The sequence below is a fragment of the Collinsella aerofaciens genome, assembly GCF_028207065.1.
Lineage (GTDB): Bacteria > Actinomycetota > Coriobacteriia > Coriobacteriales > Coriobacteriaceae > Collinsella > Collinsella aerofaciens_AR.
This window is the reverse complement of the sequence record NZ_JAQLFP010000001.1, coordinates 40077-155419: the sequence shown is the minus strand read 5'-3', so window position 1 is coordinate 155419 and position 115343 is coordinate 40077. Positions and strand designations below refer to the sequence as shown.

Here is a 115343-nt window from a genome sequence, read left to right as displayed (position 1 = left end):
AAGTCGCCGGTAATCACGAACTTGGAGTTGAAGCCCAGGCGCGTCAGGAACATCTTCATCTGCTCGGGTGTCGTGTTTTGTGCCTCATCGAGCACCACGAACGCATCGCTCAGCGTACGGCCGCGCATGTAGGCGAGCGGGGCGATCTCGATCACGCCACGTTCCATAAGCTCATCGGTGCGCTCGCGATCCATCATGTCAAAAAGGGCGTCGTAGAGCGGGCGCATGTACGGATCGATCTTTTCCTCGAGGGTACCGGGCAAAAAGCCCAGGTTCTCCCCCGCCTCGACAACCGGGCGCGTCAAGATTAGGCGACCCACCTCGTGACGCTTGAGCGCGGCAACGGCGAGCGCCATGGCCAGATAGGTCTTACCGGTACCGGCGGGACCCAGGCCAAACGTGATGGTATGCGAGCGGATGGCGTCAACATAGCGTTTTTGGCCGAGCGTCTTGGGACGAATAACGCGGCCGCGATACGACAGCAGCACGTCATCGCGCAGCGACGAGGCATCATGCTCTCCATCGCGCAGGACAGCCAAGCAACGCGAGACATCGTCGGCAGACAGCGTGCGTCCGGCAGCCGCCTCGCGAAAAGCATGCTCAAAAAAGCGCACCACGAGCTCGACCTCATCCGGGTCACCGCTCACGGCGATACTGTCGCCACGGGCGACCACGTGGGCGCGAACCAAGCTCTCGAGCGCACGAAGGACGCCGTCGCCGGCGCCCAAAACGCGCGAGGGATCAATCCCCTCGGGAACGGTAAGTCTAATCTTCGAGGCTTCCATGAACCTCCCTGCGCGCATGGACCAAGCCGGAATCATCGACTTCGATGATAGCAACATCGAGCAGGCACGGGGCTGTAAGTCCACAGGTATCGTCAAGACGGGCATGATGGAACGAGCCGAGCGTCAGGTTGTCACCATACTCGAGCACGGCGCGCTCAACGGTTCCCACGCGACGACGAACATCGGCGATGGCGAGTTCCTGCGCCGCGGCCCGCATACGGCGGCTGCGCTCAGCCATAACCTCTGGCGGTACCTGGTCGGGCATATCGGCGGCAAGTGTGCCGGGACGCTTACTGTAGCGGAACACATGCATGCGCGAAAAGCCCACGCGACGGCATAGCGCCAGCGACTCCTCGAACTCCTCATCCGTCTCACCGGGAAAACCGACGATGACGTCGCACGAAAGGGACGCCTGAGGCAAGTTGGCGCGAATCATGCGCACCGTATCCTCAAACGCCTCGGCGCTATAGGGACGGCCCATGCGATGCAAGGTCGCCGTGCAGCCGGACTGCACGGGCAGGTGCAAAAACGGGGCGATACGCTGCGGATAGCGCGCCATAACCTTAAGCAGGCGCTCAGAGATATCCATGGGCTCGACCGAGGAAATGCGCACATGCGGAATAGACGTGCGCTCCATGATGGCCTCGAGCAGCTCATCGATTTCGACATGCTCGTCGGTCGCGCTCTTGCCATCGTAGGCACCCAGGTTCACACCGGTCAGCACCACCTCGGGCACGCCGGCCTCCTGGGCCTCGCGAACTTGCTCGAGCACGGACTCGACGGGCACGGAGCGCTCGGGGCCGCGTGCCTTCCACACAATGCAATAGGTGCAGCGATGGTTGCAGCCGTCCTGAATCTTCACGCCCAGGCGAGAGCGACCGAGCGCATCGACCACGTCGCCATCGCTACAGGCGGGCACGCTATCGGATTCAACACCCAGCACCTCGCAGACGCGCTCGGCGACGTCAATCTTGGACGGCTCGGCGATCACGCGATCGGAGAGCTCCAGCAGCTCCTCGGGATGCAGGTTGACGACGCAGCCGGTTACGACCACGTAAGGCTCGCCCGGATAGGCCAGCGCATGACGAACGGCCTTACGGGTCTTGGCCTCGGCCTCGCCCGTAACGGCACAGGTGTTAATGACGATCAGGTCGGCATCCTGGGGCTCCACCATAGCAAAACCCAGGCGCATAAGATCGGCAGTGATACGGTCAGACTCAACCCGGTTGACACGGCAGCCGAGGTTGACGACGGAAATATGGGGTGCGAGCACGCGGGCTCCTTAATCGAGGATATCGTCGAGGGCACTCTTGATACGGTCGGTCACCGACTTCTTACCGGAAGCGACGTCATCGCCCATCTCATCGGCAAAAGCACGGAGCAGCTCGCGCTGCTTATTGGAAAGATTGGTGGGAACGACCACGCGCAGTTGCACGATCAAGCGGCCACGCGAACCGCCACCGCCAATGCGCGGCATGCCGTAATTATTGACGCTCACGGTGTCGCCGTACTGGGCGCCGGCGGGGACGCACACCTTAACGACCTCGTCGGGCATAATGCCCTCGACCTCGATCTCGCAGCCGAGCGCAGCCTGCGCAATCGAGATATCGCTCACCAGGTACAGGTCGTCACCGTTGCGCTTAAAGCGCTCATGGTCGGCAACGCGCACGTTGACAATCAAGTCGCCCGAAGGCTCGCCGCGAAGACCGGCCTCGCCAAAGCCGCTCACACGCAGCTGTCGACCGGTCGAAACGCCGGCGGGAATATCGATGTCAATCTTTTCATGCGAAGGCGTGCGGCCCTGACCATCGCAGGTCTCGCAGGGATGGTCGATAACCGTGCCCTCGCCATGGCAGTCGGGGCAAGGCGAGGAAGACTGAACCTGGCCCAAAAACGATCGCTGAACCGTCGTGACATAGCCCGTGCCGTGGCAGCGGCCGCACTGCTTTTCCTGTGCGCCCTCTGCCCTACCGGTGCCATTGCAGTCCTCGCAAGGAGCAAGGCGGTCATAGCTGATTGTCTTTTTGCAGCCGAGCGCCGCCTCCTCGAGCGTCACCGAAAGCGAGATGGCCATGTCACGACCGCGACGACGCTCGCGACGGCTGCGGGCGCCACCGCCGGCACCGCCGCCAAAAAACGACGAGAACAAGTCGTCCATGCCCATACCACCAAAGATATCGTTGATATCGACGTAGCCCGAACCACCAGGGCCGTCGGCAGTGCCGTAACGGTCGTAGTTAGCACGCTTCTGCTCATCGGAAAGAACGGAATAGGCCTCGTTGAGCTCCTTGAACTTGGCCTCGGCCTCGGGGTCGTCCGAAACGTCCGGGTGTACGGTACGGGCCTTCTTTAGAAACGCGCGCTTAATCGTCCGCGCGTCGGCATCCTTGTCGACGCCAAGTACCTCGTAGTAATCCCTATTTTCCGACACGACCGAATCCTTCCGACTTTCATTATTGTCACAGTGCGTCCTATACCCAAGCTGGGCCGACCGCAAACAGAGGGTTTGATGTTATTGCATTCCGTAAGGCGAAAGCATGGCCCGTTGCGAGCAGCTCGCGAACCAAACCGACACGAGCGCGAACATGAAGCCATTGGCAAAACCGTTGGCAAACTGCATCGCACCGCGCTTCCACCACAGCAGGCTGCGATGAAGCACGCCGTCCGAAAGCACCATGAACAGGCCCATGGTAAACGGAATAAAGCACATCACGGCAAAGGCCGAGAACACGCCCGAGATGGCCGAGAGTACCAAAAACGGCGCCACGATGCCCATCAGGTAAAAACCGGTACGAGCTTTGCCTTCCAAGCGCTCGGACTCGACATGGGCACGGCCGACTAGATCACCGCCAGCGGCACCGTTAGTGCCGGCGTGACCCATGCCGCTAATGCGGACCTCGTCGCCATCGTGCGTGCCGGCAGGAAACTCAATCGTCTGCTCGGAGGTTACGCGAGTACGACCGCTGCCACCGCAATCGGGGCAGGGGTCGGCCACGACCTTACCGGAACCGCCGCACTCGGGGCAGACCGACTGGAACGTGCCCGCACCAAACAGGAAGGACAAGTCGACGTCGATGTGCCCGCGGCCACCGCAGCTCGGGCAGGTATGGGCATGCTCGGAGGAGACAGAACCCGAGCCGCCGCAGTGACCACAGGTATCGAAGCGCGTATAGCGGACGGTCTTGCGGGCACCGTCCTTGGCCTCCTTGGCGTCCAGTTTGATATCGACGACCACGTTGGCGCCGTTCTCGGGATTGTAGGCAGCCTGGCCGCGACGCTGCTGGCCCCAGGCACCGCCAAAAGGAAAGCCGCCCTCAAAGGGATTGCCATAGCCCGTGTTGCCGGCATAGCCGCCACCATAGGGCGAAGCCGTAGGGGCACCGGCAAAGGGATTGCCAGAACGCATGGCATCGTAGCGCGCACGTTTTTGCTCATCCGAAAGCACGGCGTAGGCCTCGGAAACCTCTTTAAACTTTTCCTCGGCATCCGGCTCTTTGTTGACGTCCGGATGGAGCTTACGGGCCTTTTGCTGGAAGGCCTTTTGAATATCACGCGAGGTGGCGTCCTTGGAGACACCTAGAATCTCGTAGTAATCTTTTTCGTTCATCGTCGCCATGCGCGGCAACCTCCTGCTCACAGCAGCGTATATATTCCGGTAATTCTACCCGAGCGGCCTAAGCTAGATCCCAAAACAGCTCGAACAGAACATTTCCATCGAGCCAGCCCAAGTGTGTCGGTGCTAAACGAGCTCGAACATGGCCCGCGACGACATCTGCCGAAGTAAAGGGTCCCTCATGGACCCCGAGCGTCTCGGGCACCCAAGTGGCAAGACCCAATTCGAGTGCGCGATCACAAGCGGCTGTCAGCTCATCGGCCGGGATGACACGAGCCGCGCGAACCAACAGGTCGGACGCAATACCGCGCGTCATGCGACAAGCGAGCATCAGGTCTTCGGCCGCAGCCTCTCGCTGCGACAGGTATTCGGCCTCAAACGACGTCGCGTCATCGTCGCGCTGAACCAAACGCACACGGTACGCGTCGCCTCGAGCAGACACGCCGGGGAACAAACCTGCAAGACGGTCGAAATCCCCAGTATCAAGCATACCGGCGGCAGAACGGCCCAGGCCCAGGTAGCCCCGTCCGGTCCAGTAGGCAATGTTATGGGCGCATTCATGGCCGTCGAGCGCGTAGCTCGCCACCTCATACGGGTGATAGCCGGCGGCACCCAGGAGCTCGCGCGCCACGTCCATGCAGGCGGCCTGAAAATCCTCGTCGGGCTCGAGCGACTCGTCACGGCACGCCATGCGATAGAGGGGCGTCCCCACCTCGAGCGTGAGCGGGTAAACCGACACATGATGCGGAACCGCCGCCAGCACGCCCTCGAGCGTACGCTTCCAACTCGCTGCGGTCTGCCCGGGAAGTCCGCACATAAGGTCGCACGACACGTCAAGCCCAGCGTCCTTGACCGTCGCGATGGCGGCGAGCGCCCGATCGGCATCGTGAATGCGGCCGATGGCGGTAAGTTCGGTGTTATCGAGCGTTTGCACGCCCAGAGAAACGCGTGTGACACCAACCTTGGCAAGCGCAGTAGCAAGCTCGGCGGTCAGCGACTCGGGATTGGCCTCGCAGGTAAACTCAACGGGGGAGCACCACGCACGAATACGCCGCGCCAGCTCCACCAGGCGCTCCCCCGCCAGCGACGGCGTGCCGCCGCCAACATAGACGGTGCGGATCTGGTCGAGGGCCCCAGCCTTGCCAAAAGCATCGAGACGCGCGAACAACTGCTCAAAATAGGAATCGAGCGCGGCATCCAAATCACACGAAGCAAAGCTGCGCGAGTCGAAGTCGCAGTAGCGGCACTTTTGGGCACAGAACGGCACGTGCACGTACAGCGCGGTAACGGCCACCCTTAAGCCTCCAGCGGATGAGGGGGCACCGATTCGCCGGCGGCAAGGGCAGCCTCGCAGGCCACCACATCATGCTCGATCTCATCGACCAGCGCCATAAACTCCTCATACGTGGAGCAGCGCACCACATGGGCACGCCAAGCGGCGGCATGGGGCATGCCTTTTAAGTACCAGCTTGCGTACGTACGGGCACGCGACATGAGCGGCAGGAGCTCATGCGTCAGCGTTAGGTGCTCACGCAGGGCGTCCAGGCGCTCGACAGAGCTGCGCGCCGGCACCGGTGTGCCATCGAGCGCAAGAGCGCGAGCATCGCCAAACACCCACGGGTTCCCGTAGATGCCGCGCGCGATAAACACCGCGCTGGCACCCGAGTTTCGCAGATGCACCGCGGCATCCTCGGCGGTGAACACATCACCCGAACCGATCACGGGAATCTCAACGGCATCTGCGACCTCATCGACGACCGACCAATCGGCCTGGCCCGTGTAGAGCTGCGTGGCGCAACGACCATGCACGGCGACTGCGGCAGCCCCTGCACTCTCAAGCATCTGGGCAAATGTCGTGGCATTGCGGTCCTCGGCATAAAAGCCCTTGCGAATCTTGACGGTCACGGGCACGTGCGCCGCGCCAACCGTGGCCTCGACGATCTTCTCGGCCAGGTCGGGCGTGCGCATGAGCGCCGAGCCCTCGCCCTTGGTAACGACCTTGCGGGCGGGACATGCCATATTGATATCGATGAGCGACAGGCGATCGCCAACGCGCTCCTCGACGGCGGCGACGGCGCTCGCAAACTGATCGGGCTTGGAGCCAAAGAGCTGCACGCAAATCTGCTGCTCCTCGTCGGCCGGTAGCACCAGGCGCCACGTCTTATTACTGGCATAGGCAAGGCCTGCCACGCTCACCATCTCGCTGTAGGCAAGGTTGGCACCGCGGCGGCGACACATGATGCGATAGGCAGGGTCGGTCACGCCCGCCATGGGAGCCATAAGGAACGGCTGCTCGGCATAGGCGCCCAGCAGCCGCAGACTATATTCGGAAAGAGCCATAGACCTACTCGTCCACCTTGAGGATCGCCATAAAGGCCTCCTGCGGGACCTCGACCGATCCGATGGCCTTCATACGCTTCTTGCCCTCTTTCTGCTTCTCGAGCAGCTTGCGCTTACGCGAGATATCGCCGCCGTAGCACTTAGCAAGAACGTCCTTGCGACGGGCCTTGACGGTGGAACGGGCGATGATCTTGTTGCCGATAGCACCCTGGATGGGCACCTCGAACAGCTGACGCGGGATGATCTCCTTGAGCTTGTCGCACAGGCCACGGGCCAGGCCATATGCCTTGTCCTTATGGACGATAAACGAAAGCGCGTCCACCTCGTCGCCCGAAAGCAGGATGTCGAGCTTGACGAGCTCAGAGGGGCGATATTCGTTGAGCTCATAGTCGAGCGAGGCGTAACCCTTGGTGCGGCTCTTGAGCTGATCGAAGAAGTCCAAGATGAGCTCGGCGAGCGGCATATCAAAGCGCATCTCGACCGATTTGCTCGTCAGGTGGATCATGTCGGTCGTGACGCCGCGGTGCTCGATGGCGAGCTGCATGACGGCACCCGTGTACTCAGGCGGGCAGATGATCTTTGCCTTGAGGTAGGGTTCCTCAATACGATCGATGCGGGTGGCCTCGGGAAGGTCCTGCGGACTGCGGACATCGATCATCTCGCCGTCGGTCTTGTAGACGTGATAGTCGACCGAGGGGCTCGTGGCAATGAGGTCCAGGTTGAATTCGCGCTCCAGGCGTTCCTTGACGACTTCCATGTGTAGCAGGCCCAAGAAGCCCACGCGGAAGCCAAAGCCGAGCGCCACCGAGGTCTCGGGCTCCCACACCAACGATGGGTCGTTAACGTGCAGCTTATCGAGCGCGTCACGCAGGTTCTCGTAGTCCTTGTTATCGATTGGGAACAGGCCCGTATAGACCATGGGCTTGGCCTCGCGGTAACCCGGAAGCGGCTCGGGGCAGGGGTTCGACGCCCAGGTAAGGGTGTCGCCCACGCGAACGGCCTCGGGGTCCTTCAGGCCCGTGACCACATAGCCGACCTCGCCAACCGTCAGCGCGTCAACCGGGGTCTCGGCAGGACGCTTGACACCCACGCCGTCGACCAAAAAGTCGCCCTCTGCCTGCATCATGCGCAGGGTATCGCCCTTTTTGATGGAGCCGTCAAAGACGCGCACCGTGGCGACGACGCCACGATACTCGTCGAAGTACGAATCCAGAATGAGTGCCTTGAGCGGCGCGTTCGCATCGCCCTTGGGCGGAGAGATCAAAAAGACAATGGACTCCAGCAGATCATGGATGCCCTCGCCGGTCTTGCCCGAGACACACACGGCATCATCGGCGGGAATCGCCAGGTCATCCTCGATCTCGGTCTTAACCTCATCGGGATGGGCAGAGGGCAGGTCGATCTTGTTGATGGCCGGCACAATGTCCAGATTGGCGTTCATGGCGAGCGTCGCGTTGGAGACAGTCTGCGCCTCGACGCCCTGCGTGGCGTCGACAACGAGCACCGCGCCCTCACAGGCTGCCAGCGAGCGCGAGACCTCATAGGTAAAGTCAACGTGGCCCGGCGTATCGATCAGATTGAACTGATACGTCTCGCCATCGTCGGCGTCATAGGACACGCGAACGGCATTGGACTTGATCGTGATGCCGCGCTCGCGCTCGATATCCATGGTGTCGAGCAGCTGCGACTCCATGTCGCGTTCGTCGACGGTATGGGTGAGCTCGAGGATGCGATCGCTGATCGTGGACTTGCCATGGTCGATGTGCGCAACGATTGAGAAGTTGCGGATGTGGGAAATGTCAATTGAAGTATTCATGCGGACTATCTTACCCGAGCGGTACAAAAAATGGAGCCTGTTCCATAAAACAGGCTCCATTTATGCGCGTCATCTGTGTGGTGTGAAATTTACAACTTAGGCGTTGATGCTGTTCACGAGCTTGGCAAGACCGGACTTGCGGTTGGAAGCCTGGTTCTTGTGGATAACATGCTTGGCGGCAGCCATGTCGAGACGCTTGGTGACGGTCTTGAGGGCAGCCTGGGCCTTCTCGACGTCGCCCTCGGCGACGGCGGACTGGACGTGCTTGGTCAGCGTCTTGAGCTCGGACTTGACAGCCTTGTTACGCATGCGAGCTGCCTCATTGGTGCGGATACGCTTCTTCTGAGACTTGATGTTTGCCACTTCTGGAGTTCCTTTCGAGTTCCTTGCAAAAAATGTATGACACCTCTGAGACACGGTGAGGTCACGCAAGCGCCTACTATAGCACGCCCCCCCTCAAAGGGATAGAACGAATTTGTCAAATAGGCAGGTATCATCACGATTTTCTCAAGATGTTCGTAATCCAGAGCAAAAGCGCGGTCTGAGAATCGGCCGAACCCTTCAGCGCGAGCTCCACATCGACCGCGCTCTCGAGCGCGGCAACGAGCTCTGCCATCGAAAAGCGACGTGCCCAGGTCAGGTGATTCTTGACCTGCCAGGACTGGAGCTTAAGTGTTGCGGCCAGCTCACGACCCTGTCCGCGCGCATCGAGCGCCTTGGCAACGATAAGCTCGCGGATGCGGCCGCACAGCAATGTGTAAGTCCACACGTAGCTCTTGGCGGGCAGTAGATTGAAGAGCTCGAGCGAGCGTCGCATGTCACGGGCCGAGACCGCATTGAGAAAGTCCCAGGGTTGAACCTCGGCCGTACGTACAATCCAGCGCTCAACGTCGGCAAGTTCAATCTGGGGCGCCTCGACCATCTGGGCAAGCTTAGCCAAGTCGTTATCGAGCATGCGCGTGTTTTCGCCCGAACGCGAGACGAGCTCCTCGGCGGCCGCCGTCGAAATCGACTTACCGCGCTGCGTCGCCATCTGCTGAACACGGCGCGGCAGTTCCCAGCGCTTGGTACCCGAGCAATCGACGATAGCCTTCTTGTCGATCTTGGCGATTGCCTTATACAGGCGCGTATTCTTGGCAAGTGAGTCGGCGATGATGAGGCAGACCGTTGTTGGGCTGGGACTCGCCAGATACCCAACGAGCGGCTCCGAGACCGCCTTGGCGAGCTTTGAGCAGCCATCGAGGATTACCAGACGAAACTCGCTGCCCATCGGAAAGGTGTTAAGCGATCCGATAATGGACTCGATATCGGGGTCCTTGGTCATGTCTCGCTCGTCGAGGTTGAACTCGACCATACCCGATTTTTCCAGACGCGCTTTCATACGCGAGACGGCGTGGTCGCGCTTAACTCCGTCGGTACCGACGATCAGATATGCCGGCAGCAAACCGGTTTCGGACATTGCGCTCCCCTCCCACAGGCCTTCGTATTCGTTCCGTGCCATTTTAGCCCAGGGGCCCACCACACGCCAACGACGTCGTCACGGTCACTGGCATCGCATCACAAAGCCATTCGCAGTCGGTGTGACGGTAATGTCGCCGTGTTCGATGGTACACGCGAACACACCACCCGCTTCCTTAACGGCATCGATGCAGGCATCGGACGGATGGCCGTATCGATTCCCCTCACCAGCGCTTGCGAGGGAAAGCTCGGGCTTCAGGACGTCCAGCAACTCACCATCGACTGAAACCTTGGAGCCGTGATGCCCAAGTTTAAGCACATCGATATCCCCCACCTCCTGCACGAATTCCCGTTCTTGGTCGAGCTCGGCATCACCGGTGAGAAGTATTCGCAGGCCCTTACCTTCCTGAACATAAGAGAGCAGCAGGACAAGCGAGTCCTCATTTCCCTCGCCATCCACGGACTCGAATGGCCACATCACGCGGGCGCAAAATGAGCCGATGTCGACCGTATCCCCACGGCGCACCTGCCGATACTCCACGCCAGGTCGGTTCAATACCTCGGCAGGAGCATCCTCCAGCGCATCCGCCGCCACGGCAATCGTTCCGACCGAAAACTGTTCGAGCACGGCAGGCAAACCACCCCAGTGGTCCTCATCCCAATGCGTCACAAAAACGGCATCGATATGGTGCACGTTATTGCGAACCAACGCCGCAACCACACGCTCGTCGAGCCCGCAGTCGACGAGAGCTACTGCGCCGCCTTGGCGGATAAGAATCGCATCGGCCTGGCCCACATCGAGAACCGTCACCGAAGGCGGAGCGAATCGATCCCAATAGACGTACGGAATCGCAGCCAAGAGCATCAGGCATGCAAGCCCCACCGCCATAGGACGTGCACGGGGACGCGGCCACCAGACCAGCAGAACCGCCAGAAAACACGGCACTAGGTAAATCCACATGCTATCGGGCGGCACGCTCACGTATGCACCCGGCACGGCGGCAAACAGCTGCTCGAAGAACAGCGCGCAACGGGCGGCAATCATGGGCACAACGAGCGCCCAAGTCCGCAACGGTCCCACGAGCGAAAAGGGAGCCAGCACGATCGACACAGCGAGCAGTGCGCTCACCACCGGACCGATGACCGCATTTGCCAGCGGAGCAATGAGCGAGAACGTACCGAAGGCAGGAATGGTAATGGGAAGTGTCGCCAGTTGTGAGCACAGCGTGACGGAAAGCACGCTGGCAACGCCTGATGGCACACCTAGCTCACCCAAAGCGTAGGTCGCATAGGGACAAAAGCACAGAATGGCTAAGACGCTGGCACACGAGAGTTGAAAGCCCATCTCGAACAGCACCGTCGGCCGCAGCAGCACAAAGATGGACATGGTTACGAAGAGTGCCGAAAGGCCGTGCCGACGACGCCCCGCGCCGTTTACGACAAGCGTCACGAACACCATGCAGCACGCACGCACGGCCGAGGGAGACGCGCCCGTAAAGGCAGCATAGCCCACAAGCGTTATCGCCAATATCGCCCGCTGAAGACCACGTGAGCACCGAGTCTTTTGCAATACACCCTCGATTACAAACCCCACGATAGCCAAATGGCTGCCCGAGACGGCGATAAGATGTGCCGTTCCCGTCACAGAAAACCAGTCGCCCGCCGGCTGGGCGCGCAGCCTGGCCGAACGACCGCAGACGACACCGGCTATGAGCGCACGCGCCGGGTCGGTCGCAGGCGCGATGGACGCAAGCAGCCCATTTCGCAGCCGAAGCAGCGGCCCCGGAGAACCCTCATCGACCGATAAAATCCGAACGGCTTTAACCTTGCGCACCTCGCCTCGGAGCACGCGCGATCGTCCATATGCGTCGTTCTCAAAACGCGAAACGCGACCGATAACACGCACGTGCGCCCCGACCTTGAGCTCACGATCACACGATAGGCGAACCGTTGCCAAGTTCTTACCGTCCGCGCGTGCCTCGCAGGTATAGGAATACACGTCGTCGTTTATGGATGGATCACCCTGCACGACAAACTCGAGGCCGCTTGCCGCTCGACCGTCGAGCGCCTTCGAGGCGCTGAGCGCACCCACAGCCCACCACGCCGAGACGACCGCTCCCGCCACGAGACCGGCGGACGCGGCATACAGCCACCGCTTCAAAGGGGCAAGCCGCGCACAAGAGTGAGCCAGCACAACGAAAACCGCTGCCGCAACGGGAATGGCCCATAGCGGCCCGACCGCCGTCGCCTGCTCCCTCAGCAGCGCATCAGCGGCTATGCTGAGCACCAAGGCGCAGCTCACGCACATGCCGGCACACAGGGCCATCGTCCACGGAATCAGGGGCCGCGGAGGCATCACGTGCTCTCGCTCGGTCGCACTCATACGCAGATGCAATCTTTGATTTTGGCAAGCTTCTTTTCGCCGATTCCCGACACGCGCATCAGATCGTCAACCGAAGCAAAAGCACCGTTCTTTGTCCGCTCATCGATAATCGACTGTGCCATTGAGGGACCGATTCCCGAGAGCGTCTGCAGCTCTGCCGAGCTTGCCGTATTAATGTTTACTAGGCCTGTTGCGCCACCGACGCCTGATGATGCGGAAGTCCCACCATCAACACCAGCTTCCGCAATGGACGCCTGCTGCTCCCCTACCGTTGGAACGTGAATCTTCTGTCCATCGACGACCTTAGATGCACGATTAAGCCCCGTAACGTCTGCTTCGGGCGCCAGCCCGCCGGCGGCATCAATCGCCTGAGCCACCCGCGCCCCGTCTTTGAGGCGATATACACCGGGTGACACCACGGCGCCATCAACATCGACATAGACCTCTGCCGCGGCAGACGCCTTAGGCGAAGAGCCTTCAGATGTCTTTCCACTCGAAGCATCGCCGGATCCCGGCTCCACTAACGTGCCCGAACCATCAGTGCGCTCAAACGACACACCGCCGGCACCGCCGCCAAAGTTCGCCATTGCCAGTCCACTCGCCATCGCAATGACGACCAGTATCGCCATCACCACTGCCTTATGACCGAGCAGTTTGCCCGCCCAGCGGTCCATCTTTTTGACTCGTTCGTGTTGTTCGCGCTGCGCCATAGCAAAACCTCCCAACATCATCGTGTCAGGAAAGGAGCTCCGCAACAGCCACGCCCCAAAACCGGTTTTCGAGGTCAAAACAAAAGCTGACCAAAACCTTGCACAAATCTGTCCATTTATTCAGGCACACGTCAGCAAATGAACACTTAGCCGCAAAATGCCCAGATAGCAAAAGACCGACGATGCAGGCGCATCGTCGGTCTATGCACAAATTTACTCGTAATCTTGGTAAATCTCACGCGGAGCAAGCTCCGAATGTTTGCGTTTTAAGGTCTTAGGGGCCTTATACGTGTTGCTCTCGAAGTCGATGTACTCGGTCTGCTTGAGCAGGCGCTCGATCATCTCCTCATGATCGAACAACTCCCAGGCCTCATGCACGGCATCGAGTTTAGCGTGCGTCTCGGGTCGGCGCGGCATAAACAGCGTGCAGCAGTCGGGAGCGGCCTCAGTCGAGATATCGAACGTACCGATCTCCTCAGCACGCGCGATGATCTCCTGCTTGTCCGAACCGATGAGAGGACGGAACACGGGGATCTTCACGGCCTCGTTGACGGCCATGATGTTCTCAAGCGTTTGGGAGGCAACCTGCCCAAGCGATTCGCCCGTAACGATGGCCTTGGCGCCCTCGATGTGCGCAATGCGCTCGGCAACCGAATACATAATGCGACGATACATGATCACACGCAGGTTGCTGGGGCAGGTGACCGAAATCTCACGCTGGCAGTCGCCAAACGGCACCACGTACAGGCGGCCGATCTGGACACCCGGCTCAAGCGCACGGATGATATCCTGCACCAAATACTCACTCGTATCGGGCGTCTGCGGACGACCGGAGAAATGTACCGGCACGCAAACCGCGCCGCGGCGCGCGAGCATCCAGGTCGCCACCGGAGAATCGATACCCGAGGACAGCAGCGTCACGACCTTGCCGGCAGAACCCACCGGCAGACCGCCCACGCCGCGCTCGGAGCGTGCGTACACGTAAACGCTACCCTGGACCACCAGTACGTGCACCATTGCATCGGGGTCGTGCATTTGAACCTTTTTATCGGGGAAGGCCTCACACAGTACCTCGCCCACCTGACGATTGATATCGATCGAGGTGAGCTCATAGTCAGTATTGGAGCGCTTGGCGTGCACCTTAAACGAATCGAAGGAACCAAACTCGCGCAGCGCCTTCACGGCGGCGGCGCAGTACTCCTGCGGGTCGCGGTTGGTGTGATACGCCAAAGACACACGGGCAACGCCGGGAACGGTGCGAATGACACGCGCCGCCTCGTCGGCCTGATGTTCGTTAAAGGTCACGAGGATATAACCGGAAATTCGAGACACGGCGTTCACGGAAAAGGCGGCCAAGGCCGCCTTGATGTTATCCATGAGGATATGCTCAAAATGTGCGCGGTTCTTGCCCTTCAGTCCAACCTCGTGATAGTGGACCAGGCAGACGCGAGCCGCCATTTAGGCTTCAGCAACCTTGTGGCCGAGCGCCTTCTCGTAACGGGCCTCGTCGTAAGAGATGTCACCGTCGACAATCTCGTCCATAGCCATCGAGATGGTATCGGCACCGGAAAGCCCGATGGTGATGTCATCGACATCCTGGACGGCAAGCACGCGGTTGTGCTGGCCACGCAGCATGCTATTGATGTCGCAGGCGCGCTTAGAGGCAAGCGAAGCGAGCAGGAAGCGGTTGTGATCGGTCTTCTCCAGAAGATCGTCAATGCAAGGCTTTACAACGGACACGGACCTCAGATCCTTTCATGCATATCGAGAACGCGAACGAGCTCATCGGTCGCGCGGTCGAGATCGTCATTCACCACGACGTCGTCGTAGCGGTCGGCAAGGGCAAGCTCATCGGCGGCGTTTGCCATACGCAGCTCAATCGTCTCGGGCGTCTCGGTACCGCGACCGACTAGACGCTCGCGGAGCACCTCAAGCGAAGGCGGCTTGATAAAGATCAGCACGGCCTCGGGGAAACGCTCCTTCACCTGCAGGGCGCCCTGGACATCGATCTCCAAAATCAGAGACGAGCCCGAGGCAAGCTTGGATGTGACCTCGCTCACCAACGTGCCGTAGCAGTTACCGTGGACCTTGGCCCACTCAACAAACTCACCGTTTGCCACGCGGCGGTCGAACTCCTCGCGCGTCAGAAAAAAGTAGTTGACGCCGTCGACCTCACCTTTGCGTGGTGCTCGCGTGGTAGCCGAAACCGTCAGACCCAGGTTCGAGCGGCGCTCGCGCACACGAGCGACGAGCGTACCCTTGCCTGCGCCTGACGGTCCAGAAATCACAAAGAGCTTGGAATCCTGAGCGCTCACTTATTTGGTCAGCTGCTCGAGGAGCTGCTCGCGCTGACGGACGCCGAGGCCCTGGACGCGACGAGTAGCGGAGATACCGAGCTCCTCCATGATCTTGGCGGCCTTGGCCTTGCCATAACCGGGGAGAGACTCGATGAGGGTGGAAACCTTCATGCGGGAAGCGATGGGGTCATCGGAGTTGAGCACGGACTCGAGGGACTTCTCGCCCTTCTTGATCTGCTCGCGAAGCTCAGCGCGGGCGTGACGTGCGGCAGCAGCCTTCTCAAGAGCCTGCTTGCGCTGCTCGTCGGTAAGCTGAGGGAGTGCCATTCGTACCTCCAAATAGTTGGGTTATATCTGATTCAATAATTGGCATTTTAGCACGTAGAACGTACAAAATGCCTAATCGCGGCTCCATAGGTTAGACGATACCCGCAAAAAGTGCAATATACTGCGCCCAAAGTTAAGCCCCTGACCTGCGATTCCACACAAAGGATGGGAAAGTTTACGCAGGCACAGGGGCTATTTTGTGCTAATGAGACCCAAAAGTGGTGACTTAGGGGAATCTTTTACGCGACGTTTTCTACCAGCTCGGCGACGATGGCGTCAAAGGCGGCAACCGGATCGTCGGCACCGGTGATGGGACGGCCCACCACAATGTGGCTTGCGCCACGCTCGATAGCCTGGGAAGGCGTCGCCACGCGGGACTGGTCACCAAGGGCGGCACCCACCGGACGCACACCCGGAGTCACGATCAGGGCATCAGGACCCAGCAGCTCACGCATGTCATGAGCCTCCATCGGTGAGCACACGATGCCATCGATGCCGTTGGCCTGAGCAAGCTTTGCCAAGCGGGCGGCCTCCTCGGCCACGGGCGACTCGACGCCGATCTCGGCCAGCGCATCCTGGTTCATACTCGTGAGCACGGTAATGGCGACGAGCTTGGCGCGGTCCTCGCGCGCCTCCTCGGCACCCTCACGGCACGCGGCGAGCATGGCGCCCGAACCCAAACCGTGGACCGAGAGCAGGTCGGCACCGGCAAGCGAGGCCGAACGGGCGGCACCGCGCACCTGATGCGGAATGTCATGGAACTTGAGGTCGAGGAAGACCTTAAAGCCCAGGTCCTTGAACGTCTTGACGATCTCGGGGCCCTCAGCGTAATAGAGCGTCATGCCGACCTTGAGCCAAGCGGCATGACCAGAAAGCTCGTGGGCGAGCTCGAGCGCACGCTCACGGTCGCAGTCGAGGGCGACGATAACGCGGTCGCGGGCATCGGTCTCTAGCATTCGAAAGCACCTACCAGCTCGTTGATGTCCTTCACGCCCTGGGACTCCGCCCAGGCCTCGAGCTCGTGCGCGATCTTGAGCGAGGCGCACGGATCGACGAAGTTGGCCATGCCGACCGACACGCAGGTAGCGCCAGCCAGGATAAACTCGGCCGCATCCTCGCCCGTCATGACGCCGCCGACACCGTTGATGGGGATATCGACGGCCTGAGCGACCTCCCAGACCATGCGAACGGCGATGTGGTGGCACAGTGGACCCGAAAGGCCGCCCTTGGGTTTGGCAACGCGGGACTTGCGGGTGTGCACGTCAATGGCCATGCCCTGGATGGAATTGATGACCGAAAGGCCGTCGGCGCCTGCGGCCTCGAGGGCTTTGGCGATCTCGGCGACGTTGACCGGAGCCATCTTGACGAACAGCGGCTTATCGGTCACCTTACGGCAAGCAGCCATAACGGCAGAGGCGCCCTCGGGCGAGGAGCCCATGGCGGCACCGCCGGCGGCGATATTGGGGCAGCTCACGTTGATCTCATAGCCGGCAGCCCAGGGGCACAGCTCGACATACATCTCGAGCGCGCGGACAAACTCGTCAACGGAATGGCCGGCGACCTGACAGATGACCTGGCAGCCGTCCTTGGACAGCTGTTCGAGCCACGGACCGGACTCACGGGCAAAGGCGGCCACGCCAGGGTTCTGAAGGCCCACGGAGTTGATCATGCCGCCCGGGATCTCGGCCATGCGGGGCGCGGGGTTGCCGGGCCAGGGCTCGGCAGCGCAGCCCTTGGTGGTGATGGCACCCAGCTGGGAGACATCAAAGAAGTTCTGGAACTGCCAACCGTAGCCAAAGGTACCGGCTGCGGTGTTGATGGGGTTCTGCATCTTGACGCCGCCGAAATCGACGGCCATATTCACGGTACCCACTAGAAGACCACCACCTTGGAAGCATCGAACACGGGGCCGCACATGCAGGCGCCCTTCATACCGTCGACCGTCTCGACGTTGCAGGTGTTGCAGGCGCCAAAGCCGCAGCTCATCATGCGCTCGAGCGACACCTCGCAGTACACACCGGCCTCAGCGGCAGCGGCGGCGACCTTCTTCATCATGACGGCAGGGCCGCAGCTGGCCACGTAGTCGTAGCCGCCCTCGCCGAGCAGCTCGGCTGCCGGTTCGGTGCAAAAACCGTGCGTGCCCAGCGTGCCATCGTCGGTGCATACGTTAACCGTGGCGCCCAGCGCGCGGAACTCATCGACACCCACGGCCTTGGAAGCGGTGCCAAAGCCCAAGCACACGTCGACATCCACGCCCTGCTCGGCAAGCATGCCAGCGAGGCAGAGCACGGGCGGAACGCCGATGCCGCCTGCCACGAGCAGCGCCTTCCTGGTGCCCTCGGGAACAAGCCAGCCGCGGCCGCCAGGGCCCAGCAGGTTAGAAGTGGAACCGGGGGCCATCTGCGACAGACGGCGGGTGTCGTCGCCCACGACTGCGTACCACAGCTCGACGGTGCCGGCCTGGGCGTCGGCGCGATAGAAGCTCAGAGGCACGCGAAGCAGCGAAGAGGCATCGCCGGGCACGGCGATGTTCACAAACTGACCGGGCTTGAGCGCACTTGCAAGCTTGGGGGCCGAGATTACGAGCGAGAAGATGCCGTCGGCGATCTCCTGGTTCGAGACGACCTCGAAGTCGTGCATGCGTGCAGTGGAAGGTGTGGGCATAGACGCTCCAATCCCCCATGCGGTTGCATGGTTCAGGCGAACAGAAAGCGCGGCACCGCAAGGGCGCCGCGCACAAAAGCGATAAGGCTATGCTAGCAGATGCAGCCGTCGGCAAGCGTCTGCTTGCCGCCGACAAACACATCGGTGGCACGACCGGTAAGCGTGCGGCCGGCAAAACCGGAGTTCTCGGCGCGCGACTCGTAACCGTCCTCGCCAACCGTCCAGGTTGCGGACGCGTCGAACACGGTCAGGTCGGCAACGGAGCCCGCCTTGACCTGAACCTGGTCGAGGCCCAGGATCTCACGCGGCTTGATGGCCATGAGCTCGACCATGCGACCCATGCTCATCTTGCCCGTGTTGACCAACTCGGTGAGCACGAGCGACAGTGAGGTCTCGAGGCCGATCATGCCGAAGGGCGCAAGCTCAAACTCGCGGGCCTTCTCCCACGGAGTGTGGGGAGCGTGATCGGTGACGATAGCGTCGACGGTACCGTCGATGACGCCCTGGCGGATGGCCTCGGCGTCCGCTTCGGTACGCAGCGGCGGGTTGACCTTGAGAGAAGTGTTGTAGGTTTCGTCCAGGTCGTTCTCGGTCAGGAACATGTGATGCGGCGTGGCCTCGCAGGTAACCTGAACGCCAGCGGCCTTGCCGGCACGCACGAGCTCCAGGCCATGGGCGGTGGAGATGTGCTGGATGTGCAGTTTGGCGCCGGTCAGCTTGGCGATCTCGATGTCGCGGGCGATCTGGAGCTCCTCGCCGGCAGCCGGCCAGCCCTCGAGAGCCAGACGGGTCGAAACCTTGCCCTCGTTGATCTGGCCGTGGCCGACCAGGTCCTCGTCCTGGCAGTGGCTCATAAAGACCTTGCCGAACATCTTGCCGTAGTCCATGCAGCGACGGAGCATGCCCGCGCCCTGCACGCCACGACCGTCGTCAGTGAAGGCGACGGCGCCGTGGGCGACCATATCGCCCATCTCGGACATGGCCTCGCCCTTAAGACCGCGGGTCATGGCTCCCGACGGATAGACGCGGCAGTGGCCGACCTCGGCAGCGCGGGACTTGACGAACTCCACGACGGTGCCGTTATCGGTGACGGGATCGGTGTTGGGCATGGCGCACACGCCGGTAAAGCCGCCCTTGGCAGCTGCACGGGTGCCGCTCTCGATGTCCTCTTTGACCTCGTAGCCGGGCTCGCGAAGGTGAACGTGCATATCCACCAGGCCGGGGACGAGATATTTGCCGGAAAGGTCGCGGACCTCGGCTCCCTCGACGGCGAGATTCTCGCCGACCTCGGCGATCTTATCGCCGTCAATCAGGACGTCAACGACACCGTCAAGCTCGACGGACGGGTCGACGACGTGGGCATTCTTAAGAAGCAAGGCCATTATCGGCACCTCCAAGCAGCAGATACAGGATAGCCATACGCACGCAGATACCGGCGTAGACCTGCTCCAGGATGACGGAGCGTTGCGGGTGGTCGGCCATATAGGAGTCGAACTCGACGCCGCGGTTGATGGGGCCCGGGTGACAGATGATCGCGTCGGGCTTCATGAGCTTCTCGCGGTCCTTGGTCAGGCCGAAGAGCTTGTGGTACTCACGAATGGTCGGGAACGGAGCGCCCTCGAGGCGCTCCTGCTGCACGCGCAGCATGTAGACGACGTCCAGCTCGGGGAGTACCGAATCGAGGTCGCTCGTCACGTGGTCGCAGCCCAGGACCTCGGGCGCCGGCGGCAGCAGCGTGCCGGGGGCGACGGCGTAGGTCTCGCAGCCCATGATCTTAAGGGCGGGGATCAGCGAGCCGCAGACGCGGGAGTGCGCGATATCGCCGACGACGGCGACCTTAAGACCGTGGAAGTCGCCCTTGTGCTCCCAGATGGTGTACAGGTCGAGCAGGGCCTGCGTGGGATGGTTGTGCTTGCCGTCGCCGGCGCAGATGACGCTCGCGGGCGAGTTCTGCGTGACGATGTAGGGAGCACCGGCGTGCTTATCGCGAACGACGATGCAATCAATCTTGTAGGCGTTGAGGGTCTCGACGGTGTCGACGAGGCTCTCGCCCTTGACCGTGGAGGTCGAGGAGCCGCCAAAGTTGAGGCTGTCAGCCGAAAGACGCTTCTCGGCGAGCTCGAAGGAGCTGCGGGTGCGCGTCGAAGGCTCGTTGAACATGTTGACGATGGTCTTGCCCTTGAGCGTGGGGACCTTCTTGATCGCACGCTCATTGACCTCGGAGAACGCCTTGGCGGTCTCGAGGATGAGCTTGATGTCCTCTTCGGAGTACTCGGTAATGTCGATCAGGTGCTTATGGTTGAACGCCACGGTACTACTCACCTCCCAGCGGCGCGGAGCCCACGTGGGAACCCGGCGCGACGTCGTTAATCTCGACGGCGGTGTGGCCGTCGACTTCCTTCATATACAGGTGCACGTTCTCCTCATGCGACGAGGGAACGTTCTTGCCGACAAAGTCCGGCGAGATGGGGAGCTCACGGTGACCGCGGTCAACGAGAACTGCCAGCTCGATGCGGCTCGGACGGCCCAGGTCCATGACGGCATCCAGAGCGGCGCGGATAGTACGGCCCGTATACAGGATGTCGTCCACCAGCACGACGCGCTTGCCGTCGACGCTGAAGGGAATGTTGGTAGCGTGGATCGCGGGAGCGAAATTGGTCGCATAGTCATCGCGGTAGAAGCTGATGTCCAGGCTGCCGAGCGGAACGTCGACGCCCTCGATCTCCTTGATCTCCTCGGCGAGCTTCTTTGCCAGAAGGTCGCCGCGCGTGACGATGCCGACCAGAGCGAGGTCTTCACAGCCCTCGTTGCGCTCGAGAATCTCGTGCGCGATGCGGGTCATCGCTCGATTGACGGCGGTCTCGTCCATGATGACCGCCTTGGGGGAAGTCGTGCCCATCGATCTCCTTCCTCACATGTCTTGACTGCTGACACAGTCAAAAAAATAGATGCCCGACCGCTTAAAGCGGACCAGACACCCACAGGAAGGGCTGCTCTTTGGCAGCTATGTAATTCCATGTGGGTATCTCGTACCCCTTTAATGGTCAAGGGATAGTGTAGCCAACCTCGAGCTTAATTGCGAGCATAAATACAGAACAATCCGTAAACGGGCGCAGGCGCTCCATAAACCTATATATATTTGTGGGACGAGCTTGAAAACGCACGCACGAGCTGGCATAATCCCCTCTGCTGCACGCAAATCGGATCTACGTCCAGGGCCGTGGCGTGAGCACTATCGCCAAAAGAGGAATATCTCTGTGTAGATTACGCACAGGGAGCTGCTTCTGTGCTATAGTTCAGGCTTGTTTGTTAACGCGACATGTTCGTTTGTCGCCCAAGGAGGGTCAGTTATGTCCAAAGTTTGCGAAGTTTGCGGTAAGCACCCCGTTGCCGGTCGCTCCATCAGCCACTCTCACCGCGTCACCAACCGTAAGTTCCGCCCCAACATCCAGCGCGTTTACGTCGTCGTCGATGGTCACCGTCGCAAGATGAACGTTTGCTCCACCTGCCTCAAGTCCGGCAAGGTTGCGCGCTCCTAAATAAGGTCTTACCAACAAGTACCTCGGACTCTCCGGGTCAAAGACCTCGCGTTCATATAGAACTTACCAAAGGCGTCCTCCCCCACGGAGGGCGCCTTTTTGCACTCATTGGGGACAGACTTACATGAGTGTTTACAGATGTCAAAGGAATCATAGCCCAGCTGATATGCCTTGAAGCTTGACCAGCGGTACGCATCGAGCGAGTCGAGCGCGCCTTTCACAGGATTGAGATGGATATAATCGAGCAACTGGACCGCCTGCGTGTCCGACTCGACCGCGACCCGCGAATAGCGATTGTCAAACAGGTGCCCCGTTCTCCCCGTTTTCCCATTGAAATACTCATATAAGTCTGTCCCCAATGAGTGGGGCGATGCGGCAAACGGGAAGTTAAAAGTTATAGTTGAAGCGTTTCAGTTAATTGAAGCGTTTTAGTGTGCCTTTTACGGGAATCTTACCGTTTACCGAATTATTTCTTGCTATCATGCTAGACGTAGGGTAAATCTCCGATCGCAAGGAGACACAAATGGTGAAAAAGTCACCGGAAAACACTACTCCCGCAATTGTGGACAACGTAGAGGCGCTTGAGGCTAAGCTCGCTCAGATGCGAGAGGCCCAGGCGCTTTTTGCTACGTACACGCAGGAGCAGGTCGACAAGATCTTCTATGAGGCCGCCATGGCCGCCAACAAGGCTCGTATCCCGTTGGCGAAGATGGCCATCGAGGAGACCGGCCGCGGCGTTCTTGAGGACAAGGTCATCAAGAACCACTACGCCGCAGAGTACATCTACAACGCTTACAAGAACACCAAGACCTGTGGTGTCCTGGAGCGCGACGAGGCTTATGGCATCACCAAGATCGCCGAGCCCATCGGTATCGTGGGCGCCGTCATCCCGACGACCAACCCCACCTCCACTGCGATCTTCAAGACGCTGATCAGCCTGAAGACCCGCAACGCCATCATCATCTCCCCGCACCCGGCTGCCGCCAAGTGCACCATCGCCGCCGCCAAGCTCGTGCTTGACGCCGCCGTCAAGGCCGGCGCCCCCGAGGGTATCATCGGCTGGGTCGATGTCCCCTCCATCGAGCTGACCAACATGGTCATGCGCGACGTCGACATCATCCTCGCCACCGGTGGCCCGGGCATGGTCAAGGCCGCCTACTCCTCGGGCAAGCCCGCCCTGGGCGTTGGCGCCGGTAACACCCCGGTCGTCATCGACGACACCGCCGACGTGCTGCTCGCCGTCAACTCCATCATCCACTCCAAGACCTTCGACAACGGCATGATCTGCGCTTCCGAGCAGTCCGTGACCGTCATCGACACCATCTATGACCAGGTTAAGGCCGAGTTCCAGAAGCGCGGCTGCTACTTCGTCAAGCAGGGTGCCGAGATGGAGGCACTGCGTGCCGCCATGTTCAAGAACGGCGCTCTCGACCACCGCATCCCCGGCATGGCTGCCGCCAAGATCGCCGAGCTCGCAGGCATCGAGGTTCCCGCCAAGACCAAGATCCTGATCGCCGAGGTCACCTCCACCGACCCCGCCAAGGAGGAGTTCTCCCACGAGAAGCTCTCCCCGGTCCTGGCCATGTACCACGCCAAGGACTTCCAGGAGGCCGTCGACAAGGCCGAGCACCTGGTGCTCGCCGGTGGCCCGGGCCACACCGCCTCTCTGTACGTGCACCCCGCCCAGGCCGAGAAGATCAGCCTGTTCGAGCACGTCATGAAGGCCTGCCGTATCGTCATCAATACCCCGTCCTCGCACGGCGGCATCGGTGACCTGTACAACTTTGGCATGAAGCCGTCTCTGACCCTGGGCTGCGGCTCCTGGGGCGGCAACTCCGTCTCCGAGAACGTTGGGGTGAAGCACTTGATCAACGTTAAGACTGTGGCCGAGCGCCGTGAGAACATGCTGTGGTTCCGCGCTCCCGAGAAGGTCTACTTCAAGAAGGGTTCCACGCCCGTCGCCCTCGACGAGCTCGGTACCGTCATGGGCAAGAAGCGTGCCTTCATCGTCACCGACCAGTTCCTCTTCAAGAATGGCAACACCCGCGCCATCGAGGCCAAGCTCGACGAGATGGGCATCGCCCACGACTGCTTCTACGACGTCGAGCCCGATCCGTCGCTGCAGTGCGCACGTCGCGGCGCCAAGCAGATGGCTCTCTTTGAGCCGGACGTCATCATCGCCGTCGGCGGTGGCTCCGCTATGGACGCCGGCAAGATCATGTGGATGATGTACGAGCACCCCGAGTGCAAGTTTGAGGACATGGCCATGGACTTCATGGACATCCGCAAGCGTATCTTCACTTTCCCCGAGATGGGCAAGAAGGCCTACTTCGTCGCCGTCCCGACCTCTTCGGGTACCGGCTCCGAGTGCACGCCGTTCGCCATCATCACCGACAAGGAGACCGGCATCAAGTGGCCGCTCGCCGACTACGCGCTGCTCCCCAACATGGCTATCGTCGACGCCGACAACTGCATGACCGCCCCGCGCGGCCTGACCGCTGCCTCCGGCATCGACGTCATGACCCACGCCATCGAGTCCTACGTCTCCATCATGGCTTCCGACTACACCAAGGGCCTCTCCGAGCGCGCTGCCAAGCTCGTCTTCGAGAACCTGCCCTCCAGCTTCACGAACGGCGCCAAGGACCCGCACGCCCGCGAGGAGATGCACAACGCCTCCTGCATGGCCGGTATGGCCTTCGCCAACGCCTTCCTGGGCCTCAACCACTCCATGGCCCACAAGCTCGGCGCTTTCCATCACCTGCCCCACGGCCTCGCAAACGCTGTCATCCTGACCCGCGTCATGCGCTACAACGCCGCTGAGGCTCCCGTCAAGATGGGTACCTTCTCCCAGTATCCTTACCCCAACGCGCTGCACAACTACGCCGAGATGGCCAAGTACTGCGGCATCGAGGGCAAGGACGACAAGGAGGTCTTCGAGAACTTCATCACGAAGCTCGAGGAACTCAAGGACTTCATCGGTGTCAAGAAGACCATCGCCGACTACGGTGTTGACGAGCAGTACTTCCTCGACACCCTCGACGAGATGACCGAGCAGGCATTCAACGACCAGTGCACCGGCGCCAACCCGCGCTACCCGCTCATGAGCGAGATCAAGGAGCTCTACCTGGACGCCTACTACGGCCGCGAGCCTCAGGACTACGCCGTCTGCTAGTTTTAGCACGGTTTTTAACGACGGGGGTGCACGGGTGTTTCACACACCCCCGCCGTCGCTTCTATCGCATCGTTGAAAGGATGCAACCATGCTGCTACCCGATTCCAAGACCGAGCTCGTCCGCCGTGGCAACAAGGTCGTTTACGACCTGGGCGACAAGATCGTCAAGGTCTTTAACGAGACCAAGCCTGTCTCCGACGTGTTCAACGAGGCTTTGAATCTTGCCCGCATCAATGAGTGCGGCATCCGCAGCCCCAAGGCTCTCGAGGTTTCCCAGCTCGAGAACGCCAACGGCTGGGCGCTCGTGACCGAGAAGGTTCCGGGCACCACCCTTGCCGAGAAGATGACTGCCGAGCCCCAGCGCTTTGGTGAGTACCTCGAGATGTTCGTCGACCTCCAGGTCGAGATCCACGGCTACACCTCCCCGCTGCTCAACCGTCAGCGCGACAAGTTTGCCCGCATGATCGACAGCCTTGATCAGCTCAATGCCACCACGCGCTACAACCTTCAGGAGCGTCTGGACGGCATGACCAAGGAGTTCAAGGTCTGCCACGGCGACTTCAACCCCTCCAACGTCATCGTCGGAGACGACGGCCAGCTTTACGTCTGCGACTGGGCACATGCCACCCAGGGCTCCCCTGCTGCCGACGTTGCCACCACCTACCTGCTCTTTGCCCTCAACAGCAAGGACCAGGCCGAGGCCTACCTGGAGCTCTACTGCGACCGCGCCGACATGCCCATGCAGGTCGTGCGTCAGTGGACGAGCATCGTCGCTGCTTCCGAGCTCGCTCGTAAGCGCAACGTGAACGATGAGTTCCTGAAGAACTGGATCGACGTCGTCGATTATCAGTAATATCTGAGCGATTTATTTCGCATCGGAGGCACAAGAAAACCCCGCAGCTCATATGGGCTGTGGGGTTTTCCTTTACCCATCGAGTTTATTCACGCAACAAAATAGACTGCTCCGCATCTCTTCCTAAGAGAGATACGGAGCAGTCCCGCAATTACATCTAATAGCAGAAACGTCGATTAACGGCGGGCCGCCTTAACAAGCTCGGCAACCTTGGCGACGACCTCGTCAATCGCCACGTCCTCGCGCTCGCCCGTGGCACGGTCCTTGAGCTCAACGGTGCCATTCTTAAGGCCACGCTTGCCAAGCACCACCTGATACGGGAATCCCATAAGGTCGTTATCGGCAAACTTAAAGCCGGGACGCTCGTCACGGTCGTCGACGACGACCTCGATACCCTCGGCGCACAAGCCCTCGACGATTTGGTCGCAGACGGTTGCGCACTCCTCCTTCTTGGGATCGAGCGGAATCACAGCGACCTCGTACGGGGCAACGGAAACCGGCCAGACGATACCGTGCTCGTCGTTGTGCTGCTCCACGACGGCAGCAAGCGAGCGGGACACGCCCACGCCGTAGCAACCCATGATAAGCGGCTTCTCCTTGCCGTCCTCGTCCATAAAGGTGGCGCCCATGGCCTCGGAATACTTGGTACCCAGCTGGAAGACCTGCGAGACCTCGATGCCGCGAGCAGCAGAGAGCGGCTTGCCGCAGTGCGGGCAGGGATCGCCGGCAACGACGGTGACCAGATCTGCCCACTCATCGACGGTAAAGTCGCGCTCGGGGCAGGCACCGGTAAAGTGATAATCGACCTCGTTGGCACCGCAGGCCCACTGCTTAGACTCGCGCAGGCTCTCGTCGCACACCAGACGGATGCCCTCGGGCAAGTTAACCGGTCCGATAAAGCCCTTGTGCAGACCGTAGGTCTGAAGCTCCTCGTCCGTCATCATGCGATAACCCTTGCCAAAGACATGCTCGGCCTTGCAGTCGTTGAGCTCATGATCGCCCGGGACGATGGCCACGACGGGCTTGCCCTCGGCATCGATGAGCGCCAGGGACTTGCGCGTGCCGTTCTCGGGGAACCCAAAGAACTTAGCAACGGCCTCAATGGTGCCCATGCCCGGAGTCTCGACCTTGGTAAGCGTACCGTCACCGGGACCCTCAGTCACGACGACCTTGGTGCTTGCAGCCTCATCATCGGCGGCAAAACCGCAGTCATCGCAATAGACGAGAGAAGCCTCGCCGGCGTCGGCCAAAGCCATGTACTCGACGGAGGTATCGCCACCGATCTCGCCGGAGTCGGCAACGACGGGCAAGGCCTTGATGTAGCAGCGCTCGCAAATGTTAGCGTAGGCCTGCTTCATCTTGTCATACTCCTCCTGCAAGCTCTCCTGCGTGGCGGAGAAGCTGTAGGCATCCTTCATGATGAACTCGCGACCGCGCATCAGGCCAAAACGGGGACGGAACTCGTCGCGGAACTTATCCTGGATGTGATAGAGGTTCACTGGCAGCTGCTTATAGGAGCGCAGCTCGTTGCGCACCAGGGCCGTGACGGTCTCCTCGTGCGTGGGGCCCAGCACGAACTCGCGACCATGACGGTCGTCAAAGCGCACAAGCTCCTTGCCATAGGCATCGATACGGCCGGACTCACGCCACAACTCGGCGTCGACCATAATGGGCATCATAAGCTCCTGGGCGCCGGCGGCGTCCATCTCGTCGCGCACGATGTTCTCAATCTTGCGAATCGAGCGCCATGCGAGCGGCAGGTAGGAATACAGACCGGCGGCCTCCTTGCGGATCATGCCGGCACGGAGCAGCAGGCGGTGGCTGGCGAGCTCAGCGTCCGCCGGATCCTCTTTAAGCGTCGGCGCATAGAGCTTAGACATATACATTGCTCGGGTCATTTATTTCTCCTCAATAAGCTTGTCGACCTCTGCCATAAGCGCGTCGACAATTTGGTCCTCAGCTACTTTACCAATGATCTGGCCATGCGAAAAGAGCAAGGCCTGACCACGTCCGCAAGCAACGCCCAGGTCGGCATCAGAAGCCTCGCCGGGGCCATTAACGGCACATCCCATGACGGCAATCGAAAGCGGCGCGGAATAGTTCTTAAGCCGCTCGGTGACCTCCTCGGCGATGGGAATGAGGTTAACCTGGCAGCGGGCGCACGTGGGGCACGAGACAATCTCGGGACCACGGCGACGCAGGCCCAGCGACTGTAGAATTCCCCAGGCGACCGGCGGCTCCTCAACCGGATCGGCCGTGAGCGACACACGCATGGTGTCGCCGATGCCTTCGGAAAGCAAGATACCCAAGCCTACAGAGCTCTTGATGGTGCCCTGAAGCTTGGTCCCCGCCTCCGTCACGCCCAGGTGAAGCGGAACGTGGGGAATCTCACGTGACAGGGCTCGATAGGTATCGAGCGTCGTTTGCACGCTATGGGCCTTGGCCGAAAGCACAATGTTCGTAAAGCCGCGATCCTCAAAGTGCTTGACGAAGCGCTCGCTCGACATCACGAGCTTTTCGGGCTGCGTGAGGTCGTCGCGCTCGGCAATATCTTGCTCAAGCGAGCCCGCGTTCACGCCAATGCGAATCGCACAGCCCGCGGCACCCGCAGCATCGATCACCGCGTCAACCTTGGCCCAATCGCCGATATTGCCGGGATTGATGCGCAGCTTGGCGGCACCGGCCTCAACGGCACCAATGGCGAGCTTATGGTTAAAGTGGATATCGGCGACAATGGGCACCGGAGACTCGGCACAGATGGTGCGGAAGCCCTCAAGCGCGGCCTCGGAGGGCACGCTCACGCGCACGATATCGCAGCCAGCCTGCGCCAACGCGCACACTTGCGCAAGCGTTGCCTGGGCATCAGCGGTATCGGTGCAGGTCATAGATTGGACCACCACCGGCGCGCCGCCACCGATCTGCACGCCGCCCACATGCACGGGGCGCGTCAGCTCGCGAGGCAAAGGATGGGATAAAGACAATCCAAACACTCCCCTACAAAATAAATCGAAGGATGTCGGAACGAAGCATATAGACAAACAGCAGCGCAAAGAGCGCGATGCCCACATAGCTCACAATCGTCTGGACCTTGAGCGGAAGCTCGCGGCCCGCAATCTTCTGAATGATCTCGATGACTAGCTTGCCGCCATCGAGTGGCGGGATGGGCAGCAGGTTCATAAAGCCAAGCGAGAATGAAATGAGGGCGGCAAACGAAAGGAACGTGGCAGGGCCGGCAGCAGCAGCCTGTGAGGACATAACGCTAATACCCACGATCGAAGAGGACTGATCGAGAATCTCCATCGTATGCTGCGGCTGGAGCAGGCGCATCACGCCCTCCGCTGTCTGCACAACATAGGAGAACGACAGGCGAGCCGACGTGATGGGGTCTAAACGGACCACCTGCTTAGAGGCATACACACCTAGGCGATCGTCCTCTTTGAGCGCAACCGTGGTCGAATGCTGCTTGCCGTCACGCTCGTACTCAATGGCGATATCGTCCTTACCGGCAGCCTTGCCGATGGCATCGTAAACGTCCATCCAGGTAGAGCACGATACTCCGTCGACCGAAAGAATCGCGTCGCCGCCCTCGATTCCCGCCGAGGCGGCAATCGAGCCTTCGTCAACCTGGCCAATCACATTGGTATCCACCGGCACGGTGACACCTGCGATGGAATAGATGCTCATAAGGAGCAAAAAACCCGTCAGGATATTGACGATAATGCCCGCAAGCAGCATAAAGGCACGCTTGACAAAGCCCTGGCCCAAATAGGTGTGCGAGCGCTCGCGCGCAAGGAATTCGGCCTCGTCGCACGGCAGTTCCCATACATCGCCCTCGGCAGTCGCATGCCCGCGATCGAACCGACGGCCGTCAAAGGTGGTATAACCCGCCGCGTCACGCGGCAGAGTCTGGTACTTGGTGGGATAGTAGCTGGGCGAAGGCTTTTCCCCTTCTTCATACCAGGGAGCGATAGAGCCCCAGCCCAACAGCAAAGCACAGGCCTCGAGCACATCCTCCTCGGACAGCTCGAGCTCGACGGCAAGATCGGCCACCGTCACCCGGCCGTGGCGATAGATGGCCGCGAGCACGCGATCGGCACACGAGACGTCGGTCGGATCCATACCGCAGATGGCAGCGTAGCCACCCAGCAGCAGCGGGGTCACGCCAAACTTGGTTCCAATGCGACGCGACGTGTAATGGATGTCAAAGCGGCACGGCAGACCCAAAAAGAACTCGGTCACACGGACGCCGCAGGCACGCGCCGCCAAAAAGTGGCCGCCCTCGTGCAAAAACACGAGGACGGAAAGCATCAGCAGGCCCCAAAAGACCGATGAGAGAACGCTCAGAACAGTATCCATAAAACGAAAAAGCAATCCTTATGGGTTAGGAACGGGTTGCGGCGAGCACCTGCGCAGCCTTTTCACGCGCCCACGCATCGGTGTCGCGAAGCTGCTCAAACGAATCGACCACCTGCATATCGTGGGCGTCCATGCAGGATTCCACAATGCGATCGATATCGGTAAAGCTGCAGCCATCGTGCAGGAAGGCATCGACGGCGACCTCGTTGGCGGCATTGAGCACGCACGGCATGGTGCCACCCGTCTTGCCGGCACGCTCGGCCAGTGCCAGACAGCGGAAGGTATCCATGTCGGCAGCATCAAACGTGAGCTGCCCCAGCTCGCGGAAATCGATACGAGGCGCCGGAGTATCCCAACGCTCGGGATACGAGAACGCGAACTGGATGGGAATACGCATGTCGGATGCACCGAGATGCGCCATCACGGAGCCGTCGGCGAACTCGACCATAGAGTGAATCTTGGACTGACGCTGCACGACCACGTTAATGAAATCGAGGTCGCAGTTAAACAGATGCATGGCCTCAATGCGCTCCAGGCCCTTGTTCATGAGGGTGGCGGAGTCAATGGTAATCTTGGCACCCATGGCCCACGTGGGATGCGCGAGGGCATCGGCACGCGTCACGCGATCGAGCTCGTCGCGCGTGCGGCCAAAGAACGGACCGCCCGAGCAGGTGAGCCAAATGCAGTGGGCCTCGCGCGGGTTCTCCCCCAGATAGCACTGGTAGATGGCGGAATGCTCAGAGTCGACCGGAATAAGCTGGCCCGGTTGTGCCAACGGCATAAGCAAGTCGCCACCGACGACGAGGGACTCCTTGTTGGCAAGGGCAAGGCGCTTATTCGAGGTCAAGGCCGCATGGCTCGCCTCGAGACCGGCGGCGCCCACAATAGCGACAAGCACGCAGTCGACATCGTCGCGATGCGCGAGCTCGCAAACCGCCTGCGCGCCAACGCCGAGCTTCGTTCCCTCGGGCAACTCCTGCAGCACGGCGTCATCGCCATGATCGACATCGGCCACGGCAACCGCCGGAACCGAGAACTCGCGGGCAGCGGCAACGAGCTCGGAGGTACTGGAGTTAACGGACAGCGCCGTCACCTGCAGGCGATCGGCATGCTGGCGGCACACATCGAGCGCCTGGGTGCCGATAGAGCCCGTACAGCCCAGGATGGCAACGCGAAGGCGTCCATCGGGGCCATACGTCGTCTGGAAGGACATTACAGCACGCCTCCGATCATCAGCAACAGCTGCGCGGTGATGCAGCCGAAGATAAGCGAATCGCTACGATCGAGCATTCCGCCGTGGCCCGGGATAAGGTTGCCGGAATCTTTGACGCCCACACCGCGCTTGATGCGCGACTCGATAAGGTCGCCGATAACGCCCAGAATGGACACGACCACGCCGCACAGCAGCGCATAGGGCAGGCTGAGCTTGTAGAAGTGCGTCGCCCACAGGATGAGCCAAATCAAAACCGAGCCCAAGATGCCGCCGGCAAACCCCTCCCAGCTCTTTTTGGGAGAGATCTTGGGAACCATCTTGTGCTTGCCGATACGGCTGCCCACGATGTAGGCAAACGAATCGGAGACCCAAAGGGACGCGCAAACGCCCACTGAAAGCAGGGCGCCGGCAAAACCGGGCACGGCATCGCGCAGCAGCACGATAGCCGACAGCATAAAGCCAGTGTAGATGGGACCCATGAGCGTCACGGCCACATCAGAGATGCGGGTACGCGGCGACCAGACATACCAAATGCCCACAGCGAGCATCAGGGCAAAAAGCAGGGCATTCAGCAACATCGAATCGCCCAACGCCGACAGCGGAAAGAGTACGGCGGCAGCGATACCCATACGCTCGTTAGCCATCTTGCCATCGAGCCTCGTCATACGGAAAAACTCATAGCAGCACAGACCGCTCATGACAGAAACAAAGATGGCCGTGGGCACGATACCCAAAACCAGGCACAGGATAAAGACAACGGCGTAGACGATACCGGCGGCGGCACGGGTGATAAAGCCCGCCAGCCACGAACCGGTGCCGCTCTTTGCTGCAGGTGCTCCCGCAGCGGCAGCCTTGCGCGCAGGCGCCGCGGAAACTGGCGTCTTGGGAGCAGATGCCTTGGGACGATCGGACACGATTAAGCCTCCTCGGTCTTACTCAGTCCACCAAACCTACGGTCACGGCCCTGATAGGCCAAAATGGCGTCGACAAGGCCCCAACGATCAAAGTCGGGCCAATAGGTATCGGTGACGTAGAATTCGGAATAAGCCACCTGCCACAGCAGATAGTTCGAAAGGCGCAGCTCACCAGAGGTGCGAATCACAAGTTCGGGATCGGGAAGACCGGCGGTATAGAGGCGGGAAGCCACCATGTCGTCATCAATTGCGGCAGGATCGATCTTACCGGCGGCAGCGTCGGATGCGATCTGACGGACAGCGCGGGTAATCTCGGCACGCGCGCCGTAGTTGACGGCAAGCGCCAGCGTCATACCGGTGTGATCGGCGCACTCGGCAAGACCGCGCTCAAAAACGTCGCGAGTCTTCTTGGGCAGCGCGGAAATGTCACCCAAAAAGACTACGCGCACATTTTCGCGCTTCAGAAGCGGCAGCTCGTCGATAAACGTCTTGGCAAACAGGTGCATCAGAACGTTGACTTCGTGCTGCGGTCGATTCCAGTTTTCGGTCGAAAATGCATAGCCCGAAAGCACGTCGACGCCCAGGCGCACGCAGGCGGTAATGATCTCGCGCAGCGAGACGATACCCGCCTTGTGGCCCTCAGTGCGTGCAAGACCGCGCGACGTGGCCCAACGACCGTTGCCGTCCATGATGCACGAGATATGGTGCGGAATGTTATTGAGGTCAAGGTCGGAAAAACCGACGCCCGCAGGGGCGTCGGCAAAGTACTCGACCAGTTTATGCTCGTCGTATTGCACCTTAGATCTCCATGACCTCGGCTTCTTTTTCCTTCAGAAGCTCCTCGACCTTGGCGACATACTCATCGGTGTGCTTCTGGACCTTGGCCTGCTCGCGACGGACATCGTCCTCGGTGAGCTCCTCATCGCGCTCGAGCTTGTTGTTGAAGTCGCGACGGATGTTACGGATAGACACCTTGGCCTGCTCGGCGTACTCACGGCACTCCTTGACGAGTTCGCGACGGCGCTCCTCAGTGGGGGCCGGGAACGGCAGACGAACGACGGTGCCATCGGAGTTGGGGGTAATGCCCAGATCGGAAGCGCCGATGGCCTTGACGATAGCGTTGATGAGCGCCTTGTCCCACGGCTCGATGAGCAGCATGTGAGCCTCGGGGGTCTTGACGGCGGCAACCTGCGTGACCGGCGTGGGAACACCGTAATAATCAACGGTGATGTCGGACAGAATGTTGGCGTTGGCGCGACCGGTACGGACCTTGGAGAAGTTATGCTTGAGGGACTCGAGCGACTTGTCCATATGGGCGGTGATGTTCTCTGCCATGCTTAATCCTCCTGATAGACGAGCGTGCCGACGGGCTCACCCGCGAGCGCGCGCTTGACGGTGTCCTCGCCATCGATGTTGAGGACCAAAATCGGCATACGGTTATCCTGGCACAGTGCCGTAGCCGTGGAATCCATAACCTGCAGACCGCGGACGAGAACCTCGTGATAGGTAATCTTGTCAAAACGGACGGCATCGGCGCACTTGACGGGATCCTTGTCGTAGATGCCGTCAACCTTGGTGGCTTTAATCAGAATCTCGGCGCCGATCTCGCACGCACGAAGAGCCGCGGCGGTGTCGGTCGTAAAGTACGGATTGCCCGAACCGGCAGCGAAGATGACGACGTTGCCCTTGGACAGATGGTTGATAGCGCGGCGACGAATATAGGGCTCGCAGATCTCGTTCATCTGGATAGCGCTCATCACGCGGCAAGGAACATCGTTGTGCTCGAAGGCATCCTGCAGGGCGAGCGCGTTCATAACGGTTGCCAGCATCCCCATGTAGTCGGCCTGAGCACGCTCCATGCCACCGGCAGCGCCTGCCATGCCGCGGAAAATATTGCCGCCGCCGACAACGACGCCGACCTCATGGCCAACGGCGAGCAGCTCCTTGACCTGCTTGGCAAGATGATCGGTAACCTTGGGGTCGATGCCATATTGGCCGTCGCCCATCAGTGCTTCGCCGGAAAGCTTAAGAAGCACGCGTTTATATCGGATGTCGGACAAAGCGATCCTCCTTTAATTAGACTCTCAATATGATATCAAAGGCTCTGATAAGAGCCATGAAAAAGCAGGCTGTGAGTAAAACCCACAGCCTGCTCATTACCAGCTACAAGAGCTTATTTACTCGCCACGGACCAGACGGTCAAAGGCAACGACGGTAATGGTGTCGCCGAGCTCCTTGGAGACCTGCTCAGCGTACTTCTTGATGGTGAGGGAGCTGTCCTTGATGAACTCCTGCTCGGTGAGCACGGACTGCTTGTAGAACTTCTCCAGACGGCCAACAGCCATCTTCTCCTGGATAGCCTCGGGCTTGCCGGACTCGGCAGCCTGGGCCATGTAGATCTGCTTCTCGTGCTCGACGGTCTCGGCCGGAACCTGATCGCGGGTAGCGCAGATCGGGGCGACGGCGGCAACCTGAAGGGCAACGTCGTGAGCGAAGGTCTTGAAGGACTCAGCCTGAGCGGTCTCGGCCTTCTCGAAGGCGAACTCGACGAGGACGCCGATCTTACCACCCATGTGGATGTAAGAAGCGAGCGCGCCGTTCTCGGCCTTGCGGGCAGCGAAGCGGGAGATCTTCATGTTCTCGCCCATGATGTGAATCATCTCGGTGAGCTCGGAGGAAACGGTCTCCTCGCCCATCGGCTTCTCGAGCAGAGCGTCGACGTCAGCAGGCTCGGTGGTAGCGACAACCTCAGCGACCTTAGAAGCAAAGCCGGTGAACTTGGCGTTGGAGCCAACGAAGTCGGTCTCGCAGGAGAGCTCGAGCAGAGCGCCGGTCTTGCCATCCTCGGAGACGAACGCGGCGACAGCGCCCTCGTTGGTCTCACGGCCAGCCTTCTTGGCAGCCTTGGCAAGGCCGTTCTTACGCAGAACGTCGACAGCGGCGTCCATGTCGCCGTCAGCCTCGACGAGAGCCTTCTTGCACTCCATCATCGGGGAGTCGGTCATCTCGCGGAGCTGCTTGACCATAGCGGCGGTAATCTGGGCCATTGTGGTTCCTTTCAAAGAGATGAAAAAGAATTAACTAAGACTGATTTACTCGGCCTTGGGCTCAGCGGCCATCTCGGCCTCGGAGACCTGCTCCTTACCGGAGCCAGCGAGGCAGGCGTCAGCCATGAGCTCGCACATAAGGGTGACAGCGGAGATAGCGTCATCGTTGCAGGGGATGCCGTACTCGACCTCGTCGGGATCGGAGTTGGTGTCGATCAGAGCGACGACGGGGATGTTCAGGCGCTGAGCCTCCTTGATGGCGTTCTCCTCGCGCTTAGTGTCGATGACGAAGAGAGCCTGGGGCAGACCCTTCATGTCCCGGGCGCCACCGAGGTTGGTCTGGAGCTTGGTGAGCTCCTTGCCGAGCACAGCCTGCTCCTTCTTGGGGAGCACTGCCATGCGGCCGTCCTCGACCATGGCCTCGAGCTCCTCCATGCGGTTGATGCGGGAGCGGATGGTGACGAAGTTGGTCAGCATACCGCCGAGCCAACGCTGGTTGATGTAGGGCATATTAGCGCGCTCAGCAGCGTTCTTGACGGCCTCCTGAGCCTGCTTCTTGGTGCCGACGAACAGCACGTTGCCACCCTTGGCGACGTTCTTGACGAAGGTGTAGGCCTGGTCGGCGTCGAGGATGGTCTGCTTGAGGTCGAGGATGTAGATGCCGTTGCGCTCACCGAAGATGAACGGCTTCATCTTGGGGTTCCAGCGACGGGTCTGGTGACCGAAGTGGCAGCCGGCCTCGAGCAGGGTGCGGATATTAATCTTGGTAGCCATGTTAAACCTCCTGTGGTTTGCCTCCGCGCGGGGTCATCCTCCAAAACCAACCCGGACATGTGCTACCAAAGCCCGGGCACCACGGTATGAAGTAGCCGCGCGTGCGTGATAAAAACATGTTGCCGTGAAGCAACCCGATGAATGATAGCAGGAATGCATCTTCGTGCCAACCCGCAATCAAAACCACACACCTGAGTGCGGCGCGGGACGTCCCAGCCACTATTCGCCTCGGGGATGGGCTTGAGCCACGGCACGTTTGAGCCGATCGGGCGTGAGGTGCGTGTAGATCTGCGTCGTGGACAGGCTCGCATGACCCAGCAGCTCTTGAACCGAGCGCAGGTCCGCACCGCCCTCGAGCAAGTCGGTCGCAAAGGTATGGCGCATCGCATGCGGGGCGATGTCGGCCGGAATGCCGGCGAGTGTCGCCAGAGTATGGAACCGCCGCCTGAGCATGGCGGCACTCATGCGATTACCGCGCGCCGATATAAGCAGCGGATGCGGCCCGGTAGCGGGGTCACGACGCTTTGCCTGAGCGAGCAACTCCGGCCTCCCCTCCTCAATATAGAGACGCGTCGCCTCGAGCGCACGACGATACAGAGGGACGATACGTTCTTTGCTCCCCTTGCCCCACAGGCGCAGCGTGCGTTCGGACCACGCAATGGACTCCACATTGAGTGCTGCGAGCTCAGAGATACGGGCGCCCGAGGCATAGAGCAGCTCGAGCATCGCCGCATCGCGCAGTCCCGCGGGTGTTGAGGTATCAGGCGTCTTGAGCAGCGCCTCCACCTGTTGGGTCGTCAGCACACCGGGTAGATCGCGCGGGAGCTTGGGCGAGGAAATTGCCGAGACCACATCGCCCTCCACGACCCCCTCGGCAGCCATCCATCGATAGAGCGATCGGATAGCCGACAGATGCGCCGCAAGCGTTCGGGGAGCCACCTGCTCACGCGAAAGCTCGGCAAGATAGCGGCGAATGGTGCGCACGTCGGCAGCGAAAGCATCGATATCCTCGCGCTCGCACCAGGCAGCAAAGCGCTCCAGCCTCGAGCCATAGGCCGTCACCGTGTTGGGAGAAAGTCCCTCGACACGTGAGATATAGGCGATAAACGAGTCGACGGTGTCGTACAGGTCAAAGGCTATGACCGGTCGCCTCCAAACAGATCAGGACGAGTGGCCAGATAGGCATCAAGGGCCTCGAGCGCACGGTCCGTATAGGCCTGGTAGCGGTCGCGCTTGCTGTGGCGCTTACCATCCTCGAGTGGCGGCACCAGGCCAAAGTTGACATGCATGGGCTGATAGCCCACGGTGGCAGGATCGGTCGCATAGCCCACGAGCGCACCCAGGGCACCCACACGCGGCAACTCGACGCCCGCGGCACCGATAGCCTCGGCATAGGTGTTGAGCGCCGCGAGCAGACCTGTCGCCACGGCTTCCATGTACCCCTCGGTGCCGGTGATCTGACCGGCCAGGCGCACACCGGTACCGGGCACGGCGAAGGTGCCATCGAGCACGTGCGGGGCGTCGACAAAGGTATTGCGGTGCATGACACCGTAGCGGAAGAACTCAGCGTTCTCCAGGCCCGGCACCATATGGAAGACGCGCTTCTGCTCGCCAAAGGTCAGGTTGGTCTGGAAGCCCACCAGGTTATAGGCGGTCTTCTCCTTGTTCTCGGCGCGCAGCTGGATCGCCGCCCAGGGGCGACGTCCGGTACGCGGGTCGGTGAGGCCGACGGGCTTCATGGCGCCAAAGCGAATGGCGTCCTTGCCGGTGCGCGCAACTTCCTCGGCAGGTTGGCAGGCCTGGAACAGATCGCCGCCCTCAAAGTCTTTGAGCACCACGCGGTCGGCCGTGGTAAGTGCCTCGATAAAGGCCTCGTACTCCTCCTTGTTGAGCGGAGCGTTGAGATAGTCGCCGCTCCCCTGCTCCTCGTAGCGCGACTGCGAAAACAGCACGTCCATATCGAGCGTGGAGGCATCGACGATCGGCGCCGCGGCATCGAAGAACGCAAGGGCGTCGCCACCGACGAGCTTCATGACCTCTTCGCTCAGCGCCGGTGAACACAGCGGGCCCGCGGCAATGACCACGTGGCCCTCGGGAATCTGCGTGACCTCGCCGTGCGCGACCTCGATATTGGGACGGGCGGCAACCTCGGCCTCGACAAGCTCGGAAAACTTGACGCGGTCGACCGCCAGGGCACCGCCGGCGGGAACAGCCGCGCGATGGGCGCAATCGAGCAGGACTGAACCCATGCGCTTAAGCTCGGCCTTCAGCAAACCAGCCGCGGAATCCGGACGGGTCGACTTAAACGAATTGGAGCAGACGAGCTCTGCCAAGTGATCGGTATGGTGAGCCGGGGAGCTAACCTGGGGGCGCATCTCGCACAGCTTTACGGCAAAACCGCGGTCTGCCAGCTGGATCGCGCATTCCGAACCCGCCAGACCGCCACCGATAACCGTCACCTGATCGAACTGCATCTGCAAACACCTTTCTAATTGACACGTTTTCCATTGTGACCGAAGGGCGTCTGGGCGTGAAGGGCAAACTTGGAGGGCGCATACCTTCCATCCATCATGCGCTCGATAAGGCCCTCGAGTTCAAGCGAACCCAAGAGTTTGAGTACGCCGACAGCATCGAGCGCGACGAGCGCCGCGATGTCGTCGACCTTGAGCGGAGAGGCGATGAGCGCATGCATCACGGTCTGCTGTGTTGGATCCAGGTCGGCAATGCCGGGAGCATCGGGGCGCGAGTAGCGCAGGGTGCCGTAGATGCGTGAGATAGCCATCTCGATAGATTCCTCGTCGATGATGCAGCAAGCACCGTTCGCAATGAGGTAATTCGTGCCACGCGACTCGGGCGATAGGATCGACCCCGGCACGACAAGAAGTTCGCGCCCCAAATCCATAGCAGCCTCGGCTGTAGAAAACGTCCCGGAAGGCATACCCGCCTCGGAAACAAAGAGGGCTTGCGACAGGGCCGCGATCACGCGATTGCGGCGCGGAAAGGCAAACTTGCGCGGACCCATGCCCCACGGAGAGATCGACACGACCGCGCCACCCGTATCGAGCGTGCGCTTAATAAGCCCCGCGCTCGAACGCGGGTAGACCACGTCGGCGCCCGTCCCCAGCACCACGACGTGTTTGCCGCCGGCGTTGACCGCAGCCCAACCCGAGGCCTGGTCACAACCGACCGCGCCGCCCGAAACTACCGTCACTCCCGCCTCGACCGCCACCTTTGCCGCAAGCTCTGCCACGGCAAGACCATACGGCGAGGCCTTGCGCGCGCCGATGATGGAGAGCGCGGGCGTCGAAAGCACCTCGGGGTTGCCGCGCACATAGAGCGTCTGGGGTACATCAGAAAGCTCCAAAACGGTCTCGGGATACAACGCATCACCTGGATGCAGCTCGTAGGTCCCCTCGGCCATCATTGGTCCCTCCTTCCCTGGTACATCGCTGCCTCGAGCACGTGGTCATGCGTCACTTGCTCGCTCTCGGCGACGTCGGCGATTGTACGCGCGATACGCACCAGTCGCACAATGCCGCGACCCGTGAGATGTGTGCGCTTCGACAGGCCGAGCACACACTTCTCCGCCGCATCATCGAGCTCAAAGGTCGAAACGACGCCGTCAATGGACCGTGTCTCGTCATCCTCGGCCTCGGCATCCGCATCGTCCATACGGGATTCGCGCCAAGCGCGAAAAGCGCGACCGCGCACAACGTAGTCACGTAACTCGGCAGACGACATACCCTCCGCACCCTCGATAATCACTTGGGGGTCGGGACGGGTCACATCGATCATCATGTCGATACGGTCGGCCAAAGGACCGCGCAGTTTAGACCGATAGCGCTCGACCATCGCCGCCGAGCAGCGACACGGCACCTCGCGATCACCCAAGAAGCCGCAGGGGCAAGGGTTACTCGCAGCCAGCAGCTGAAAGCGCGACGGGAAGGTAAAGGCCCCGTCGACGCGTACGATCCTGACGTAGCCGCGTTCGATGGGCTGACGCAGCGTCTGCAGCACACCCGTGGGAAACTCAGCAAGCTCGTCCAAAAAGAGCACGCCGCCATGAGCCAGGCTGATCTCACCCGGATGCACCGGGCGCCCTCCGCCAATGAGGCCAGCCGTTGATATGCTGTGATGGGGACTTCGAAACGGCCGATGACCTGCCAATAAGCCATCGATGTTCTCACCCAAAACCGAATGGATGCACAGCGCTTCCTGCTGGTCCTCAACGGAAAGCTCGGGCAGAATGCCGGTCATACGGCGCGCGAGCATGGTCTTACCCGAACCGGGCGAGCCGATCATGAGCAGGCCGAGCTCGCCGGCGGCCGCAAGCGCCATGCCGCGTTTAGCGACTTCCTGCCCCAGCACATCGGCATAGTCGAGTTCGGGCTCAAAGGTCGTCTCAACACCCTCGGAATCCAGATAATGACGCACGGCATCGCCCATGCCGCGAGCAAGCTGAGACAGATGATCGATAAAGCCGCAATCAACGCCCGCAAGCGGCACATGCTGATCGGACCTGCCGGCGATAAAGGACAGCCCCATGTCACGAGCCAGCAGCTGAAACGCCACCTCGCCCTTGACGGGAAGCACCGTACCGTCCAAGCCGAGCTCACCGGCGATAAGGCAGCGATCGAGGTTGTCACGGGGAATCTGCCCATCGGCCGCCAACACCGCGATGGCGATGGGCAGATCAAAGCCGCTACCGGTCTTGCGAATATCGCCGGGCGCCAGATTGACCGTAATGCCCGAGCGCGGGATCTCGAACCCGGCGGAGCGCATCGCACAGCGAATACGACCGCGTGACTCCATCACCTCCATACTCGGAATGCCGAGCATCTGAATACCCGGAACGCCGCCGGCAAGCGAGACCTCGACCGTGACGGGAATTGCCTCGACGCCGCGGATGCAGGCCGCGTGAACGGCAAACGTCTCGAACGCCATCACGACACCTGCCAATCGAATGCGTTGTACTGATGCTCGATCTCGGCGATATGCCCGCCGCGAATGGTGACACCCACGGCATCGAAGCGAATCGCCTTGAGCGGATAATGCTCCATGAGATAGCAACTTGCGATGCGGCGGTAGCGGCGTTGTTTTTGGGCGTCCACGGCCTCCTCGGGAAAGACCCGCGTGTTGCAATCCAGTGCGACGCGTCTGGTCTTGACCTCGGCCATCACCACGACATCGTCGAGCTCATCGAGCAGCACCAGATCGGCCTCGCCCTCGGTGCAACGATAACCCTGCTCCAGCAAGGTGTAGCCGCGCTCGTTAAAGTAGTCGATGGTGATCAGCTCGCCCAGCATGCCCAGCTCGCGGGGACTGAGTCCCTTGATAAACTCGGGCGTCATCGCCCCGCAGTCGAGCTCGCCGTTTTCCCAACGCTCCTTGAGCTGCTGCGTCTTGCTCTTTTTGATTGCGGCACTCATGGGGTCTCCTTTCCCGCACGCTGCATTGCCCCGATGATGAGGGCACCTTTCATGCGGGTAAGTACCGGAAGCAAACCAAAAGCTGACCAAATGCCGTCAAAAAACGGGCCGTACGCAGCAATGGTGTTGCATACGGCCCGCTACCAGCAGGTTTATAAAACCCCTGAGGTCCCTGTCTCCACAATTGACCTAGAAAAGGCGCTCAGTCTGCAGAAAGTTTCCGCAAAAGCTCACGCGGTGCAGTGGACAAAGTCCATGTTTGCGAATGGCCTCGATATGCTCGGGGCTTGCATAGCCCTTCGACTCGGCCAGATGGTACTCGGGATACTCGGCGTCGTACTCGACCATCATCTCGTCACGCGTGACCTTGGCCATGATGGACGCCGCGGCGATACAGGCGATCTTGGCATCGCCCTTCACCACGTCGCGCTCGTTGGGAACGGCGCCCAAGGGGTTGCCATCCATGAGGACGCAGTCGGGTTCAAGTCCCGTATCGGCCACGGCGCCCGCAACGGCGGTACGGATAGCACGGGCCATGCCCATTTCATCGATATCCTTCGGCGCGATATGGCAAAAACCGATTGCCGTCGCCACCTCGGCAATCTTCACCGAGAGCAACTCGCGGCGCGCGGGCGTGAGCTTTTTGGAATCGTTGATACCCCAGACGCGCGGCTCCATAGGAAGACAGACGGCGCATACCGTCAAAGGGCCGGCCACCGATCCGCGACCTACCTCGTCGACACCAACGACCACCCCATCGCCGCCAAGCTCATGCATAAGCTCGTACATGTCATTGACGCGCTCGCGCTCGGCAAGCTCTTTGTCATGGCGTTTGAGGGCGCGTTCACAAGCCTTGATCACCTGCTGGCGCGGGTCCTCGCGATAATGCTCCACGAGGGCGGGGATCTCCTCAAACGTAGCGCTCGCCAACTCACCGGCAACCTGCGATGCCGAAACCGAGCTCGTCATGTTGGCCATACCAGGCCCTCCTTGCATGCAAATCAGATAAAAAGAAGGGCCACCCGAAGGTGACCCTTGTGTCCAAACGAGTGGACAGACGCTGCGATCTTCTTAGCGCTTCTCGGGGATGCGAGCAGCCTTGCCCACCTTGTCGCGGAGGTAGTACAGCTTGGCGCGACGGACGCGACCATGACGGACGACCTCGAGCTTGGCGATCTTGGGGCTGTGAAGCGGGAAGGTACGCTCAACACCGACACCGAAGGACATCTTGCGGACGGTGAAGGTCTCGCGGGCACCGGCGCCGGCCATGCGGATGACGTCGCCCTGGAAGACCTGAATGCGCTCGCGGTCGCCTTCCTTAATGCGGTAGTGAACCTTGACGTTGTCGGCGACGCGAACCTGAGGAATGTCCTCGCGGATCTGCTGACGCTCGATTGCGCGGATGTAATCCATGTGCAATTCCTTACTCTTCTAGAGGTGCCGTACCACCTTGGCCGGCACGTAGTTGAACAAACGTATTCGAGTATACACGCGCGGGTTTCTGCTGCAAGAACATTTTTTCACGCAGACAAAAAGACAAAACCCGCACATGATAACCGCCCGTCTCACGAATGAGACGGGCGGTATGAAGGGGGACTATGCCAGGCGTCGATGCGCAGGGCGCTAGGCGTTGCGCTTGGCCTCGAGCTTGGCCTGAGCGGCAGCCAGACGCGCCAGGGGCACGCGGTAAGGCGAGCAGGACACATAGTCCACATCGGCCACGTTAAACAGGCCCTTGATGGACTTGGGGTCGCCGCCGTGCTCGCCGCACACGCCAAAGTGCATGCCAGGGTTGGTGGCGCGACCCTTTTCGACGGCCATGCGCACGAGCTCCAGCACCGCCGTATCGATGGTCTCGAAGGGGTTGTCCTTCAGGATCTTCTTGTGCAGGTACAGCGGAATGAACTTAGCCTCGGCGTCGTCACGCGAGAAACCGAAAGTCGTCTGCGTGAGGTCGTTGGTGCCAAAGCAGAAGAAGTCGGCGTGCTGCGCGATCTCGTCGGCGACCATGCAAGCGCGCGGCAGCTCGAGCATCGTACCCACGGGAATGTTGAGCTCGACACCTTCCTCGGAGGAGACCTCGGCGATCACGCGCTCGATGACCTCGCGAGTCTGAACGTGCTCGGCCGTAATGGAAACGAGCGGGACCATAATCTCGGGACGCGGGTCGACGCCTTCCTTGATAAGGCGGGCGGCAGCCGTTGCCACGGCACGGACCTGCATGAGCGGCAGGTCACCGAAGACGACGGACAGGCGCACGCCGCGCAAGCCCAGCATCGGGTTGGACTCGACCATGCCGTCGATACGACGCAGGCGGGCACGCAGGGCGGCAAGCTCTTCCTCGCTGGCGCCGGCGGCCTCCTTCTTGGTGATGGCGACCTCAAGCTCACGCGGATCGTCAAGGAACTCGTGCAGCGGCGGATCGAGCAGACGCACGACCACATCGCGACCGGACATGGTCTTGAACATCGCCAGGAAGTCCTCGGTCTGGACCTTGAGCAGGTCGGCCAGGGCCTGCTGCTTTACGGCCTCGTCATCGGACAGGATAAAGCTCTGGATGATGTTCTTGCGGTCGCCCAGGAACATATGCTCGGTGCGGCACAGGCCGATGGCCTCGGCGCCAAACTCGAGCGCGAGCGCGGCATCCTCGGGGTTGTCGGCGTTGACGCGCACGTGGTTGGCGTGGCCGCAGGTCTCGTCCAAGCGAATCTCGTCGGCCCAGGACAGGATGGTGTCCAGGTCGCCGGTGAGCTCGGCCGAAACCAGGTCGACGGCGCCGTCGACGACGATGCCCTGGGTACCGTCGATGGAGATGACATCACCCTCGCGCAGCACGCGGTCGCTGCCCTCGATGTGCACGACCTTCTCGGCAGCGTCGATATGGAAGCGCTCGACACCGCAGACGCAGGGCGTACCCATGCCGCGGGCGATAACGGCGGCATGGCTCGTCTTGCCGCCATGGCTGGTCAGGATGCCCTCGGCGGCGACCATACCCTTCAGGTCATCGGGGTTGGTCTCCCAACGAACCAGAATGACCTTGTGACCCTCGTTGGCGCGCGCGACGGCGTCGTCACTCGAGAACACGACCTCGCCCACGGCGGCACCGGGGCTGGCGTTAAGGCCGCTGGCCAGGGCCTCGTACTTCTTGGAGGCGTCGAACTGCGGGTGCAGGAGCTGATCGAGCTGCGCGGGATCGATGCGGCTCACGGCCTCCTCGCGGGTGATGAGGCCCTCCTCGACCATCTCGATAGCGATGCGCAGCGCGGCGGTAGCGGTGCGCTTGCCCACGCGAGTCTGAAGCATCCAAAGTTTACCCTGCTCGATGGTGAATTCGATATCGCACATGTCGCGATAGTGATCCTCGAGCGTCAGGAACACGCGCTCGAGCTCCTCACCTGCAGACTCGAGGCCCGGGGTAGTCTTGAGGTCGGCGATGGGCTCGGTGTTACGGATGCCGGCGACGACGTCCTCGCCCTGGGCGTTGACCAGAAAGTCGCCGTAGAACTCCTTGGTGCCGTCGGCCGGGTTGCGCGTAAAGGCGACGCCGGTCGCAGAGGTCTCCCCCTTGTTGCCAAAGGCCATGGCCTGGACGTTGACGGCAGTACCGAGCTCGTCGGAAATGCCGTGCTGCATGCGGTAGATGCAGGCGCGCTCGTTCATCCAACTGCCAAAGACGGCCTGGATGGCAAGGCGCAGCTGAAGCTCAGGATCGTACGGGAAGACGGGCTTGCCGTCGGCGACCTCGAGCTCGGGATACAGGACGGCCTCGACGTTCTCGGAGAAGATGCCCTTAAAGGTCTCGACGAGCTCCTGCAGATCCTCGGCCGAAAGCTCGGAATCGACACGAACGCCAGCGACCAGGCGGGCCTGGGTCAGGGCGTTCTCGAATTGATCGGCATCGACGCCCATGACGACGTTGGAGAACATCTGGATAAAGCGACGGTAGCTGTCCCAGGCAAAGCGCGGGTTCTGCGTCTGCGCGATAAGGCCCTGGACGGAATCGTCGTTGAGGCCCAGGTTGAGGACCGTGTCCATCATGCCGGGCATAGAGAACGGAGCGCCCGAGCGAACCGACACGAGCAGCGGATCGGAGGCATCGCCGAGTTTCTTGCCGCAACGGGCCTCGAGGTCCGCCTCGGCAGCAACGATCTCATCGAGTGCGCCTTCGGGCCAGACGTTGCCGGCACCGGAGTACTCGACACAGGTCTGGCAGGTAATGGTAAAGCCACCGGGAACCGGCAGGCCGATACGGCTCATCTCGGCAAGGTTAGCGCCCTTGCCACCAAGCACGAAGTTCATGGATTTGTCGCCCTCAGTGACACAGGTGCCCTGGGCGTCGGTTCCAAAACGGTAAACCCTCTTGCAATCGCTCACGATACTTCCCCTTCCATGCACTTACGCGCACGACCGTGGTAACGAATCGACCCGCCGAATGCGAGCCGTGAGGGTACTATACGGCGGGTTTTGGGCGGGCTTGCGCAGAGGGCGCGGGGGTTGGTAAACGTGGTAAATATGGCGGTAAACGGTAGGTAAAGTTGGTTACCTTATGAAGATACCAATGCAAGATGCTTGCAGGTCAAATGCTAGTTTATTGCTAAATCGCTTTACCAATATCGTGCATTATTTTTAGGTAGTCTTTTAGAGACGGGCATTTTTAGCTACCCCAATAAGCTAGCTTTGCTGGGCTCGGCGGGCGGCGCGGCGGGCACGGGCATCTTGGATTTCCTCCAAGTGGCTAATGATCTCGGCAGCGCTTTCCTCGATGGCTTTGCCGTCGGTACGCACCACAAAGCAGCCTAAGCGCTTCATGAGAGCACGAGCTTCCTCAAGCTCGCCGCGCACGCTCTCGGGCTCGGCATAGGAGCCGGCAACGGCACGGGCGTAGTCATCGCCCAAGCGGCTATCGCGAATTTCGGAAATCACATCGACGGTCGAAATCAGGCCGAACAGGTGCATCGGGTCAACCTCGTAAATCGACTTGGGCGGCTCCATGCCATGCGCCAGTGGGACATTGGCGACCTTGTAGCCCTGATAGGCTAAATACATCGACAGCGGCGTCTTGGATGTACGCGACACACCCAGCAGCACGATATCGGCACCCGACAGATCGTCGCAACCACGACCGTCATCGTGCTCAACGAAATACTCCATGGCCTCGATACGATGGAAATAGCGGTCATCGGTCTTGTGAATCACGCCCGCAACGCACTTGGGCGGCACACCGATGAGCGACGACAGCACGGCAAGCGTCGGGCCGATCAGGTCGACCGAACGGATATGCAGCATACCCAGGTAATCGAGCACGCGGGCGCGAAGCGCCGGATCGACAATGGTATGGAACACGGCGACATCGCGATGGTCAGCATCGACGCGCGGCCCCACAAATGACTTGACCTGCTCCACGGAGGTCACCTTGGGCAGGCGCAAAACGCGAAAAGCCCCTTCATCAAATTGCCCGGACGCCGCAAGCACCACCTCACAAGCGGTATCGCCGAGCGAGTCGGAGATAACGATAACGGTGGGACGAGCGGTGACCGGGCAATCCATGCGGGGCTCCTTTTGCGCTTATGCGCAGGCTGGCTTACTTTTTGCGGGCAAGCTCACCGATGTTGGCAATGCCGGAGAAAACGGCCTCGAAGCGGTTGAGCAGCTTAAGGCGATTATCGCGAAGCTGCTCGTCCTTGTCCATGACCATGACCTCATCGAAGAAACGGTCGATGGGCGCGCGCAGGGCGGCGAGGGCGGCAAATGCGGCCGGGTAGTCCTCGGCAGCAAGGGCGGCGTCAACGGCAGTCTGAGCGGCCTCGGAGGCGTCGGCGAGAGCAAGCTCGGCATCGCCCATCAGGCTACGGTCGTACTCCGCACCCAGCTCGGGCTTGGAGATATGCGCGGCGCGGGCATAGGCGGTGGCCAGGTTATCGAAGGTCTCGGCGTCGTTCTTGCGGGCCTCGTCGAGGGCGGCGCAGCGGGCGAAGAAGACGGACGGGGCAATGATGTGCACCGCGGAGACGGCGGCAACGGTATCGGCCGGGATCTTCTCGTCGCGGGCCATGCTCACCAGGCGGCCATGGAAGAAGTCGCGAACCTGCTGGGCGACCTCGGCGGCGTCGAACTCAATGCCCTGCTCACTGTAGAGCTCAAGGGCGAAATCGATCAGCGACGTGGGATCGATCGGCAGACGGTCGCGCAGGATGTTGATGATGCCGATAGCGGCACGACGCAGCGCGTAGGGGTCGGAGGAGCCGGTCGGGGGCTCGCCGATGGCAAAGATACCGGCGATGGTATCGAGCTTGTCGGCGCAGGCCACGATGCAGCCAGCGGTGCCCTCGGGCAGCTCGTCACCGGCAAAGCGGGGACGATAGTGATCGCGAATGGCATGAGCGACCTCGTCGTTCTCCCCCATCGCGCAGGCGTAGTAACCGCCCATCACGCCCTGCTGGCTCGTGAACTCGATGACGGCGTTGGACACCAGGTCGGCCTTGCACAGGTGCGCGGCGCGAGCGGCATCGGCAGCCAGATGGGCGCCCAGATGGGCCTCGCGGGCAATAGCGAGCGCGAGCTGCTCAATACGCTCGGACTTGGCGAGCACGCTACCGAGCTTCTCCTGGAAGGCAACCTTGGCCAGGCGCTCACGGAACTCGTCGAGGGAGATCTTCAGGTCCTCCTCGTAGAAGAACTTAGCGTCGTCCAGACGGGCGCGCACGACGCGCTCGTTGCCGTCGATCACGCGCTCGGCGTTCTCGGGCTTGCTGTTGGAGACGACCACGAACTCACGCGTCAGCTTGCCCTCGCCGTCATAGATCGGGAAGTAGCGCTGGTTGGTGAGCATGGACTCGCAGATGATCTCGTGCGGGACCTTGAGGAACTCCTCGTCGAAGGTACCGACGAGCACCGTCGGCCACTCGCAGAGGTTGATGACCTCTTCGAAGACCTTCTTGGGCGTATCGACATGGCAGCCGGGACGGGCAGCCTCGACCTCGGCGATACCGGCGAGGATGGCCTCACGACGACGCTCGGCAGAAAGCACGCCGGCATCCTCGAGCACCTGCTCGTAGACGGCGGGGCTGGCAACCACATGGTCACCAGGGCCAAGTACGCGATGACCGCGCGTGGTGTTGCCGCTCGTCACGTCGGCAAACGACACGGGCACAACATCCTCGCCCAGAAGGCAGCAAATCCAGCGGACCGGACGCACGAACGTCGCGTGCTCGTGACCCCAGCGCTGGGAGCGGTAGTTGGGCCACTGCAGGCCGGTGATGGTCTTCTCGCACAGAGCGGTCAGAATCGGCGTAGCCGGTGCGGAGGGAATGTTCTTCTCAGCAAAGACGTACTCACGGCCGTCGGTGTCCTCGCGACGGACCAGATCCTCGGCAGCCACACCGCACTTGCGAGCGAAGCCCTGGGCGGCCTTGGTGGCGTTACCGTCAGCGTCGAAGGCAATGTTGGCCGCGGGGCCACGCTTGACCTCGTGAACCTCATCGGTCGCGGTGGCGACGTCGGCAACGAGCACAGCCAGGCGACGCGGGCTCGAGATCACACGGACCTCGCCGTGGGCCAGGCCGGCATCGTCCAAACCCTTGACGATCATGGTGCCGAGCTGCTTGACGGCATTGTTCAGCGGCGCGGAGGGCATCTCCTCCGTACCGATCTCAAACAGGAAATCCTTAGCGTCTGCCATGGCTTACGCCACCTCGCCTTCCTGATCGGCATTCTCGTTGACTCCGGCGACCTCGGCCATGTAGGCCTCGCAGCACGCCTTGGCGACGGCGCGGACGCGCAGGATGTAGTTGGCACGCTCGACTGCGGACAGGGCGCCACGGGCATCGAGCAGGTTGAAGGCATGGCTGCACTTCATGACGCAGTCGTACGCCGGCAGCGGCAGTTTGCGCTCCAGGCAGGAGTGGCACTCGGCCTCGTAGTCGTCAAACTTCTGACGCATCATCTCGACGTTGGCGACCTCAAAGTTATAGGCACTGAACTCGCGCTCGTTCTCGAGGAACACGTCGCCGTAGGTCATGGGCGTGCCGTCGGGCAGATAGCTCCACACCAGGTCGTAGACGGAGTTGACACCCTGGGCGTACATGGCGATACGCTCCAGGCCATAGGTGATCTCGACGGGCACGGGATCGACCTCGATGCCGCCCACCTGCTGGAAGTACGTAAACTGCGTGACCTCCATGCCGTTGAGCCAGACCTCCCAGCCAAGGCCCCAGGCGCCCAGGGTCGGGCTCTCCCAGTCGTCCTCGACAAAACGGACGTCATGGTCGTTGGGGTCCAGACCGATAGCGGCAAGAGACCCCAGGTAGAGCTCCTGGGCGTTGACCGGCGAGGGCTTGATGAGCACCTGGAACTGATAGTAGTGCTGCATGCGGTTGGGGTTCTCGCCGTAGCGGCCGTCGGCGGGACGGCGGCAGGGCTGCGCATAGCAGGTGCGCCACTCGGCGGGACCGAGCGAGCGCAGCGTGGTCGCGGTATGGAAGGTACCGGCACCGACCTCGGAGTCATAGGGCTGCATAATGACGCAGCCCTGCTCGCCCCAGTACTGCTGGAGGCGCAGGATGATGTCTTGGAAGGAAAGCGATGAAGCGTTCATGCCTCTAATATCCCCTCGTCGAAACGATTACACGGTTAGGTACTGTACTATAGCGGTTTTTAGTCGATAGCGCCGATACGGTTGAGCGGCCAGTAGCGCACAAGCGCCACGGCGATCAAGTCGGAGCGGTCGACCGGGCCAAAATAGCGGGAGTCAGCAGAGTTCTCGCGGTTGTCGCCCATCACCCACACGCACCCGTCGGGAACGGTGTAGGGATAGCTCACCTGAGCGCCAGGGGCCTGGACCGAAAGCGGCCAGCTCATGCCGGTCGTATAGTCCTCATCGAGCGCCTGGCCGTCGACGACGACCTTGCCGTCCTGAAGGTCGACCGTCTGGCCGGCCGTGGCAATAACTCGCTTGACGAGAACATCGTGCTCGGAGGTGCCATCGGGGTTGTGGAATACCACAATATCGCCCTGTTTAACGGGCTGACCGAGCTCGAGGCTCACCTTTTGCGCCAGGATCTGATCGCCAATCTCGATCGTGGACTCCATGGAGCCGGTAGGCACCACAAAGGGTTCAACCACAAATGAGCGAACCAAAAAGGTGGCGACCAGTGCAATCGCGACGACCACGATCCACTCAAAGGCACCCTTTAGCACGGAATGCTGCGATGGAACCATTCTCACTCCTCGCTCTGTGAATACGACGCGTCCAGAATCTCTTGCGCGAATGCGCGCTCCTCGGGCGTAAGGCGCGCCGTCTCGATCAGGTCGGGACGCCAGCGGCAGGTTCGCTCGATGGCATTCTTGCGGCGCCAGGCATCAACCTTGGCATGATCGCCGCTCACGAGCACCGGAGGCACACCCTCGCCATTGAACTCGGCGGGACGGGTGTACTGCGCGTACTCGAGCAGGCCACCGTCCTCGGCGGTCGAGAATGACTCATCGACGTTGCTCATCTCGTCACCAAGGGCGCCGGGAATCAGACGCACGACGGCGTCGGCAACGACCATAGCGGGAAGCTCGCCGCCCGTGAGCACGTAATCGCCGATCGACAGGCGCTCATCGGCATACGCGTATGCGCGCTCGTCGACGCCCTCGTAGCGACTGCACACAAACAGCAGGCGCTCGCTTTTGAGCAGGCGCTCGGCCACATGCTGCGTAAAAGGCTCGCCACAGGGGGTAAAGAACACCACAGTGGGCTTGGGACCCTCTGCGCTAATGGCCTCGATGGCCTCGGCGATAGGCTCGACCTTCATGAGCATGCCCTGCCCGCCGCCATACGGCTCGTCATCGACGGTGCGATGGCGGTCGTGCGTCCAGTCGCGCAGGTTATACGCCTTAAAATCAAAAAGGCCGGCCTTGCGGGCGCGGCCCAAAATCGATGTGGACATGACGGGCTCAAACATCTCGGGAAAGACCGAAAGGGTCTCAATCAGCATGTTGTCCTCCCTACTTGTCCATATCGATCAGGCCGTCCATAACGTGGACGGAAATTGTTCCTGTGTCGGGAAGATCGAGCACAACCTGCTCGATCACGGGAATCAGTACCTCGCCGTACCGATCACCCTCGACAACCCAAACATCGTTAGCGGGCGTCGACACGATCTCGACGATCGTGCCGAGCGAACCGAAGCGCTCGTCGACCACCTCGCGACCCATCAGGTCGGTATAGGCGGCGTCGAGTGAATCGAGCTCAAAATCGTCACGATTTGCCAACACATAGCATCCCGTGATGCCCTCGGCGGCCGTCAAGTCGTCAATGCCCTCAAACGAGACCAGATCGCCATCGCCCGTATCGGTGACGGACACGACCGTGCAAAAGCGGTCGCGCTTGAGCGCCGGCGGCGTCAGGGCGACGCGCATACCCGGCTCTAATACAGAAGGAAGCCCCCGCAGCGGCTGCGCGAGGACCTCCCCCTTCCTTCCGTGCGGCTTGACCACACGGGCGATGTTTTTGTACTGGGACCTCAAGGTCCTAGCCCAGAACCTCTACCTCGACAGCAGTGTCGAGGCGAGCGGCCAGTGCACGGGCGAGCGTGCGAATGGCCTTGATGGTACGGCCACGACGGCCGATGACCTTAGCGACGTCATCCTCGGCGACAGAAACCTCGATCGTAGAGGCGTCGTCACCATCGATGACCTCAAGGCTCACGGAATCCGGGTCGTCGACGATCTGAACAACGAGATATTCGACGAGATCGGCGATGCGATCTGAGAGCATTGCCTCACCCTCGAGCTGTGCAGCGTCAACCTCAGGCACGATTTACTCCTCGGCGCCCTCAGCGGCCTCAGCGGCAGCCTTAGCGGCCTCGGCCTCTTTGGCGAGCTGCTTCTTGGACTTCTTGACGACGGTCTCGGTCTTCTCGCCCTCGTTGGCGGCCTTGACCAGAGCGGCGACGGCGTCGGTGAGCTGAGCGCCCTTGGACTGCCAGTCGGCGATCTTCTCGAGGTCGAGGTTGATGGTCTTGGGGGCGGTCATCGGGTTGTAGCGGCCAACCTCCTCGATGATACGACCGTCACGCGGGGCGCGGGAATCGGCGACGACGACACGGTAGTACGGACGCTTCTTAGCGCCGTGACGAGCAAGGCGAATCTTGACTGCCAAAGGAAACTCCTCCAACCAAGCAGCTTTAGGCTGCAACTACAAACAAACAGTTGAACATAATACGCCATCGACGCGGGCAGGTGAAGTCCGTGAGACCAACTTCTTCGGTGTAGTCGAGGGCAAATCCATATCTTAGACAAGAATTCGGGATTTGCAAGCACATACACGCACCCCACATGAGCTGCGCGGTATACTCATGACATGGAAAGACGCGAACATACATACGGTTATGAGGATGCCATGGGCGTCACGCCGCCCCCCTGGACGGGTCCGGCGGTGGGCCTCATGGACCTCGATGCGTTTTTTGCGAGCGTGGAGATGCTCGACCACCCCGAGTGGCGCGGAAAGCCGCTCATCGTGGGCGGAGACGCCGATTCGCGTGGCGTCGTGTCCACGTGTTCGTATGAGGCGCGTCGCTTTGGCGTGCACTCCGCCATGGCCTCGGCCGAGGCGCGGCGCTTGTGCCCGCAAGCCATTTGGACGCACGGGCACTTTGATCGCTACCGCGAGGTGAGCGCGCAGGTCATGGCAATTCTTGCCGAGGAGACGCCGCGCGTTGAGCGCGTATCCATCGACGAAGCCTTTATCGATATCACACCGGGTCGCTTTGCGCCCGAAGACCCGCTACTGGTTGCGCGGCGTATAAGCGACCGCGTGGCAGCGCTGGGAGTGACCTGCTCCATTGGCGTGGGCTGCAACAAGACGGTCGCAAAGATCGCAAGCGAGCGTGATAAGCCGTTTGGGCTGACCATCGTGCGCCCCGGAACCGAGCAGCGCTTTTTGGCCGCGCTGCCGGTATCTGCCATGAGCGGCATCGGGCGCTCGGCCGAGGAGCGACTGCGCCGTATGCGCATCTACACGCTCGGCGAGCTGTCACGCGCGCCGGAATCCACCTTGGCCTCTATTTTTGGCGTCAACGGCGAACGTATGCGTCAGCGTGCGCTGGGACTTGAAATCTCCGAAGTCACGAGTCTCGATGAAGAGCGCGAGGTTAAATCGGTGAGCAATGAGCGCACCTTTGCGAAAGATTTGACTGAGCGCAGGGACATCGAAGCGGCGATTGCGCTGTTGGGCGAGTCAGTGGGACGCCGCCTGCGCCGTCAGGGACTGACGGGCGCCACGGTGACGCTCAAGCTCAAGTATTCGTATGGAAGCGGTCGCTCGGCACAGCGCCGGCTGCCTCATCCGACCGACGATGAGAACATCTTTGTGGCGGTGGCGCTCGAGCTGCTCGACAACATCTGGCAGGAAGGCATGCATGTGCGCCTGGCGGGCATCGGCATGAGCGACTTCGATCATCAGGGCGGCATCCAGACCGACCTGTTCTGTGAAGTCGATGATCGCGGCGCCCAATCCAGCGACCGTCGCGACCTCTCAGTCGCTATCGACGCCGTCCGAGACAAGTTCGGCGACACTGCCCTATCCTTCGGCCGCCAATCCCGCTTCAACGATTAGTCCCTATGACAAAAAGAAAGCCGGGCAGCTGCGAATGATGCAACTGCCCGGCGAACGGTAGAGGTTAGCTAAAAAGCCCGTCCCAAATGAACTACTAGAGGAGGTCGAGGGGAAGCTGGGGGGCGTCACCCCAGAGCTTTTCAAGGCGGTAGAAGTCGCGGGCTTCGGGAGTGAAGACGTGGACGACGACCGAGCCGTAGTCCATGAGCATCCAGATCTTCTGCTCGCGGCCCTCGATGGAGAACGGATGCTCGCCGCAAGCCTCGGCAACCTTCTCCTCGATCTCGTCGACAATCGAATCGACCTGGCGGTTGTTGGTACCGGTGGCAAGCACAAAGTAGTCGCACACGTCGGAAAGCTCGCTCAGGTCGAGCACCTGCACGTCCTCGCCCTTCTTGTCGTAGGCGGCCTGCGCGGCGGCGCGGGCGACATCCTCGGCGGCGACACCGCTCGCGGACAGCGAGGCGGCGGTGCGGTCGGACGTGGCAACGAAACTCTTGTGCTCCACACCTTCAAGAATCTGCTCGTCAGTCATGGTCTCGTCGGCCATGGAATACCTCTTTCTAGACACACCCGAGCTAGCGCAGCTGGGCGTAATGGTTGTAAATCGTAATAGCCGTGGGATAAAGATAGCGCCCGGACTGGATCACAAAGACCAGACCCTGCGCAAAACAGGAGAAGAACAACTCATCGAGCGAGGACTTCCCCACCATCTTGCGCAGCGCATGGGCATAGTCGCCGTGACGGTTGGGCTCGATGGCATCTGCCACAAAGACCACCATATCGAGCGGCGTCATGTCGCAGGCACCCACGGTGTGACGGTCGACAGCCTGGAAAACGGCCGGCGACAGCTCGGGGAAAAGCTGCGGAAGCTCATAGGCGGCAACGGGGCCATGCAAAAGCGGCGTCGCGGCGGAAGGAGAGCCGGCAACCTTGATGCCATAGTGAAGCGCGCGGGCCACGAGCTCGTCATCGGAAAGAACCTTGTCCCAGTCGTGAACTAAGCCGGCGGCAGCCGCATCAAAGCGGTCAACGCCGTAGACCTCGGCCAGATGAAGTGCGGTCTCGGCAACACCCAGCGAATGCACATAGCGCTTGCGCTTATCTTTCATGCGAACATCGAGCAGCTCTTGAATGCGCTTGAGCAGCGCGCGCTCATCGCCCTCAAACTGATCCTCTACCGACAACGTAGCCCCCATCACTCAAAATCTTCTTGGCCCAAATCGGCATACAGCCTGCGCTTGCGAATGTAGCCGAGCACGGACTCGCTCGTAAGATAGCGCACGCTCATGCCGCGGGCAACTCGCTTACGAATGTTCGTCGAGCTGATCGCCAGCGCCGGAATCTGAATATAGCGCACATCGAACGGCAGCCCCGACTCTTTGATTCGGGCACGCGCCGTATCGATATCAAAACCCGGTCGCGTCGCCGCAATAAAGGTAGCAAGCTCAGCAATTCGCTCGGCATCATGCCAGGTCACAATATCAATAATCGCGTCGGCGCCCGTAATAAAGTAGAGCTTTACCTGCGGCGGGTAAAAGTCGCGAAGGGCATGAAGCGTATCGGCAGTATAGGTCACGCCCGGACGGTCGATCTCGAAACGGCTCGCCAAAAAAGCCGGATTCGCGGCGGTGGCGAGAACCGTCATGGCATAACGGTCCTCAGCAGGCGTCACCGGCTTGTCAAGCTTAAAGGCGGGAGAGCCGGCCGGCATAAAGAGCACAGCGTCCAAGTCGAGCGACTCGCGCGCCTGCTCGGCAGTCACCAAGTGCCCGTAATGAATCGGGTCGAAGGTGCCGCCCATAATGCCAAGCCGAAACTCTTTGCCCTCTTTTATGGGCAGCTCGGGCAAACCGATTCCACCGCGCAGCGACATGGCTTACTCGCCCTCCGAGGTCTCGGCATCGTCCGCGGCATCCGCCGCATCGACAACCTCGACGTCATCATCCGGAGCATCGGTCACGTCAAGGGCCTCAACGGCAACGTCCTCGCCAGCGTCCTCGAGCTCCTCGTACTCCGAGAAGTCCTCGGCGCCCTCAAAGTCAAAGGCGCGCTGGCAAATGCGGACCTCGTCGCCCGCACGGCAGCCGGCCTTCTCGAGCGCATCGTCGACACCCATGCGCGCAAACTTATGCTGCAGGTAGATGACGGCTTCCTCGTTTTCCCAATCGGTCTGGATGACCATGCGCTCAATCGCGCGACCAACCACACGGAAGGCACCGGGCTCTTCCTGGACAATGCGGAAACGCTTCTCGCGCTGCAGACGGCGGCGCTCCCACTCCTCGTCGCGAAGATCGACTGGCTCATCAGAGACCGCCAGCTCGGCTCGCAGCTTAGCCACCTGCTCGCCCACGGCAAGCATCAGCGTGTTGAGGCCGGCGCCCGTCACGGCGGACACGGCAAAGAACATATGTCCATCGTCGAGCGCGGCGCGCTTAAGGTCGGCAATCTTGTCGGCCGTGCCCGGCGCATCGCACTTGTTGGCGACGACGATCTGCGGACGCTCCGAAAGCTCGGCGCCATACTGCTCGAGCTCACGGTTGATGATGCGGTAATCCTCAACCGGGTCGCGATCCTCAAAACCGCCCGTCATGTCGACGACATGCATGATAAGGGCCGTACGCTCAATGTGGCGCAGGAACTGGTGGCCTAGGCCCTTGCCCTCGCTCGCGCCCTCGATCAAACCAGGAACGTCGGCAACGACGTAAGAATACTCACCGGCACGCACCATGCCGAGGTTCGGCACGAGCGTTGTAAACGGATAGTCGGCGATCTTGGGACGGGCGGCACTCATGCGCGCGATAAGCGAGGACTTGCCCACCGAGGGGAAGCCCACGAGTGCGGCATCGGCCATAAGCTTCATCTCAAGCTCAATCCAGTGCTCCTCGGCCGGTTCGCCCAGCTGAGCGAACGCGGGCGCGCGGCGCACCGACGTCACAAAGTGCGTGTTGCCCAGGCCACCGGCACCGCCGGGCGCCACGACAACGCGCTCGCCATCGTGCACCAGATCGGCAATCTCGAACATCGGGGTCTGCGTCTCGGGGTCGAGCTCGCGCACCACGGTGCCCATGGGAACCTTCAGGATCAGGTCCTCGCCGCTCTTGCCGTTACGACGGGCACCCTGCCCGTGCGTGCCGCGTTCGGCGCGGAAGTGATGCTTAAAGCGGTAATCGATCAGCGAAGACAGCTGAGCATCAGCCTGGATGACGACATTGCCGCCACGACCGCCGTCGCCGCCATCGGGGCCGCCCTTGGGGACAAATGCCTCGCGCCTAAACGACATGCATCCGGCTCCGCCGTCGCCGCCGCACACGTTAATGCGGCTGATATCGGTGAACTGTGACAACAGAATCGCCTCCTACAAAAAGAGGGAGACCCTTGAATCCTAAAACTCAAGTGCCTCCCACATATGTGCTCTATGAAGGGTGAATTACGCGTTCGCGAGCGGGCGTACGCTGACCCTGTGCTTGATACCCTTGTGGAACTCAACGGTACCGTCGACCAGCGCGAACAGCGTATCGTCCTTGCCACGGCCAACGTTCTCACCCGGGTGGATGTGAGTGCCGTGCTGACGGACGAGAATCGTGCCCGTGGTTACCGTCTGGCCGGCATAGCGCTTCGTGCCAAGGCGCTGACCGCGGGAGTCACGGCCATTACGGGAGGAACCGAGTCCTTTTTTGTGTGCCATTGTGTATACCTACTCTTTCGTTACGAGTGTAATCTACTCGGCGACGGGAGCCTCGGCAACAGCCTCGGCCTCTGCCTTGACAGCCTTCTTGGCGCGGGACGTAGCCTGGACCTTCACGATCTTCAGCTTGGTGAGCTGCTGACGGTGACCCTTCAGACGACGATAGCGCTTACGCTTGTGGAACTTGAAGACCAGCTGCTTCTCGCCCTTGAACTGCTCAACGATCTGAGCGGTAACCTTGGCCTTGGCCAGCTTGTCGGGATCGGTGACGATCTTCTTACCATCGTTGAGGAAGATGACCGGCAGGGTGACCTTGTCGCCCTCATTGCCCTCGATCTTCTCGACGGTGATGACATCGTCGGTGGCGACCTTGTACTGCTTGCCGCCCGTGTTAACGATTGCGTACATGTTTACTTGCCCTTCATGCATCAGTTAGTGCAACAGCCGAATATAGTAGCAGGCGAAAATACCCCCGTCAACGAGTATGTGGAGCAAATCCACAAGTTCGCACAGGTATGGGGCTGACGAGTCGGCCCTCGTCGTCCTCGCATGCTTGATTCTGACGCTCGACATCGTAGGAGCAGATGGTCACGAGGTCTTGCATACCGGTGGAAACAATAGGTGCATCCACGCCCGGGGTCAAGCCCTGCAACAAAACATCAGCAGCGGAAAGCAAAATTTCCGGACGCATGGAGCCCTCGTTGTCGGCATGGGTGTCGAGCATGAGCACCAGATGGTCCGGACGCTCCCCAGCCGTGAGCTCATAGCCCACGAGCGTGTGATCCAAATCCAAGCGCTTGCTCTTTTTGCCGCGCGCGTAGTCGATGCCATGGTCGGCGCGCAGCGTGTCGATCGCACGACGCACCTCGTCGGCGCTTACGGGCGCCTCGGGATCCAAGTGCAGGTCGATGCGATACGACAGACGCGTGAGCTGCGCCGTCAACGCCGGCGTGCGCACGTCGATATACGCCGCCTCGATGGGCGCCAGATCGGCCGGTGACGCCGCAGCCAGGCGCCCAAACGCCTCGTCGAGCGCCACGAACTCGGTCATAAACAGGTCATACCACTCGCAGGTCGACGACGTACCCACCGGTAGCGCCGAAGAGAAGCCCACGCGCATGTGCGGAGAGAAGCCCTGCGTGACGGCATAGGGAAGTCCCGCACGGCGCACGATGCGCTCAATGGTATGGATTACTTCGAGATGGCCCAGGTACTTAAGGCGATCGCGCTTGCCATAGCGAACACGAAGCCTAAAGAGCGTGGGGTTGTCGGTCAGGCGCTCACTCATGCGCGATCACCCATCAATACATTCTTGACGTGGAGCGTGGGGCAGATTCCGCAGCCGGTGCACGACGTGCGGGTGCAGTCGGGAGTCGTGACACCCTCGAGCGAGCGACGGTACTCGCGCTCGAGGAAGCCACGCGTGCAGCCGGGGCTCACATGCTCCCACGGCAGGCGCCAGTCCAACTCGTAGGGCAGGTGCACGAGCTCATTGAGGTCGATGCCGTTTTTGGCAGCAGCCTCCTTCCAGTTATCGAGCGAGAAATGCTCCACCCAGGCGTCAAAGCGAGAGCCCGAGCGCCAAGCGTCGATGATGACGGGCGTCATGTCACGACCGGCGCGGGACAGCGCGGCCTCGATGAGCGAGGTCTCGGCATCGTGGTAATGAACGCGGACGGCACGGTTGCGAACGCTCGTGATGAGCAGCTTCTGGCGACGCTTGACGTCGTCGTAGTCGAGCTGCGGGCACCACTGGAACGGCGTGGCAGCCTTGGGGATAAAGACCGAAACCGAGATCGACACCGAGATCGAGCCGCGACGAGCCTTGGGCACCACGGAACGACCGAGCTCCAGCACGTGATCGGCCAGATTGGCGATGGCCACGATGTCCTCGTCGCGCTCGCCGGGAAGGCCCATCATAAAGTAGAGCTTCATGCGGTTCCAGCCGGCCTCGAAGGCCGCCTTGGCCGCACGGTCCAGGTCCTCCTCGGTCACGTTCTTGTTAATGATGTCGCGCATGCGCTGGCTGCCGGCCTCGGGCGCGAACGTCAGGCCGCCCTTCTTTTCGCCGGCGACCGACTCGGCCATATCCACGCCAAACGAATCCAAGCGCTGCGACGGAATAGACACGCGAATACCCGTATCTTCCAGGCGACGGTTGAGCCTGTCAAGCACGTCACGAATGCAGGAGTGGTCGGTCGTGGAGAGCGAGGTCAGCGACACCTCGTCATAGCCGGTCTTTTCCAGACCCTGAATCACCGACGAGACGATCTGGTCGGCCGAACGCTCACGCACCGGGCGATACGTCATGCCGGCCTGGCAAAAACGACAGCCGCGAGCGCAGCCGCGCAGAATCTCAATAGACAGGCGGTCGTGAACCAGCTGCGCATAGGGCACGCACGACTGCGACAGCGGATTCGTGGCGCCGAAATCCTCGACGACGCGTTTGTAGACCACGGTCGGCGCATCCTTGCCCTCGCGCGGCACGGTGTAGCCGTGCGGCGAGCAGGGCTCGTCGTGACGAACCTCATAGAGCGACGGCACGTAGTTGCCGGCAATGGATGCAAGCTGCTCAACAATCTGCGCGCGCGGGACTCCTTCGTCGCGCAGGCGGCGATGCAGCTGGCAGGTCTCGAGCAGCGATTCCTCGCCCTCGCCGATGAGGATGGCATCGAAGAAGGCCGCGTACGGCTCGGGGTTGTACACCGAGGGGCCGCCGGCGATGATGATGGGGTCGTCTTCACCTCGGTCGGCCGCTAGCAGCGGAATGCCAGCGAGATCGAGTGCCTCAAGGAAGTTCGTCACCGCCATCTCGTGCGGCACATGCAGGCCGACGATATCAAACGAAGCGACCGGCGCTGCACCCTCGAGCGAGAGCAGCGGAATGCCTGCCTCGCGCATAGCGTCACCCATATCGGGCCACGGCACATAGCCACGCTCGCAGGAGATGCCCTCGGCCTGGTTAAGGATGTTGTAGAGGATGGCGATACCCTGGTTGGGCAGACCAACCTCGTACACATCCGGGTAGATCAGGCAGCAACGGTAGTCGGCATCGGCCTTGGAAAGCGTGCCCCACTCGTGATCGATATAGCGGCTCGGCTTTTCGACCTTGGCGAGCAACGGCTCAATTAAATGAAAACAGTCTTGATACGGAACGCGCAACGGAAAACCCCTAAGCAGCGAGATCGGATGCGTCCTGATAGGACGCCATAGGACGGGTAGCGCCCGCGACCGTGGTCACCAGATCGCGAACGCGGGAGAACGTGGCAGTAACCACCTCGTTGGCACGGCTGTAGTCGACATCGCGCTCGTAGAGCGAAACGAGCGCACGGCCCATGCCATAGGTGCCCGCGGCAGCAGTGAGCGCCTTGACGGCAAACCCAATATGCGGCGTCTGCTTGACGAGCGCGCGGGTGACCGCGCGGATCACAAGACCGCCGACAAGCACGCCCGCGACCTCGTAGCCGCGCTCAGGCTTAATGCCGCGTCCAAAGACGGCAGCGAGCTCAAAGAGCATGCCCACCTGCGCCAGCGCCATAACGGGATAATCGGCGCCCGGCAAAAACACCAGCGCACCGGTCGCCATATTGGTGAGCGCGCACGAGGTGATGATACGATTGGCCGCCGCGATGCGCATGAAGGCAAAGTTCGCCGCAAAAGCCGTTTCCTTTTCGGTGCGATCGAGAATCCAGCGGGCAAGCGTCTCGAGCAGATACGTCTTATCGGTTGCCGCTACCACGCCGAGCACAGGCGTGGACTCCTCGATAAACGGCACCTCCACAGCAGACTCGGCAAGCACGCACACGGGGGCGCCGGCGATCACGAGCTCCTGCACGGCACTCTCCAAGCGGTCGGAGCCGCACGAGAGCACCAGCACCACATCGGTATCGGTCTTTGGAGCAATTCGCTCCTCCCCCAGACGCTCGACGCGCACAATGCCCGAGGTCGTCTGCGGTACAAAGGCGTCACGCACCGTCTCGGCCAGAAAGCGCGAGGCGGACGAATCCAAATAGACCGAGACGCGCACCGGCGTATCGGAATCCTTCTTAACGGACGCGCCCATCTTAAAAGCGCGCGTCAGCTTATCTACGGGAATTTTCATAGCAAACCCCTCCAGCGGTTACGCGGCGCCCGAACGATGCCGCCATATGGATTGTACGATACCCACCGTCAGCAGCTGAATCATCATCGAAGACGAACCGAAGCTAATAAACGGTAGCGGAATACCGGTAATCGGCATCATGCCGATGCACATGCCGATGTTTTCGAAGGTCTGGAACGCCCACATGCCAACGATGCCCACACACGATAGGCGCAAGAACAGCGACTCACACTTAAAGGCGACGCGAATCGTCGAAAAGATCAGCAGCACGTAGAGGCACAGGAGCAAAAAGGAACCGCAAAAGCCAAAGGTCTCGGACAGGAAGGCGAAGACGAAGTCGGTGTGGAACTCGGGCAGAAAGCCGCCGGCCGACTGCGTCGCATGGCCCAAACCCTTACCAAAGAAGCCGCCCGAGCCAACGGCGATAAGCGACTGCTGCAGGTTGTAGGCATCGTCCGAATCGGCATTATCGGGGTCGATAAAGACCGTCAGACGGTTCATCTGATACTGCTTGATGAGCACATCGTGGCCGAGCAACGAATCAAAGACCGAATCGAGCGCCAGGACGAGGGCCACCAGGCCCACGAGCAGGGCCAGGGTCGACAGCACCCATTCGCGGCGTGCACCGCTCATGCAGATGACGATGGCGCCCGAGACCAGCACGACCAGGCCCGAGCCCAGGTCGCCCATGGCGACGACGGCCAAAAACGGAATGGACAGCATGCCGCAGAGCTTGACGTAGTCGCGAACGGTATCGATGCGGCCGTTATACTGCGAGCCAAGCGTGGCGATAAAGAAGATGGTGATGAGCTTGGCAAGCTCAACCGGCTGGAATGTCAAGCCGATACCGGGAATCTTGATCCAGCCCGTCATGCCCAGACCGCCCGTATAGGACAGGCCCGGAATCTTGGGCGAGAAGATCACAATAAGGTCAATGACGAGCAGCGCCGTCGAGAAGTTAGAGATGCCGCGCAGATCGGTACGCCAGACGAGCACCGCAAGCACCGCGCCAATGCCAATGCCCAGCAGGTGGCGCGAGAATGAGGCGTCGGCCTTAAACTGTGACGCCGACCAAATAATGATGGCGCCATAGGCAACGAGCGCGACGGTAGCCAGCAGCACACCGATATGCACCTTTTGGCGAAACGTACCGCGCGAGGCCGAAAGTTGCTTGTTGACGCGGTCCAGGCTGCTGCGAGAGCCGGTCTTGGTTGAACGGAACAGATCCGCCGGAGAAAAATCCATCGCAACCTCCTATCGAACCGAAGAATCGCCCGAGGCCGAAGAGGTATCGGGCTCGTCATAAATCGCGCCGAGCACGTCGCGCACGACATGCATCGCGGTATCTGAGCCACCGCCGCCCTGCTCCAGGACAGTAGCGATGACATACTTGGGATCATCGGCCGGCGCATAGGCGCAGAACCACGCGTATTCGTCCTCGCCGCTTTTCTCGCCCGTGCCCGACTTGCCGTATACCTGCGGCGTCAGGGTGCCAAAGTGAGCCGCCAGGGACGTCGATGCCGTGTAAATCACGTCGTGCATGCCGTTGCGAACAAGAGCCAAATCCGAATCGCTGTTGATCTTGGCCTCCAAGCGCTTCTTCTTGCCTTTGCCGTTGTACTTATAGGCATCGCCGTCGCCATCGCGCGACACGGCAGACAAAAACACGTGAGGCACGTACTGCTTACCGCCGTTGGCAAGGCCCATGTAGGCGCATGCCATCTGCAGAGGCGTCACCAAAATGTCGCCCTGGCCGATGGCAATGTTGGTCATATCGCCGGCATTCCACTTGCGGTCCTCGGCAGAGGCGTCGGTAAAGTACGACTCTTTCCACTCGGCATCGGGAATACGGCCCGCGCCCTCACTCGGCAGATCGATACCGCAGGTCTTGCCTAGACCCCAGCGACGAAAAACCTCCTGCAGGCCCTCGGGATGTTGCTCGTCATAAAAGAACGCCTTGCCCATGTCGTAGAAGACAGGGTCGCACGAGTTGGCGATACCCGACTGCAGCGTCATGGTGCCGTGGCCAGACGTCAGCCAGCAGCGCTTGCCCCAAGCCTTGCCCAGGCCCGTCCAATAGCCCGTGCAGTTGGTTGTCTGCGTTGAAGTGTAGGTTCCAAACTCAAGACCGGCCAGCGCCGAGAGCGGCTTGATGGTCGAGGCCGACATGTACTGTCCGCTAATGGCGCGGTTGAGCAGCGGGTGCGAACCCTTGTCATCATTGAGCTCGGTCCACACGTCGTTTGAGACGCCACCGATAAAGACGGACGGATCGAACTTGGGCTCGCTCGCCATGCCCAAGATCTCGCCATTGTTGGGATCGAGACACACCACAGCGCCGTTGCCGGCATTGCTGTAGCCAGTGGTCTTGGCAAGCTCGATAGCGCTCGCCAGCGCCGTCTCACAGGCCTGCTGGATCTTAAGGTCGAGCGTGAGCTTAATGTCGGAGCCGGCCTTCGCGGGCACGGCGCCGGCCTGACCGGTCACATTGCCCGAGGCATCGACCTTGACGGTCTGCTCGCCACGAATACCCTGCAGCAGGTTTTCGTAGTAGCTCTCAACGCCCGCCTGGCCCACGATATCGCCCGACTGGTACGTAATCTTGCCAGCAGAAGCATCATCATCGCCAGAGGTTTTCTTATTCTGGGCCTCGAGCTGCTCGGAGGTAATGGTGCCGGTATAGCCCAAGATATGACATGCCGTCTCGCCATATGGATACTGGCGCTCGGTACGCTCGGCAATCTTGACGCCCGGGAACTCGCCGGCATGCTCCTGAATATAGGCAACCGTGGAGCGACGGACGTCCGTCGCGATGGTATGCAGGCTCTGGGCGCCCTCTGTATTGTCCTGAATATTGCGAAGGACCGCCACGTAAGGCATTCCAAGCACGTTGGCAAGATGGCGAACCAGAACCTCATCCTCGGCAAGGTCGCGGTAGGCCACGACAGCCAGTGAGGGACGGTTCTGGACAAGCGCCACGCCATTGCGGTCGAGGATGCGACCGCGCACAGCGGGTGTTGTAACGGTGCGAGTCTGATTACTATTGGCCTGTTTCTCGTAATAGTCCGACGAGACCATCTGCATGCCCCACAGCTTGACGGCGAGCGCCGCAAACATCGCGCCCACACCCGTGGTGAGGATGGAAAAGCGGCCCTTAAAGGCGGTCGCCGCGGTATTGCCCTCGCCCTCGGTGGCGCGCGGGGCCGTTCCATGCTGCGTATCGTAGGTAAAACGGGAATCGCCGCGACGCATGATGACCAGCGCGACCACGATGGCCACAACCAGCACGATACCGGCGATAATAACCGTCAACTGGGAAGACATCTACGGGCCTCCCCTATTTGAGCTTGCGGGTCTTGGGCTTAAAGCGCATACCCGCCTGGCGTCCGCCACGTGCGGAGAATCCATAGCCGGACTGCGGCACGACGCCGGACATCAAAAACGGAATGGCAACCAGACCCGTCAGGATCGAGGACGGCAGCGCATGGCCGAAGATCGCTACGACAAAGCTCGTCTCCAAACCCATAAACAGCAAGATGATGCTGTAGATCACATTAATGACGAGCGCAAAGGCGCCCACAGTGACGCCGCGCGCACTCGGGGTACCGCCCGTCTGACCGACGGCGCTGTGCACCAGGGCAAAAGAACCCACGGTCAGCAGAAGCGACATAACGCCCACCGGCACGGCAGCGGACAGGTCATAGAACAAGCCGCTGCAAAAACCGCACACGACGGCACGGGTCGGGTCGCCCGAGAACACGCTTAGGCACACCAGGATAATCATGAAGTTGACGCGACCGCCCGCAATGGAGATCTGCGGTGCCAGGCCTGCCTGCAGCAGCACGCACACAATGGCGGCGATCACAAACGTGCGGGAGCTCATCCCCTGCTCGTGTAGATCCATGGACATGCCCCCTATTCGCTCGAGCCGGAATCGGTCGTCTCGGACGTGTCGGAACTGTCATCCGAGCTCTCGTCCTTCGTCTTGGTCGCAGCATCGCGCGACGTTCCCTGCGGCGTGCTGTTGGCCGTGCTCACGTCCTCATCCGAGGCCGACTGTTCGTCGGTCAGCGAGGTAATGACCAGCACTTCCTCGTTGTTCTCGGCCGTCGTCTGAGCGCGCACCACAATGGTGTAGTACACATCGTTTGCCGATTTCTCAACCGACGAGACGGTGCCGAGCGGTAGACCCTTGGGGAACACGCCACCGATGCCCGAGGTCACGATGATGTCGCCAACCTTAACATCGGAGTCGACGCTCACGTACTCAAGACGCAGCGTGCCGTCAGCCTGACCCTGCAGCATGCCCTGGGCGCGCGTGTCCTGCACCATGGCGGACACGCCCGAGTTCTCGTCGCCAATCAAGCGCACGGTAGACGTTTTGGCCGATACCTCGATAATCTGGCCGATAACACCGGCCGAACTCGTCACAGGCATGTTGATGGTAAGCCCGTCGGCAGAACCCTTATCAATCGTGACGGTCGAGGTCCAGGCATCGCCCGAGGCACCAACGATACGAGCTGCGGTCGATTTGAGGTTGTAGGTCGACTGCAGGCCGACCAGCCCCTCCAGACGCTCAGCGGTCTTTTGAGCCTCGGAGAGCTCAGCAACCTTAGAGGTCAGTTCCTCGTTTTGCTTCTTAAGCTCGTCAAGCGTGTCCTGCGACGCCGTAAGGTTAGAGAACACGTTGCCGATCGCATTGAAGGGAGCCGCCACAGCCGAACCCACAAAGCGCACCGGCGAGGTAATCGTCGTTACGCCCGAACGCACGGCATGAATCGGTCCTGCCTCGCCCTCGCGGATGTAAAACGTGAGCAGCAACACCGAAATCAGGCTGAAAACAATCAACGGGCGCATACCCGTTGATTGTCGCTTGGTATTCAGATTTGTGGAGAAACCCGAAGATCGTGCCAAATGGAATCCACCTTTTGGAAATTAAGCATTGGTCTGGACGAAGCCGCCATCAAACGCATTGGCCTCGAGCACGCGGGCGCAGCCGTTAACGACGTTATCGAGTGCCGTGGGGCTGACGTTGACCGAAACGCCGGTCTCATCGCGCAGGCGCACGTCGAGACCGCGCAGCAGCGCGCCGCCACCGGTCAGCAATATGCCATAGTACATAAGGTCAGAGGCAAGATCGGGCGGCGTGGCATCGAGGGCGTCTTTAACGGCCTTGGCCATCTCGTCGAGCGGCTTGTTGAGCGCGCGACGAATCTCCTCGCTCTCGATGCGCACGGTCTTGGGCAGACCCGTGATCACGTCGCGGCCGTTGACCTCGACGTCGAGCTCGTCCTTGAGCGGCACGGCGGAGCCGACCTTGATCTTGATGTCCTCTGCCGTACGCTCGCCGATGGCCAGGTTGTAGGCATCGCGAACGTGTGTGAGGATGGCCTGATCGAACTCGTCGCCGGCAATACGGATGGACTGCGAGACGACGATGCCGCCCATAGCGATAACAGCGACCTCGGTGGTACCGCCACCGATGTCGATGACCATGGAGCCGGTGGGCTCCTCGACGGGCAGGTCGGCGCCGATAGCAGCAGCCATGGGCTCCTCGATCAGGTAGGCCTGGCGAGCGCCGGCCTGGATCGTGGCCTCAAAGACAGCGCGCTTCTCGACCGACGTGACGCCGGAGGGAACGCAGACGACAACACGCGGACGCGGAGTCCACGGATAGCGCTTCTCGGACGCCTTGTCGATAAAGTAGCGAAGCATGGCCTCGGTAACGTCGAAGTCGGCGATGACGCCGTCCTTCAGGGGACGAACGGCCACAATGTTGCCGGGCGTACGGCCGAGCATGCGCTTTGCCTCGATACCGACCGCCAGGATGCGCTCGTCGTTCTTGTCGATGGCGACGACGGAGGGCTCGCGGATGACGATGCCCTTGCCGCGCACGGAGACAAGCGTATTTGCGGTGCCGAGGTCGATGGCAAGATCGCCCGCATAGCTACCGAAGAACATATCCATCAAAGAAAACAACGCAACTCCTGATGTGTTGGATGATTGCTGGAAAACTACTAGCTCATGATACTAGCGCAAGCCCGGCACCTCACTTGCGGTGAAGCGCCGGGCAAAGCTAAATCCCATAAGGTCACTACTGGTTGTCAGCAGCCGAGAAATCCATATCGAGCGAGGAAACGGCCCAGCCGATATGATTGTCGGAGCGCACGAATTTGACGGTGTACTCCTGCTCGCCGCCCTTGGACAGCGAAGCCTTGACCTTGGCGCTCGTCTCGGTCATGGACTGATCCATGCCCTCGACGGACACGGTGGCGCCCTGCGGAATCGAGGAGATGATCATCGACTTGGCGTCCTCGGACAGACTCGAGGCCAGGCAAGACTCGGCCTTTGCGGTGTCACCGTCGCCGGCAGCCTGGAACAGATCGGTGATAACCGACTCCTGCGAGGGGAAGCCAAAGCCGCGCGTGTAGGCAAAGCCCAGACCGCCCGCAGCAATCAAAATGAGCAGAAGCAGCACGATGAAGACTTTGAGACCCGTGTGGCGATGGCGACGACGGACCTTGGCCTGCTTACGATCCTGACGGTCCTGCTGGACCATCTCGGACTCGGACAGCGTAAAGAAGCCGGTGTCCGAGGGATCGGGCATAAACTGACCGGTCGCGCCCGTAGGATCGAGCGGATCGACGGCAGGAGCGTCCATCGCGGGCGCCGGAGCCGTGACCATAGCCGTCTGGGCAGACAGTGCGGCAAGCGAATCATGCACGCGGGCAAGCTCATCGGCCTGCTCGGAAGTGAGCTGGTAGATGCCATCGGCAGTAGCGGCGTTAAAGGCGTCGAGTGCGTCGGAGGGACGGCCGGCGGCAGAAAGCGCCTGACCCATGCCGGCATTGAGCGCACGCGTGTCGTCGCGGGGGCCGGCAAAGTCGATAGCCGTGCGGTAGGTCTCCACGGCATCCGCCGGACGGCCGAGCTTAATGAAGCAACGACCGAGCTCGCCGAGTGCGGCGGCAGGAGCCGGATTGGCGCCGTCGATGGCAGCTTGACGGAAGGCAGTACCCGCGTTGGCATAGTCGCCCGACTGGAACAGCGCGTTACCCAGGCCGAGATAGGCCTTGAACGGCGTGGCATAGGAAGCGTCCTGCGTAGCGGCAGAAAACGCCTGAGCGGCCGTCGTGTAGTCGCCCACGGCGGCGAGAGCCTTTCCGCGGTTGGTGAGCAGTGCGCCGCGCTTGCCATAGGTGCCGTCGTTGAGGGCGGCGGCATAGGCCTCGGCGGCCTCGGCATACATGCCCAGGTGCATCAAGGCGTTGCCACGAAGGTGATCGGCCTCGCCCATAATCTCATCGGGAGTTTTTGCCGCCCCAAGCATCTGGGCTGCAGCGGAAAAATCACCCGCGCGGTAAGCGGCGCGGCCCTGTTGGATCAGCTGGCTATTCAAGGAAGTCCCCTTTACTCGTGAACGATCTCGACATGGACGATCTCGTCGCCGGCACGCAGCTGCGAAATCACATCGAGACCCTCGACCGTGGTACCAAAGACGGTGTAACCGGAATCGAGGTTATGCTGGGCACCCAGGCAGAAGTAGAACTGCGAACCCGCGGAATCGGGGTCCATGGAGCGTGCCATGGCAAGGGCACCATCGACATGGCTGTTGCGCGGATTGGTGGCAAACTCGCCCTTGATGCAGTAGCCGGGACCACCGGTACCGGGCATGCCGTCAGGGCCCTCAAGACCGGCAGCGACGTCGGCGCCGGACATATCGCGGGTATTGGGGTCGCCGCCCTGAATGACAAAGCCGGGCACATAGCGATGGAACTTAAGGCCATCGTAGAAACCCATCGTGGAAAGCTCGCAGAAGTTCGCGACATGAATGGGAGCGCCCTCACCGTCAAACTTGACCTTGATGGTACCCTTCGACGTCTCGATAACGGCGCACTCGTCGCCGGCAAGCTGATACTCGGGCGTGTAGAGCTCTTTCTTAAAACCAAACATGTGGTTCCTTCCTCGTGCGTTTAAAGCATATTTGTACGAATTGTAGCAATAAGCATGCGCTTACATCAATTGCGCACGTAGGTTATGCCGACTATGGCGAACTAATTTTAGGAACGCTGCTGCGGCTTCCAGGAACCCACATTGGCGTCGTACTGGTTCAGTGCGCTGTTGCCGCCCTGCGCGATGGGCGCCAGGATATCGCTTTGGTGGGAACTCATCGACTCACCATCGGGAATGGCCAGCGAGATGTCCCAGCTCTGACAGATCACGTCGACACGCTCGTACATCCACTCGGCAAGCTGCTTTAAGTGGGCGATGTCATCCGCATAGACCGTATCGTCCTGATACTTAAGGTTGTTGAGCTCATCTTGCGTCTTTTTGATCTGGTCGCGCAGGGCGTAGGCACTCTGCGACAGCTCCTGACGGGTGGACAGCGGCGTTCGGAGATAACCGTTGTTAAAGGAATCGATGACCTCGCCAATCTGGTCCTCGTCACCGTAGGACACGATGGTCTGATACAGACCGTCGAGCCTGGTATAGAGCTGATCATCGGTGAGCACGGTTTCTTCCTGGACCACCTCGGCAGAATCGTCCTGCTTGGTATCGTCCTCGGTCGCCTCGCCCTTTTGGCGCGTGGGGAAGGTCGTCTGCGCAGCCTGGCCAAACTGGTCGTAGAAGCCAGGCATAACGCCCATGGGATCGGTCGTCACGAACCAATAGGCACCGCCGCAAACGACGGCGAGGACCGCAATGATAATGAGCGGCTTGGGGATATGGCGCTTGTGCTTGTGATAGGCGTCCTCGTCGGGGTGCACCTTGCGCTTGGGTTTTTGAGCATCGTCATGCAGAGAAACGGGCGTGGGAATATCGACCTTGGGGATACCGAAATCCTTATCGAAAGCCGGCAGCACACAGGTCTCATTGGGGTCGGCGGCGTCCGAAAGCACCGCAGCGGCAGAGGCCGGCGCATGCGGCACCTCGGTATCGATCTGCTCTTGCGTTAGGCGCGGAAAGCCTGCCGTGCGGCCCGCAGCAAGGTCGGATGCGGCCGCGTCCTCGGAGAGGATACCCGGAGCGGGGCGTCCGCATTTGGGGCACGTACGATCATGCGGAGAAAGACGGGCACCGCAGCCCTCGCAGAACACGAACTCGGTGTGCTCGGGACCGTCGCCCGGGCCGACGTAGGCGTTGCAGTAGGGACAAAACGAGGCGCCGTCCTCGATAGTCTTAAGGCAATGCGGGCAGATCACGGCATCCTCTTTTCGAAGCAATTCAAACAATCGAGGTTAGAGCATAACATCGCCACGGCCCCACAGGAGCAAGGCACCAATTCAACATCGCCAGAGCGCGTAGTTACTTCTTCTTTTTACTTGGCATCGAGACTTTGATGCCTTGGGCGGACTTGGTTACGCGAGAGCGCTTGGCTCCGCTACCCTTCTTTTTCTTGGGCTGGGCCTGGGCCACGCCCTCGAGTGCGCGGACCTCGGCCTCGCGAACGGTGCGAGCTTCGCGGCGCTGTGCCATGTCGGCGGCGACGCGCTTGGCAAAACGCTCCGCCGTCGAACCCGTCGAGCTCACCTTGCCGCCACCGCGACCCAAGCGGACGCGCACACCGCGGCCAAAACCAGTTGCGGCATGACGACGACGCGGCTTGAGCGAATCCATCATCGTGGCGAGCTTAAAGAACACCGAGCAGGTAAAGACCACGATGACAGCCAAGATAACCATCTGGCCCATCGACAGGTTGGCAATAGACAGCAGCTTCGGGAATCCGATAACGCCCGTCAGAATGCCGACGACTACAAACACAAAGAGCGCCACACGCAAGGGCGTGAGGGGCTGCGAGATACGCCAGATCAGGCTGACACTCGCCGCGCACGAAGTAAGCAGGCACATCGTAGACAGCGTGAGCTGGTTAAAGCCAAACACGCGCGCCACAAAGATATCGAGCGCCGCGGCCAAAATGACCGCAATCGACGCCGGCAGTGCCCGCTTGAGCACGTTCGTCAGGAACGACCCCTTCACGCGAGCATTGTTGGGCTCCAGGCCCAACACAAAGCCCGGCGCGCCGATGCAGAAGAAGTTGATGAGCGTCATCTGAATCGGCTCGAAAGGGTACGGCGGCAGCGCGATGCACAGTGCCGCCAGGCCCATCGAGAACAGCGTCTTAGTCAGGAACAGCGAGGCCGAACGCTGCAGGTTGTTGATGGAGCGACGGCCCTCGGCCACCACGGCGGGCATCGAGGCAAAGTCGTTGTCGACGAGCACGATCTCGGCCACGTTGCGCGCGGCATCGGAGCCGGCCGCCATAGCCACGGAGCAGTCGGCCTCCTTGAGCGCCAGCACGTCGTTGACGCCGTCGCCCGTCATGGCCACGGTGTGCTCGCGGCGCTTGAGCGCCTGCACGAGCTCACGCTTCTGCTGCGGGGTCACACGACCAAAGACATGGTAGCGGTCCACTGCGGCATCGAGCTTGGCCGGCGTATCGAGCGTCGTGGCGTCCACATAAGCGTCCGCCCCTGGCACGCCCACCACGCGCGCGATCGACGACACCGTACGCGGGTCGTCGCCACTGATCACGTTAAGGGTCACGCCCTGCTCGTTAAAGTAGCCGATGGTCTCGGCCGCCGAGGTACGAATCTCGTCGCGGATGGTCACAAAGCCCACGGGCTCGGCCTCGCCCACCATATCGCCATCGGGCGTAAAGCCGTCTACGCTCGCCACCACGAGCACGCGGCAGGTATCGGCAAGCTCGACGACACGGTTCTCGACCTGGGCAAACGCACGATCAGAGAGCACAAACTGCGCCGCACCCATCACATAGGAGCCCTGCGCAAACGACGCGCCGCTCCACTTTTTGGAGGACGAGAACGGAATGACCGACAGCGGCTCGGACACCTCGACCGGGCGATCGGCGTAATAGTTGAGCAGCGCCTGGCAGGTCTCGTTGGCATCGGCCGAAGTCGCACGCGCCACGTTAGCCAGAGCAAAATCGAGCACCGTGGTATCAACGGGAACGGTGGCTTCGCCCTCCCCCGCACCCATGCCAAAGCCCTCGATCGGCAGCGGATACGTGCCCTCGACCTCCATACGACCCGAGGTAATGGTACCCGTCTTGTCCAGGCACAGCACGTCGACGCGAGCGAGCGTCTCGATGCAGTAGAGCTGCTGCGCCAGCACCTTGCGGCGGGCCAGGCGCACCGTGGCGATGGCGAGCACCGACGAGGTCAGCAGCACCAGGCCTTGCGGGATCATGCCCAGCAGGGCGCCCACCGTGGACAGCAGCGCCGACGAAGGCACATGACCAGCCAACAGCTCGGAGAAGCACCACGAAAGCGCGCTATCGCCCGGGGTTCCCGCGGCATCCCACAGCTCGCTCACACTCGAGACAAACAACGCCAAACCGAGCGGGATCATGATGATGCTCGCAAAGCGCACGATGGCATTAAACGCGCTCATGATCTCGGAATTGACCTTTTTGACGTACTTGGCCTCGTTATTAATTTTGGCCACGTAGTTGTCGGCGCCGACATGGATCACGCGGGCGCGCAGCAGACCCGAGTCGATAAAGCTGCCGCTCATGAGCTCGGAACCGGGCTGTTTCTTAATAAGGTCGCTCTCGCCCGTCAGCAAGCTCTCGTTCACGAGCGCCTCGCCCGAAACCACCACGGCGTCAGCGGGAATCTGATCGCCGCGCCCCAGGCGGATGATGTCGTCGAGCACGATCTGGTCCAAGTCGAGCTCCACCTCGGAGCCGTCGCGCACCGCGATGGCCTTCTTAGAGGTCAACAGCGTGAGCTTATCGACCATCTTCTTGGAACGCATGGACTGAATGACGCCAATAGCGGTATTGAGGAACACCACGAACAGGAACGTCAGATTCTTAAACGAACCGGTCAAAATGACCAGGAACGCCAAGATCACGTTGATCAAATTGAACAGCGTGCAGAGGTTCTCGATGATGAGCTCTTTGACCGACTTGGTCTTGAGCTCCATGTTGCGGTTGATCTTACCGGCGGCGATGCGCTCCTCGACCTCGGCGGTCGAGAGTCCGCGCTCGATATCCGTTGCTGCCATACCACGTCCCATCACGTCGCGTCGGTATAAGAAAAACCGCCCGGACCATGCGGGGTTCGGACGGTCTTACGTTCGATGGTGCCCCATGTTGGATTCGAACCAACGGCCTTCTGCTCCGGAGGCAGACGCTCTAATCCCCTGAGCTAATAGGGCCAACGGTTGGCATTATACCCAAGTGCACCACGGGCTATCAAAATAAAAGAAAAAGCTTTGCAATTCCGGGGAAGACGCGGCGCAACGGCTCACTTTAGAAGGCAAAAGCGAATCAGATAGTATAAACTCTCATGCACCATATATACACGGCTCGCGATGCGGGCCGTTTTTGCAAGGGTTATCCATCGAGGTGAGAGGCACACCATGATTGCAATTTTAAAGCAGAGCGCCAGCGACGAGGCCGTCAGCCACATCGTCAGCTGGATTGAGAAGAAGGGTCTCAAGACCGACGTCTCACGCGGCGAGAACGAGACCATCATCGGCCTGGTGGGCGACACGACCAAGATCGACCCGTTCCTGCTCGAGTCCATGGATGTCGTCGAGCGCGTGCAGCGCGTCTCCGAGCCGTTCAAGCGCGCCAACCGCAAGTTCCACCCCGAGGACTCCGTCATCGACTGCGGCCACGGCGTCAAGATCGGCGGCGATCAGTTCCAGGTCATCGCCGGCCCGTGCTCCGTCGAGGGCGAGAACCTCATCCGCATCGCCCGCCGCGTGAAGGCCGCCGGTGCCACGATGCTGCGCGGCGGTGCCTACAAGCCCCGCACTTCCCCTTACGCCTACCAGGGCATGGGCCCCGCCGGTCTGGACCTGCTGTGCGAGGCGTCTGCCGAGCTCGACATGCCGATCGTCACCGAGATCATGGACCCGCGCGACGTGCAGGTCTTCCTGAACAAGAAGATCGACGTCATGCAGATCGGCGCCCGCAACGCCCAGAACTTCCCTCTGCTCAAAGAGGTCGGCAAGACCAAGACTCCGATCTTGCTTAAGCGCGGCATGTCCGGAACGATCGATGAGCTACTCATGGCCGCCGAGTACATCATGAGCGAGGGCAACGACAACGTCATCCTGTGCGAGCGCGGCATCCGCACCTTCGAGACCCGCACCCGCAACACCTTCGACCTCAACGCCGTGCCGGTGCTGCACCACCTGTCGCACCTGCCCGTCGTCGCCGACCCCAGCCACGCCACCGGCTACACCCGCTATGTCGAGCCCATGGCGCTCGCCGCGACCGCCTGCGGTGCCAACGGCCTGGAGATCGAGGTCCACGACGATCCGAGCCGCGCATGGTCCGACGGCGCCCAGGCCCTCACCCCCGATCAGTTCGACGACACCATGCGCCGCATCCGGGCCATCCGCGAGGTCGTCTTCCAAGAGACCATGGAGTAGCCCATGGGTACGGTGAGAAACGCGCGCGTTAACCAGGGCGGCCCCAAGTGCGCCGGCATCGTGGGCCTGGGCCTCATCGGCGGCAGCTTTGCCCGCGGCTATGCGCAGGCGGGCGTCCGCGTGCTGGCCTGGGACCCCGATGACGACGTCATGACGGCCGCCAGCATGGGCACCGTCGCCGGCGAGCTCAACGACAAAACGCTCGGCGAATGCGACATCATCGTCCTGGCTTGCTACCCCGAAGCCTGCATCGAGTGGCTCGAGGCACACGCCCAGGCACTCGCCGACGCCACCGATACCGAGGCCATCATGGGCCCCGTGGTAATTGACACGGTGGGCGTCAAGGGTATCGTGTGCGAGCGCGCCTTTGAGCTTGCCCGCGAGCACGGCTTTTACTTTGTGGGCGCGCACCCCATGGCGGGCACGCAGTACTCGGGCTATGCACACTCCCGCGCCGACCTGTTCCAGGGCGCGCCGCTCGTGCTCGTGCCGCCCGCGGTGGACGATGCGCTTAAGCTGGAGCTTTTGGGACAGGTGCGCGAGATGGTGCGCCCCCTGGGCTTTGGCAAGTTCAGCGTGACCAGCGCCGCCGAGCACGACCGTGTAATCGCCTTTACGAGCCAGCTCGCGCACGTGGTGTCCAACGCCTATGTCAAGAGCCCGACCGCCCAGGTCCACCACGGCTTTTCGGCCGGTAGCTACCGCGACCTCACGCGCGTGGCGCACCTCAACCCGCAGATGTGGTCCGAGCTCATGATCGACGACGCCGACGCGCTCGCCTTCGAAATCGACCACCTCATCGACTCGCTCGGTGCCTACAGCCGCGCGCTCAAGGATCGCGACCAGCGCTATCTGGAGAATCTCCTTGCCGAAGGCGACCGCATCAAGCGCGCACTCGACGACGAGGCCTCCCACTAGACCACCCATCACGCCAGGTCGAAAGGACCGAAGCTTATGGCGATTACCATCGATATCGACACCGCACGCCCCTACCAGGTGCATGTGGGCACGTTTTTGCTGGAGCAGGCAGGCCCGCTCGTCCGCGCCACCGCCGGTGGCACCAAGGCCGTCATCGTGACGGACACCAACGTGGGCCCCCTCTACCAGATGCCCGTTAAGCAGAGCCTGGAGGCGTCAGGCTACGAGGTGAGCATCTGCACCTTCGAGGCCGGCGAGGCCCATAAGCGCGCCGAAACCTATGTCGCCATTTTGGAGTTTGTGGCCGAGCACGAGCTTTCGCGCTCCGACGCGATCGTGGCACTCGGCGGCGGTGTCGTGGGCGACGTGGCGGGCTTTGTGGCCGCCACCTACATGCGCGGCTGCAAGTTTGTGCAGATCCCGACGAGCCTGCTCGCCATGGTGGATTCGTCGGTGGGCGGCAAGACCGCCATCGACCTGGCTGCCGGCAAGAACTTGGCCGGCGCCTTTTGGCAGCCAAGCGTGGTTATCGCCGACGTGGGATGCCTGGCGACCCTCACGCCCGAGCAGTTCGCTGACGGCTGCGGCGAGGTCGTCAAGCACGCCGTGATCGCCGACCCGGAGCTCTTCGCCGAGCTGGAGAAGACCCCGCTCACGCTGGAGCTGCTCAACCGCGACGTGGCCCGCGTAGCGCTCATCATCGCCCGCAATATCGACATCAAGCGCGCTGTGGTCGTCGCCGACGAGCGCGAAACCAACCAGCGCAAGCTCCTCAACTTTGGACACAGCGCCGGACACGCCGTCGAGGCCTGCGAGCACTTTGAGCTCGGACACGGCAACTGTGTGTCGATCGGCATGGGCATCATCACGCGCGCCGCGGCCCTGCGCGGCGTTTGCGATGCCGCACTGCCCGGTCGTATTGAGGAACTCTGCGCCCGCCATGGCCTCAAGACCCGCTGCGACCTAGATGCCGATGCCGTCTTTGCTGAGGCGCTCCACGACAAGAAGCGCGCGGGCGACACCATCGACCTGGTGATTCCGCACGGCATTGGCCGCTGCAGCATCGACCGCACGCCACTTTCCACTTTCCACGAACTCATTGCCGAGGGCCTCGGCCAGAAGGGAGACGCATCCGCATGCTAGCCCGCATCACCCCGTCCCCACTCAAGGGCACCGTTCCCGCCATCGCGTCCAAGTCGATGGCGCATCGCCTCATCATCTGCGCCGCGCTCGCCAACGGCGAGACACACGTCACCTGCAACACCACCTGCGCCGACATCGAGGCTACGGTGCGCTGCCTTACGGCACTCGGCGCCCGCATTGAAACCGTCGAGGACGGCTTCCAGGTCCACCCCACCATGAAGAGTGTTGAGTTTGGCCTGCTCAAGGCCCTTGCCGGCGGCACGCTTGACTGCGGTGAAAGCGGCTCCACGCTCCGCTTTATGTTGCCCGTCGCCTGCGCGCTGGGCGCAGAGGCCACGTTTGTGGGTCAGGGGCGCTTGGGCGCCCGCCCGCTCTCCCCGCTCTCGGACGAGATCATCGCCGCCGGCTGCGACCTACAGGGTCTGGGCGGTTTTCCGCTCAAGACGAGCGGACGCATGCGCCCGGGCACCTTTGTGCTTCCGGGCAACGTGAGCTCGCAGTATATCTCCGGCCTGCTGCTGGCAGCCCCGCTGCTGGCCCAGCCCTCCTGCGTGCAGGTAACCGGCCTCATTGAGAGCCGTCCCTACATCAACCTGACGATCCAGGCCATGAAGGCCTTTGGCGTCGAGGTCAACGTCGAGCGTATTCCGGCCAAGGACGGCCAGCCCGAGGTCACGAACTTCCGCGTGAGCAGCGGCTCGTACCGCACGCCCGGCAGCGTTGCTGTCGAGGGCGACTGGTCCAACGCCGCCTTTTGGCTGTGCGCCGGCGCTATCGGCGCCGACCCCATCACCGTGGAGGGCGTATCCCTGAGCTCCGCGCAGGGCGACCGAAACGTGCTCGCCGCGCTTTCGCGCTTTGGCGCCCGCATCGTACGCTCCACCAACGCCGCCACCGTGCAGTCCGACAAGCTCGCCGGCTTTGAGATGAGCGCCCACGACATTCCTGACCTGGTGCCCGTCATCTCGGCCGTAGCCTCGCTGGCGCAGGGCCGCACCTTTATCCGCGATTGCGCCCGTCTGCGCATCAAGGAATCCGACCGCCTGGTCACGACCACCCGCGAGCTCACCGCGCTGGGCGCGCAGGTGCGCATTGCCGGCGATGACCTCATCATCAAGGGTGTCGATGCCTTCACCGGCGGCGAGGTCGATTCGCACAACGACCATCGCATCGCCATGATGGCCGCTATCGCCGCGAGCCGCGCCACCGACGAGGTCGTGATCCACGGCGCCGAGGCCGTCAACAAGTCCTATCCCGATTTCTTCGACCACTACCGCCTGCTGGGCGGCAAGGTCACACTCGAGGAGGAATAGCATGTCCTCGACCTTTGGCAACGTCTTGCACTTAAGCATCTTCGGCCAGTCGCACTCCCCCGCCATCGGCTGCTCCCTCGATGGCATTCCGGCGGGCATCGCTGTTGACCAGGAGCAGCTGCAGGCCTTCCTCGACCGTCGTGCCCCCGGTCGCGACGAGACCGCGACCAAACGCCGCGAGGCCGACGCCGTGCACATCATCGCCGGTGTGGTCGACGGACACACCACCGGCGCGCCCGTCGCGGCGATTATCGAGAACACTAACACGCGCTCCAAGGATTACTCCGAGCTGCGCCGCAAGCCCCGCCCCGGACATGCGGACTTCCCTGCGCGCGTGAAGTATCACAACATGCACGATGTCGCCGGTGGCGGGCATTTCTCCGGCCGCCTAACGGCACCCCTGTGCATCGCCGGCGGCATTGCGCTGCAGGCACTCGAGGCCCGCGGCATTAACGTGATGGCGCACGTCGCGCAGATCGGCGGCATCTCCGACCTGCCCATGGACGACATGGTCTATCGCGAGGCCGACCGCAAGGCGATCCTTACCAACGACCTGCCCTGCATCGATGCCGCAGCCGCGGGTCGCATGCGCGAGGAGATTCTGGCCGCGCGCGACGAGCTCGACAGCATCGGCGGCATCGTGGAATGTGGCATCTATGGGCTTCCCGCCGGCATCGGCGACCCCATGTTCGACGGCATCGAGAACCGCATCGCGCAAATCGCGTTTGGCATTCCAGCCGTAAAGGGCGTGGAGTTTGGCATGGGCTTTGCCGTGGCCGCCATGCGCGGCAGCGAGAACAATGATCCGTATCGCATCGATGCCGAGACCGGCGAGATCGAGGTCGAGTCCAACAACGCCGGCGGCATCCTGGGCGGTATTTCGACCGGCGCGCCCGTCATGTGGCGCATGGCCGTAAAGCCGACGCCCTCCATTGGCCGCGAGCAGCAGACGGTGGACATGGACGCTATGGAAAATGCCGAGCTCTCGGTCCACGGCCGCCACGATCCCTGCATCGTCCCGCGCGCTGTCCCCGTAGCCGAAGCAGCCGCAGCGCTGGCCATCTGGGACGCCTTCCTAGAAGACGCCGCCCAGCGCTAAAAATCTCCGGGGGCCAACTCCAGCCCCCACGCCCACCCAGTGAAAGGGGTCCCTATGGACCTTGCTGACATCCGCAAGACCATCGATGGCATCGATACCACGCTCCTCAACAGTTTTGTCGAGCGCATGGACATTGCCACCGAGGTCGCCAAGTCAAAAATCGAGATGGGCAAGGCCGTCTTCGACCCCGCCCGTGAGCGCTCCAAGCTCAACAACCTTGCCAGCCGCGCGCCCGAGCGCTACGAGGCGCAGACCATCACCCTGTTCCGCCTCCTCATGAGCATGAGCAAGGCCGAGCAGCAGCGCTACATCAACGAGCTCAAGGGCATCACCGTCTCACAAAAGGCCCACGCCACGGCCGTGGCCTTTGACACGCCCTTCCCCCAGACGGCTACCGTCGCCTGCCAGGGCGTGGAAGGTGCCTATAGCCAGATCGCCGCGTGCAAGCTCTTCGATGTGCCCGACATTGCGTTTTTCGAGACCTTCGAAGGCGTCATGCGCGCCGTGCGCGACGGCTTCTGCGAGTTTGGCGTGCTGCCCATCGAGAACTCCACCGCCGGCTCGGTCAACGCCGTCTACGACCTGCTCGCCCAGTTCGACTTCCATATCGTGCGCTCGCTGCGCCTCAAGATCGACCACAACTTGCTCGTCAAGCCCGGCACCAAGCTCGCGGGCATACGCGAGGTCTACAGCCACGGTCAGGCCATCGCGCAGTGCGCTAGCTTTATCGAGGCGCACGGCCTGCACGCCACCAAGTACCCCAACACCGCCATGTCGGCCGAGATGGTCGCCAGCTCCGAGCGCACCGATGTTGCCGCCATCGCATCGCGCAGCTGCGCGGCACTCTATGGTCTGGAGGTGCTGGAGCCCAACATCCAGGACTCGGACAACAACTACACGCGCTTTGTCGTCATCAGCCGCGAGCCACGCGTCTACCCCGGTGCCAACCGCACCTCGCTTATGATTACCACGGCCAACGAGCCGGGCGCGCTCTATCGCGTACTCGAGCGTTTCTACGCGCTCAATATCAACCTCATCAAGCTCGAGAGCCGTCCCATCCCCGGGCACGACTTTGAGTTTATGTTCTACTTTGACCTGGACTGCCCCTTTGGTAGCAAGGCCCTCGACGACTTGCTCGACTCCATCGATGACGTGTGCGAGAGCTTCACCTACTTTGGCAGTTACACGGAGGTGCTCTAGATGACCGATGTCGCCGCAACCCGCCCCTACGGCGTGCTGGGCCGCGTGCTGGGCCACAGCTACACCCCGACCATCTACAAGGAGCTCGCGGGGCTAGAGTATGTGCGTTTTGAGCGCGAGCCCGAGGACCTCCAGGCTTTTATGACGGGTGACGAATGGGAGGGCACCAACGTGACCATCCCCTACAAGCGCGCCGTCATGGAATACCTGGACGAGCTGAGTCCACTCGCCGAGCGTATGGGAAACGTCAACACCATCACGCGCCTGCCCGACGGCCGCCTGCGCGGCGACAACACCGACTACTTCGGCTTTCAGTGCCTAGTCGAGGAGCTAGGCGTTGAGGTCGCCGGCAAGATGGCCCTCGTGCTCGGTGCCACCGGTGGCGCCGGCACCACTGCCAGCATGGTGCTCGGCGACCTGGGCGCCATCGTCGTGCCGGTCGGCCGCACGAGCGAAGTCAACTACGACAACATCGCGCAGCAGTCCGACGCCGCCCTGCTCGTCAACTGCACGCCCGCCGGCATGTTCCCCCACTGCCCCGACGCCCCCTGCACGCTCGAAGGGCTCGATGCGCTCGAAGGCGTTATCGACATTGTCTACAACCCTGCCCGTACGGGCCTGATGCTCGAGGCCGAGCGCCGCGACATCCCCTGCATCGGCGGCCTGCTCATGCTCGTGGCCCAGGCGGCGCAAGCCGTTGAGCGCTATACCGGCCAGGTCACCCCGCGTGAGCGCATCCTGGACGTAACGGAGCGCTTGTCGCGCCGCGAACAGAACATCGCGCTGATCGGCATGCCGGGCTCGGGCAAGACCCGCGTGGGTGAGCAGATTGCCCTGCTCACGGGACGCGAGCATATCGACCTGGACCGCGCCCTCGAAGAACGCTTGGGCATGCCCTGCGCCGACTTTATCGTCGAGCGCGGCGAGGCGGCCTTCCGCGAGCAGGAGACGGTGGCGCTGTCCGACATCTCCAAGCGCAGTGGCCTGGTGCTCTCCACCGGCGGTGGCGTGGTCACGCGCGACGATAACTATCCGCTGCTGCACCAGAACAGCCAGATCGTGATGCTCAACCGTAAGCTCGATGAGCTCGCACACAAGGGCCGCCCCATCACCGCACGCGACGGCATCGATAAGCTGGCCGAGCAGCGCATGCCGCGCTACCGCGCCTGGGCCGACTACATCATCGACTCGCGCGATTGCGCCGCCAACACCGCCCAAGCCCTCCTCGACACTCTCCCACCCGCTCTCTAACCAAAACCACCACAAAGGGGACAGGCGCCTTTGTGGTGGTTTTCCAATCGCAAAGGAAGCAACCATGAAAGCACTCGTCATCAACGGCCCCAACCTCAACATGCTCGGCATTCGCGAGCCGGGCATCTATGGCAGCGACAACTACGACCGCTTAGTGCAGATCTGCCAGGAAGCAGGCGCCGCACAGGGCTTCGACGAGGTCGAGGTTTTCCAGTCCAACCACGAGGGCAGCATCGTCGACAAGATCCAGGAGGCCTACGGCAAGGTCGACGGCATCGTCATCAACCCGGCCGCCTACACGCATACGAGCGTCGCGATTTTGGACGCCCTCAAGGCCGTCGCTATCCCGGCCGTGGAGGTCCACATCAGCGCCGTAGAGACGCGCGAGGACTTCCGCCAGGTGAGCTATGCACGCCTAGCCTGCTTCGCCACCATCACCGGCGAGGGCCTCCAGGGCTACGCCCACGCGTTGGAGCTGCTGAAAGAGCATCTCGATAAGTAGCCTCGCGGATCGATTCATTAACACCGATTCACACGAACACAACCCCAGCGCCGGCAGCAGCGACCTCGCTGCTGCCGGCATTTTATTACTGGCATATAATCGTTGCAGTCACACAACGTCTGGAGACCCACATGCTGAGCATTCACCTGGGGGATTACCCCGGTTCCATCTACGATACCAAGACCTACTTTAGGAACTCGTACCTGGATTCATGGTTCGAAGATCCCATGGCTGCACAGATGATTAAAGGTGTTGACGGTTCAGAGCTCATCGGCCCCCACAACATCATCAGCAAGCAGCTTGGCTCGATTACGCCACTCGAGCTTTCTGGCGGTGTCAAGACGTTGCTGCTGGTACGCAATCTCCCCGACATGGTATTTAATGCTTCCACCTGCGGAGACAACTGCGCCCGTTGGCTGCTCAAGATTGGCAAAGAGCAAGACGTGCTGGTAACCCTTTATCACATCATGAAATTCCCCTGGAAGCGTTTTGAGATTCGCATCGATAACGATAGCCGCATCGTCAGGAACATGCAGGAGTTTGTTGGCGCCACGAATGATTTTCTGGATGTTGAAGATGCGACTAGAATGCCGCACTAAGTTCTATTGCCGTAATCGCGGAATGCGGTTGCGAAAGACTTATCGGAGTGTTCGAGGGCAGAGCAGTAAGCCACGCAAAACGTTTAAAACCAAGGTAGTGTCGAGAAAGTTGGCGTAGCGTCCGATCCGAAGCGAGTCGGCCCGGCGTCCAGGAACCTGGAATACGGTTGATATCCTATGCCGCCTCGATCCTGTCCGCAAGCTCGAGGCCGGATTCGATCATCTTCCTGGCCTCGGCCTCCAGCCGCGACCAGTCGACCGTCCCGTCGAGCCCGCGCGTGCGGCCCTCGTCGTAGAGCTCCCTCATCTTTGCCTCCGAGAAGTACCTGGACTCCTGCCATGCCTCGTCCTGCTCGCACATGACCGCGCCCGCGAGCCGCACCAGCGACGCCGTCGAGGGGAACGCCTGCACCACCCTCGACCTGCGCTTTATCTCGCGGTTCGTCCGCTCCTGGACGTTGTTGGTGCGCAGGCGCTTCCAGTGCGACGGCGGGAAGTCGAGGTATGCCAGGGCGTCCGGCTCGGCCTCCTCGAGGATCGCCGCCGCCCTCGGGCAGCACCCCTCCAGCATGTCGCACGCCACGTGGTACATGGCGGTCACGGTGGCGGCGTCGCGCCCGCGGAACACCTGCGAGACGATCCTGCCCACGCGGCGCCTGAGCTGCCAGGAGCCCGCCTCGCGCATGCAGTCGCGCATGAGGTGGACGGCGCAGCGCTGCCATGCCGCCCCCTGGAAGACCTCCGCCGCGGCCGCGACGAGGCCCGCGTGCGCGTCGGAGACGACGAGCTCCACGCCGGAGACGCCGCGGTCGCGGATCTTCCTGAGGAAGGCCAGCCACGAGTCGTACGACTCCGTGTCCACCACGCCGACGCCCAGCACGCGCCCCCGGCCGCCCGCGTCGCAGCCGATGGCCGTGACGACGGCCGTGGAGGCCACGCGGCCCCCGCGGCGGCACTTGACGTAGGTGGCGTCGAGCCAGACGTAGGGCACCGGCGAGCCGTCGAGGGGCCTCGCGCAGAGCTCCTCGATGTCGGCGTCAAGGCTCGACGCGATGGCGCTCACCTGGTCCTTGGAGAGCCTGGACACGCCCATCTTCTCCGCGACGCGCCGCACCTTGCGGGTGCTCGTGCCGGTGGCGTACATCTCGGCGACGGCGGCCACGAGGGCGCGGTCCGCGCGCTGGTAGCGCTCGATCACGTCGTCGGGGAAGAAGCTGCCGGTGCGGAGCTTCGGGATGCGCAGCGTCAGCGTGCCGACGCAGGTGGCGAGGCCGCGCTCCCGGTAGCCGTTGCGGCTGTTCGCCCCGCCTCCGCACAGCTGGTCGGCCTCGGCGTCCATCACGGCGTTCACGACCTGCTCGGCGAGGCGCCTGAGCAGCTCCCGCATGTCGATGGCGCCATCGTCGAACCGCGGCATGGCGAGCATGTCCGGCGTCGGGTCTGATAAGATTTCCATAGCGGTCTTCGTCCTTTCCTAGAACCTGTTGTTGTGGTGATTTCAGATTCTAGGACGAAGGCCGCTCTTCGTTAAAGGGACGCTAGGGAGCCACCCTTACACCAACATTTTCGACGCGATCAAAACCAAGGCTACGCCCATGCGTTGGAGTCGCTGAAAGGCCAATCCACATCAGCAAGACGAAAAAAGCCCGGACCACCAAGCGGTCCGCGCTTAATAAACGATGGTGCTCCATGGCGGATTCGAACCGTCGACCTTGGGATTAGAAGTCCCCTGCTCTATCCAACTGAGCTAATGGAGCATATAACCGCACGCCCAAGCAAGCGCAAGCCTGTCAGGCGCAAGTAATTATAACCTAGTTGAACTGCTCGCGGTACGCCTTGCAGACCTCATCGACCGGGCCGTCCATGCGAAGGTCACCCTTCTCAATCCAAACGGCACGCTGGCAGATGCGTTCAACCTGCTCCATGGAGTGCGAAACGAACAGAACCGTCACGTCGCCGCTCTGGATAAAGTGCTGGATGCGGGCCTCGCACTTCTGCTGGAAGAACACATCACCGACGGACAGCGTCTCGTCAACGATCAGAATATCGGGCTCGGTAATCGTCGCGATTGCAAAGGCAATACGCGCAACCATGCCCGAGGAGAAGTTCTTAAGCGGCATGTCGACAAAGTTCTGAAGCTCAGCGAACTCGATAATGCCGTCAAAGTTGGCGTCGATGAACTCCTTGGTATAGCCGAGCAGGGCGCCGTTCAGATAGATGTTCTCGCGGGCGGTCAGCTCGGGGTCAAAGCCGGCACCAAGCTCAATCAGCGGCGCGATGTTACCGTGCACCTTAACGCTACCCTCACTGGGCTCAAGCACGCCAGCGATAATCTTGAGCATCGTAGACTTACCGGAACCATTGGTGCCAACCAGACCGACAACTTCGCCACGATGAATATCAAACGAGATATGCTTGAGCGCCCTAAACTCCTCAAAGAACAGCTCGTGCTTGGCAAGCTTGATGAAGTACTCCTTGAGGTTGGTCAGCGACTCAGACGCCATGTTAAAGATCATGGTAACGTCGTCGACCTCGACAGCCAGAGGCTGCTCGCTGTAATCAACAACAGATTCAGTCATCACAGCACTCCTTAGATGTAGAGGATAAATTTGCGCTCGGACTTATGGAACACGGTGTAGCCAATAACAAGCGCAAGAACCGCCCAAGCGACGCACATACCAAACGTCAAAAGCGAAGGCGTGGTCTGGAACAGGAAGATATCGCGCATAAACTGCAGGTAGTTATACATGGGGTTCGCATAGACCAGAATGCGCACGAGATGCGGCATTTGCGCAACGAAGTCGGTCGTCCAGAAAATAGGCGTGATGTAAGTCCACGCCGTGATGACGACGCTCCACAGATGCATAACGTCGCGGAAAAAGACCGTAAGGGCGGAGAGCATCATGCCCAGGCCCATGCAGAAGCACATAAGCAGCAGCAGGCAAACCGGCAGCAGAATCAGGTGCCAAGAAGGCATAACGCGGAACCACAGCATAACGATGGCGACGGCGACCAGCGAGAAGGCAAAGTTGACCAGCGAGAAGAGCACCTTCTGCACCGGGAAGACCCAGCGGTGCACCTTAACCTTCTTGAGTAGAGGGGCAGCACCCACGATCGACGTCAGGGCCTGGTTCGTAGACTCGGACATGACGGCAAAGGTAACGTTACCCACGATCAAGTACAGCGGGTACATCTCGGGCGTCATTGAGCCATTGCGGCCCTGGCCAAAAATCGTCGAGAACACGATGGCCATGACAATCATCATCAGCAGCGGGTTGAGCACCGACCATGCGACGCCCAGAACGCTGCGGCGATACTTGATCTTAAAATCCTTGGTAACCAGCTGACGAAGGATAAACGCGTCCTTCTCAAATTCGTTCTTAGCAAACGTCGCAGGCAGACTGCGAGTTTCTTGTTGCTTTGTCTGATCCGACACGGATGCAACTCCTTTACTCGTAATCGTTGACAAACGAACAGTATAGACCCGCCCTCAACGCCATAAGGCGGCGTTGCGAAACTGGAAAACTATCCCACAACATCGTTTTCGGAACGTCTTTCACCAGACAGCATGCCGCGAGCGACAACCACAAGCACGGCAGGAAAACCAAATTGAGCAGCCACGATATAACGAGGCCAATACCAAATAGGACTCGCAATAAAGAGTGTTCCGTACAACAGCAAAAAAGGCAAAAGCGGCAATGCGAAACGCGAACGCCCACGCGATACCAAAAGAACTGCCGAAAACATAAGCAACCAAAAGACAACGGCGCCAGAAATAGACCAAGCGCTCAGGCCAAGCGCCACATCAACATCATCGCCAAGGGGCGCAAGCAAGTTGCGAAATGTAACTCCCGTAGAAGCCTTTGCGTCGGCCACAAGGTTATACGGAACGCCCATGAGAAAGTTTTCAGGCAGACCGTCAGCACCCTTTACATTTGGGGTCCAAAAACCAAACGTCTGCAGTTCCCACGCCTCAAAGTATATCGAAGGGTTACGCGAAAGCATCGAGACCCAATGAGCCCAGAATCCATCCTTTAAATGGTCCGAATTAAAGTCATCGTTCCATTTAAGCGGATCGATAATACTGGGGTGATAAACCTCCTTGTAACGATCAAGCGGGAGCAGCTCGTTCATATAAGAACGGTCGGACTCGGACATATCGCCATCGAGCGCGGCAACGCGAGCCATCTGAGCAAGCGGAATACCCACTGACTCAACATCCTCCGATGGAACAACGCCCAGAGCCGAGTACACGGGCCCCGTAATAACCAAGCATGTGACAAGCGCAAATCCAAGAGATACGGTCAAACGAGAGGCAGGTTTCATCGGGGCAATGCAGCCGAGTCGGCCCAAAGCTACAATTATCGCAAGCACCACGAATAGCGCAGCGCAAATATACAAACCGTTATTCCGTAGAAGCATAACGTCCAACGCTAGGGCACCAAAAAAGAGCAAACGCAACGCGCTCGACCGGGAATCCTTTCCCGTGACGGCATCGGCAAGCATGGTCACCATCAAGACAAGACAACAGGAAAACAACGGGTCTTTCCAAAGCGCCACAGAATAAAGAGCGCAATACCGTGACAAGCCAAAATAGACTACGAGCAGCCAAGACCAGCGAGAGGAGACCCCCAAGCGGGAAGTCACCCAAATAGAAAGATAGCCAAACGTGCTGGCGGCACAGGCCATCTGAAGCACCGTTAGCAAGGCAACGCCCACCGATGGACTCATCCCCATAAGGCCTGCAATTTTGATACAAGCAGCCATCATCATGGTGAATGCAACCGGATGATGGTTGCTCAAAGGGTTCCACCCCATAATCTGAGCAAACGACGAGAAGGTGTCCCAAAAAAACAGACCGGGACAATACCTCAGGAAGAACGGGAGATACAAAAGAAATATCACTAGAGCACGGACCGCAACAGATAGGAGTCGAATGGACGAGTCTCCATCATTAGTCCGCAGCGAGTCAATGCAGAAAACACAGCAGCGGCAACGACAAGACAGCTGAACAAGCACCGACAAGACCCAAAAGACCAGCGCCGACATCACCCAAAAAGCAACAAAATCAAGCGCGGAATATGGCTCAATATAGTTCTCGTAAATCCCGCCGGCAATCACCGGTTCAGTCACACGAATATGCGCTCCCAGCACAAGAACAAACGAAAATACAAGGGAAATCACTAAGCAGCAAGCTCTACCAACAACCGACGGAAATGCAAAATCCCTGCACGCAAACTTATTGAAATTAACCAATGATGCGATTATCGCAACACATGCCAAGACTGATGGAAACAGGTCGAAGGAACCACTACAATACGTCACCGTAGCGATGCTTGCTGCAAACAGCAAAACAGCACGTGTCACATCTAATAACCTGAACTCTCGAATCAATGCGCCCATCCTAACCACGAAACAAACGATTCGATTGTACGCGACCAAAGGAACCTTCATGGCCGAGCAAACGATTGCCGTTATTATCCCCTGTTACAACGAGGCAGTCACCATCGGAAAAGTCATCGACGACTTTCACCGCGAGCTTCCGCAAGCGACGGTCTATGTCTATGACAACAACTCGTCGGACGATACCTCACGCATCGCTACCGAGCACGGCGCCACGGTCCGCTTTGAGCCCCGCCAGGGAAAGGGCAACGTGTGCCGCCAGATGTTTCGCGACATCGACGCCGATTGCTACCTGATGGTCGACGGCGACGACACCTATCCCGCCGAGGCGGCCAAAGCCCTCTGCGAGCCCATCCTTAACGGCGCGGCCGACATGACCGTAGGCGACCGCCTTTCCAACGGCACCTACGCCGAGGAAAACAAGCGTGCTTTCCACGGCTTTGGCAACAACCTAGTTCGCGCCATGATCAAGTGGATCTATGGCTACAGCTTCGATGACGTCATGACCGGCTACCGCGCCATGAGCCGCCCGTTCGTTAAAACCTTCCCTGTGCTTTCCGAGGGTTTCCAGATTGAAACCGAGCTCTCGATCCACGCCGTCGACCACCGCTGGCGCATAAAAGATGTGCCCATCGAGTACCGCGACCGTCCGGAAGGCTCTGAGTCCAAGCTCAATACCGTGAGCGACGGCATTAAAGTCGTTGCGATGATCGGCACGCTGTTCAAGGACTACCGTCCGCTCAAATTCTTCAGCCTGGTCGCGCTTCTGTTTGCGATTATCGGCCTCGCCCTGGGCATCCCCATCGTCGTCGAATATTTCCAGACCGGTCTCGTCCCCCGCTTCCCCACCGCAATGCTCGCCGCATCTTTCATGTTCCTTTGTGGCCTGAGTCTCGCGACGGGGCTTATCCTTGATTCCGTTGCAAAGGTTGAGCGTAAACAGTGGGAGGTCAACGTGTATAACACATATGGCTGCAGCATTCCCTCCAGCGCAAATAAAAACGAGAGGTAAGTCACATGCCGCTCATCTCCATCGTCGTGCCGTGTTACAACGAGCAGGAATCACTTCCGATCTTTCTCAAAGAGCTCGATGGCGTCGTTCGCATCATGACCCGGCAAGACCCCGGCATTTCCTTTGAAGCCGTCCTCATCGACGATGGCTCGGCAGACAAAACGCTCGCCGTCATGAAGGCAGAAGCTGCGGCGGCGCATCCATACGCCATCCGCTGGCACTCTTTCTCGCGCAACTTTGGCAAGGAGGCGGCACTACTCGCCGGACTCCAGCACGCAAAGGGCGACTATGTCGCCACCATGGATGCCGACATGCAGGACCCGCCCTCACTCCTGCCGCAGATGTACGAGATCTTGCAAACCGAAGACTACGACAACGTCGCCACACGTAGGACCACCCGCGAAGGCGAGCCTCCCATCAGGTCGTTCTGCGCCCGTATGTTCTACAAGATCATCAACCGCATTTCCAAGGCCGACATCGTCGACGGAGCACGCGATTTTAGGCTCATGAAGCGACCTATGGTCAACGCCATCATCTCCATGGGCGAATACAACCGATTTTCCAAGGGCATTTACGGCTGGGTGGGCTTCAAAACCAAATGGCTCCCCTATGTAAACGTCAACCGCGTGGCCGGCGAGACCAAATGGAGCTTTTGGTCGCTGCTCCTCTATTCCATCGACGGCATCGTCGCGTTTTCCACGGCGCCGCTCTCCCTCGCCGCCCTCACGGGTATCGTCTTCTGTTTCATCGCCATCTTGGGATTTATCGTCATCTTGGTCAAAACGCTTGTTTGGGGTGATCCCGTCGGTGGATGGCCGTCCCTCGCCTGCCTCATAACGATGTTTGGCGGTATGCAACTTCTGTGCCTGGGAATCATTGGCGAGTACCTGGCAAAAGCCTACTTGGAGGCCAAGCGCCGCCCCATCTATATCGTTCGCGAGTCCAACGAGGATTCTAATGACACGGTCCAATAGATTCACGCTCAAGAATGTGGCGTTCTACGCCGCCTGCTTCGCATTTTCCGGCGCACTCTTTGTCGCACTTGCAGTGGCAGGGCATGTCTACCCCTTTGGCGACAACTCGTTTCTCACCAACGATCTCAAATACCAATACATCGACTTCTTTGCTTGGTTCCGGCGCGTCCTTTTAGGCGAGGCAAGCCTTCGCTATTCCTTCTCGCAAGGACTCGGCATGAACACATGGGGGCTCTATAGCTACTACCTCGCCAGCCCCTTCAACCTGCTCTGCGCGCTGTTTCCCGCAGACAAGCTAACGCTCTTCGCGTTTGCTATCTCCGCGCTCAAACTGGGCTGCATCCACATCAGCAGCGCTTGGTATGTGCAAAAGCGCTTTGACCTACCCAAGCCCGCAGCATTCCTGCTTTCCCTCTCGTTCACGTTTTGCAGCTGGACCATCAGCAACCTACGCAACCCGCTCTGGATCGATTGCCTCATCCTGCTGCCCATCTGCGCCTACGGATGCTACGAGCTCATCCGCAAGCAGCGCATGATCCGCCTCGTCATCGCAACGGCGCTCAATGTCATGTTCTGCTGGTATACGGCCTACATCAGCATCCTGTTCCTCTGCATCTTCGTATTGGTCGAATTTGTCGATTATGTTGCAGAAGAAGGTTTTAGCTGGAAGCTCATGCTCGATCGGGCCCTGCGATTCGCCGGGGCTATCGCGCTCGGACTGCTTCTGTCCGCTTGGACCTTTTTGCCGACCATCCTTGCCATGTCCAAGGGCGGTCCCGTTCTAGCACTCGGCCCCCTACTTAAAACCAACCTCAAGTCGCTCATCAGGGGCTTTCTTCCCTGCATGTGGGTAAGCAACGAAAGTACACCTCAGTTCTATTGCGGCATCATCATGATGCTGCTTGCGGTGAGCCTGCTGGTTAACCGCACGGTTTCAATCAAGACGCGCATCGCAACACTCGTCGTCACGATAATCCTGGTCGCAAGCTCCGCTTTGAGCCCGCTCGAGTACATCTGGTGCGGCATGCGCGTTCCCAACGGCTTCTACTCGCGCACGGCTTTTTTGCTGAGCTTCTTTACGCTGTGGACCGCAGGATACGCGCTGCAGCCGCTCAAAAACCAGCCCAAATTGCGTCAAGCCTATCGCCCCGTCGTCATCATGCCCCTCCTGGCACTAACCGCCATTGAGTTGTTTGCCAACGCCCATGTCATTTGGAATCAGCTGTACGTAGGCTATTCCGAAGAAGCCAACAGCACCTATGTCACCACCGTAACCGACACGATCACGGCCATTCAAGACCAGACTTCGGCGTCGTTCTATCGCATTGACCGCACGACCACACGCGTCGACAGCGCCGCCCTCAACGAAGGCCTGGCGCTTGGGTACAACCAGTTGTCTTCGTATTCGTCTGCCAACAACCCGCAGGCCATCGCACTGCTCAACTCCCTTGGATACAGCAGCGTCGGCGAGTTTTCGACCCGTTATGCCGAACCCATTCTTGCCGTCGATGCCCTGCTGGGAGTTAAGTACGCCATTGCCGAGAACGCGCCTGCGGGATACGTTTTAGCCAAGATGAATCAGGCCGACTCCACAAGCGCAGTGTACGAGAACCCCTATGCGCTCAGCATTGGCGTCGCAGCCTCAAGCGATATCCAAAACAGCACGCTGAAGAGCGAGAACCCCTTCGAAAAGCAAAACGAACTCTACAGCAAAATCCTAGGCCGCGAGGTCAAGCTCTATACCAAGATCGAGGCCACGAGCACTGAGAATAGCGATAGCATAAAGCAATGGAGCGTTACTGTACCGGCAAGCTCCATCGGATATCTCTACATCAACAAAGATACGACTGCCGGCAGTTATTGGCCCGTCACCCTTACCATCGACCAGCGAACGATCGAAAACGAGGCCTGGAGATTCGACAATAATATCCGCCAGATTGCGGATGCATCGGACGCCCCGAGCCAGCATACGGTGTCAATCGGAGTCGCGGAGGGCTATACAGACATGCCCCAAGACAACGAGCCGGTCTTTTACGCCCTCAATCTGGACGTTTTCGAGCAGATTATTAGCGAGCTTAAGACGAACGAGTTTATTCCGACGGTTTTTAAGGACGGAAGGATCGAAGGCGAGTATACCGTCAAGGATGACGGCAACCTGCTGCTGAGCGTTCCGTACGATGAGGGCTGGAACGTAACGGTAAACGGAGCCGCCGCAGAACTAACGCCCGCCGCCGATAAGGGCTTGTCATCCCTGAACATGCAGAAAGGCGCGAATAGGATCGTGATGACCTACAAGACTCCGGGCGCCCTTGCGGGGCTTGCAGTGAGTCTGGCGACCGCCGCCGCCCTTGTTGCAGCGGGGCTATTCACCAGGCATAAGAAAAGCCGCCGTTAACAAGCGGCGGCTTTTACGCTCGAAAAGTTAATAGTGGCTAGAGCGTCTTGAGGTACTCCCTCAGCTCTTCTTCCCAGTCGGGCATGTGGAAGCCGGCGGCCTCAAGCTTGGACAGGTCGAGCGCGGAGTGGACCGGGCGCGGGGCGATGGGGCCCTCGGCCTTGGCGTAGTAGTCGGCGGTCGGTACCGGCACGACCTTCTCCCCGTTGCCGTTGGCGGCCTCGAAGACCGCGCGGGCGATGTCCGCCCAGGACCTCACGGCGCCGGAGCCGGTGCAGTTATATGTGCCGTAGGGCGCGTGCGCCCCCAGCACGTGGAAGATGGCCTCGGCCATGTCGCGGGTGAAAGTCAGGCGGCCCAGCTGGTCGTCCACGACCGTGACCTGCGTGAGCTTATCCTCGGGGTCTGCGACGCGGTCGGACAGCCCCTTCATGGTCTTGACGAAGTTGTGGCCCTCGCCGATGACCCAGCTGGAGCGCATGATGTAGTGGCGCGGGCAGCCGGCCACGGCGATGTCGCCGGCGGCCTTGCTCTGGCCGTAGACGGACAGCGGGGAGAACGGCTCGCCCTCCGTGTGGACCTCGGCGGTGCCGTCGAAGACGTAGTCGCTGGACACGTGGACGAGGGTGATCCCGTGCCCGGCGCAGGTGCGGGCGAGCAGCGCCGGCCCCGTCGCGTTGGCCTTCCATGCGGTGGCACGGCCCTCGGGGGTCTCCGCCCTGTCCACGGCCGTGTAGGCGCCGCAGTTGATCACGGTGCCGTAGAGCGACCAGTCGTACTGCGAATAGGCCTCCGGGTCGGACATGTCGAAGGTGTCGATGTCGCAGAAGTCGAAGTCCTTCGCCACGCCGCGCTCCTCGGCGAGCGCGCGCACCGCATGGCCCAGCTGGCCGTTGCAGCCGGTGACGAGGGTGCGCTTCGGCGCCATCGGGACGACGTCCTTGAGCATCGGGTGGTTGAGGTCGGCCTCGGAGACGGTGGCCTCCTCCAGCGGGATCGGCCACTCGATGGCGAGCTCGGGGTCGGCGAGGTTCACGAAGGTGTAGGTCTTCTTGAGCTCCAGCGACCAGTGGGCGTCCACCAGGTAGGTGTAGGCGGTGCCGTCCTCGAGCGCCTGGAAGCTGTTGCCCACGCCGCGCGGGACGTAGATGGCCCTGGACGGGTCGAGCGTGCAGGTGAACACCTTCCCGTAGGTGGCGCTGCCCTCGCGCAGGTCGACCCATGCGCCGAAGACCGAGCCGCGGGCCACGGAGATGAACTTGTCCCAGGGCTCCGCGTGGATGCCGCGGGTGACGCCGCGGCTGTCGTTGTAGGAGATGTTGTTCTGGACGACCTTGAGATCGGGGATGCCGAGCGCGCACATCTTGGCGCGCTGCCAGTTCTCCTTGAACCAGCCGCGCGAGTCGCCGTGGACGGCCAGGTCGACGACCTTGAGGCCCTCGATGCCGGTCTCCGCGACCTTCAGGTCCTTCTCGAATTCGATGTCAGCCATGTGGTTAATTCCAATCGTGTTGCGGGCGCCCCTCGCGGTGCCGCAGGATCATCCCCATGCCCTGCGGCGCCGCGAGGGGCGCTCGAAAAGGTAAACGTCCGGGAATCCGGGCCTACTGCCCCTGCGCCCTGTAACGGGCCTCGGTGGCCTCCTTGGCCGGTCGCCACCAGGACTCGTTGGCGACGTACCAGTCGATCGTCTGCTTGAGTCCCTCGGCGAAGTCGGTGTGGGCCGGCCTCCAGCCCAGCTCGCGCTGGAGCTTGGTGGAGTCGATGGCGTAGCGGCGGTCGTGGCCGGGGCGGTCGGCGACCCAGTCGAAGTCCTCGGGGTCGCGTCCCATGGCCTCCAGGATCATGCGCAGGACCGTGATGTTGTCCCTCTCGCCGTCGGCGCCGATGAGGTAGGTCTCCCCCGTGCGGCCCTTGGTCAGGATGTCCCAGACGGCGCTGGAGTGGTCCTCGGTGTGGATCCAGTCGCGGACGTTCTCGCCCTTCCCGTAGAGCTTGGGGCGCACGCCGTCGATGATGTTCGTGATCTGCCTGGGGATGAACTTCTCCACGTGCTGGTAGGGGCCGTAGTTGTTGGAGCAGTTGGAGATCGTTGTCCGTAGGCCGTAGGTGCGGGCCCATGCGCGCACGAGCATGTCGGAGCTGGCCTTGGTCGAGCTGTACGGGGAGCTCGGCTTGTAGGGCGTCTCCTCGGTGAACTTGGCCGGGTCGTCGAGCGCGAGGTCGCCGTAGACCTCGTCGGTGGAGACGTGGTGGTAGCGGATACCGTGCTTCCTCACGGCCTCCAGCAGGCGGAAGGTGCCCTCGACGTTGGTGCGAAGGAACGGCTCCGGGTCGGCGATGGAGTTGTCGTTGTGGCTCTCGGCGGCGTAGTGCACGATCGCGTCGTGGCCCGGGACGACCCTATCGAGCAGAGCGGCGTCGCAGATGTCGCCCACGACGAGCTCCACGCGGTCGGAGGGCAGACCGGCGATGTTCTCGGGGTTGCCGGCGTAGGTCAGCTTGTCCAGGACGGTCACGTGCACGTCGGGGTGGTTGTCGACCACGTAGTGCACGAAGTTGCTGCCGATGAAGCCGCAGCCGCCCGTGACGATGATGTTGTGGGGTTCAAAAATCTCAGACATGAAAATCCAATCTGAAGCATGTATAGCTTCTTTAGTATGCCGCAGGAAGTGACGCCGCGACACTATTCAACAAAACTATCGGACATTTCGGCATGCGATAAGAGCCATAACCTTCGCAGAATTACCTCCTGTACAAAACGCCTCCGGAATGCAGTCTTTGTCGTAGTGAAAAACCGAATCCCCAGTTATTTCACGTAAGTAATGTCCTGTTTTGGCACCGACCGGGAAATAGCATAACGATGATTCCCGCGATCTTGATAAACAGGGACGAAAGAATGGTATTTTCCGCTCGTCTTAATCTTGTAAATCTCATCCACGCTATACGGAAGATTGGGGAAATCAGCCCTTGAGATCAGCACGAAATAATTCGAGAAATACAGCACATGATGGGCAAACTCATCAGAATGGATCTCTTTTAAGCCCTCATCGACAAATACAATCGAGTCATGAACGGACGAAAGCTGGTTTCGCCAATCATAATCGGTCAGGGCGACACAGGGACAATCGCATTGCAAGGAAACGCCCGACTGCTCGCCCGTTCGCATGTAGCCTGCGACCATGTCAAACAGTGTCGTCTTACCCGTGCCGCTATCGCCACGCACAATAGTGATGTTCCGCTTGATGGTAAATGTGTACTTGGTTCCCCTGCGGCGGGAAATCTTAACGAGATGCGAACCGTTCATAAGCAGTACCTACAGATACGGAATCGACTCGTGAATCAATTCGGCCATGTTGTGAACGATTCGGCCGCTATTCACGACTTTAATTTTAAAATCCTCGCGACCAAAGTCCATCACATGATAGAGATTCACAACAAGTTTGCGGTCTTTCGCCATGTCGAGAATCCACTTGGCACAGTTGTCACCACAGGTAGAAGCGTTAAAAATTTGCTTACGATCAAATCTCATAAGCAGCAGCGTTTTCACGCCACCAGAAAGCTGGAGTGGGGAGATGGATCCAAGCACAGGGCTTTCGATGACGTTTTCGGAAACAACATCCGATCGATCAACATCTTTAATTATCGAGACTGCATAGGGATCCGTAATCCAAGAAGACCGGTAAGAGTTTTTGAAATATGTCGCTGTGTTGTAAATCGCTTCTGGCATATCGCCAAAGTAGACGCTTAACACATCCACTCCCAATCATATTGTCTTTATGGTCAACGTAATCATAACGAAAGGGGCCACCAGATAAACGGTGACCCCTAAAAGAAAACAAGCTTGCGCTAGTACTCGCGCGGGCTGTTGACGATCTCGCCGGCGGCGACCTTCTTCAGGTGCTGCCCGTAGACCGACTTGCCGTAGGCCTTGGCCGCCTCCTCCAGCTCGGCGGTCGTGATCCAGCCGTTCTCCCAGGCGATCTCCTCGGGGACCGAGACCGGCAGGTCCTGGGAGTGCTCCACGGCGCGGACGAACTCCGCGGCCTCGTGCAGGCTCTCCATGGTGCCGGTGTCGAGCCACGCGTAGCCGCGGCCGAGGGTGACGACGGACAGCGTCCCCTCCTCCAGGTACATCTGGTTGAGCGTGGTGATCTCCAGCTCGCCGCGCGCGGACGGCTTGACCTCGTGGGCCTTGGCGGCCACGTCGCCCGGATAGAAGTACAGGCCGGTGACGGCATAGGAGCTCTTGGGCTCAGCTGGCTTCTCCTCGATGGACACGGCCCTCCCCTCGCCGTCGAACTCCACGACGCCGAAGCGCTCGGGGTCGTCCACGTGGTAGCCGAAGACCGTGGCGCGGCCCGACTCGGCGTTCTGGACGGCGCGCGTCAGGTGGCGGCTGAGGCCGTTGCCGTAGAAGATGTTGTCGCCGAGCACCAGGGCGCACGGCTCGCCGGCGATGAACTCCTCGCCGATGGTGAAGGCCTGGGCCAGGCCGTCCGGCGAGGGCTGCTCGGCGTAGGTGAGGTTCACGCCGTAGCGCGAGCCGTCCCCGAGCAGGCACTCAAAGTTGGGCAGGTCGGTCGGCGTGGAGATGACCAGGATGTCCCGGATGCCCGCCAGCATGAGGGTGGACAGCGGGTAGTAGATCATGGGCTTGTCGTAGACCGGCAGCAGCTGCTTGGAGGTCACGAGCGTGAGCGGGTACAGGCGGGTGCCGGACCCGCCGGCGAGGATGATGCCTTTCATATAATCCGTCCTCTGTAATCGAAAATAGTTATAAATCAAGCGGTTAGTAAGAGTTTGATATTCTTTAAGTTAAACCTTCTCAATATTAACGAAAGAAGCAATTGATGAACAACCGCAAGGACACAACCCGTAGAGACGACATAACGAACGTGAGGGCCCTTGCAATATTCCTTGTAGTCCTAGGCCACAGCATTATTCTGTATTCAAGTGCGTGGGGATATTATCCAACTGAACAAAAATCAATTCTGTTGGATAATCTCAAATTCTTAATTAACGGAATCCAGATGCCCTTGTTCTTTTCGTTATCTGGCTTTTGTTTTTTATGGAGCTGGAATCGATCAAGCGATTTTATAAATCAGGTCATTAAAAAAGCTCAACGCTTAATTATCCCCTATATCATGATTGGAATATGTTGGCTCTTCCCCATCAGGATGCTCGTTAAGTATCCCTATTACAATGGCCTAACTGTACCGCACATCATCTTTAAATCAATTCTGTTGGGCGAAGACAACGGTCACCTTTGGTTTCTCCCGACTCTTTTTTTCATTACAGCAGCCACGTCGTGCATCTTTCAAATACTCGAAAAGAGCCCTCTAACAAGTTTTAAGGTTCCGATAGTTTTCGGCGCTTCAATTTATCTTTACCATTTTGGAATACCATCAGCGAACAGATATATCAATTTGGCAGAAGCAAATGCAATATGGTTTGCGCTTGGCCTAACAATCCACTACTTGGAAGCAAACAAATGGTTCGAGAGCTATAAAAGGCGTAAAAGCATATCAATAGTCCTAATACTATTATTCCTTGTAAACTTACTAAAACAAGTGGTGCCCCCCATTGCTTCCACCGCCCTTACTTGCATGGCGCTTGCATCAATTTATTGTGTCATCCCCCAAAAGGCAAACCTACTAACCGAAAAGATTAGCAAAAACAGTATGGGAATATATCTTTTTCATTCTCCACTGGTTTACATTTCTTTTACCTACTGGCCCAACATAGCCCCAATGGCGATGGCAGCAATTAACCTGATTGGATTTGGATCAGTCGCCTATATGTTGACGAATCTAATTCGAGCCACAAATATGGGTTGGATAATCGGAGAAACGCCAAAGGCACCACACGATAAGAAATAGGGAAAGCAATAGCCAAGGAATACAGCTAATTAAACTGTTTCTTCCATTTATCGATGCTCGTCCAGGGAAGATTAATCTCAGTTTTAACGGGATGGTTTACCCAATCAGCTAATTTATGGAGATAGCCGTCCTCGCGTTCAAGAACGGGAAGTCCCGTGTCTTCACCGATTTGGCGGGCTCGATTATCAATTGCAATAATTAGAGAGCGATGTCCTCCATTTAAACAGCGGATGCCCGCATGGAGACGCGTCCCCACATAATCAAACTCCTCGGTTTCAATTACACGATTAAGCTCTTCGGTATTGGGGCCTATGACATTAAATTGCTTCAGATCGACTATTTGATCAAGACACCAATCAACATCATGGCTTCCTTGAATCCAAATCGTTACCTTTTCGTATTCCGACGACAGCAATTCCAGCATCTTACGGTCACGTTCCGCATCGAAACAATAATCGGTAATTGACGTAACAACGTTTTTAGAACGCTTAGAGGATATCTCGAGTTGCCTAGATGGGGTTAACGACCACATGGTCGGACATGCGGTATTAAGAACATTCTCTATGCCAATAGAGTTAAGCCTCTTCTTAGTCATTTCATCTCGAACACTATGAAGATATTCATCGGATAGCAAGGTTTTATAGAACTTCTTTGTATAGGCGTCGATAGCATCGTCCACCCCAATATCAGACATGCCCACGCCGAACAAAACAACATTTCTATTATTGCCCAACCGCTTGGCAAGCGCCCATTGCTGCTGATCAGCCATATGCGTATACAGAATATTGGTGCCGCACAACAGCTTTACGTATTCAGGATACATTTCAAGCTCTTTGGAATAATAGTGCGTTGCCACATGGGGCAACGCACCGCCAAAGATTTGATCCGCGATACAGCCACAGGCATCCATGATCACATGGTCACCAGAGTTCTCGCTTCCCATAGCCGTATCCAAAAGGAGATAGCGTTCTTGCTTAACACCATCGGATTTTTCATCGTGCCTGCACGATGTCGCAGAGGCTTTAAGTAGCTGAGTCCATTGGTTAAAGCGCGCCATTAGTTTCTCCGAAATAAACGTTTGAGTAGAGCAACGTGACCGCCTTCGACGCCCGTCGAAGCAAAAGGCTGAAACGGTTCACAATAATCATCAGATAGGTTAAAAACGGCAGACACGCTGCATGCGCCACTTTCAACCGAACGAACAACAGGATGAGCGTTGCGAGAAGGCGAAAGACAGACTAGTTGGCTTAGCTCGGCGACACAAAGCGGATTCTTGCCGTCTTCCGCAAAAGAGTATATATGAATGCGAAGATAGGCCTCTTCATCATCATTTAAAAACAGCGGGACATGCCCCGCAAAAAGACCGTCCCTAGATTCAAGACTAATCCAGCGAATATCAGACTGATCAAGGGCACACCAAACTGCCGCGCGAACATCCACAGGCATCAAAGACGACTCAAAACGCACAGTCAAATCAACAGAAGAAGCTTGAATGAGCGTTTGAGACATGGCAGACGATCGCAATCGAGCATCAGCGAGATGATCGCTGAGCAAGAAGACCTTACTTAGTTCTTCGGTTTTTAGCACATTCCCGAAGGCGGACTTCCCGCTAACCAAGGATGGCTCTTCATTCAGATAACGTGTAAAGGCCTCGAAGAACATTTCATTTTCACGCTCAATCGACGTGCAGCTAAATCGATTAGGCGAATCGCATTTTGAGCCTGAAAGAGCCTCAAGAATAGAAGAAGCAATGCCGCAAGCAGAGGGCTCAGCGAGGTGGATGGTGCCCTCCGGAAAGTCGAGTAGATTATTCTCACGGTTTATTTCAATTACCGAAAGCTTCGATGCAAGCATTTCGAAAGGCAGGCGAGAGGGATTAGTCACGCTCAACGATACGCCGGCAACACACTTGGCATAAAGCGAGGCGCATTCATCAGCGGTCAAGATGCCGAGGCTGCGTACACGTGGATCACGAATGGGAGGCATTGCGTCTTCGCCGTATAAATATACGACAACTGCATCGTCGAGCTTGAGAAGCAATTTAATTGCATCAAGCAACATGCCAGACAAACGCCGATCCTTATTGGATTGATAAATAGCACAGACGGCATACTCTCTGCTTAGATTTTGTTCCTGCGCAGTATATATATCGCTAACGCCAAAATCACAATATGGGACTTCATGCGAATAATAGGGTTCAACTTTTTTAGAAAGCCATCTGCCTATTGTTATGGGGTTTAGTTCATAACGATAACTTGCTTCGGCATTTAGATACATCTCCCCCATCGGATAGAACCAAGGTTCAAAATCCTGAATGAAGTAGAACTTATGGGTGCACTTCTGCATAGATGCAAAGTGCGCCGTATTCCAAGCGGTGGCGATTACTGCAAAAAAATCCTCGGACACACTCGGAGCCACACGAACTTCTTTAGGCGAATAACCAAACCAATCCTTTATTTCGGTCTGAACTCTATGAGCACTTTTGTATGCTTCACAGCCCGGCATAATGTAAAAGTAGTTCTCATATCCGCGAGAATCTAGAAAGGAAGCCTTGCTGCAGATGGTTCGAAAGCCGCCAGAACCCTTTGCCGGCGGAGATATTATCCAGGCAATTTGTTTCATTTAAAGCACTCAAATCGCTTCGTAGTCAAAAGGATCGAACTTATATAACGCTGCGCGCTTGGGATCTCGAGAAAAGTTAACGGAGAACCATGGATCTCCCTCAGAGAAACGCTCTGACCAGTTATGCAACAATCGTGCCTTATCCTCAAAATGCTTATGAGAGCGAGATTTACTATCAAGGGATTTGTCAACACATGCCATATGGTAGAGACATGCCTCTGGTGTATAGATCACTTTTAACCCAGCTTGAGAAGACTTGAAGCAAATATCAACATCCGAATAGTCAAGAAGATACGACTCATCAAAACCACCCAGACGATTAAAATGTTCGCGTGAAATAGCTAAACAAACTCCACTCACCGCCGATACATCCCTTACGGTCAATGGCATATAGATATAGCCAGGAGAAGAGCGATGAATGCCTTGCGACAGGTTGACGATTGATTCTCCAACATAAGACAGGCCTGCCTGCTGCACAATGCCGTCAAGATCGCACGTCATTGTTCCAACGACGCCAACATCCTCTCGTTGAGAAAAACCGACGAGAGTCTTTAGCCACGAGGAGTCTAGTGCCTGAATATCGTCATGAATAAAGACGAGTTGCTCGCCACGCGCGGCGAAAGCACCGGCATTTCTCCACACAGATATATTAAAGGGGTCATCAAGCGCGTGAACGATATAGCGGCAACGAAGTCCAGAGCTCGATTGCTTAACAGCAGCTTCCGCTTCCTGCGAGCACACGAAAACGACTTCAAGATCATCAAAATCGGTGTCATTGATTGAAGATACAAGAGTCGAAAGAACCGAAGAATTGCCGCGGGTGGTAACGATTAATGAACAGGACTCAGATGAAGGAACATCATAAATGGGGCTATAACGAAAAGCACGATTATGAGAATTGACCACAGTCGCCTTGATACCGCATCTATCAAGGTGCTCCTGAACAGCTTTTATTCCAGCGAGGGTTGCATAGGGTTTACTATCGGAATTACCCGCAGTCGAATTCTCGCTTATTCTCCAGTGATACAAGATTTTAGGAACGTGATGGATCGTCCCACCAAGTTCGGCAATCTTCAGCACCATGGCATGGTCCTGGGCGCCATCCAACTCGCTGTTAGAAAGGTCAATTCTGTCTAAACATGCCCTCTTAATAGTAAGAAGGTGGCAAATATAATTATTGTCTCGAGCCATATCAAGACTAAAATCCGGCTTAAAAGTAGGATGAGCCAAGGACCCATCAGGCAATAGCTTATCTTCATCACAGTAGAGAAGATTAATATCCGAATTTTGATTTAGAGCGTGTGCATACTCAAACAAGATATTCGGTTCGAGAACATCATCATGATCGAAAAAGCAAAGGTAGTCTCCCTTGGCCATCTTGATTCCGACATTGGTGTTCTCAGTGATACCTAGATTGCCCTCAAGATCAGTCACTTTAATTCTAGAGTCTGCAGTCACGTACTCGGAAACCAAGTCGCTAAGTCCATCGTAATCTGGCGTAGAGTTAACCAGGATGAGTTCCCAATTCGAATACGTCTGAGCAATCACAGAATCAGCCATATCCCTGAAGAAATTCAAGGGAGTCTTATATAGAGGAACGATGATTGAAAACAAGGGCTGGTATGCAAGTCTTATTTGTGCTTGTGCCCGTGAATCGGATCCAGTCAATCTGCGCCCAGAAAACCAGGACAAATAACGGGGTTGATCGAATGCACACGCATGATTCCGATCAGCCTCATCCAAAAGCTCTTTAAGCATATCTTTCTTTAGATTGATAAACGTATCTAGATGACCAGAAGCCCTGTGTATGCAAATGCACAGGCTATCCCCGACCTCAGGAATATGAAGAGAGAAATTTATTAGACCAGGATTCGCATCGGCTATTAATTTATTAAATAACAAAGATTCCCCAACAACGCAGGCTTCTTCATTAAAAGCGACAATACGATCACCCTCAAGGTAATCAGTACCCGAAAGAACACCTCTAACGATTACGCCATCAACGCAGGGAATAAAGCTCTCAATTTGGATAGAAGCGAGCGCATGCACGCCAGAACGGTCAATATTGCGAAATTGTCCACAATGCTCCGCGCGCAGCAAGCCGTTAACTTTCGACTCAATCGAAAACTTGCCAGGATTGATGCGGCGCTGGTAAATTATATTATCTCCGCTAAAGAAAGACAGCGATTGGTCGACACCAAAATCGGCAAGAACAGCAACAAATTCAGTCTCTGAAATAGGAATGATTCTTGCGGGCAGAATTTGCCCATTAGGTGATTGCGACTCAACAGCATCAGGAAAAACGGATGCGGCTTCATACAGTAGATATAGCTTGCCGTCGCCACGGCAATTTAGCTTATTGTTAAATTCGGTATTAAAAACTATGCCCATATCAGCAACACTTTCCAACAACTAAAACAAACTCGCAAATCGTAGCCAAAGTAAACGGGAATACGAGGCATATCAATATGAATCGTTTGCTGTCCCCAAAGACCAAGCGACTTTGGTTAAGGATAAACGATAGGCACGGAACCAGAAGTGGCAAAAGGTAACGACTCTGGCAACCATTAACTGTCCCCAATCCAACGGGAGTAAAAGACACATAAAGTGCAGTTGCCACCAAAATCACCGTAAACAAAAACACAAATGAGGCCCATAGAAATTGTGCGAGACCAATATGATTAACGCTAATCGAATCGGCCGAAAAAAGCCCAAACAACAATAGGCAAACAGCTGGAAGCACCTGAACCAACCCACGGATTGCATTTACAGAAATCTGAGCAGCAAGCGATCCAAGGTATGCAAAGTTCAATGCATATCCAGAAGAGGTTATCGGATTTAAATAATAAGTTGAAAAATAATTGGCGAGTATTTCCGCGTAGCGCAATGGATCGGCGAGAATGAAAGCGATTTGCTGACCAGAGTTAACATCGGAGCCGCCTCGCATATCGCCAACGTTAGATCCGCCGGCCGTTGAAAACAAGAACGGAAGCGCAAATGAGGCAAAAGCAATCAAGCCCAAAACAAACACGGCGGCATAGTAATGAACTCGTTGCTTCGAGCCCGCAAAACGATTACGCGGAACCATAAAGAAAAGACCGATTATCGGAAAATACACAGCTTTGACTGCGAGTCCTAAAAAGGTAAATAAAAATGCGAGTGCTATATTGCGAACTGTAAATTCATTTAAATCACCCCATGCATACCTCAAAAAATAAGCAAAACCGAGAATGATAAACGAAATGAGCCATGCATCATATGAGAAACATGACGCAAGAAAGATCGAAGTTGGCAGCATTCCCACAAAAGCAAATAGTCCCTTTTTTGAGGGCGTAACCTTGATTGCAATGGCAATTGCAAGACAGTAACTAAATAAATTGCAAATCCGAGCGAATTGAATCATAGAAGAAAAATCGAAATGCAGAAGGCGAGCGAGCCAAAGGCCAATTGCCGATGGAATATACCCAATGCTGCTAAGCGTATAAACGAATTCTTCATGCTTGTTAACTTGCACATGACCAGAAGCGATATCAGATCTATAGGAGCCATTCAACTGCCTAGCATGCTCAAGAATTTCCGCTCGATCAAAATGGGAAAGAGAGGGCTCTTCATAGCCCTGTGCACGACGGACCGCTTCGTCAGTAAAGTTAATATCCGAATCAGTTTTTTGAGTTTCAAATAAATAAGATGTCGAAAGGGCATTGGAATAGTGAATTTGATCATCCCATGAAATACCCGTCGTTATCGGAGTGCTCACCACAAGGAAAACACCAATTGAGAATGCAGCGATAAAGAAAGCAACAGGAAGGGCAGAATTTCTCTTTCGAATGCCCGAGCAAGCCGTGAAAACCGAAGTTATGATTACCAGCAGGAAATAAACAACAGCATTAATGAACCCATTCACGAATGCAATCGTAGAGCAGCCAAAAACAATAAAGAATGCGATAATCAGCAGGGAAACGTAATCGGTAGCCTTGACCCTCGCCGAAGCAGAATGGAACAACGCTTTCAGAGAAAAGCCGCTTTGGAATAAATAGAGTATTGCGCAATAGGAAATCAGAAAAAAGAATATGAGCCGCTTTTTATTCCAGTCAGCAATATTCGAGAAATGAGAAGCCGGCGAGCCAAGAACGGTGCAGCCCTCCCAGATGACCGCCACAGCAAATGCCGTAAGCAACAGGACTAATAATTGAGCGCAGCGACCAGAACAGTTGCCACGCTTTTTTTCATCATCTGAGGAAAGGAAGATATAATATGATTGCCAAATGGCAGCATCTACAACGACGCAATAGAGCGCTAAAACGAACAGCTGTGAGACAGAGTGGTTCACATAAAAGTGCTTCATGCACAGAAGCTCGACAATAAAGAGAAGAGCAACGAAGACGGCTTTCATTATTTGCTTTTGGTTTACGCATCGAGACAACACGGGGCTAATTCACCTTTATCCAAATCAAGCTGCAAGGGCCCTCGAAGAATCGTTCCCAGTCATCTGGATGACAAGTATGGGCACCAAGCACTGTTCACAACTGTTGAAAGAAATATAAGTAGAGACATTCCCATCCGGATGATTTATACGCCAAAGCGAAACGCATAGCCTACTTTTCCTTCTCCCTACTTAACGCAACAGCCTGAACAAGCGAGTTCAAACGCTCTTCCTGTCGAGAGAGGCGAAGAGAATTGCAGAAATCACGGACCACAAGAACGGCAATAACGTAAAGGAACACGAAGTTAGAAGCCGACAGGAAACCAAATAGACTTGAAAGCCACATTGCAACTTGTGGAAAAACGCCCAAAATTACAAAACTGACGCTGAATAGCAGCCAAAACAGAGAATCCAAAACTTGCATTTGGGATTTTTTTAATTTGCGCAATACGAACACGAATACCAAAACAGCGCAAACGAGAAGCAAAATACGAAGAGAGACCGGCAAATGGATCACCTAAACCACTGAACGACAAGGAGCGTAACGAAAACACGAACCATATACTGCATAGACCTAACAGGGTTAAGATAGCTCTCGCCACCTTGACGCTCGCGCATCTTAACCTGTACCTCTGAAATAGAATACCCTTGCTTCAAAAAGAGAGCGAGAGATTCTGGTTCCGGATTTAAGGTATTGTCGTAATAGTATTTCGTAAGAATATCCCGCCCAAATAGCCTAAATCCAGACGTGGGGTCACTGATCCTCTTGCCTGTCAGAATCTTTATTAGCACCGTAATCATACGCGAGCCGATCATGCGAAGCGTCTTGTCTTTGCGCACGCTTACAAACCTAGAGCCAATGACAATATCTGATCCATCAGATTGAGCCCTATCAACAAGGACCTTTATATATTCCGGACAATGCTGGCCGTCAGCATCAAACTGAACCATATAGTCATATCCATGATCAACCGCATAACGCGCAGCCGTCTGAAACCCAACGGTCAAACCACAGTTAATGGGCATATCAATGATGTCACAACCAAGATCCTTGCAGATAGCCAGCGTTCGATCTCGAGACCCATCATTGATAACAACAAAATCAAACTCAGGTGCAATTTGCCTGAGCTCGCATATCGTCTTTTCTATGCATTCCTCCTCATTATAAGCAGGAATAGCGATAAGAGTTTTAGGTGTCATATACACATAAACCGATCTCTAGTTTTTCTCATTATTATAGCGAGAGATATACAAATGGTTAAATAGACACAACGAATGGTGCACCCTTGATTATCAACCCTTGATTATCAACTTCATCCGAACACCTCCCACATTCATCCGCACATGTGCGGATGAATGTGGGAACCCGATACCCTGAGGGCCGAACCGGTTGGCCCCGGGGACTCGAAGGACGGCATGTCCGGAAAGAAGAAAAAGGGTTCCGAGAAGGCGACCCCGAGTATCTACGGCAGGCGCTCACCAGACACGAAAGGGACACGGTCCAGAAGATGCTGGAGCTGGACGCCCGCGCGCCTCCAGGGCGATGCTCGGCGGCGATGCGGAGGCGCTGCTAGACGCCTACAGCCTGGAGGACGTGCCCATCGGAAGACTCGACCTGACGCCGAGCCTCATCGAGAGGGCACGCGCAGAGAGGCGCGACGCCCCGCTGGCCTAGCCCAAAGGCAAAACGGAAGAGGCGGACCGACCGTCCGGCTGAGTCTGGAAAGAGGTGCCAGACTGAGGGCGGAGAATGGCCCCCGGACCTATCGAACACATATCCACCGTTCCTTCAACTGGGGAAACGGCGCCCCCGGGGTCCATGGGGGCCGCGGGGGCGTTCGGCTAACCGCGGGTACGGACTATCTGCGCAGTGTGTTCGGCTGAGATCGGAAATCAACCACGAATGGTGCACACGGCATCGAGAACCCCGCAACAAACCTAGCCCTAGATTTCAAAGCTAGCAATCTTCCGAGTGTCAAACGGCATGGTTACGCCATGTCTCTCTAAGCGTAGGTGCACAACTACGAGGTTTTCTCAAATGTTTTAATTGTAACCACACGCGCCATATTAATGACATTCATTAAATACGACTTAGAGCAAAATGGGATTTGAAGCAATTGGGAAATACCTTTTGCTCGATTACCAGAATGAATATTTCTCAACCCATTATTAAATAATGCATTTGCCTTTAGATAGTTCTCAGCTCGTCGCCGATCGAACCGCTCGGCGACGATTGTATCAATCTTATCGACATCCAGTGATCGGCCCTCTTTGAAAGCTGAACGTAAACACTGAGAAACAACGAACTGTTTATACAAATTGCTACGCGAAATGCTATTAACAGTCATTCTGTATCGAATGAGCGGCTCTGGAACATTTCCAATAGTGAACCCTTCCAGCTCGGCACGCAACAGTAAGTCATAATCTTCTGCTAGCGGAACAGACCGATACCCCATTTCAAATACAGACCTTCTTCCAAACCAACTCGGATGAGGTACGCAATTTCTAATCATAAGAGAACGCCTAACGCCTTCACTCGAACTTGGAATTGAATCAACGAGATATAATTGACTACCGTCTTCGTCAATGGCGTTCAAATAAGAACCCACTAGGTCAAGCTCATGTTCTTCAAGATACGACAACTGCCGTTCAATGCGCTGCGCCTCAGAAATGTCATCTGAGTCCATTCGGCAGATATACTGACCGCGTGAGACCTTGAACGCCCTTTCCAAAGATGCAGCAAGACCAAGATTGCGTTCATTTCTCACGAGGCAAATCCTACTGTCATGAGAGCTATAGTTTTGAGCAATATCGTAAAGTGTGTTGTCATCTGGATTATCAAAAACAACAACCACCTCGATTCGATGATAGGTCTGCTTTAAAATAGACGCTAGTGCCTCAGTAAAATCTTTGGCGCTCTCCCTATAACAAGGCATGAGCACTGAAACCAACTGTGAATCTGTCAACTAAAACCTCCAACACCGCTGCGGGAGCAAACGCTAATGAAAACTACCGATAGTTTAATAGTCCTTCATGTGGCATATATTACAAGTGATTTCGCTTCTGGCGTGTCTACAGTGGTGCCTCAATACCTAAATGAGCAGTCAGAAATAAAGGACATGAATATAGCTCTATTAAATCTTACAAACTACAGACCTAAAGATGCGAAATATCCCGTCTTCTATCAGTCATGCATAGAAAAACTTCCTGAACCGTTTTGCAATCCGTCACTCGTAATATTTCATGAGATATATAGGCCAGATCACATTAAACTAAGCCATTGGCTCAGAAGACGTGCGATCCCATACATCATCACACCACATGGGTCTCTAACATATGTGGCGCAAGAACAGCATCATTTAGCTAAACAATTGCTTAATGTTTTCTTCTATAACGCCTTTATTCGCAATGCTGATTGTATCCATTTTCTATCGGAAAAAGAGGCGATGAGTTCAAACGGCTTTAAACATAGGAAAGCAAGCATTATTCCAAATGGTGTTAGCATCCCAAAAGCCAAAGCCTCAAACTTAGACAGCCGCATCGCGCTTTTTATTGGCCGCCTAGATATAGAGGTCAAAGGTCTTGATCTACTGATCAAAAGTCTGCCACTAATTGCTGATGAGCTAAGAGGACTCGGAGCAAAAATCTACATCTACGGTCCAGACGAAGATGGGTCTATGGCCAAACTGGAACTACTTATTGCCGACAATCAAGTATCCGATATTGTTTTATTAAATGGTCCAGTTAATGGTCAATCTAAAGCGGACGCTTTTCTCCAATCGCAGTTTTATATCCAACTTTCACGCACTGAAGGTTTCCCGACGTCTGTTTTGGAAGCACTAGCATATGGCCTCCCAATTATTGTTACCGAGGGAACCACATGGAAAGAAACAGCGAACAATAAAGGAATTGGAATCGGTGTAGAATCTGATCTCGAAGCCATTTCTAAAGCAATTCTCACGCTGTTCAATGACGATGAACTTCGTTGTAAACTTGCAACTGCAGCTAGAAAGTATGCAATTGAACACTTTCAATGGAAGGCCATTGCCAAGCGTCAATTTATTTTATACAGGGACATTGTAAACGGGCTTTCTAACTAACCATCTTGTTCTTCCAATACGGAAAGGGACTAAATGCTGTTTTCAATTATTATCCCTGCATATAATGCGGCATCCAGTTTGCCGGAAACGCTATCATCCATCTACCAACAAACATATGACGGCTATGAAATTATCCTCATTAATGATGGATCAGCAGACGCTACTGAAAGTGTCTGCAAAGTGTTTTGTGAATCTCACAACAATACTCATTACGTTAGACAAAATAATATGGGCGTATATGAGGCCAGGCGAAAAGGCGCGGAGATAAGCGCCGGAGATTACCTGGTCTTTGTTGATGCGGATGATTCTTTGCGCTTCGATACCCTATCTATTCTTGCTCGCGAAATCGATAAGTGCAATCCAGACATAATCTGTTTCAGCTATACAAGAAACCCAGACTATTCAAACGATCCGTTTATCAATCCCGCCCTTCCGTCTGGCATCTATGAAGGTGACGATCTCGACGAAGTCAAAAAATGTTTGGCGCGAGGGAAACTCAATTCAATTTGGGGAAAGGCAATCAAAAGAAACTGTCTGATTGACGATTTAAGCAATACCGATACAAAGAGAATCGATTTTGCAGAAGATTTTCTGCAAATGATACCCATAGTCGATTCAGCCAGATCGGTTTTACAAATAAGTGATGCGCTGTATTATTACAATTGTCAAAACGGACAAAGTGCAACACACAGCTATAAGGAAAAACAGCTTTCAGATTTAACCTTCGTCACCTCAAGCCTAGTGAAAATCGCCGCTCGTTGGGGAGAAGAAACAGAAAGGCTGGCATGGAAAACAAGAACGGAACAGTATCTTTATCTCCTATCGATCAACGAGCTCAGTGACAATAATGAGACCAAAAAACGTAACTTTGTTTCAATTTCAGAGGCCTTATTTAATCCCTCAATTAAAGCTGATGTCCCTTGCAGCACCTACAGACCTGACAGCTATTTACTGTTCCTTGCGGCAAAGAATAAGCACTATTTGTTATCTCGAGTAGTAATACGCTGTTGTGAACAGCTAAAACTATTGATACTGAAAATCTTGAGCTAATCGCCCTGTTGTCATCGCTCATTTTTCCTGGCACCGAGTAGTAAAACCAACCGACTTAGCCTTCGATAATCAAATGTCAGGCAAGCCGGTTGGTCATAAAAGTAATGAAAGAACATTAGGCTATTCTGCTTAACAAGCGTCACAGATTATCGCTTGATAAATGCAGATATGCTCGTCTTTTCGGATTCGTTTAGCCCAAACATCAAAACCAAGAAGAAATAGATAAAGAAATAAATTATTGCTGACACCAAAACCACCACAAGGCCAGATAAAAGGCTTTTAATTAGGTTATAGAGCAGCAGCAAAGCCCCCGTACCGGCAATAACCAAGACGGAAAGTTTGGCAATTTCAAGCCAAAATTTCTTTATGTTCAACCCAAGCTTTTCAGAATAATACCAATTCATACAGAAACCGTTACCTATAACCATAGCGATGGCTGTTGAAACTGCTGCGCCCACTATGCCCATAAGCTTGAGCAATATAATCGTCACGACCACGTTGACAAGCGCAATCGCAAGATACATATACCCCCTATACAGGTAAACATTCGCAACCTGCATTATGGTAAGTCCCAGGTTCTGAATTAAGTCAATGGTAAATGGAACCATTACGATCAAGGCGATATAGAAAGCGTCTATATAGTCCTTACCAGCCCAAATAATGATGAAATCTTTCCCCAGAACAATAAATAAACTAAGAACAAATCCGCAGACGATAAAGGAAATGCGACCGACTTTAATGAAGAGATCCGAAATTTCAGACATATCCTTATTCTGGCAATACAGTTCTGAAACTCGAGGAAGAAAAACTGATGAGGCTGCCGTACCGATTGTCATATAAATCGTGTAGATTTGAGATCCGACAGAATATACCGCAACGGCGGCAGCACCAAAATAATAGCCGACAATTAATTGATCGGTTTTCCAGAAAATCTGGTCAGCAATCGTCACCAATACAATCGCGCCGCTAAAAAATAGCAATCCTTTAGCCAGTTTCATGTCCCAGCCATGATATCTGAAACTAATGTGCAGATTATATTTAGCAAACAAACGCTGACTCACCGCGCACAACACATTTGTAACAAGCACGACTAAACATACGGCTAATGCATTCTTAAAAATTGTCGTAAGTCCATACACTATGAAAGGCTGAGCTATTAGGGCGGCCAATTGCGAGCCCTTCAAAAAAACGAACCTTTCATTAGCAGTTATCGCCGCAACGCTAATAGTGTTGTTCATGATAACAATTGTGTTGATCCCTAATACAACAAGCATTGCGGAACACTCATCAAGCTGTGAGTTTGTAAAACTGGCTGAATATACAAACCGAACAACCACGGCGAGAACGCAACTTATTAGCATCACGAACACAGATAGGACCCAGTACAGACGCCTAGCTATTGCGAGAGTATTCTCCATTAAGTCATTTTTGCCCTCTGCCATATACTTGCAATAAAAACGCCCAACACCGGCAGACAAAATCCCATTAATGGAAACTATATAAGACATGATAGAGCCTATCAATTGATAGAGTCCATATTCGTCTTGTCCAATGTTTTGCAACAACATCGGAACATATACAAAGCCGACTAAAGCCTGAGCCAGTATATAACCATATGTAATTATTATGCCAGTAAGTCTTCTGCTTGCGCTACTTATCAGAATCACCGTTTCACAATTAGTTGCTTCAAATACCATTCAGAAATTAAAGCACTATTTAATCAGAACAACCGATTGCCGAACCTCTCCTTTGTTCGCATTGTTAAAACAGGGTCCGATTAAATTCCCAGGCAGAATTTGATGCCACATTTTATTGTCATGCGGATTATCTCCCCAGAAGAACCCAATATGACAGTCGATTGATCCGTCAGTCTTAAAGAAGATAATATCTCCCTTTTGAGCATAACCACTATTTAGCATATCTTGGACAGTACGGAACTCATACATTTTGCATCCCAAATCTCGAGCATAGCCATACCATCTCCAAGCGTTAATATAGCCGCCACCGCCTGGCCCCCCAGCCCAAGGAGAGTGATTATTATTCTGCGCAATACGATTGACATCGCCACCAACCGCAGCATAAGCATGGGCCACGAAGCCAGTGCAATTCATGCCAGTATAGCCATCCCATCTCGGGGCACCTTTTGGGTAAAGGCAACTATCATAGGAGAAGCCACCGGAATATCTCGTTCCTAAATAATAGCCATCAAATTGATGCGTCGTAAGCCAAGTGACGAGTCCAATACGACTAACCCCCAAAACCGTTGAGCTGCCAAATGGGCTGTAGTAAATCTGAGTCGACTTCGACTGGAGAGTGCCATCAGGAAGCAAGACATCGCAGTAAAGATCGTAATAACCATCTTGCAATCCAAGTGCAGAGGGATTGAAATAAGCGTCATTCACACTGGAAAATTCTTTTAGAACACCCCATTTACTCCAGTCGGACTTGGCCCAAACAAATTTAAACTGAAATTGTCCAGATTTTTCAGCTGCAAGCGTTCCCAAATCAGCTCGAACTCCCCAAGAATTATTGCCATCAGTCGAAATTGCAGTAATCCTCGAGAAATCCCAACAGCTAATGATTGTTCTTTTTTTTTGGACAACTCCATCTGACCCCGAAACGTCACAGATCAATTCATAGTCTCCGGCGTCTTTTGGAGCCCATTGCAAGTGTGAACTTGTGCCCTGTTGAGCAACGCCCCAGTCAGCCCAATTATTCTTATTCCAGACGAACTTATACTGTAAGTAATTAGTATCACCCGAGCATCTAGCATCGATCTCAGTGCTTTCATTAGGCCTGACAAGCGTTGCAGAAGAACTCAGGGACTCGTAATTCCACTTCTCGGAGCCAATCGAGCATTCAGTCTTCGAGGTCATCGTCTGATCGTTGGCCTCATCAATAACATCAACAAAAACGGTGACAGCGCCAGATTTATCGACTCTCCAGTCAATTGAGGATTTACCTCTGCCGGAGTCAATCACACCCCATTCAGCCCAGTTGTTCCGCATCCAAACATATTTGTATGAAATCTGATTATTCTTTCGGATGGTAATCCGAGGTGTAATTGAAAGCGTATCCCCTACGCACAAATTGGATGAATCAGATTTCAAATCTATTGAAGTGAAGTTAGATAGATTTCTCTCCACCCTGACGGGGAACCTCCAGGTCCTCACGTTGCCGGCCGAATCGACGGCGTCGACCAAGATGTTGACGTCGCCGGCGACCTCCGGCACCCAATCGCAGGAGGCCTCGGGCCCGAGCTGGCGGATGGTGCCCCACCTGGACCAGCCGCCCTGCTCCCAGACGAACTTATAGCGGACCGAGCCCGAGTTGCCGGACGCGGCCAGGCCGAGCGAGCAGCGGTCGCCCAGGAGAGGAGACCCTCCATCGGACGCCTTTGCCGAGAGGCCGTCGACAGAGTAGTCCTCTGAGATGCGAACGGGGAGTCTTGACGTCGACGTGAGCCCGCCGACCGTGACGTCGGCATAGAGAGTATAGGAGCCGGAAGACGGGGGCGTCCAGGTACAGGCGGCGGACTCAGATGCTGCCTGGATGACGCCCCACTTGGACCATGAGCCCCGTTCCCAAAGGAATTTAATCTTTGCGCCGGGAGCCGCGGCGGCGGAGATATCGACCTTCATTCCGCCGCTCCACTCGAGCGTATCCCCGCCGCTCACGGAAAGGCGACAGGCATCCACCCTGACGGGGAACCTCCAGGTCCTCACGTTGCCGGCCGAATCGACGGCGTCGACCAAGATGTTGACGTCGCCGGCGACCTCCGGCACCCAATCGCAGGAGGCCTCGGGCCCGAGCTGGCGGATGGTGCCCCACCTGGACCAGCCGCCCTGCTCCCAGACGAACTTATAGCGGACCGAGCCCGAGTTGCCGGACGCGGCCAGGCCGAGCGAGCAGCGGTCGCCCAGGAGAGGAGACCCTCCATCGGACGCCTTTGCCGAGAGGCCGTCGACG

General features: G+C 58.5%; 102 protein-coding genes and 2 tRNA genes (1 of these 104 only partly in view). 19 read left to right on the top strand and 85 right to left on the bottom strand.

All coding sequences use genetic code 11. The features are described 5' to 3' along the window. The 21 genes from PMX72_RS00700 to pyrR form a co-directional block, all read right to left on the bottom strand. On the bottom strand, positions 1–785 hold the 5' portion of the coding sequence (locus PMX72_RS00700) for a PhoH family protein (RefSeq protein ID WP_089573386.1). 202 nt of this gene lie to the left of the window's left edge; the window shows 785 of its 987 coding nt (coding positions 1–785); its start codon is at positions 783–785; its stop codon lies beyond the left edge, outside the window. Then, positions 766–2058 carry a MiaB/RimO family radical SAM methylthiotransferase gene (locus PMX72_RS00695; RefSeq protein WP_117776232.1) on the bottom strand — a complete coding sequence of 431 codons (1293 nt, stop codon included), beginning with the start codon at positions 2056–2058 and terminating at the stop codon, positions 766–768. Before PMX72_RS00695 ends, PMX72_RS00700 begins: the two co-directional genes overlap by 20 nt. Before the next feature lie 9 nt (positions 2059–2067). Then, positions 2068–3216 (bottom strand): molecular chaperone DnaJ, encoded by a 1149-nt coding sequence (gene dnaJ, locus PMX72_RS00690; protein ID WP_117776231.1) that lies wholly within the window; start codon positions 3214–3216, stop codon positions 2068–2070. An 81-nt stretch (positions 3217–3297) separates the two neighbouring features. Next, entirely contained in the window at positions 3298–4401 is a 1104-nt protein-coding gene (locus PMX72_RS00685) for a DnaJ domain-containing protein (protein ID WP_187362361.1), read from the bottom strand. Positions 4402–4459: 58 nt separating this feature from the next. Next, on the bottom strand, positions 4460–5692 hold the full coding sequence (hemW, locus tag PMX72_RS00680; RefSeq protein ID WP_271729003.1) for a radical SAM family heme chaperone HemW: 1233 nt from the start codon (positions 5690–5692) through the stop codon (positions 4460–4462). Positions 5693–5694: 2 nt separating this feature from the next. Further along, positions 5695–6738: a tRNA dihydrouridine synthase DusB gene (dusB, locus tag PMX72_RS00675; RefSeq protein ID WP_271729004.1), complete on the bottom strand. Its 1044-nt coding sequence runs from the start codon at positions 6736–6738 to the stop codon at positions 5695–5697. Positions 6739–6742: 4 nt separating this feature from the next. Next, on the bottom strand, positions 6743–8554 hold the full coding sequence (lepA, locus tag PMX72_RS00670; protein WP_271729005.1) for a translation elongation factor 4: 1812 nt from the start codon (positions 8552–8554) through the stop codon (positions 6743–6745). 96 nt (positions 8555–8650) lie between these two features. Beyond that, positions 8651–8917, bottom strand: coding sequence for a 30S ribosomal protein S20 (rpsT, locus tag PMX72_RS00665; RefSeq protein ID WP_117564276.1), 267 nt, complete (start codon positions 8915–8917; stop codon positions 8651–8653). Positions 8918–9050: 133 nt separating this feature from the next. Continuing rightward, entirely contained in the window at positions 9051–10013 is a 963-nt protein-coding gene (gene holA / locus PMX72_RS00660) for a DNA polymerase III subunit delta (protein WP_271729006.1), read from the bottom strand. Between the two features lie 84 nt (positions 10014–10097). Then, positions 10098–12395 carry a DNA internalization-related competence protein ComEC/Rec2 gene (locus PMX72_RS00655; protein ID WP_117786047.1) on the bottom strand — a complete coding sequence of 766 codons (2298 nt, stop codon included), beginning with the start codon at positions 12393–12395 and terminating at the stop codon, positions 10098–10100. Continuing rightward, positions 12392–13105, bottom strand: coding sequence for a helix-hairpin-helix domain-containing protein (locus tag PMX72_RS00650; protein ID WP_158565205.1), 714 nt, complete (start codon positions 13103–13105; stop codon positions 12392–12394). Before PMX72_RS00650 ends, PMX72_RS00655 begins: the two co-directional genes overlap by 4 nt. Before the next feature lie 213 nt (positions 13106–13318). Next, positions 13319–14563 carry a tRNA uracil 4-sulfurtransferase ThiI gene (gene thiI, locus PMX72_RS00645; protein ID WP_117758525.1) on the bottom strand — a complete coding sequence of 415 codons (1245 nt, stop codon included), beginning with the start codon at positions 14561–14563 and terminating at the stop codon, positions 13319–13321. After that, positions 14564–14845: a DNA-directed RNA polymerase subunit omega gene (locus tag PMX72_RS00640; RefSeq protein ID WP_035138532.1), complete on the bottom strand. Its 282-nt coding sequence runs from the start codon at positions 14843–14845 to the stop codon at positions 14564–14566. Between the two features lie 5 nt (positions 14846–14850). Next, positions 14851–15420, bottom strand: a complete 570-nt coding sequence (gmk, locus tag PMX72_RS00635) for a guanylate kinase (protein WP_117786049.1) — start codon at positions 15418–15420, stop codon at positions 14851–14853. Continuing rightward, positions 15421–15729: an integration host factor, actinobacterial type gene (gene mihF / locus PMX72_RS00630; RefSeq protein ID WP_006236130.1), complete on the bottom strand. Its 309-nt coding sequence runs from the start codon at positions 15727–15729 to the stop codon at positions 15421–15423. It abuts the gene before it with no gap. Positions 15730–15968: 239 nt separating this feature from the next. Further along, positions 15969–16685 carry an orotidine-5'-phosphate decarboxylase gene (gene pyrF, locus PMX72_RS00625; RefSeq protein ID WP_117758526.1) on the bottom strand — a complete coding sequence of 239 codons (717 nt, stop codon included), beginning with the start codon at positions 16683–16685 and terminating at the stop codon, positions 15969–15971. Further along, positions 16679–17587: a dihydroorotate dehydrogenase gene (locus PMX72_RS00620; RefSeq protein ID WP_199411071.1), complete on the bottom strand. Its 909-nt coding sequence runs from the start codon at positions 17585–17587 to the stop codon at positions 16679–16681. Before PMX72_RS00620 ends, pyrF begins: the two co-directional genes overlap by 7 nt. Before the next feature lie 14 nt (positions 17588–17601). Beyond that, positions 17602–18369 carry a dihydroorotate dehydrogenase electron transfer subunit gene (locus PMX72_RS00615; protein ID WP_117786083.1) on the bottom strand — a complete coding sequence of 256 codons (768 nt, stop codon included), beginning with the start codon at positions 18367–18369 and terminating at the stop codon, positions 17602–17604. Positions 18370–18485: 116 nt separating this feature from the next. Then, complete coding sequence (locus PMX72_RS00610) at positions 18486–19775, bottom strand: dihydroorotase (protein WP_117786050.1); 1290 nt, start codon at positions 19773–19775, stop codon at positions 18486–18488. Continuing rightward, the gene (locus tag PMX72_RS00605) at positions 19759–20703 is read right to left on the bottom strand and encodes an aspartate carbamoyltransferase catalytic subunit (RefSeq protein ID WP_035138537.1); all 945 of its coding nucleotides are present in this window, start codon (positions 20701–20703) and stop codon (positions 19759–19761) included. Before PMX72_RS00605 ends, PMX72_RS00610 begins: the two co-directional genes overlap by 17 nt. A gap of 4 nt (positions 20704–20707) precedes the next feature. Continuing rightward, positions 20708–21292, bottom strand: coding sequence for a bifunctional pyr operon transcriptional regulator/uracil phosphoribosyltransferase PyrR (pyrR, locus tag PMX72_RS00600; RefSeq protein WP_006236123.1), 585 nt, complete (start codon positions 21290–21292; stop codon positions 20708–20710). Between the two features lie 451 nt (positions 21293–21743). Between pyrR and rpmB the strand changes: the two genes are divergently transcribed. The 3 genes from rpmB (at position 21744) to PMX72_RS00585 (ending at position 25957) form a co-directional block, all read left to right on the top strand. Beyond that, on the top strand, positions 21744–21932 hold the full coding sequence (rpmB, locus tag PMX72_RS00595; protein WP_022094725.1) for a 50S ribosomal protein L28: 189 nt from the start codon (positions 21744–21746) through the stop codon (positions 21930–21932). A gap of 523 nt (positions 21933–22455) precedes the next feature. Beyond that, positions 22456–25104 (top strand): bifunctional acetaldehyde-CoA/alcohol dehydrogenase, encoded by a 2649-nt coding sequence (gene adhE, locus PMX72_RS00590; RefSeq protein WP_055250041.1) that lies wholly within the window; start codon positions 22456–22458, stop codon positions 25102–25104. Positions 25105–25192: 88 nt separating this feature from the next. Next, on the top strand, positions 25193–25957 hold the full coding sequence (locus tag PMX72_RS00585; RefSeq protein WP_271729007.1) for an aminoglycoside phosphotransferase family protein: 765 nt from the start codon (positions 25193–25195) through the stop codon (positions 25955–25957). A 176-nt stretch (positions 25958–26133) separates the two neighbouring features. Here the strand turns inward: PMX72_RS00585 and PMX72_RS00580 are convergent, their stop codons facing one another. The 26 genes from PMX72_RS00580 to rpsP all read right to left on the bottom strand — a co-directional run bounded on the left by PMX72_RS00580 (position 26134) and on the right by rpsP (position 52833). Continuing rightward, the gene (locus PMX72_RS00580; RefSeq protein ID WP_233502546.1) at positions 26134–27855 is read right to left on the bottom strand and encodes a proline--tRNA ligase; all 1722 of its coding nucleotides are present in this window, start codon (positions 27853–27855) and stop codon (positions 26134–26136) included. Beyond that, the gene (gene ispG, locus PMX72_RS00575; RefSeq protein WP_117779087.1) at positions 27856–28938 is read right to left on the bottom strand and encodes a flavodoxin-dependent (E)-4-hydroxy-3-methylbut-2-enyl-diphosphate synthase; all 1083 of its coding nucleotides are present in this window, start codon (positions 28936–28938) and stop codon (positions 27856–27858) included. It abuts the gene before it with no gap. 13 nt (positions 28939–28951) lie between these two features. After that, positions 28952–30313 (bottom strand): M50 family metallopeptidase, encoded by a 1362-nt coding sequence (locus tag PMX72_RS00570; protein ID WP_271729008.1) that lies wholly within the window; start codon positions 30311–30313, stop codon positions 28952–28954. Positions 30314–30338: 25 nt separating this feature from the next. Further along, complete coding sequence (gene dxr / locus PMX72_RS00565) at positions 30339–31526, bottom strand: 1-deoxy-D-xylulose-5-phosphate reductoisomerase (RefSeq protein ID WP_117654818.1); 1188 nt, start codon at positions 31524–31526, stop codon at positions 30339–30341. Further along, on the bottom strand, positions 31526–32440 hold the full coding sequence (locus PMX72_RS00560; protein ID WP_233502990.1) for a phosphatidate cytidylyltransferase: 915 nt from the start codon (positions 32438–32440) through the stop codon (positions 31526–31528). Before PMX72_RS00560 ends, dxr begins: the two co-directional genes overlap by 1 nt. Positions 32441–32442: 2 nt before the next feature. Next, a complete protein-coding gene (locus tag PMX72_RS00555) occupies positions 32443–33237 on the bottom strand; it encodes an isoprenyl transferase (protein WP_271729009.1) in 795 nt (264 codons plus the stop codon). 1 nt (position 33238) lies between these two features. After that, the gene (gene frr / locus PMX72_RS00550) at positions 33239–33775 is read right to left on the bottom strand and encodes a ribosome recycling factor (protein WP_006236112.1); all 537 of its coding nucleotides are present in this window, start codon (positions 33773–33775) and stop codon (positions 33239–33241) included. Positions 33776–33777: 2 nt separating this feature from the next. Then, entirely contained in the window at positions 33778–34500 is a 723-nt protein-coding gene (gene pyrH, locus PMX72_RS00545; protein WP_040359955.1) for a UMP kinase, read from the bottom strand. Between the two features lie 117 nt (positions 34501–34617). Next, a complete protein-coding gene (tsf, locus tag PMX72_RS00540; protein ID WP_022094736.1) occupies positions 34618–35487 on the bottom strand; it encodes a translation elongation factor Ts in 870 nt (289 codons plus the stop codon). 45 nt (positions 35488–35532) lie between these two features. After that, positions 35533–36261, bottom strand: coding sequence for a 30S ribosomal protein S2 (rpsB, locus tag PMX72_RS00535; RefSeq protein WP_006236109.1), 729 nt, complete (start codon positions 36259–36261; stop codon positions 35533–35535). 219 nt (positions 36262–36480) lie between these two features. After that, a complete protein-coding gene (locus tag PMX72_RS00530; RefSeq protein WP_334203758.1) occupies positions 36481–37389 on the bottom strand; it encodes a tyrosine recombinase in 909 nt (302 codons plus the stop codon). 8 nt (positions 37390–37397) lie between these two features. Further along, the gene (gene trmFO / locus PMX72_RS00525; RefSeq protein ID WP_271729010.1) at positions 37398–38735 is read right to left on the bottom strand and encodes a methylenetetrahydrofolate--tRNA-(uracil(54)-C(5))-methyltransferase (FADH(2)-oxidizing) TrmFO; all 1338 of its coding nucleotides are present in this window, start codon (positions 38733–38735) and stop codon (positions 37398–37400) included. Between the two features lie 14 nt (positions 38736–38749). After that, the gene (locus PMX72_RS00520) at positions 38750–39685 is read right to left on the bottom strand and encodes a DNA-processing protein DprA (protein WP_334203757.1); all 936 of its coding nucleotides are present in this window, start codon (positions 39683–39685) and stop codon (positions 38750–38752) included. After that, positions 39682–41205 (bottom strand): YifB family Mg chelatase-like AAA ATPase, encoded by a 1524-nt coding sequence (locus PMX72_RS00515; protein WP_271729012.1) that lies wholly within the window; start codon positions 41203–41205, stop codon positions 39682–39684. Before PMX72_RS00515 ends, PMX72_RS00520 begins: the two co-directional genes overlap by 4 nt. Beyond that, positions 41205–41690, bottom strand: coding sequence for a YraN family protein (locus PMX72_RS00510; protein ID WP_271729013.1), 486 nt, complete (start codon positions 41688–41690; stop codon positions 41205–41207). The genes PMX72_RS00515 and PMX72_RS00510 overlap by 1 nt, the downstream gene beginning before the upstream one ends. 189 nt (positions 41691–41879) lie before the next feature. Then, a complete protein-coding gene (locus PMX72_RS00505; protein ID WP_089573411.1) occupies positions 41880–42668 on the bottom strand; it encodes a ribonuclease HII in 789 nt (262 codons plus the stop codon). A gap of 93 nt (positions 42669–42761) precedes the next feature. Beyond that, positions 42762–43103, bottom strand: a complete 342-nt coding sequence (rplS, locus tag PMX72_RS00500) for a 50S ribosomal protein L19 (RefSeq protein ID WP_006236098.1) — start codon at positions 43101–43103, stop codon at positions 42762–42764. A gap of 210 nt (positions 43104–43313) precedes the next feature. After that, a complete protein-coding gene (gene ppdK, locus PMX72_RS00495; protein ID WP_271729014.1) occupies positions 43314–46064 on the bottom strand; it encodes a pyruvate, phosphate dikinase in 2751 nt (916 codons plus the stop codon). A gap of 297 nt (positions 46065–46361) precedes the next feature. Further along, on the bottom strand, positions 46362–47237 hold the full coding sequence (locus PMX72_RS00490) for a pyruvate, water dikinase regulatory protein (protein ID WP_271729015.1): 876 nt from the start codon (positions 47235–47237) through the stop codon (positions 46362–46364). Between the two features lie 34 nt (positions 47238–47271). Next, the gene (glyS, locus tag PMX72_RS00485) at positions 47272–49368 is read right to left on the bottom strand and encodes a glycine--tRNA ligase subunit beta (RefSeq protein ID WP_117773537.1); all 2097 of its coding nucleotides are present in this window, start codon (positions 49366–49368) and stop codon (positions 47272–47274) included. Between the two features lie 3 nt (positions 49369–49371). Beyond that, the gene (locus tag PMX72_RS00480) at positions 49372–50283 is read right to left on the bottom strand and encodes a glycine--tRNA ligase subunit alpha (protein ID WP_006236091.1); all 912 of its coding nucleotides are present in this window, start codon (positions 50281–50283) and stop codon (positions 49372–49374) included. 59 nt (positions 50284–50342) lie between these two features. After that, a complete protein-coding gene (lepB, locus tag PMX72_RS00475) occupies positions 50343–50906 on the bottom strand; it encodes a signal peptidase I (RefSeq protein ID WP_271729016.1) in 564 nt (187 codons plus the stop codon). A gap of 2 nt (positions 50907–50908) precedes the next feature. Then, the gene (gene trmD, locus PMX72_RS00470; protein WP_118270381.1) at positions 50909–51667 is read right to left on the bottom strand and encodes a tRNA (guanosine(37)-N1)-methyltransferase TrmD; all 759 of its coding nucleotides are present in this window, start codon (positions 51665–51667) and stop codon (positions 50909–50911) included. A 10-nt stretch (positions 51668–51677) separates the two neighbouring features. Next, complete coding sequence (rimM, locus tag PMX72_RS00465; RefSeq protein ID WP_271746112.1) at positions 51678–52199, bottom strand: ribosome maturation factor RimM; 522 nt, start codon at positions 52197–52199, stop codon at positions 51678–51680. Between the two features lie 4 nt (positions 52200–52203). Beyond that, positions 52204–52449, bottom strand: a complete 246-nt coding sequence (locus PMX72_RS00460; protein WP_171021534.1) for a KH domain-containing protein — start codon at positions 52447–52449, stop codon at positions 52204–52206. A 42-nt stretch (positions 52450–52491) separates the two neighbouring features. Beyond that, positions 52492–52833 carry a 30S ribosomal protein S16 gene (gene rpsP / locus PMX72_RS00455; protein ID WP_022094749.1) on the bottom strand — a complete coding sequence of 114 codons (342 nt, stop codon included), beginning with the start codon at positions 52831–52833 and terminating at the stop codon, positions 52492–52494. A 201-nt stretch (positions 52834–53034) separates the two neighbouring features. On the opposite strand from rpsP, the gene dinB reads away from it, so the two are divergent. Then, positions 53035–54288 carry a DNA polymerase IV gene (gene dinB / locus PMX72_RS00450; RefSeq protein ID WP_271729018.1) on the top strand — a complete coding sequence of 418 codons (1254 nt, stop codon included), beginning with the start codon at positions 53035–53037 and terminating at the stop codon, positions 54286–54288. Positions 54289–54382: 94 nt separating this feature from the next. Here dinB and rsfS read toward each other — a convergent pair whose 3' ends face one another. The 19 genes from rsfS to PMX72_RS00355 form a co-directional block, all read right to left on the bottom strand. After that, on the bottom strand, positions 54383–54838 hold the full coding sequence (gene rsfS, locus PMX72_RS00445) for a ribosome silencing factor (RefSeq protein WP_271729019.1): 456 nt from the start codon (positions 54836–54838) through the stop codon (positions 54383–54385). Between the two features lie 28 nt (positions 54839–54866). Continuing rightward, positions 54867–55400, bottom strand: a complete 534-nt coding sequence (gene yqeK / locus PMX72_RS00440; RefSeq protein ID WP_271729041.1) for a bis(5'-nucleosyl)-tetraphosphatase (symmetrical) YqeK — start codon at positions 55398–55400, stop codon at positions 54867–54869. An 86-nt stretch (positions 55401–55486) separates the two neighbouring features. Next, a complete protein-coding gene (gene nadD / locus PMX72_RS00435; protein ID WP_117637231.1) occupies positions 55487–56164 on the bottom strand; it encodes a nicotinate-nucleotide adenylyltransferase in 678 nt (225 codons plus the stop codon). A gap of 3 nt (positions 56165–56167) precedes the next feature. Continuing rightward, the gene (obgE, locus tag PMX72_RS00430; protein WP_271729020.1) at positions 56168–57634 is read right to left on the bottom strand and encodes a GTPase ObgE; all 1467 of its coding nucleotides are present in this window, start codon (positions 57632–57634) and stop codon (positions 56168–56170) included. Positions 57635–57718: 84 nt separating this feature from the next. Next, a complete protein-coding gene (gene rpmA / locus PMX72_RS00425) occupies positions 57719–57976 on the bottom strand; it encodes a 50S ribosomal protein L27 (RefSeq protein ID WP_006236075.1) in 258 nt (85 codons plus the stop codon). Between the two features lie 33 nt (positions 57977–58009). Further along, positions 58010–58384 (bottom strand): 50S ribosomal protein L21, encoded by a 375-nt coding sequence (gene rplU / locus PMX72_RS00420; protein ID WP_035138585.1) that lies wholly within the window; start codon positions 58382–58384, stop codon positions 58010–58012. Between the two features lie 67 nt (positions 58385–58451). Continuing rightward, a complete protein-coding gene (locus PMX72_RS00415) occupies positions 58452–59264 on the bottom strand; it encodes a TIGR03936 family radical SAM-associated protein (protein ID WP_099431827.1) in 813 nt (270 codons plus the stop codon). After that, positions 59261–61138, bottom strand: a complete 1878-nt coding sequence (locus tag PMX72_RS00410; RefSeq protein WP_117637229.1) for a TIGR03960 family B12-binding radical SAM protein — start codon at positions 61136–61138, stop codon at positions 59261–59263. Before PMX72_RS00410 ends, PMX72_RS00415 begins: the two co-directional genes overlap by 4 nt. 10 nt (positions 61139–61148) lie before the next feature. After that, positions 61149–62078, bottom strand: a complete 930-nt coding sequence (locus PMX72_RS00405) for a YcjF family protein (RefSeq protein ID WP_117800147.1) — start codon at positions 62076–62078, stop codon at positions 61149–61151. Between the two features lie 18 nt (positions 62079–62096). Then, positions 62097–63323: an FtsW/RodA/SpoVE family cell cycle protein gene (locus PMX72_RS00400; protein WP_055249988.1), complete on the bottom strand. Its 1227-nt coding sequence runs from the start codon at positions 63321–63323 to the stop codon at positions 62097–62099. A 9-nt stretch (positions 63324–63332) separates the two neighbouring features. Beyond that, the gene (gene mrdA, locus PMX72_RS00395) at positions 63333–65402 is read right to left on the bottom strand and encodes a penicillin-binding protein 2 (protein WP_271729021.1); all 2070 of its coding nucleotides are present in this window, start codon (positions 65400–65402) and stop codon (positions 63333–63335) included. 13 nt (positions 65403–65415) lie between these two features. After that, entirely contained in the window at positions 65416–65982 is a 567-nt protein-coding gene (locus PMX72_RS00390; RefSeq protein ID WP_118098724.1) for a rod shape-determining protein MreD, read from the bottom strand. A gap of 11 nt (positions 65983–65993) precedes the next feature. Next, a complete protein-coding gene (gene mreC / locus PMX72_RS00385) occupies positions 65994–66935 on the bottom strand; it encodes a rod shape-determining protein MreC (protein WP_082421788.1) in 942 nt (313 codons plus the stop codon). A gap of 78 nt (positions 66936–67013) precedes the next feature. Next, entirely contained in the window at positions 67014–68045 is a 1032-nt protein-coding gene (gene mreB, locus PMX72_RS00380; protein WP_006236061.1) for a rod shape-determining protein, read from the bottom strand. Between the two features lie 127 nt (positions 68046–68172). Next, complete coding sequence (locus PMX72_RS00375) at positions 68173–69477, bottom strand: tetratricopeptide repeat protein (RefSeq protein WP_271729022.1); 1305 nt, start codon at positions 69475–69477, stop codon at positions 68173–68175. Between the two features lie 11 nt (positions 69478–69488). Beyond that, positions 69489–70031 (bottom strand): peptidylprolyl isomerase, encoded by a 543-nt coding sequence (locus PMX72_RS00370; protein ID WP_006236059.1) that lies wholly within the window; start codon positions 70029–70031, stop codon positions 69489–69491. Positions 70032–70138: 107 nt separating this feature from the next. Continuing rightward, the gene (locus PMX72_RS00365) at positions 70139–71281 is read right to left on the bottom strand and encodes a zinc ribbon domain-containing protein (protein ID WP_271729023.1); all 1143 of its coding nucleotides are present in this window, start codon (positions 71279–71281) and stop codon (positions 70139–70141) included. 103 nt (positions 71282–71384) lie between these two features. Continuing rightward, positions 71385–74108: an HAD-IC family P-type ATPase gene (locus PMX72_RS00360; RefSeq protein ID WP_271729024.1), complete on the bottom strand. Its 2724-nt coding sequence runs from the start codon at positions 74106–74108 to the stop codon at positions 71385–71387. A 76-nt stretch (positions 74109–74184) separates the two neighbouring features. Next, positions 74185–74261: transfer RNA gene (locus PMX72_RS00355), tRNA-Arg, on the bottom strand. A gap of 204 nt (positions 74262–74465) precedes the next feature. Here PMX72_RS00355 and aroF point away from each other — a divergent pair. The 9 genes from aroF to PMX72_RS00310 all read left to right on the top strand — a co-directional run bounded on the left by aroF (position 74466) and on the right by PMX72_RS00310 (position 83513). Further along, on the top strand, positions 74466–75488 hold the full coding sequence (aroF, locus tag PMX72_RS00350) for a 3-deoxy-7-phosphoheptulonate synthase (RefSeq protein ID WP_271729025.1): 1023 nt from the start codon (positions 74466–74468) through the stop codon (positions 75486–75488). Positions 75489–75491: 3 nt separating this feature from the next. After that, the gene (locus PMX72_RS00345) at positions 75492–76406 is read left to right on the top strand and encodes a prephenate dehydrogenase (protein WP_271729026.1); all 915 of its coding nucleotides are present in this window, start codon (positions 75492–75494) and stop codon (positions 76404–76406) included. A 36-nt stretch (positions 76407–76442) separates the two neighbouring features. Further along, positions 76443–77549, top strand: a complete 1107-nt coding sequence (gene aroB, locus PMX72_RS00340) for a 3-dehydroquinate synthase (protein WP_271729027.1) — start codon at positions 76443–76445, stop codon at positions 77547–77549. After that, positions 77543–78862: a 3-phosphoshikimate 1-carboxyvinyltransferase gene (gene aroA / locus PMX72_RS00335; RefSeq protein ID WP_271729028.1), complete on the top strand. Its 1320-nt coding sequence runs from the start codon at positions 77543–77545 to the stop codon at positions 78860–78862. Before aroB ends, aroA begins: the two co-directional genes overlap by 7 nt. 1 nt (position 78863) lies before the next feature. Then, a complete protein-coding gene (gene aroC, locus PMX72_RS00330) occupies positions 78864–79961 on the top strand; it encodes a chorismate synthase (RefSeq protein WP_271729029.1) in 1098 nt (365 codons plus the stop codon). Positions 79962–80015: 54 nt separating this feature from the next. Next, a complete protein-coding gene (gene pheA, locus PMX72_RS00325; RefSeq protein WP_271729030.1) occupies positions 80016–81161 on the top strand; it encodes a prephenate dehydratase in 1146 nt (381 codons plus the stop codon). Further along, positions 81162–82412, top strand: a complete 1251-nt coding sequence (locus PMX72_RS00320; protein ID WP_271729031.1) for a shikimate kinase — start codon at positions 81162–81164, stop codon at positions 82410–82412. A 64-nt stretch (positions 82413–82476) separates the two neighbouring features. After that, complete coding sequence (gene aroQ, locus PMX72_RS00315; RefSeq protein ID WP_271729032.1) at positions 82477–82914, top strand: type II 3-dehydroquinate dehydratase; 438 nt, start codon at positions 82477–82479, stop codon at positions 82912–82914. A 131-nt stretch (positions 82915–83045) separates the two neighbouring features. Beyond that, positions 83046–83513: a DUF4869 domain-containing protein gene (locus PMX72_RS00310; protein ID WP_271729033.1), complete on the top strand. Its 468-nt coding sequence runs from the start codon at positions 83046–83048 to the stop codon at positions 83511–83513. A 175-nt stretch (positions 83514–83688) separates the two neighbouring features. Here the strand turns inward: PMX72_RS00310 and PMX72_RS00305 are convergent, their stop codons facing one another. The 5 genes from PMX72_RS00305 to PMX72_RS00285 all read right to left on the bottom strand — a co-directional run bounded on the left by PMX72_RS00305 (position 83689) and on the right by PMX72_RS00285 (position 88907). Beyond that, on the bottom strand, positions 83689–84969 hold the full coding sequence (locus PMX72_RS00305; protein WP_271729034.1) for an IS256 family transposase: 1281 nt from the start codon (positions 84967–84969) through the stop codon (positions 83689–83691). 224 nt (positions 84970–85193) lie between these two features. After that, positions 85194–85270 (bottom strand) — tRNA-Arg (locus tag PMX72_RS00300). A gap of 54 nt (positions 85271–85324) precedes the next feature. Further along, positions 85325–86092 carry an ABC transporter ATP-binding protein gene (locus PMX72_RS00295; RefSeq protein ID WP_006236046.1) on the bottom strand — a complete coding sequence of 256 codons (768 nt, stop codon included), beginning with the start codon at positions 86090–86092 and terminating at the stop codon, positions 85325–85327. An 11-nt stretch (positions 86093–86103) separates the two neighbouring features. Next, entirely contained in the window at positions 86104–86949 is an 846-nt protein-coding gene (locus PMX72_RS00290) for an ABC transporter permease (RefSeq protein WP_271729035.1), read from the bottom strand. Positions 86950–87038: 89 nt separating this feature from the next. Next, on the bottom strand, positions 87039–88907 hold the full coding sequence (locus PMX72_RS00285; protein ID WP_271746109.1) for a DUF6020 family protein: 1869 nt from the start codon (positions 88905–88907) through the stop codon (positions 87039–87041). Positions 88908–88965: 58 nt separating this feature from the next. On the opposite strand from PMX72_RS00285, the gene PMX72_RS00280 reads away from it, so the two are divergent. The 3 genes from PMX72_RS00280 to PMX72_RS00270 are packed head-to-tail and all read left to right on the top strand — an operon-like array spanning position 88966 to position 93297. After that, entirely contained in the window at positions 88966–89928 is a 963-nt protein-coding gene (locus tag PMX72_RS00280) for a glycosyltransferase family 2 protein (protein WP_117842726.1), read from the top strand. A gap of 5 nt (positions 89929–89933) precedes the next feature. Further along, positions 89934–90902, top strand: coding sequence for a glycosyltransferase family 2 protein (locus PMX72_RS00275; protein ID WP_271729037.1), 969 nt, complete (start codon positions 89934–89936; stop codon positions 90900–90902). Further along, a complete protein-coding gene (locus PMX72_RS00270) occupies positions 90886–93297 on the top strand; it encodes a YfhO family protein (RefSeq protein ID WP_271729038.1) in 2412 nt (803 codons plus the stop codon). Before PMX72_RS00275 ends, PMX72_RS00270 begins: the two co-directional genes overlap by 17 nt. Positions 93298–93334: 37 nt before the next feature. On the opposite strand, the gene PMX72_RS00265 is transcribed toward PMX72_RS00270, so the two are convergent. The 5 genes from PMX72_RS00265 to rfbA form a co-directional block, all read right to left on the bottom strand. Beyond that, complete coding sequence (locus tag PMX72_RS00265) at positions 93335–94789, bottom strand: sugar nucleotide-binding protein (RefSeq protein WP_271729039.1); 1455 nt, start codon at positions 94787–94789, stop codon at positions 93335–93337. Between the two features lie 112 nt (positions 94790–94901). Further along, the gene (gene rfbB, locus PMX72_RS00260; protein ID WP_271746108.1) at positions 94902–95921 is read right to left on the bottom strand and encodes a dTDP-glucose 4,6-dehydratase; all 1020 of its coding nucleotides are present in this window, start codon (positions 95919–95921) and stop codon (positions 94902–94904) included. A gap of 185 nt (positions 95922–96106) precedes the next feature. Then, positions 96107–96604 (bottom strand): hypothetical protein, encoded by a 498-nt coding sequence (locus tag PMX72_RS00255; RefSeq protein WP_271729793.1) that lies wholly within the window; start codon positions 96602–96604, stop codon positions 96107–96109. Between the two features lie 9 nt (positions 96605–96613). Further along, positions 96614–97051 carry a DUF4869 domain-containing protein gene (locus tag PMX72_RS00250; RefSeq protein WP_117767274.1) on the bottom strand — a complete coding sequence of 146 codons (438 nt, stop codon included), beginning with the start codon at positions 97049–97051 and terminating at the stop codon, positions 96614–96616. Positions 97052–97146: 95 nt separating this feature from the next. After that, the gene (gene rfbA, locus PMX72_RS00245) at positions 97147–98046 is read right to left on the bottom strand and encodes a glucose-1-phosphate thymidylyltransferase RfbA (protein WP_271729794.1); all 900 of its coding nucleotides are present in this window, start codon (positions 98044–98046) and stop codon (positions 97147–97149) included. A 104-nt stretch (positions 98047–98150) separates the two neighbouring features. On the opposite strand from rfbA, the gene PMX72_RS00240 reads away from it, so the two are divergent. Continuing rightward, positions 98151–99179 carry an acyltransferase family protein gene (locus tag PMX72_RS00240; RefSeq protein WP_271729795.1) on the top strand — a complete coding sequence of 343 codons (1029 nt, stop codon included), beginning with the start codon at positions 98151–98153 and terminating at the stop codon, positions 99177–99179. 25 nt (positions 99180–99204) lie between these two features. On the opposite strand, the gene PMX72_RS00235 is transcribed toward PMX72_RS00240, so the two are convergent. The 7 genes from PMX72_RS00235 to PMX72_RS00205 form a co-directional block, all read right to left on the bottom strand. Beyond that, on the bottom strand, positions 99205–100236 hold the full coding sequence (locus tag PMX72_RS00235) for a polysaccharide pyruvyl transferase family protein (protein WP_117758307.1): 1032 nt from the start codon (positions 100234–100236) through the stop codon (positions 99205–99207). Further along, positions 100236–101801 (bottom strand): rhamnosyltransferase WsaF family glycosyltransferase, encoded by a 1566-nt coding sequence (locus tag PMX72_RS00230; protein WP_271729796.1) that lies wholly within the window; start codon positions 101799–101801, stop codon positions 100236–100238. Before PMX72_RS00230 ends, PMX72_RS00235 begins: the two co-directional genes overlap by 1 nt. Positions 101802–101810: 9 nt before the next feature. Next, entirely contained in the window at positions 101811–104192 is a 2382-nt protein-coding gene (locus PMX72_RS00225; RefSeq protein WP_271729797.1) for a glycosyltransferase family 2 protein, read from the bottom strand. 1 nt (position 104193) lies between these two features. Next, positions 104194–106194 carry a DUF2142 domain-containing protein gene (locus PMX72_RS00220; protein ID WP_271729798.1) on the bottom strand — a complete coding sequence of 667 codons (2001 nt, stop codon included), beginning with the start codon at positions 106192–106194 and terminating at the stop codon, positions 104194–104196. A 202-nt stretch (positions 106195–106396) separates the two neighbouring features. Then, positions 106397–106732: a DUF2304 domain-containing protein gene (locus PMX72_RS00215; RefSeq protein ID WP_117758311.1), complete on the bottom strand. Its 336-nt coding sequence runs from the start codon at positions 106730–106732 to the stop codon at positions 106397–106399. Positions 106733–106737: 5 nt separating this feature from the next. Further along, positions 106738–107424, bottom strand: coding sequence for a glycosyltransferase family 2 protein (locus tag PMX72_RS00210; RefSeq protein WP_117758312.1), 687 nt, complete (start codon positions 107422–107424; stop codon positions 106738–106740). Positions 107425–108245: 821 nt separating this feature from the next. After that, the gene (locus PMX72_RS00205; protein WP_117758313.1) at positions 108246–109190 is read right to left on the bottom strand and encodes a glycosyltransferase family 2 protein; all 945 of its coding nucleotides are present in this window, start codon (positions 109188–109190) and stop codon (positions 108246–108248) included. Positions 109191–109226: 36 nt separating this feature from the next. Here PMX72_RS00205 and PMX72_RS00200 point away from each other — a divergent pair, with 36 nt between their 5' ends. Beyond that, positions 109227–110324, top strand: coding sequence for a glycosyltransferase (locus PMX72_RS00200; RefSeq protein WP_117758314.1), 1098 nt, complete (start codon positions 109227–109229; stop codon positions 110322–110324). Between the two features lie 33 nt (positions 110325–110357). Continuing rightward, positions 110358–111374, top strand: a complete 1017-nt coding sequence (locus tag PMX72_RS00195) for a glycosyltransferase family 2 protein (protein ID WP_117758315.1) — start codon at positions 110358–110360, stop codon at positions 111372–111374. A gap of 146 nt (positions 111375–111520) precedes the next feature. On the opposite strand, the gene PMX72_RS00190 is transcribed toward PMX72_RS00195, so the two are convergent. Then, the gene (locus PMX72_RS00190; protein ID WP_117758316.1) at positions 111521–113071 is read right to left on the bottom strand and encodes an oligosaccharide flippase family protein; all 1551 of its coding nucleotides are present in this window, start codon (positions 113069–113071) and stop codon (positions 111521–111523) included. A 15-nt stretch (positions 113072–113086) separates the two neighbouring features. Further along, a partial coding sequence (locus tag PMX72_RS00185; protein ID WP_271746107.1) for an NlpC/P60 family protein occupies positions 113087–115343 on the bottom strand: 2257 nt, incomplete at its 5' end.

Coding starts and splice junctions, on each gene's coding strand:
- PMX72_RS00685 (WP_187362361.1), bottom strand. CDS start 4,401: ATGGCGACGATGAACGAAAAAGATTACTACGAGATTCTAGGTGTCTCC.
- dusB (WP_271729004.1), bottom strand. CDS start 6,738: ATGGCTCTTTCCGAATATAGTCTGCGGCTGCTGGGCGCCTATGCCGAG.
- lepA (WP_271729005.1), bottom strand. CDS start 8,554: ATGAATACTTCAATTGACATTTCCCACATCCGCAACTTCTCAATCGTT.
- holA (WP_271729006.1), bottom strand. CDS start 10,013: ATGTCCGAAACCGGTTTGCTGCCGGCATATCTGATCGTCGGTACCGAC.
- PMX72_RS00655 (WP_117786047.1), bottom strand. CDS start 12,395: ATGAGTGCGACCGAGCGAGAGCACGTGATGCCTCCGCGGCCCCTGATT.
- PMX72_RS00650 (WP_158565205.1), bottom strand. CDS start 13,105: ATGGCGCAGCGCGAACAACACGAACGAGTCAAAAAGATGGACCGCTGG.
- thiI (WP_117758525.1), bottom strand. CDS start 14,563: ATGGCGGCTCGCGTCTGCCTGGTCCACTATCACGAGGTTGGACTGAAG.
- mihF (WP_006236130.1), bottom strand. CDS start 15,729: ATGGCACTCCCTCAGCTTACCGACGAGCAGCGCAAGCAGGCTCTTGAG.
- pyrF (WP_117758526.1), bottom strand. CDS start 16,685: ATGCTAGAGACCGATGCCCGCGACCGCGTTATCGTCGCCCTCGACTGC.
- PMX72_RS00620 (WP_199411071.1), bottom strand. CDS start 17,587: ATGGCCGTCGATTTCGGCGGCGTCAAGATGCAGAACCCCATCAACACC.
- PMX72_RS00615 (WP_117786083.1), bottom strand. CDS start 18,369: ATGCACGACTTCGAGGTCGTCTCGAACCAGGAGATCGCCGACGGCATC.
- PMX72_RS00610 (WP_117786050.1), bottom strand. CDS start 19,775: ATGGCCTTGCTTCTTAAGAATGCCCACGTCGTCGACCCGTCCGTCGAG.
- pyrR (WP_006236123.1), bottom strand. CDS start 21,292: ATGGGCACGACTTCCCCCAAGGCGGTCATCATGGACGAGACCGCCGTC.
- rpmB (WP_022094725.1), top strand. CDS start 21,744: ATGTCCAAAGTTTGCGAAGTTTGCGGTAAGCACCCCGTTGCCGGTCGC.
- adhE (WP_055250041.1), top strand. CDS start 22,456: ATGGTGAAAAAGTCACCGGAAAACACTACTCCCGCAATTGTGGACAAC.
- PMX72_RS00585 (WP_271729007.1), top strand. CDS start 25,193: ATGCTGCTACCCGATTCCAAGACCGAGCTCGTCCGCCGTGGCAACAAG.
- PMX72_RS00580 (WP_233502546.1), bottom strand. CDS start 27,855: ATGACCCGAGCAATGTATATGTCTAAGCTCTATGCGCCGACGCTTAAA.
- PMX72_RS00570 (WP_271729008.1), bottom strand. CDS start 30,313: ATGGATACTGTTCTGAGCGTTCTCTCATCGGTCTTTTGGGGCCTGCTG.
- dxr (WP_117654818.1), bottom strand. CDS start 31,526: ATGTCCTTCCAGACGACGTATGGCCCCGATGGACGCCTTCGCGTTGCC.
- frr (WP_006236112.1), bottom strand. CDS start 33,775: ATGGCAGAGAACATCACCGCCCATATGGACAAGTCGCTCGAGTCCCTC.
- tsf (WP_022094736.1), bottom strand. CDS start 35,487: ATGGCCCAGATTACCGCCGCTATGGTCAAGCAGCTCCGCGAGATGACC.
- rpsB (WP_006236109.1), bottom strand. CDS start 36,261: ATGGCTACCAAGATTAATATCCGCACCCTGCTCGAGGCCGGCTGCCAC.
- trmFO (WP_271729010.1), bottom strand. CDS start 38,735: ATGCAGTTCGATCAGGTGACGGTTATCGGTGGCGGTCTGGCGGGTTCG.
- PMX72_RS00520 (WP_334203757.1), bottom strand. CDS start 39,685: ATGATGGCCGAGGGGACCTACGAGCTGCATCCAGGTGATGCGTTGTAT.
- PMX72_RS00515 (WP_271729012.1), bottom strand. CDS start 41,205: ATGGCGTTCGAGACGTTTGCCGTTCACGCGGCCTGCATCCGCGGCGTC.
- PMX72_RS00510 (WP_271729013.1), bottom strand. CDS start 41,690: ATGAGTGCCGCAATCAAAAAGAGCAAGACGCAGCAGCTCAAGGAGCGT.
- PMX72_RS00505 (WP_089573411.1), bottom strand. CDS start 42,668: ATGGCCAACATGACGAGCTCGGTTTCGGCATCGCAGGTTGCCGGTGAG.
- rplS (WP_006236098.1), bottom strand. CDS start 43,103: ATGGATTACATCCGCGCAATCGAGCGTCAGCAGATCCGCGAGGACATT.
- PMX72_RS00490 (WP_271729015.1), bottom strand. CDS start 47,237: ATGGATTGCCCGGTCACCGCTCGTCCCACCGTTATCGTTATCTCCGAC.
- glyS (WP_117773537.1), bottom strand. CDS start 49,368: ATGGCAGACGCTAAGGATTTCCTGTTTGAGATCGGTACGGAGGAGATG.
- PMX72_RS00480 (WP_006236091.1), bottom strand. CDS start 50,283: ATGAACGCTTCATCGCTTTCCTTCCAAGACATCATCCTGCGCCTCCAG.
- lepB (WP_271729016.1), bottom strand. CDS start 50,906: ATGGTTCCATCGCAGCATTCCGTGCTAAAGGGTGCCTTTGAGTGGATC.
- trmD (WP_118270381.1), bottom strand. CDS start 51,667: ATGCTGATTGAGACCCTTTCGGTCTTTCCCGAGATGTTTGAGCCCGTC.
- PMX72_RS00460 (WP_171021534.1), bottom strand. CDS start 52,449: ATGCTCTCAGATCGCATCGCCGATCTCGTCGAATATCTCGTTGTTCAG.
- dinB (WP_271729018.1), top strand. CDS start 53,035: ATGGAAAGACGCGAACATACATACGGTTATGAGGATGCCATGGGCGTC.
- rsfS (WP_271729019.1), bottom strand. CDS start 54,838: ATGGCCGACGAGACCATGACTGACGAGCAGATTCTTGAAGGTGTGGAG.
- yqeK (WP_271729041.1), bottom strand. CDS start 55,400: ATGAAAGATAAGCGCAAGCGCTATGTGCATTCGCTGGGTGTTGCCGAG.
- nadD (WP_117637231.1), bottom strand. CDS start 56,164: ATGTCGCTGCGCGGTGGAATCGGTTTGCCCGAGCTGCCCATAAAAGAG.
- rpmA (WP_006236075.1), bottom strand. CDS start 57,976: ATGGCACACAAAAAAGGACTCGGTTCCTCCCGTAATGGCCGTGACTCC.
- rplU (WP_035138585.1), bottom strand. CDS start 58,384: ATGTACGCAATCGTTAACACGGGCGGCAAGCAGTACAAGGTCGCCACC.
- PMX72_RS00415 (WP_099431827.1), bottom strand. CDS start 59,264: ATGAGTGAGCGCCTGACCGACAACCCCACGCTCTTTAGGCTTCGTGTT.
- PMX72_RS00405 (WP_117800147.1), bottom strand. CDS start 62,078: ATGAAAATTCCCGTAGATAAGCTGACGCGCGCTTTTAAGATGGGCGCG.
- PMX72_RS00400 (WP_055249988.1), bottom strand. CDS start 63,323: ATGGATTTTTCTCCGGCGGATCTGTTCCGTTCAACCAAGACCGGCTCT.
- mrdA (WP_271729021.1), bottom strand. CDS start 65,402: ATGTCTTCCCAGTTGACGGTTATTATCGCCGGTATCGTGCTGGTTGTG.
- PMX72_RS00390 (WP_118098724.1), bottom strand. CDS start 65,982: ATGGATCTACACGAGCAGGGGATGAGCTCCCGCACGTTTGTGATCGCC.
- mreC (WP_082421788.1), bottom strand. CDS start 66,935: ATGCGCCCGTTGATTGTTTTCAGCCTGATTTCGGTGTTGCTGCTCACG.
- mreB (WP_006236061.1), bottom strand. CDS start 68,045: ATGGATATGTTCTTCGGTAGCTATGCGGGCGATCTTGCCATCGACCTC.
- PMX72_RS00370 (WP_006236059.1), bottom strand. CDS start 70,031: ATGTTTGGTTTTAAGAAAGAGCTCTACACGCCCGAGTATCAGCTTGCC.
- PMX72_RS00360 (WP_271729024.1), bottom strand. CDS start 74,108: ATGGCAGCAACGGATATCGAGCGCGGACTCTCGACCGCCGAGGTCGAG.
- aroF (WP_271729025.1), top strand. CDS start 74,466: ATGATTGCAATTTTAAAGCAGAGCGCCAGCGACGAGGCCGTCAGCCAC.
- PMX72_RS00345 (WP_271729026.1), top strand. CDS start 75,492: ATGGGTACGGTGAGAAACGCGCGCGTTAACCAGGGCGGCCCCAAGTGC.
- aroB (WP_271729027.1), top strand. CDS start 76,443: ATGGCGATTACCATCGATATCGACACCGCACGCCCCTACCAGGTGCAT.
- aroA (WP_271729028.1), top strand. CDS start 77,543: ATGCTAGCCCGCATCACCCCGTCCCCACTCAAGGGCACCGTTCCCGCC.
- aroC (WP_271729029.1), top strand. CDS start 78,864: ATGTCCTCGACCTTTGGCAACGTCTTGCACTTAAGCATCTTCGGCCAG.
- pheA (WP_271729030.1), top strand. CDS start 80,016: ATGGACCTTGCTGACATCCGCAAGACCATCGATGGCATCGATACCACG.
- PMX72_RS00320 (WP_271729031.1), top strand. CDS start 81,162: ATGACCGATGTCGCCGCAACCCGCCCCTACGGCGTGCTGGGCCGCGTG.
- aroQ (WP_271729032.1), top strand. CDS start 82,477: ATGAAAGCACTCGTCATCAACGGCCCCAACCTCAACATGCTCGGCATT.
- PMX72_RS00310 (WP_271729033.1), top strand. CDS start 83,046: ATGCTGAGCATTCACCTGGGGGATTACCCCGGTTCCATCTACGATACC.
- PMX72_RS00305 (WP_271729034.1), bottom strand. CDS start 84,969: ATGGAAATCTTATCAGACCCGACGCCGGACATGCTCGCCATGCCGCGG.
- PMX72_RS00295 (WP_006236046.1), bottom strand. CDS start 86,092: ATGACTGAATCTGTTGTTGATTACAGCGAGCAGCCTCTGGCTGTCGAG.
- PMX72_RS00280 (WP_117842726.1), top strand. CDS start 88,966: ATGGCCGAGCAAACGATTGCCGTTATTATCCCCTGTTACAACGAGGCA.
- PMX72_RS00275 (WP_271729037.1), top strand. CDS start 89,934: ATGCCGCTCATCTCCATCGTCGTGCCGTGTTACAACGAGCAGGAATCA.
- PMX72_RS00270 (WP_271729038.1), top strand. CDS start 90,886: ATGACACGGTCCAATAGATTCACGCTCAAGAATGTGGCGTTCTACGCC.
- PMX72_RS00265 (WP_271729039.1), bottom strand. CDS start 94,789: ATGGCTGACATCGAATTCGAGAAGGACCTGAAGGTCGCGGAGACCGGC.
- rfbB (WP_271746108.1), bottom strand. CDS start 95,921: ATGTCTGAGATTTTTGAACCCCACAACATCATCGTCACGGGCGGCTGC.
- PMX72_RS00255 (WP_271729793.1), bottom strand. CDS start 96,604: ATGAACGGTTCGCATCTCGTTAAGATTTCCCGCCGCAGGGGAACCAAG.
- rfbA (WP_271729794.1), bottom strand. CDS start 98,046: ATGAAAGGCATCATCCTCGCCGGCGGGTCCGGCACCCGCCTGTACCCG.
- PMX72_RS00240 (WP_271729795.1), top strand. CDS start 98,151: ATGAACAACCGCAAGGACACAACCCGTAGAGACGACATAACGAACGTG.
- PMX72_RS00235 (WP_117758307.1), bottom strand. CDS start 100,236: ATGGCGCGCTTTAACCAATGGACTCAGCTACTTAAAGCCTCTGCGACA.
- PMX72_RS00230 (WP_271729796.1), bottom strand. CDS start 101,801: ATGAAACAAATTGCCTGGATAATATCTCCGCCGGCAAAGGGTTCTGGC.
- PMX72_RS00225 (WP_271729797.1), bottom strand. CDS start 104,192: ATGGGCATAGTTTTTAATACCGAATTTAACAATAAGCTAAATTGCCGT.
- PMX72_RS00220 (WP_271729798.1), bottom strand. CDS start 106,194: ATGAAAGCCGTCTTCGTTGCTCTTCTCTTTATTGTCGAGCTTCTGTGC.
- PMX72_RS00210 (WP_117758312.1), bottom strand. CDS start 107,424: ATGACACCTAAAACTCTTATCGCTATTCCTGCTTATAATGAGGAGGAA.
- PMX72_RS00200 (WP_117758314.1), top strand. CDS start 109,227: ATGAAAACTACCGATAGTTTAATAGTCCTTCATGTGGCATATATTACA.
- PMX72_RS00195 (WP_117758315.1), top strand. CDS start 110,358: ATGCTGTTTTCAATTATTATCCCTGCATATAATGCGGCATCCAGTTTG.
- PMX72_RS00190 (WP_117758316.1), bottom strand. CDS start 113,071: ATGGTATTTGAAGCAACTAATTGTGAAACGGTGATTCTGATAAGTAGC.